The organism is Enterococcus sp. UD-01 (genome assembly GCF_044909655.1).
GTDB lineage: Bacteria > Bacillota > Bacilli > Lactobacillales > Enterococcaceae > Enterococcus_L.
Genome location: NZ_JBIYEU010000005.1, coordinates 115017 through 206551, shown reverse-complemented (window position 1 = coordinate 206551; position 91535 = coordinate 115017). Strand labels below are relative to the sequence as shown.

Below are 91535 nucleotides of genomic sequence, written 5' to 3'. Positions count from 1 at the left end.
CATAAATCCTTTAAATACAACAAGTGATTAAATAAAAAAAACCACCACGACCGTCGTCTGTGGTGGAAATGAAGGTTGTTATTTACTCTTGGTAGGAGTAAGTATGAAAAACCAATTCGGGATAATTGGCATGTTAATATAGTAACAAGACACTCTAAAATGCACATGAATAGTCATTTTGGATTTTCTAAAAAAACTATGAGGAAAAACTCATATAGCAACATAGCCTCCTAGCCACTATCGCCATTTTCCAGCAAACCTTATCAGTTCCAACATTCTTATCCCTGTGCTACACTTTTAGTAATAGGAAGAAACATTTCAACACAACGCTTTCAAAAAATTCTACTGAGTTTTTTTGGAAGTAAGCGCTCATTCAGCTTTTAATTTTTAGGAGGAATGTATTATGGTAGATCAAGAAAAAGACAACTTAGCTGTTCTATTCTCTGACGATGTACAAGGTCCTTTTGTCACATTTATCTTAAATACGCATGTCGCTCATCAAGATGTTGAAAAAGACTCATTGGCGCTCAAAAATTTTGCCAAAGCAGCTAAAATTCGCTTTGAAAAAAAATATCCGAAGCATTCTTGGACAGCCATCCAAGAAAAAATTGATGCGTTACTTGCAGATGCTTCATTTTGGCGTAATGGCACAAAAAGTGTTTCAATCATTATTAGTGAAACAGATATTTTTATTCATCGGTTGGAGGTTCCCGTAGATGACCAATATTATGTCGATGATCAACCTTATTTGCTAGGGATAATTAAAAATAATCAATTCAATTATCATTATTATTTGCTCGCTTTAAATCGTGACTCCATGCAGCTTTACCTAGTAGAAAACAATCAAGTGAAACCTGTTTCTCTACCCAAGGATGCCCCAACGGATGTAGTCACTGCCTTAGGTGACGAATTGACTGGCGGTAATCTTAATTATTCTACTCAAGGCGGCTCCGGCTTTAACGGTGGTTCGAAGGAAGGCGTCGCTTATCATGGCGTGAATACCAAAGATGAAGAAGTCAAAATCGACTGGATTAATTACTATCAGGCTATTGATAATTATTTAAAAGATACCTTCGTGAACAGCGATAAACTACCGATTCGCTTATATGCATTAACAGAAAATCAAACAGTATTCAAAAAAATTGCTAAAAATCCTTATCTTGACCCAACTGTTTGTGTAACGGCTTCCCCTGCTCAGGCTTCTCTTCAAGATATAAAAAAAGGCGCCTTAAAAATTAATCAGGAATTAGAAGAACAGGAAGTCGCTGCATATAATCAGTTATTAGATAGAAAATTTGTTGATCAGCTCGTGGATATTGCTCCTGCTTCAGAAGAAGGAAAAATCTCACATTTATTCATTTCAACAGCTAATTTAGTCAATGAGACAACCGAGATGTCCAACGAAGAATTCGATCGGCGTAAAGTCTTAAATCAAGTGACGAATAATGTGCTGCGGACAGGCGGTAAAGTTTTTATTCTTGATCAGCAAGCTGCTCCTGATGAAAAAACGCTGGTAGCAATTTTGCGTTATTAAACGAAATGGACAAGAGCCGTTCAACTTCGCGTTGAACGGCTCTTTAATTAAGTAAATTAAATATTTTTTTAGTTATAAACCATGTGAAATTTCCTATTAGTAAAAACAACCTTATTCTCATCTAAACAATTTGAACCCATCCTACTTTCAAATCTATGCAGTTCCAAGACTGCGCCTTCGGAATAGATTTCAACAACATAATGTTGCCATTACTTTCATATCTAATGCTTAATACCTCTATACTATAACAGAAATAAAATTTTTATGACAATTAATCTTCCTTTCTTAACAAATTTTTATATTTCGTAGAGATAAGACTAGTCAAATAGCAGAAAATGTGCTATTATAAGAATGTAGTTTTTGTTCGGTAATATATGTGTAGCTGTTTCAAATAAACATCTTCCACATTTTCACCTTTCAAGTAATTGCAAAATACGTGTATATACACAAGGAGGATTTTTATTATGGAAACAGGTACAGTAAAATGGTTTAACTCAGACAAAGGTTTTGGATTTATCACTGCAGAAAACGGTAACGATGTATTCGTACATTTCTCAGCTATCCAAGGCGACGGATTCAAAACTTTAGAAGAAGGTCAAGCAGTGACTTTCGACGTTGAAGAAGGCCAACGCGGACCTCAAGCTACTAACGTTAACAAAGCATAATTAACCTTAGTAAATTCAAAACCTGACGATTACTCGTCAGGTTTTTTTGTTGTTTTTACTTTTTTAAGTAGTTTCAATCAAGCGAACTAATTCTTCTCCAAAGCCTGAGCAGCTTAACAAGGTTGCCTGCATCATCTGATCGGCGAAATCCTTGGTTACTGTTTTATTTACCAAGGCTGTTTCAATACTTTTCACAATTAATTGACTCACTTCCGTCCAGCCAAGATAATCAAACAACAGCGCACCAGACAGCAATAAGGAAGAAGGGTTCAGCTGATTCAGTCCAGCAAATTCAGGTGCCGTTCCATGAGTCGCTTCAAAAATACCATGTCCTGTTTCTAAATTCAGATTCGCTCCCGGCGCAATGCCAATACCACCCACCTGCGCTGCCAATGCATCAGAAATATAATCACCGTTCAAATTCAACGTTGCAATAACATCATACTGCTCCGGATGCAATAAAATGTCCTGCAGGAAAATATCCGCAATTCGATCTTTGATGATCAGTTTACCGGCCTTTTCTGCTTCTGTTAGCTGCTGATCAGCAGCTGCTTTACCTGCTTCTGCTTTAATTTTTAAATACTGTTCCCAAGTGAAAATAACATCGCCGAATTCTCTTTCAGCCAATGCATAGCCCCATTTTTTGAAGCCGCCCTCGGTAAATTTCATAATGTTGCCTTTATGAACAAGCGTTACTGATTTCCGCTGATTCTTTAGGGCATGCTCAATCGCTCCCCGCACTAAACGCTCTGTACCTTCTTTAGAAACTGGTTTGATACCAATCGCAGACGTTTTTGGAAACCGGATCTTATTCACCCCAAAGGCTGATTTTAAATAAGCGATGATTTTTTCTGCTTCCGGACTTTCTGCTGAAAATTCTATTCCGGCATAAATATCTTCTGTGTTTTCCCGAAAAATTGCCATATCTGTTTTTTCAGGATGCTTTAACGGCGAAGGTACTCCGTCAAAATAACGAACTGGACGGTAACAGATATACAAATCCAGCTCTTGTCTCAAAGCCACATTTAATGAACGAAAGCCTTCACCGATTGGCGTTGTTAAAGGCCCTTTAATCGCGACTAAGTGAGATTTAATCGCTGTCAAGGTTTCCGGCGGCAACCAATCGCCCGTAACATTGAAGGCTTTCTCACCAGCCAAAACCTCTTGCCAGACAATCGCCCGTTTGCCCTGATATGCTTTTTGAACCGCTGCATCAAATACCTGTTTCGCTGCCTGCCAAATTTCCGGACCAATACCATCTCCTTCAATAAAAGGAATTATCGGAAAGTCCGGCACTACCAGCTGACCATTTTCTAATACAATTTTTTCCCCTTTTTTCATCCTTCCATTCCTCCTGAACGTAATTCTTCATTCTTTGTACGATATGCCAAATGCTTCGGACCGATGTAGTGAGAACGCGGCCGAATCAGACAATCTTCTTTTTTCTGTTCATAAATATGTCCCAGCCAACCAGAAACCCGGCTCATCGCAAAAATTAACGTAAACAAATCACTGTCAATCGCTAAGCAATGGTAAACCGTTGCCGAATAAAAATCAACATTCGGGATCAACCCCTTCTTTTCCTTCAAATACTGTTCTACCTGACAAGATAGAAAATACCATTGTTCCTTTTGAGTATAGGAAGTTAATTCCTTCGCTAATTTTTTTAAATGCTTCTTGCGCGGATCTTCAGTTTTGTATACCCGATGCCCGAAGCCCATGACTTTTTCCTTGCGATCCAGCTTTTGATTTAAATATTCTTCTACATCAAGATCGCCGGAATCAATTTCTCTTAGCATATCAAATACTCGTTCATTCGCCCCGCCGTGCAATGGCCCTTTTAAAGAACCAATCGCCCCTGTGATACACGAATAAATATCCGATAAAGTCGAAGCGCATACTCTTGCGGTAAAGGTGCTGGCATTTAAATCATGATCGGCATGGAGCACTAACGCTTGATTCATTGCAGCTACAAAAAGCGGATCAGCTTCTGCTCCTGTCAGCATATAAAGAAAATTCGCAGCCATTGATAAATCAGCTCTTGGAGCAATCGGGTCTAAGCCCTTTCTCAATCGTGCATAAGCTGCGATAATTGTCGGCATTTTCGCCTGCAAAGCAATACTTTGCTGATAAGCAGATTGCTCATCCGTTGCTTCAGCCTGCGGATCAAAAACCCCTAACAGAGAAATCGTTGAACGAAGAACACTCATCGGATGCAAATTTTGCCGCGTTTGAATTTTCAAGCAGGTAATAATAGTATCAGAAATCGGCATAGCAGCGGCTAGATCACGTTTAAACACTTCGAGCTCATGCGCGGCTGGAATTTTTAAGTACCATAAAAGATAAATAACTTCTTCGAATTGGACATTTTCAGCAACTAAATCATCGATGTTATAACCGGCAAACAACAATTGATTTTCTACGATGGAACTAATCTTCGTCTCAGAAACAACGACCCCATCTAAACCCTTATGAACCTCCATGCAATACCTCCTTAAATAAAAGCGGAGCAAATCGTTTAATCTTGTAGAAAATTAGGAAATTGACATTGAAACGTTTTTTTGTTTCACTGGCAATTTGTCTATTTTCCTAAAGATTGATTTGCACAGCTGGATAACAGTAAAAGCGGAATGAGCTTGCCCGATTCCGACTGGAAAATAGGAAAAGATGATTGTGACGCTTTTTGTCACAAACAACTTTTATCTTTTTCCCGAGGAGTCAGCTCATGCAGCTGGATAACTAATGACAAGGTTCAACACTTTCTATGAAAGTCTTGTACTGTTCATCATCAGTTCAATTTCTTTCACTGTGATTCTCAGCAAAAGCGGAACAGGCTTGCCCAGCTCTGACAGAAAAATAGGAAATTGAGACTAAGGCGCTTTTTGCCTTATTCACAATTTATCTTTTTTCCGAAGAGCTAGCCTGTGCAGCTGGATAACTAATGACAAGGTTCAACACTTTCTACGAAAGTCTTGTACTGTTCATCATCAACTCATTTCTTTCGTTGTGATTCCCAGCAAGTCTTGTACTGTTCATCATCAGTTCAATTTCTTTCACTGTGATTCTCAGCAAGTCTTATTCCGTCATCATCAGCTCAATTTCATTTCGCTATGTTTCACAGCAGTTTCTTCCGAATAACCATCGGCAAAATGCCGCCGTGTTGGTAATACGTAATATCAACAGCCGAATCAAAACGGACAATGGTTTCAAATTGGATCGTTTCTCCAGTCACTTTTTTTGCAGTTACAGTCACATGATCCAATATGCCTTTTGTTTCATCGATGTCAATGTCAAAGCGTTCAGTTCCTGTTAAGCCTAAACTCTCCGCATCTTCTCCCGGTAGAAACTGTAAAGGTAAGACACCCATCATGACTAAATTTGAGCGGTGAATCCGTTCATAGCTTTTGGCGATTACAGCTTCTACTCCCAGCAGCTGGACCCCTTTTGCCGCCCAGTCTCTGGAAGAGCCCATGCCATAATCATCTCCCGCCAAAATAACCAACTTCGTTCTTGCTTCCTGATACTTCATGGCCGCATCATAGATCGGCATTTTTTCTTGTGTTGGGGCAAAGACTGTTACTCCGCCTTCAACTCCCGGCACCAACTGATTACGAATCCGAATATTAGCCAGCGTTCCTCTCATCATGACTTCATGATGACCACGTCGAGCACCATAGGAATTAAACTCACGAATCGGCACTCCTTTTTCTACTAAATATTGACCCGCAGGACTATTTTTTTGAATACTGCCGGCTGGAGAAATATGATCTGTCGTGACCGAATCCCCAAATTTTGCCAAAACAGCCAAATCTTTTAAAGGCTCTCTGGTCGTTCGTTCTTTTGTCATCCCATCAAAATACGGAGGATTCGCAATGTACGTTGAAGCTTCATCCCAAGCATACAAAGGCTCCGCCGATGTTTCGATCTGATTCCAAGCTTCATTATCACTAAATACTCTAGCATATTCTGCTTGATACAGCTCAGGGGTAACACATTCATCAACCAATGCTTGAATTTCATCTCTTGTCGGCCATAAATCTGCAAAATAAATTGGTCTACCCTTATTGCCAATACCGATTGGTTCATTCAACACATCCAGATCCACCGTACCGGCTAAAGCGTACAAAACAACTAATGGCGGGGAAGCAAGATAATTGGCTTTGACTAATGGATGAATCCGACCTTCAAAATTGCGGTTGCCGCTCAATACGCCAGCTGTTAGCAAATCATTTTCCTTAATGGCCGCTTCTACTTCCGGCTTAAGATTGCCTGAATTCCCAATACAAGTCGTACAGCCGTAGCCAACTAAGTGAAAGCCCAGCTGTTCTAAATAAGGCAGTAAACCGGCTTTTTTAAGATAAGCCGTTACGACTTTTGAACCGGGTGCTAACGATGTCTTTACATAGTTAGGCACTTTTAAACCTAGTTGCGTTGCTTTTTTCGCAACCAATCCGGCACTTAACATAACAAAGGGATTGGATGTATTGGTACATGATGTAATTGCCGCAATCGCTAACGCTCCGGGTTTTAATTCATGGATTTCATCTTCTAGCGTCAAAGGAACTTTTTGCTCTAATTGCTCCTTGGATAAACCAAAGCCCTGCAGCCCGCTTGGCGCTTGAACAGCCTCTGCAAAACTTGTTTTCATTTGGGATAAAGGAATCAAATCCTGTGGTCTTTTCGGACCAGCTAAATTAGCTTCAATTTCACTTAAATCGATTTCAATCACCTTGCTATAGTTTGGCTCTGCATCCTCTAGTGGATCATAAAATAATTGATTTTCTTTTAAATAGCGTTCGGCAACGGCTACTGCTTGTTCATTACGACCGGTTAAGCGCAGATAGCGCAGCGTTTCATCATCCACTGGGAAAAAGCCACAGGTCGCACCATATTCAGGTGCCATATTAGCTACTGTTGCTCGATCTGCCAAGCTTAAGCTCGCTAAGCCCGGACCAAAAAATTCTACAAATTTGCCTACTACCTTTTGTTTCCGCAGCACTTGTGTGACTTTTAACGCTAAATCAGTCGCTGTTGCGCCTTGGGATAAGGCATGAACAAAACGAACCCCAACTACTTCCGGAATTGGGAAATAGGATGGTTCCCCCAGCATGCTGGCTTCTGCTTCGATCCCGCCGACGCCCCAGCCTAAAACGCCTAAGGCATTCGCCATCGTAGTATGAGAATCTGTGCCTACCAGCGTATCCGGGTAAAGCAAAATTGAGTCATCCGTCAATTTTTTTTGCGTGACAACGGAAGCTAAATATTCAATATTCACCTGATGAACAATTCCTGTTGCCGGAGGCACTACCCGATAATTATCAAAAACCTTTTGCGCCCAACTTAAAAAGCGATACCGTTCCTGATTTCTCTGAAATTCCATTTTCATATTTAACTGCAGGGCTTGTTTGACTCCAGCAACATCTACTTGAACGGAATGATCAATCACTAAATCAACCGGTACTTCCGGATTAATAGTGGTCGGATCACCGCCAAAATCAGCAATCGTTTTGCGTAAGGCAGCTAAATCAACTACTGCCGGCACACCAGTAAAATCCTGTAAAATGACCCGCGCCGGCTTGAAAGGAACCTCACCTTTATTTTCCTGATTTGGAGACCATTGCGCCAACTGCTGGATATGCTCCTGCGTAATCCCTTGACCATTTTCCTGACGCAGTAAAGATTCCAACAGCACACGAATGCTAAACGGCAGCTTATCAACAAATAAATGCTGCGCTGATTCTAAAGAAGCTAGCGAATAATAATAGTAGGTTTGCCCGTGCAGCTTAAAAAAGTTCTTTGGTAATTTTTTTTCAGTGATCACATTATCCCTCCTAATGATGAAAGCTAAACAGAGCTAGCTAAGAACGAAATAATTGATGGTATATTTTCTAACAACAACTTTTTATATTCTTCTTAGCCATGAAGCTCCTAAGCCGATTAAATGTTTTAGACGCTATGTAACATCTGATTTCAGCTATTATAACGGCAGTTTTAACAAATGTAAACCTTTTACTTAATGAGAAAAGTTAATTTAATTTACTTTGTTATGTAATAAGTATGTTATAAGTTAATTTTATTTATATAACGCTGTTTCTATTGATTTAAAGTTCAAATTCGTCTTAAAATTAGCTAAAAACCATTATTCACTCATTTTATTTTAATTAAAATCACATATTTAAAATATGATATCGCCGAAAAAAGCAGTTGACATCTATTTGGGTGCTATTGGGGTAAATTATTACTAAATTACCGTTTTCATGTCATTCAATATTTTTTTGTTTTTGCTGAAAAAAAGAAAAGAAAACACAGAACAAATCGTAATAGACTTTATCCGTGTCTTCCTTTTGGATGTTTCATTTTCAGGTATTTTTTGATAAAAGAGTGTTATTATTTACAATAGTTAAAACAAGTGTTGAATAGACTTCTCTTATTCCTATATATCCAATCTCACGTTTACTTCCTGTACAGGCACATCATAAAAGCGGTCTTCTCTTCTTCCTAGAAAATCTTTTCCTTGCTGTGGGAAGAGGGCGTACATCAACACGTCTTCGATTGATTTGGCATATTCTTTGATTTCCGCTTCATATGTTGGCAGCTCCGGCGCCAATAAGTCAGCAGGTCTGACGGTAATCACTTCTTCGTCGCCAATAATCAGCTGTGTCATTTCTTTTGAAATAGCGACTGGCGGTTTACCGTATAAGCCTTTGACATAGTCTTTGATTTCTTTTGGCACCATTTTATAGCGTTCTTGGCTGATAACGTTCATTACTGCTTGAGTGCCCACCATTTGAGATAGCGGTGTTACTAACGGCGGATAGCCTAAATCAGCACGAACCTTGGGCACCTCTTTTAAGACCTCTTCGTATTTATCCGCCAGTCCCTGTTCAGTTAGCTGGCTTAATAAATTGGAAAGCATTCCGCCCGGCACTTTGTACAATAATGTTTTAGGCTCGGTATCTTTCACTTTCGGATTTAACAGACCGGCTGCCCGGTACTTGTCACGAAGCGGATTGAAATAATCGGCAGCTTCTGCTACTTTTTCCATCTTCAAATGCGTGTCATAGCCTAAATTTTCCAGCGCCAAAGCCATTGATTCGGTGGCAGGCTGACTGGTTCCGCCGGAAAAGGAGGAAATTGCTGTATCAATGATATCAGCTCCAGCTTCCACAGCTTTTAAATAGGTCATCTCAGCAATCCCGCTCGTGGCATGAGTATGAACTTCTAAAGGTACTTGAATCTTGTTTTTAATTTCAGTTACTAAACGATAGGCATCATCCGGTGTCAGAATCCCAGCCATATCTTTAATACAAATCGAGTCGGCTCCCATTTTTTCCAGCTCTGTTGTTAGGCCAACAAAATAATCAATGGTATGAAAGTCGCTGGTTGTATACGAAATAGCCGGCTGACAATGTCCGCCGTATTTTTTCGTTGCTTCAATAGAGGTTTGCAGATTTCTTGTATCGTTTAAGGCATCAAATACACGAATAATATCAATACCATTTTCAATTGATTTTTGCACAAATGCTTCGACGACATCGTCGGCATAATTTTTATAGCCAAGTAAGTTTTGTCCTCGTAAAAGCATCTGCAGCTTGGTTTGTTTTACTACTTTGCGGATGGCGCGTAACCGTTCCCAAGGGTCTTCCTCCAAAAAACGAATACAGGCGTCAAAGGTTGCTCCGCCCCACATTTCCAATGCATGATAGCCGGCCTCATCCAAGGTTTGAATGATCGGCAGCATTTCGCTGGTAGGCATGCGGGTAGCAATTTGACTCTGTTGTCCATCTCTTAAGACGGTTTCTGTGAACAGAATTTGTTTGGTCATTTCATCTTTCCTTTCTCAATGAGTTGACTGATGGCTTGCTGCATTGCTTCTATGCTATGTCGTCTTTGTCGGCCGCAGCTTTTCGCGCTTTCACTACAAATAAAGCAGCTTCTCGGCGGATAATGTAGTGCGGTTCGGCTAAGCGTTCCCCGCTTTTGTTGATTCAGGTACACGACATCCAAATCCAGCAAACGGCCATACTCATGCTGTTCTTCTATAGTAATCATTTGTCGTTTCAACTCAATCGGTGTTTGTCGAACAACTAGATAATATTCTGGTCCTGTTGTTAAATCGCGCTCAATCTGAGTAACTTGTTGTTCAGGAGGAAGCTGTTGCCTAATAGCAGCAATGACAGTTAAAAAGACAGCTTTTAGTTGCTCATTTGTTTTTACAGGACCAGGAATATTCATCGTCGCACTTAACAAAGTACAGTTAGGATAGTTGGCTAGAAGCTCTTCCTGCATCATGACACGCTTTTCGCGAGCAGCAAGCATGGTTAATAAATCAACTGGCGTACCTTTAAAAAGTGTGCTAGACATTTTTCACAACATCAATCAGCGTGCCGTCGCGGTATTCAATCAATGCGACGACCTTTTCACCATATTCGATAGCATCCGGTCGGCCTACAATGCTGTAAGCTTTCTCCTGCAGCTCTTGAATCGTCCACCGCGGCACATCCAACCCTTTAAAATGCTCCAGTAAATCCTGCCGTTCAGGATTAATAGCGATCCCTACTTCGGTTACAACAATATCAATGCTACTGCCTGGTGTTACCACCGTATTTACTGCTTCCACGATTGTTGGAATTCTGCCACGAATTAAAGGAGCAATAACCAAGCTCATTTTACAAGCCGCGCTTGTATCGGAATGACCGCCAGAGGCTCCGCGAATCACCCCGTCAGAACCTGTAATGACGTTTACATTAAAATTCGTATCGATTTCCAGCGCTGAAAGAATAGCGGTATCTAATTGATTAATCACAGAGCCCTTACTGAACGGTGACGCATACATGTTGGCATCAATCTCATAATGGTCGGCATTTTCGCCCAAAGAAACAGCAGAGGGATGATCGAAATCTTGGACATCAATGATTTTTTCTACTAAGCCTTCTTCCAGCAAGTCAACCATCGCATTGGTAATCCCTCCCAAAGCAAAGCTTGCTGTAATTCCGTCTTTAAGCATCGCTTCTTTTAAAAAGCGTGAAACGGCAAGTGCTGCACCGCCTGTCCCAGTTTGAAAAGAAAAGCCGTTTTTATAATACGGTGAATGTGTAATAACCTTGGCTGCATATTCTGCAATCAATAGCTCTTTAGGATTTTTCGTAAAGCGAGTTGCTCCTTTGGCAATTCCGGCTGGATCGCCGATAGCTTCCACTTCAACAACAAAATCAACATCAGTCTGTGGAATGCTGATGGGTGTATTTGGATAAGGAACCAAACTATCTGTAATAATCACTACTTGATCGGCATATTTAGCATCAATCATGGCATAGCCTAAAGAGCCGCAGGTAGCTTTTCCTTTCGTTCCATTAACATTTCCGTAAGCATCTGAACTTGGCGCACCCAAAAACGCGACATCAATATGAATATCTCCTGCTGCAATAGCTCGGGCTCTGCCGCCATGAGAGCGAATCACGACGGGATTTTCCATAATCCCGGCTGAAATCGCTGCACCAACCTTGTCGCGCAGCCCACTTGAGGTAATGTTTGTCACTACACCGTTTTTAATATGCTCAATCAACGGTTCATGAACATTGGCAATAGAGCTCGGCGCAATCGTTAAATTTTTAATACCCATCGCCGCAATTTCAGCTAAAACCATGTTCATGACAAAATCCCCTTCCCGAAAATGATGATGAAAGGAAATTGTCATACCGTCTTTTAAGCCTGTTTTTTCAATGGCTTCTCTTAAGCTTCCTACCAGCTTACTGTCTCTAGGTCTAACCGGTTGAATTTTGCGGCTGGCTTCTTGGTATTCATGGATATTCGTGAATTCGCCTGAAAATAAACCATAGTGTTCAGCATAATTTTTCGGAATTTCTTTGCCTACATTATTTTTCATTTTAGACTTCCTCCTCAGAAATTAATTTTGCTGCAATGGCTAAGGCAATTACACGCTGTGCTCGTTCGACGATAGGTTTATCTACCATTTTGCCGTTGACAGAAATAACGCCTGATCCTTTGGCTTCCGCCTCCCGAATCCCCCAGATCACTTCTTTTGCCTGCTGAATTTCTTTGGCAGTCGGTTCATAAACACTATTTACCAGAGGAATCTGGCGCGGATTAATCACTGATTTTCCATCAAAACCTAACTGTTTAATTAGCTCAACTTCGGCTAAAAAGCCTTCGGAATTATCAACATCTGAATATACGGTATCAATAGCAGCAATTCCTGCGGCTCTGGCAGAATGTAAAATAAAGCTGCGAGCAAAAAACAATTCCTGTCCATCAGGATAACGATGAGTTTTCATGTTGGTCACATAATCCTCTGCACCTAAAGCGATCCCGATTAAACGGTCGCTGGCTTGGGCAATTTCCCGTGCATTTAAAACGCCTTCTGCCGATTCAATAGCAGCCATCATTTTGGTTGTGCCTACTTCAATCCCATATTTTTGCTCCATTGCGGTAATAACTTCGGCAACAGCCACAATGTCCTGTGCTGTTTCTGTTTTTGGCAAACGAATCACATCAACACCAGCTAAAACCATCGCTTCAATATCTTGATGTCCGACAGTATCCAATCCGTTGATACGAACCACCGTTTCTACCTTAGAATAGTCAAAGGTGCGCAAGGCATTATACACCAGCAAACGAGCGCTGTCCTTTTCTTTTAAAGAAACCGCATCCTCCAAGTCAAACATCAGCGAATCTGCTCCATACAATGTTGCATCACGTAGCATGGAAGCATTCGCACCTGGTACAAACATCATCGTTCTTCTTAAACGTTCCATGATTGAATCACCTGCCAGTCAATTGTTTCTTTTTTTGCAGCGCGATAAACAGCAGCTACAGTTCTAGCTTCAATCGTGCAATCCAAAGCTCCCTTGTCTATCGCCTTCACTTTGGCATCCGTCACTGCTAATTTTTCTAAAGTCGTTTGAATAAGGGTTCGAATTTGCTGTCCAAATTGCTTTGCTACACTGCTGTCAAGGTCAATCTGCAGTCCATTTCCTTCGTTCGGGTCAATCATAATCAAAATATCACTGGATTCCGTGGTCCCTGCGGATGCGTTTTGCTTAATTTCCAAAATATCCACCTCTTATTTTTTTATTTGTTTCAAAATTTCATTCAGCGTTGTTTCCGGAACAAGAGCATGAATTGCTTCATAGTCTCGTTCCTTCATTAACGCTCTAACTCTCGATGCACTGATTACTTCATGCTGTTGTTGCTTTCTAGGAACAATCACTAGTTTAAGGGCAGCTGAAAAAACGCTGTTCATTGCCTGATTATAAAGATTGGTAACAGGTGAAAGCGGCTCTTCTCCAACGTAGCGCGTTGTAATACCTAGTGCGGGTGCAATTCTTTCCTTGAAAAGTTTAGCATCCAACACTGCTTGCACTTTAGCAACGGCTTCTTTGGCTTGATCCTTCAAGAAATAAGACGGAAATGTCGCGCTGGAAACGATGTATTCTCTGGTCGGTAAAACCACTACATTATTTAAATGGCGAACACCTTCTTTCACCAACCGAACCCGTGTAGCTGTATCAAACAACGAACGATTCTCAGAAACTACAAAAACATAAACCGTTTCATTTTGCTTCGCTGCCTCGGTGATAAGATACAAATGCCCATTGGTAAACGGATTGGCATTCATCACAATACCAGCATTTTTTGTAGTTGCTCGCTTCATTGCGGCAAGCTCATGTAGATACGCTGTAAAATCAGGGCCCCCCTGTTCCATAAACGCCAGCTCTTCCGTCATAATAATTTCTGAAAAGCCTAAAGCCTGAAAAAGCTGACGTACGCTAGGTTTGGTATACAAAAAGTAATGCGTAAAACCAGCTTCAACCAATCGTTCACGTAGCTGCTGGACAATTTTGGTCAACAGATTTTCATTCTGATAGCTTGTATCAATAGCAATACATTTTAAAATATTCTGATAAACAGACCCCGTCGCAATTAAGCGTTCTTGCTGATAAATGCCGACAGTATAATCTACCTGATCATCTGCAGTTAAGTCAGCCGCTTCCAATAAGCGGCGCCATTGCTCATAAGCCGCAGGATCACGTTTCAGCCATAATCGTTTGATTTCCACTAAGGTCACTTCCTATTTATTTTGCCGGGAATAGTTTTAACAATAATTTTGAAATTAAAAAGAGTAAAAATAAAACCAGAAATACGCCGCCCATCCCGAAAATCATTAATTCAGCAGCTGTTTTTAATGCTTCTATGTCCATATTACGAAGCTCCTTTCTTTATGCTTTTTGTCTATGAGAAGAAGGCCAGCAGTAACCCGCCTGCTATAACAGAGGCAATTTGTCCTGAGACATTCGCGCCGACCGCATACATTAAAACAAAGTTTTGCGGATCTTCATCTGTCGCCATTTTTTGAATCACTCGACTAGACATTGGAAAGGCCGAAATTCCTGCGGCGCCAATCATTGGGTTGATTTTTTCTTTTCTAAACAAGTTCAATAATTTGGCAAATAGAACGCCGCCGACAGAATCCATAATAAAGGCAACGAGTCCGAAAGCAATAATCATCAACGTTTGTACATTTAAAAATAACTCAGCCTGCATTTTAATCGAGATCGTCAATCCTAGTAAAATCGATACGATATTAACCAGCTCATTTTGAGCAGTATTAGATAAACGATCCAGCACTCCACATTCTCTTAATAAGTTACCAAACATTAAAAAGCCGACTAACGGTAAAGAAATCGGTGCAATAAACCCGGCTACAATTGTAATAGCGATCGGGAAAATGATTTTCGTCATTTTTGAAACGCCATCTGCTTTATAATGCATACGGATTCTGCGTTCTTTTTTCGTCGTTACAGCTTTAATTGCAACTGGCTGAATAATCGGCACCAGTGCCATGTAAGAGTAAGCCGCAACCGTGATTGGTCCTAACAAGTTGGGCGCTAGCTGATTTGAGACAAAAATCGAGGTTGGTCCATCCGCCGCTCCGATAATTCCGATTGACGCCGCTTCTTCAATATTAAAGCCGAATAAAACAGCCACAATTACTGTAAAAAAGATCCCAAACTGAGCAGCTGCTCCGAATAATAGCATGAATGGATTTTGCAATAATGGGCCAAAATCAATCATCGCGCCAATGCCAATAAAGATTAATAAAGGAAAGAGCTCTGTTGCAATACCAGCTTTAAATAGCACATCCAGTACGCCTTCTGCCTCTGAGCCATTGACCATTTGCGTCAGTACCCCTGTACCTGGAAAATTCACCAAAATAGTTCCTAATCCCATCGGTACCAACAATGTCGGCTCATACTCCTTTTTGATTCCTAAATACATCAACAAGCAACCGATCGCCATCATGAAAATTTGACCGAATGTAATAGATGTAATTCCTTGAATTAATGTTTCCACGATTTCACTTCCTCCAACTAGTTTTTAGATTTTTAGCCAATAGTAATTAATGGATCTCCTGCATTCACGACTTGTCCAAGCGTTACATGAAGACCGGTCACTTTGCCGTTCGCTGAAGCCACTACTTCATTTTCCATTTTCATTGCTTCTAAAATCAGCAAGGGCTGATTCTCTTTCACTTCATCACCAACATTCACTAAAATTTTTAAAATCGTTCCCGGCATCGGTGAAGTCATCGCATCACTTCCTGCTGCTGTACTTGGTGAGGGTGCAGGTGCGGGCTCCGAAGTGGGCTCTGCTTGAGCTGTTGGTGCTGATGTTGGCGCCGGAGCTTGGGGAACTGTATTTTGAGGGGTTCCTCCGATCTCTTCCATTTCTACTAGATACTCTTTTCCATCGATAGTAATCTTAAATTTACGCAACATGTTTTTTCCTCCTAAGATTTGAATTTCACAGTTTAAATAGGAATTCTTAAAAAGTTCTTTTTTCTTTCAATTATTCTCGTCTTTCCTTAATTGAACGGATGACCAATTGCTTTTCTGTCTGATCCCAGCTTGCAATAGCAGCTGCAATCGCTGCAACTCGTTCCGCTTCCGGATTTCTTTTTAGAATACGTTTAACGACAAATTGACTTTGTGGTTGGTCGCCCGCTGCAACAGCGCTTGCAATGACCGAAACCAGCTGATATTCTTCCGGCGGTGCGGGCAAATAGCCGGGCAGCTCCTGCCATTCATCTAGCTCTGTTTCCGCAGGTAAAGATTTTGTTGTCTCTATTGTTTTTTCTTTATTAAATAATCGTCCAAACAGCCCCATACACTCACATCCTTTCTGCGTCTGCCTTTATTATAGGTAAAATCAATCGCAAGAAAATAAAATCAAGTCCCGCAAATTGTTCTTTTTCTGTTTATTTCTGCCACTTTTGTTTACAAAACTTAAGAAATGTTGATATATCAACGTTTCTAAGCATTTAATATTTTATTAACATCTTATTAACATCTCTTTAAGAAAACGCTACCATCTCTGTTTTTTTAGTGTTCTTTTTCCTGTTTTCAGCTATTTATCTTTTCAGACTTGCTTTACACTATGCTTGGTTAATTAAACAAGAAAGGGCTTTCTGTTTTACTGTTATTTTATTTTTTACTACATTTTAGACCTCTTCTACTTTGTTAGCCAATAAAACCAAAGGAGCGAAAAAAATGTTATTAACTGTTTTGTCGTATGTCATGATTATTGTCTTTATGTTCGTTATTATGAAAAAGAAAATGTCACCGTTTACTGCATTAGTTTTGATCCCGCTGATTTTTGCGTTGATCGCGATCTTTGCCGGCGTATCCAATAAAGGTTCAATCGGTGATTTTGTATTGGAAGGAATCAAAACCACTTCGAATACAGGAATTATGTTGCTATTTGCCATTCTTTATTTTTCTATTATGCTGGACGCCGGGTTGTTTGATCCAATTACGAAAAAGATGATTCACATTGCAAAAGGCGATCCAATGAAAGTATTGATCGCTACAGCCGTAGTTGCTGCCGCAGTTTCTCTAAACGGGGATGGTACAACGACTACATTGATTTGCTGTTCTGCTTTTATTCCTATTTATAAGAAGCTTGATATGAAATTAATGAATCTGGGTGTTTTGGTTATTCTTCAAAATACGATTATGAATTTGCTGCCATGGGGCGGACCGACAGCACGGGCAATGAGTGTGTTAAATGTAGGTGCTGAAATTTTAGCCTATTTGATTCCGGGAATGATCATTGCTTTATTATACGTTATCTTTATTGTTGCACCTTCAATGGGTCGCAAGGAACGGGCACGTTTGGGAATCAAGCAGTTGACCGATGCTGAAATTGACGAAATGACCACTGTGACAGATGAAGATACTTTAGCTATTCGTCGTCCTAAAAGATGGTTATTCAATGCATTCTTAACTATTTTGTTGATCACTTTATTGGTTACCGATTCTTTCATTAGTCTTGGTTTACCACCATTATTCTTGTTCTTGACTGGAACAGTAATCGCATTGATGGTGAATTATCCTGTCTTAAAAGATCAATCTGCACGAATTGGTGCAAACGGCGGCGATGCAGTACAAGTAGTCATCTTAGTCTTTGCTGCTGGTGTATTCATGGGCTTATTCCAAGGAACTGGTATGGCAGATGCTTTAGCACAAAGCTTTACAAAGATTATTCCTAATCAATTAGCTGGCTTTTGGGGCTTAGTTATTGCAGTTATTTCTGCACCGGGAACCTTCTTTATTTCCAATGACGGATTCTACTTTGGCGTTTTACCGGTCTTGGCCGAAGCTGGTCGAGCATATGGTTTTACTAATATGCAAATGGCGTTAGCATCCTTGATGGGACAAGCCTTTCACTTATTAAGTCCGTTAGTAGCGTTCATTTATTTATTACTTCGTTTAACTGGCTTGGATATGGGCCAATGGCAAAAAGAAGCAGCCAAATGGGCGTTAGGTATTTTTATTATTTTCGTTGTAACAATTGTTTTAACTGGCCATATGCCGCTTTATATTCCGCAATAAAAGAAAAAATTTAGGTTAGTTTTTTAGAGAATCACTTCGGTCTTTGTGATTCAGTCTAGTATGAGAAGTGTGAGACAAAAGTAAATAACACTTTTGCTTCATACTCTAAACACGAATAAACGGCGGGAACAAGTCGCTTGGACGACTTGTGCTGTTCATCATCGAATCACTTCGTTCTTCGTGATTCACAGCAAAGGGGGTTTTTTAGATGAGTTCGATATCAGAAGCGGTCGGTAGGAATTTGGATTTGAGTCTTAATGAGCCTTTGAAGGAATTGGTTTATCAGGCCTTTCGTAAGACGATTATTCTAGGTGAAATTCCTGCTGGGCAGCGGATTAATGAAAAAGAATTTTCTGAAGTGATGAATATTAGCCGGACACCAATTCGTTATGCTTTACAAAAATTGGTGGATGAAGATTTAGTCGATCATGTTCCCGGTGTTGGTATGATTGTTAAAGGAATTTCAATTAATGATGCGTATGAAATTTACGCGATACGTAAATCGTTAGATGTTTTGGCTACGTTGACAGCGATGAAGGAAATGTCTTCAGAAGATTTTTCCGAGTTAAAACGGTTATTAGAAGAAACAGAGGAATTGAATGAAGCGAATGAAGTAGATCTTGTCTTACAGAGATTTTCTGACTTTAATGAGTTTATTTATGAAAAAAGCAAAATGCGCCGCTTGAAATCCATCGTCATGAAGCTTAGGGAATACTTGATTTATTTTCGAGACATCTCTATTCGTTCCAAAGAGCGGCGCGACAAAGCCTTAAAGGAGCATTGGCTGATCTATCAATGCATGTTAAAACAAGAAAAAGAACAGTTAGAGCTTCTGATTACGGAGCATTTGGATTATTCGCAAACCTTTATCATTAAAGAAATGGAAAAACACTTGCATGAATCGACTAATTAATTCAACTGTTGTTGAAACCATTCGTACTTTTGCGTTACAAAGTTTGCTTTTTGAAGCGAAGCTTGCGCCAAAGCCTGGCTTGGTCGATCCTTTTAGTAACGGCGCCCATCAGGATATGACATATACTACTTTTCTTAACAGCAGCTACGCTCTAGCACCTTATTTCAGCGACTATTTTCTTTTAGGTCTGAACCATCAGGGAACGCCGACAGAGTTATTTCAAAAGGTACGTCTACGTGGTCAAGTCGCCGAACAAGCGATGCTTGCTAAAACAAAGGGCATTAATACCCATAAAGGCGCTAATTTTTCACTAGCTTTAATTTTGAGTAGTTTAGGCAAACAGATGCAAGAGCAAACGGTTAAGCTTCCTTTTTCTCAAAACGAAATAGCCATGATTTTGGCCTACGTCCAACAAATGACAGCTGACATCCTGTCCCTTGATTTTACTGCTCTTCAGCAAAAAGGAACTTTGACAAATGGCGAAAAGCTTTACTTACAGCATGGCATCACGGGAATCCGCGGCGAAGCACAAGCGGGCTATCCTGTATTACAAACCACTGCACTGCCGTTTATAAGAACACAGGCTGGCAAATCACCTTGTGAAACCTTCCAGCTGTTGCTGTTACTTTTAATGGCAACAGTGGAAGACTCGAATTTGATTCATCGAGGAGGTGTAGCTGCTTGGAAAAAAGTGCAGGAGCAGGCAGCCCAGCTTTTCCAAACCTATTCAAAAGATACGACTGGGTTAACTGCAGCCTTAAAGACCTTTGATCGACAATTAATTAAAGAAAATCTTAGTCCGGGCGGTTCGGCGGATCTGTTAGCTTTAAGCTACTTTTTTGCTCAACTGGAAGGCTTCGTGTAGAAATTAAAAAAAGAAACCGGCGCTTACAGAGATGAAAAAATTAATTTTCGTGACTGTCGGTTTCTTTTTCTACTATTTTAGGCTTCTGTTTCAGCACCTTCTGGATTGAATAAATAGCCGATGCCCCAAACCGTTTGTAAATACTTCGGTTTTTTGGGATCATCTTCAATCTTATTGCGCAAATAATTAATGTAAACCGTAATAAGATTTTTATCCATATCACCGTCGCTCCAAACATTTGCATAAATTTGCTCTTTGCTAAATACTTGGTGAGGGTTTTCCATAAAGAATAAAATCATCATAATTTCTTTAGAAGTCATAGAAACAATTTCGCCATTTTTACTAAACTGATACTGATTTTTATCGAAAGAAAAGATCCCCTCCACTACGATTGCTTCTTCTTTGTGCTTACTACTAAGGAGCAATTGCTCCGTCCGATCCAAGGTACTAATGACCTGAGCTCGCAGCACATTTGGTGCAAACGGTTTGGCAAGATACACATCGCCGCCGGATTCCAGACCGCTGATAATATCCTGTTCACTTTTTTTCCCGCTCACAAAAATAATCGGCGTCAACGGTTGGTACTCTCGAATCAGCTGAGCCAAATGATAGCCATCATTTTCATGTTCCAGACTGACGTCTAAAAGAAATAATTGAAAATCGACCCGCTTCATAATCTCTAATGTTTTTTCAAGTGTATCGCTTTGATAGATCAGCAGACCAGTTGATTGGAGTGATTTCCAAATCAAGCGGCGGATAGCAGGATCATCATCAACGACTAAAATTTTCTCATTCCGCAACATGCAGAGCACCTCACTATCTTTTCCCTTTTCTGCATATCTATACAATAGCGGAATTGCCTTTAAATTTCAACTTGAACTTGTTATGATATGAGCATACGTGCAAAAGGAGTTAATCACATGAAACGAACCAACAAAGTTGTAAATGTTATGATTGCAGCGCTGGCTCTTTTTATCATCGTTTCCGTTTTCTTTGCTGTTCGCGGCTTTTCCATTATTCGCAAAACAACCACTGCCAGCGGGCAGGATTTTCTCCTTCAATCAACTGAATATGTGGGAAAAGTCATTCAGCTTTCTATGAAAAACCGCCATCAATCACTAAATTATCTAGCGATTGACGGCAATTTAAAAAACGGTGATAATCCTGAAACTTATTTGAACAATAGCTATTCAGCCTTGGCTACTTTTTTCGATTCACTAAACGGTGAAGCAGATTCACTTTTTTATATCGACCCTAACGGTACACCTATTTATGCCTTTCAGTGGAATGACAAAACCAAGCAAGTGACTATCGCAGATGTAAAAACCGTGCAGCCCTTCATTCGTCATGATTTATCGCTACAGCAGCTCTTGGCTAAACCTACTGCACAAAACAGCGCTTCTTACTTTATTGACAAAAAGGCCTACGTTAATTTCTATCAGGAAATTAAAACAGAAACCGGCACAACGAACGGCTACTTAGTTTTGCCGCTGAACTTACAAAAATTTTATAAAAACTTTTTACAGGATTTTGAATTGGACTATAAAGGCTACCCAATGATCAAAGATCAGTCGATGACTGTCGTGATGCATCCTGTTGAAAAACAAGTCGGCTTGAACATTATCACGGATCGAGAAAAACTGTATCCCGATTTTGATTACTCAGATTTAAAAGAGCTTGAAAAATACCAACTAAGCCACAAGTCAGGTAAGCTAACCTATAAATCCTATTGGTGGGATGAAGATCAGCCAAAGGAAGTCTTAAAAATCAGCGCGTTTGAATGGATTGACGTCGGACTGGCGCATTGGGTCGTGGCTGTTAACGCTGATTATAATGAACGTAATGATGATTTGATTAACTTCGTCATTGTTCTTTCGCTATTATTGGTTTTATTACTGCTGCTCATTAGCATTTTTTCCTTATTTATTCATAATTTTAGAAAAAAAGAACGCATTGAAGAAGAAAACAAGGTATTGATTGAAACGCAAAAACAACAAAAAATGCAGCACAAGCTGGAACTAGAGCTTTATCAGCGCAATAAAATGGAAACCGTTGGCCTACTAACGACATCCATTGTTCATGATATGAATAATTTTCTAACGCCGATTATCGGCAACATTCAATTATTATTAGAGGAGTATCAGGACAATCCAGTATTAATAGCTGATTTAGAGGAAATTTTGCATTCTGCACAAAAAGGAAAACAGCTTTCAGCCAACGTTTTGCGTTTTTCCAAAAATCAAAATAGTATAAAAGAATGGATCGATGTTGCAGCAGCCGTGAGCGTCGCTACTCATTTGATTAAAGAAATTATCCCAAAAAAAGTTCAGTTAGAGCTGTCGCTTCAAGAAAACCTTGGTACTGCCAAGCTGGATGAAGTCGACCTGCAGAATTTAATTTATAATCTAATTACCAATGCTTATCAGGCAACTAAAAGCAATTCGGGTGCACAGCTTATTCACGTGAGTCTAGAACAAGCAGCTAAAGAGCTTAGTGAAAAGCTGAAAAAAACACGCACGCATTTACATCCCGAAACCCGTTTCGTTACATTAAAAATTTCTGATAATGGACCAGGCATTCCACAGGAAATACTGGCTAAAATTTTTGAACCCTTTTTCACGACAAAAGCTGCTGATGAAGGAACCGGCTTAGGTCTATTCGCAGTTGCGTCTATTGTTTCTAAATATGAATGGCACCTTGCCATTGATACAAGTCCGGATGGTACAACTTTTTTGATCACCTTACCGGTCTCTCCGTAATTCTCTATCTAAAGGCTGAAATTCTCTATCAAGAGAGGATTTCAGCCTTTTTCAATCCAATCTGTAGTCTTTTAGTATTTTTTTTGATTTATTTTCGTTATACTGGTACTGATATTAGTAATCGAAGGAGTTTAACCTATGGGGAATTATTTTACAATTTTTTTAGGAGTTATTTATTTATTTGGTGTCGTGTTTATTCCAAAATGGCGCCGTAAAAAGCTTAGTCCGGGTTGGCGTTTTTATGAATTATTGTGGTTTTCAATTTGTTTTATTATTTACGTTATCTTTTTAGAGCTAACACTTCAAACCTTTTACTTTTTGATGCCATTGGGCTTTTTACTGCTGTTTCTATTTTGCTATTTCAAGGAACGACGCAGGCTGATAAACGGCTTATTGTTCAATTTATTTTTAGTTGTCGGCATGACGTATCTAGGCTCACTGCTGATTCGCACAATGAATCCTTTGCTGATTGGTTTGGCCGGACTTACGTTAATCGTACTGGTCTTATCATTATTACTTGGACTTTATGCTTTACTGGTTTTCTTATATTGGAATGCACTGGTCGTCTTACGTAAAGAAGGACACTCCTTGGCTAATTTATTGACGTTGCTTTTGGCCATTTTCTTGACGGTGTTTTTAATTTTTAATCATTTTTCAGAAAGAATTTTACCTTCCTGGGCTTCACTGTTGTTCAGTATTTTACCTATGCTCATGGTATATTTTTCAATCGTTTTTTATAATTTCCTAACAATCTCAGTGATTTATCAGTTTAATCAGCCGAAATATAATCAGGATTTTGTGATTGTTCTGGGCTCAGGATTGATTGACGGCAAAACTGTTCCGCCGCTTTTGGCTAAACGGATTGAAAAAGCTCTTCAGTTTTATCAAGCCCAGTCACAGGCTACCTTAAGTCCACCCAAAATCATCATGTCCGGCGGTAAGGGAGACGACGAGCATTTGGCTGAAAGTGTTGCTATGAAAGACTATGCATTAACTAAAGGGATTCCGGAAGATGATATTCTCATTGAAGCAAATTCAAAAAATACGTTGGAAAATATGAAATTTTCTAAAGAAGTTATTGAACAAAGCTTTGGTGGTGCTGAGTATCGTGCGATATTCATCACTAACAATTTTCATTTGTTTCGAGCGGGTTTGTTTGCAAAAATGGCTCAGCTTAATGCAAACGGCATCGGTGCTAAAACAGCTTTTTACTTTTTGCCGAACGCCTTTTTACGTGAATTTATTGCTATTGTTGTTATGCACAAACGGCGCCATCTAATTATTTGCGGCTTGATTGCTTTGATGATGATTTTCCTAGCCGCAGTAGATTATTTTCTTACTTAACCAATTTTAATGCCGAAGGAGCTGCGATACGTTGATATCGCAGCTCCTTCGGCATTATTTTATTTCTACATGGCGAATTTCATCATAGCCGATTTTTTGATCTGCTACATAAATCCCCAACTCATCATGTCCTTGAATAATACCAATAACGTCCTCACTGTAATTGCCTTCATAATCCAATTCTTCTTTTTGAATAGCGACACTCAGCTTTCCTTGAAATGCCTGTGTCAGTACCTCATCAATTTCCGGCCAGCTCATCTGTCTTTTCTTTTCAGGTGGCTGCTTTTGGCTTTCTTTAGCAATCATCGCAGTGTGTTCTGATAAATAAAAACCCGCCCACTTCTTCATCTTGCGATCCTGATATTCTTCAAAATAATAATCCCGTTCTTTACTCATTCCAGCCCCTCCAATCCGCCGGCGTGACCGCCTACTAACGAGGCTCTTGAAATGGCAGTCCCTCCCGCTGTTACAGAGCTGGCATGAACCAAAGCAACATAACCGAAGCGCTGGCGAATGTCATCTATCAATTGATCCAGCTTTAATTCTTTTAATTGTTCAGCAGGTTCATGAAATAAATCCAGCTGCACATAAGTATTATAATTTAATTTGGAATAAGTAATCCCAATATGTCGTATTTCCTCACCGCGCCAGTGCTCTCTGAAAATAGTTAAGCAATACTCCGTTAAAAGCCGGCTACTGTTGGTTAAAGGTACTTTCATTTGTCGGGAAAAGCCAGCTGCACTCCCGCCGGCTTTTTTCGAGAAGCCAATGGAGAGCTGGACACATTCGGTTTGACAATGGGCTTTTCTAAGTCTGGCGGCAACTTGGTCAGCCATCTCGCGAATCACAACCTCAATTTCATCCTGCCGTAAATAATCCCGCATTAAAATTTGTGAATTATTATAAGAACGCTCCTCCGGAATATATTTTTCTGCTAAACGACTACGGTCAATGCCATGCGCATGAGCATAAAGCTGCTCACCAATGATACCTAGATTCCTCTTTAAGCTACTATAATCCGCATGAGCTAAATCATACACAGAACGAATCCCTAAATAATTTAACCGCTTTGCCATTCGGCGGCCAATGCCCCACATATCCGTTAAAGCTTCAATGCGCCAAACCTTTTCAGGAACATCTTCATAATGCCATTCAGCAAGACCATTGGGCTGCTGCTTAGCTTCAATGTCCATGGCTAATTTAGCTAAAAGCGGATTATCGCCGATCCCGATGGTAATTGACAAACCTGTCTCTGCCTTAATTCTCCGCTGAATACTTTGAGCAAGCGCTGCAGGCGATCGCTCAAACAGTCGCCAACTGGCAGTCACGTCCAAAAACGATTCATCAATAGAATAAATGTGCAAGTCTTCTTCTGCCACATATTCAGCGTATATCTTATTAATCTTCATGTTTTCTTTAATGTATTCATTCATCCGCGGCGGAACCACCACCAGCTCCGGATGATTCGGCACCTCATATTTACGCGTCACATTGGTTATACCCAAAATTTCCTTTGCCTTAGGCGACGAGGCTAAAACAAGTCCGCCTGTATTTTCCGCATGACTCATCACTACTAGCATCGTGTTTAGCGGATCATAGCCTTTCGCTACACATTCTACAGAAGCATAAAATGACCTTACATCAATACAAAAAACGACCCTCCTAGGTTCCTTCTGATAATCAAACTTCATAGCCACCCTCTCCTTGTGTTATTTCATGCTTAATTATACGAACGTATGTTCTTTTTGTAAAGGGGAACACCTTTTTAAATTGCTCAGAATTAATTTTTTATGAATAATAATGGAAACACTACCCTAAAAGTAAAAAAAGTATTATAGTAGCCTTAGAGTTTTAATGATTACTTTTGTGGAATTAGGGAGGAACATGGGTGTTATATGAAAAGTTTATTCAAAATGAACGATTACGACGGTTTTCTGTTTTAGCAGTGGTCATTTTTATTTTATTTTTGGCCAGAAGTATGATTACAATGATTTTGCTTACCTTTATCTTTACTTTTTTAGCACTTCATTTCGTCAAATTTGTCCAGCGTTTTATTAAAGTTCCTTCACTGGTATTAGTTTTGGCGACTTATTCATTGATTGTCTTTTTGGTTTATTTAGCCATTACTAAATACGTACCGATTCTGATTGATCAATCCGTACAAACGTACGATTCAGTGGTTAAGTTTTACCAAAATCCGGCGGACAATCAAAACCAGCTGCTGCAGATCATTGACGATTATTTAGAGCAGTCAAATCTAATGACACAGATTCAAAACGGTGCCAGCATACTGTTGCACTATGTTCAAAATATCGGCTCGCTTGGTTTATCGTTTGTCCTTTCATTTATTTTAAGCTTCTTTTTCATGATTGAAAAAAGGCAAATGGCTGATTTTTCCAAGCTGTTTTTGAAAAGTGATTTTGACTGGTTCTTTCAAGATATTTACTTTTTCGCAGATAAATTTGTGAATACCTTCGGCGTTGTCATGGAAGCTCAATTCTTTATAGCGGCGGTCAATACCGGCATTACGACGATCTGTCTGGCTTTAATCGGCTTTCATCAGCTACCTAGTCTAGCGATTATGATTTTTATTTTAAGCTTAGTACCGGTCGCAGGTGTCATTATTTCATGTCTGCCGCTGGGTTTTATCGCTTATTCTCAGGGGGGTATTAATGATGTCATCTATATTTTGGCGATTATTGTTATCGTCCATTTATTTGAATCGTATGTTTTAAATCCTAAATTTATGTCCAGTAAAACAGATCTGCCGATTTTTTATACCTTTGTTATTTTGCTGATCAGTGAGCGTTTATTTGGCGTTTGGGGGCTAATTGTGGGGATTCCGATTTTTACCTTCTTCTTGGATATATTAAAAGTCAAACCGATTAAGCCCTTGAAAAAGCTTCCCTCACTCAAACGTAAAGACGAATCCCAATAAGCATAAAAATAAGTTGAGTAGAAGAGTCCGTTAGACTTTCACTCAACTTATTTGTTTGTGGCTTAGCTGCTTTATTAACCAAGCAGCATTGATGCGATTTCGGACCAAATAACTACATCAGAAGCTACCCGTTCCATTAATACACAGCCATCTATAAGGAAAAGCTAGATTTAGCTATACCACCTGATTTACTGCAATACAAATTCTTTAGTTAATTTTACGTCGCTTTTAAACAACTGGGATGCTTCTACTGTAACTGGCGCCGCCGGATCCAACAATACATAAGGAACCTTTAGAGTTAAAGTAGTGCCTGGCTGAATTTCCGTCATCGAATCAACATAGCCAGATTCTGTCATAATAGCTAATTTCAAGGAAATACCGTTTTGGAAAGCTTTGGTGGTAATGGAAGTTAGGAACATAGCATTTTTATCACTATTATTGGTAAATTCATATTCCACCACGCCAACATCTGCCCCGCTATAATCCTGAGCTAATGAGAAGCCTTTAATCGCTACATGATACTTGCCCAAATCTCCCACATCTGAAGCCTGCGGTGCTTCTGCTTTTTCTTCCACCATTGTACTTTTTGTTGTTTGCTTAGAGACCTCTGTTACAGTTTCTTTAGTGGTTTGTTTTGATTTCTCCTCTGATCCTATGTTTGCTAAAACACCACCAATGAATAAAACGCCGATTCCGATTAAAACAATTTTTTTCATCTTTATTTTCCCCTTCGTTATTTAGTCCGTTAGTACTTCTTTATAGTACTTGAGAAAATAAAAATAATCTTATGCACGCTGCATAATTTTTCCTGATGTCAAAAATAGCTTTTCTCTTTTACGAATTCAATCCACCTGTCATTTTATCCACAATTGAATAACAGTAAAGCCAGCCTAAAACTAGAAGCCCGAAGCCAATCAGCCGTACAAACCTGTACTTTGACTTAAGTAAAGGAACTTTTGCATGGAAATTCCCAACATTAGTAAATAACAGAACCGGCAGAATCAATAAAACAAAGACATTAAGCGCCAATGCAAGCTGCTCACTCCACGTTTTTCCCGAACTAACTTCTATTGGTAGGCCAAGAGCTAAAAACAGGTAATATATACAAGCGATCACTTTTTTCCATGATTGATTGGTGCGAAAGCCGGGAATATGACGCAGAACAATTGACTGAAAGACTGGGCTTATCCCAACTGATTGTCCTTTTGGCTGTTTATTTTTTACACCAGCTGCAGCTGATGGGATTTCCTGCCAAAATTTGGGCTTAGTAGTTTTTTCGTACTCTAATTTCTGCTCTAAGCGTCGTAAGTTCTCTTTTATAGCTTGTGCCATCTTTACGGCAGACTGGTAACGATCATTTGGATCTAATTTTGTCGCTCGTGCAATGATACCGCTTAAATAAGGATCCGTCGTCAGCTGATCTTTAGGGTATTCTCTGTTGGAGCAAATATTCATCACAACACCCAATGAATACAAATCACTTCGTTCGTCCGATTGAGCAAAGCCAAATTGCTCTGGCGAAGCAAAACCAATCGTGCCTAGCTGAATGGTATCGGTTTCCTTTTCACCATCAAATACACGGACAGCATCAAAGTCAATCAGCTTTAACACACCATCGCTGGACAGCATAATGTTGCCAGGCTTAATGTCCCGGTGAACTAGCCCTTTTTCATGCAACATCATTAATGCATCAAGTAAATCCAAAGCCATCATTAAAATGTCTCTGGTAGTCAGCCCGGATGTCTGAAGTAATTCACTAAGCGTTTTGCCGTGAATAAATTCTTCATACAGCCAGATTTCATCACCTTGCAACTGCAGCTCTTGAATTTTTGGTAAATGTTTATTTTTAATTTTTTGAAGAATGATCAGATGTTCGTTCAAAGCGGCAGAATAAACTTTTTTAACAAAGAACTCCTTGCTTTCTTTTTTACGAACTAAAACCGGTCCATTCACATTATCTGTCAAAGGCTCAATTTCTTTATAGCTGCACTTTTCTTCACTAGCCGTCATTTTCATACAAACACTCCGTATTTTGGTTTACTTTTCTAATTATAGCAAATAAATCAAAAAAATAGGTCGTTCTTTCAAAAATTCAAGGTATAATAAAAGCAGATAATTTACTTATAGGAGCTAAGAAAATGAACGAAAAAAGTACTGATAAATTATTGCATTCATTAAAAAAAGCCGAAAATTTTCAAACTGCAATCTCAACTACTCGTGAATATGCCATTAACCGCCCTTTGAAAGATTATCTCAATCAATGGCTGCTCTTGAAGAAGCTAACAAAAAGTACCGTTTTAAGAAGAGCAGGTATCACAGAAGCCACCGGCTATCAATATTTTGACGGTAAACGCAATCCTTCTCGTGAAAAAGTAATTGCCTTAGCTATCGGCTTAGAATTAAGCTTCGAAGAAACCAATGAGCTAATGAAAAAATCCGGCTACGCGCAGCTTTATCCTAAACATCCATGGGATGCAGTTGTTATCTACGGCCTAATTCACGGCTTGACCATAACAGAAATCGATCAGCATTTGTATGAGGAAGGCTTGTCTACCTTTGGAGAATAAGGCAAAGCTAATGCCTGACCGGTTTCTTTCAGAATCAGGTCAATTTTTAACAAAATCGACACTATTATTTTTCATTGAATTGACAAGTTTCCTTTTAAAGCATTGAAAAGCACATCCACTCATTGAGTGAATGTGCTTTTCATTTTTTGTGGTAAATTTGTGGCAAATACAAATTTACCACACTCACAACAGCTGTATCTATTTCTATACAGAGAGTTGTGCAACAAATATGCTATTAAATATGAATTGGCAAACCTAGAGCCAACTCAGAAGCATCCATAGTAATTTCCCCTAAAGATGGGTGAGGATGGATCGTTAAAGCAATATCTTCCGCATTCATACCGGATTCTACTGCTAATGCTAGTTCAGAAATCATATCACTTGCACCAACTCCACCAATTTGTGCGCCAATAATGACATTGTCTTCGTTGGTTGTAACTAGACGAATGAATCCTTCTGTTTTACCTAAAGAAATCGCACGTCCATTACCTGCAAATGGGAATTTGTAAGCAGTTGCTTCTAACCCAGCTTCTTTTGCTTCCGCAATCGTCATACCTACACTTGCCAATTCAGGATCTGTAAAGGCGACAGCAGGCATTGCTTTGTAGTCTACTGCTACTTTTTTACCTGAAATAGCTTCAGCAGCGATTTTTGCTTCATAGCTTGCTTTATGGGCAAGTGCCGCACCAGGTACGATGTCACCAATGGCAAAAATGTTTTTCACATTGGTTCTACCTTGTTCATCTACTTGAATTAAACCACGTTCGCCAACTTCAACGCCGGCTTGTTCTAATCCAAGATCGTCTGTATTTGGACGACGTCCTACAGTTACCATAACATAATCTGCAGTAACAGATTCTTCTTTACCGTCGACTTCATATTTTACTGTTACGCTGTCGCCGTTGTCGATTGCTTCTTTAGCCATCGCTTTCGTTACAACTGTCACGTTTTTCTTCTTGAAGTCATCTGTAACAAGCTTCACCATATCTTTTTCATAGGTTGGTAAAATTGAAGCAGTACCTTCTAAAATAGTTACTTCAGAACCAAGGTTAGCATAAGCTCCGCCTAGTTCAGCACCGATAACGCCGCCACCGATGATCACGAATTTTTTAGGTACTTCTTTCAAGTTTAACCCGCCTGTAGAATCCAAGACACGTCCACCGAATTTAAATCCTGGGATTTCAATAGGACGAGAGCCTGTTGCTACGATTGCGTTATTGAAAGAATAAGTTTGTGCAGAATCGGGATGAATAACACGTAAAGTATTTTCATCAACGAAAAATGCTTCTCCTTCAATAATTTCAACTTTGTGTTTTTTTAGCAGCATACCTACGCCGCCAGTTAAGGTTTTGACAACTTTATTGTCTTTCCATTCTTGTGTTTTTGTAAAATCTAATTCTACATCCTTAGCTGTTACACCAAATAAAGTAGAATCTAATGATTCTTGGTAATGGTGTCCTGCTGCAATCAAGGCTTTAGAAGGAATACAACCAACGTTTAAACAAACACCGCCGATAAATTCACGTTCAATAATCGCAACTTTTTGACCCATTTCAGCCGCACGAATCGCAGCAACATATCCTCCAGGGCCGGCACCAATAACAACTGTATCTAATTCAATGGCGAAATCTCCTACTACCATTTGATAATCATCCTTCCATTAATAGTAATTCTGGATCAGCTAATAAACGCTTGATGTTGTTCATTGCTTTTTGAGCAGTCGCTCCGTCAACAATCCGGTGGTCAAAGCTTAATGATAATTTCATTACACGACCAACCACGATTTCACCATCGGCATTTACTACTGGTTGCTGTGCAATTGTACCAACACCTAAAATAGCTACTTCAGGGTAGTTGATTACTGGTGTGAACCAGCCGCCGCCAACTGAACCAATATTACTGATTGTGATCGAGCCATCACGCATATCTTGTGCTGTTAGTTTTCCTTCAACGGCAAGACCTGCTTTTTCATTGATTTCGTCTGCAATGGCAAACATGCTCTTCGTATTTGCATTTTTAACATTTGGTACATATAGACCATGATCTGTATCTGTGGCAATACCAATGTTGTAATAATTTTTATAAACAATTTCTTGAGCTGCATCGTCAATTGAAGCATTCAAGATTGGGAATTTTTGAACAGTAGCAGTTAAAGCTTTCACAACGTATGGTAAGAAGGTTAACTTCGTGCCATTTGCAGCGGCCACATCTTTAAATTTCTTACGGTGATCCCATAATTTAGAAACTTCCACTTCATCGTGTAAAGTAACGTGTGGTGCAGTGTGTTTGCTGTTCACCATTGCTTTAGCAATTGCTTTACGCGTTGGCGTCATTTTTTCACGTGTTTCCATTTCACCTAAATCAGAAGTAAATGGTTTAGCCGGTGCTTTTGGTGCTGCGGCTTCTGTTGCTTGTGGAGCAGCTTTTGCTTCTGTTTGTTCAGCTTGTGCTGGTGCTGCTTGGCCTCCGCCGGAAATAAATGCTTCAACGTCTGCTTTAGTAATGCGTCCGCCTTTCCCTGTTGGTGTTACTTGGGTAATGTCCACATCTTTTTCACGCGCAAATTGACGAACAGATGGCATTGCCAAGACCCGTTTATTTGGATCTGCTGCTGCCACCACGCCTGTTGAAGCTGCTGGTGCTTGGGCTGCTTCTGTTTGAGCAGGTGTACTTGCTGCTGGTGCTGGTGCTTGGGCTGCTGAATCATTGTGTCCAGGTGCATCGATTTCTACCAATACATCGCCTACGTTGGCAACTGTACCTTCTGGAACCACAATGTTTTTCACTGTTCCTGTAACAGGAGATGGTATTTCTTCTACGGATTTATCATTTTGAACTTCTAGTAGAGAATCATCTTCATTAATGGTATCGCCGGCTTTTACAAACCATTTTACGATTTCACCTTCTGCAATCCCTTCACCGATATCTGGTAATTTAAATTGGAAGAAACCGCCTGTTGCTTCTGCTGCAGTAGGTTCTGCCGCTGGTTGTGCAGAGGTTTGTTCCTTCGCTGCCACACCGGCATCGCCTGATTCCTCGTTTCCTTCATGTCCGGGCGCATCAATCTCAACTAAAACATCCCCAACATTTGCCACTGTCCCTTCTGGAACCACAATACTTTTCACTGTTCCTGTAACAGGTGACGGAATTTCTTCTACAGATTTATCATTTTGTACTTCTAATAATGTATCATCTTCATTGATTGTATCGCCGGCTTTTACAAACCATTTTACGATTTCGCCTTCTGCAATACCTTCACCAATATCTGGTAATTTAAATTGATAAGCCATTTTCTAGCCTTCCCTTCCTTTGATCGTTTCTATAGCACGGATAAGCCGGCCAAGCAGCAAGTCTGAATTTTCAACAGTCAAATTAACCTGTGAACGTTCAGTCAAGCTGATGGCAACAGCTTTTTCAGCGTTTAATTAAAATTCTGCGATTTCTCTTGCTTTCGCTTCGATATCTTTGGCATTTGGCAACCAAATGTTTTCTGCTTGCCCAAATGGGAAGACTGTATCTGGTGCAGATACGCGGCCAATTGGCGCTTCCAATGACAAGACTGCACGTTCAGAAATTTCAGAAACAACCATCGCACCAACGCCTGCTTGTTTTTGCGCTTCTTGAACAACCACTACACGTCCTGTTTTTTCTACTGATTTGATGATTGTTTCCACATCTAAAGGAGCGACTGTCCGCAAGTCAATAATTTCAGCAGAAATATTGTCTTTTGCTAAACTGTCAGCAGCTTTAATGGCTTCACGAACCATCGCACCATAGGTAATGATTGATACATCTGTTCCTTCACGAGTGACTGCTGCTTTATCCAAAGGTACTTCGTAAGCTTCATCTGGCACCTCTTCACGGAATGAACGGTAAAGTTTCATATGTTCTAAATAAACAACCGGGTCATTACTTCTAATAGAAGAAATTAGTAAACCTTTAGCATCATATGGATTTGATGGAATCACCACACGAACGCCTGGTGATTGGGCAATTAAGCCTTCTAAGTTATCTGAGTGCAGCTCTGGTGTATGCACGCCGCCGCCAAAAGGTGCGCGAACAGTAATCGGCATATTACGAGTGCCGCCCATACGATAACGTGTACGAGCCATTTGTCCAACGATTTCGTCAAATGCTTCAAAGACAAAACCAAAGAATTGAATTTCCGGAACAGGACGGAAGCCTTCTAATGCTAAACCAAATGCTAAACCGCCGATTCCAGATTCTGCTAAAGGAGTATCGAAAACACGGTCTTCGCCAAATTTTTCTTGTAAGCCTTCAGTTGCACGGAAAACTCCGCCGTTTTTACCAACATCTTCACCGAAGATCAATACATTTTCGTCTTTCTCTAATTCAAGAGCTAAGGCATCTGTAATTGCTTGGATCATTGTTTTTTGTGCCATGATTATTTCGACTCCTTCGCTTCATAAAATGCAATTTGTTCTTTGATATTTTGTGGTTGAACTTCAAACATGTTCTTCAAGAAATCAGAAACTTTTTGTTTTGGAACTTTATCAGCTTCTGTGATTGCAACTTTGATTTCTTCTTTTGTTTTTTCAATTACTTCGTTTTCTTTTTCTTCAGACCATAAGCCTTTAGCTTCAAGATATTTACGGAAACGAATTAATGGATCTTTTTGTACCCATTCGTCATCCATGTCTTTTGAACGGTAACGGGTTGGATCGTCACCGGATAGTGTATGTGGACCATAACGATACGTTAATGTTTCGATTAATACCGGACCATTACCTGCTGCAGACCATTCGCGTGCTTCTTTAGCAATCGCATAAACAGCCAATGGATCCATACCGTCTACTTGAATACCAGGAATTCCAGCTGCCACTGCTTTTTGAGCAAGTGTTTTTGCTGCGGTTTGTTTTTCACGCGGTGTTGAAATCGCAAACCCATTGTTTTGGATAATGAACACGCCATTTGCATGATAAGCACCTGCAAAGTTAATCGCTTCATAGAAGTCCCCTTGTGAAGAACCGCCATCACCAGTATAAGTGAAAACAACGTTTTGTTTGCCGCGTTTTTTCAAGCCTAAAGCCACGCCGGCAGCTTGAATGTATTGTGCACCAATGATAATTTGCGGTGGCAACGCATTTAATTCAGGAGCATAGTGGTTACCAGCAACATGTCCGCGAGACCATAAGAAAGCTTCTGTTAGTGGTAAGCCATGTTGAACAAGTTGTGGTACGTCACGATAGCCCGGTAATAAATAATCTTCTTTTTCCATTGCAAATTGACTTGCTAATTGACTCGCTTCTTGTCCAGCAGTTGGTGCGAAAAAGCCTAAGCGACCTTGACGGTTCAATGCAGTGGAGCGTTGATCCAAGACACGTGACCAAACCATCCGAGTCATTAATTCTACTAATTCGTCATCTGATAAATCCGGTACAGCAGCTTCATTTACGATTTTCCCGTCTTTATCTAACACTTGAAATGTCGGGAAATCAGCGTTGACTTCTTCCATAAGGGCGTTAAAGTCAATAGGTTTTTGTTTCTTTGCCTTTGCCATTTGTCACACAATCCTCTCTGTTACGTTTCTTTTTTTCGAAAAAAATAAAACAGCATTGAAAACTGTATTACTTTTTATCGACTACATTTACAAATTATCACTAATCGTTTAAAAGAGCAAGTAAAATGACCTCATTTATAAAAGTTTTGTCCAAAACCCTAAAAACCTTTTATATCAAAGGATAGTGATTAAAATCACAAAGAATAAAACGTTTTACAAATTCTCATCTTTCTATCGATATTCTCCAAAACTCTGTTATAGTCTTTGTCGAACGTGTTATGTTACAGAAGAAATCAAGGTACAGCTTTTTTTACCTTTAAACAAATAGAGTTTGCATAAAAACAGAAAAAAGAGCAGAGAGAAAATCCAAGAATTTTCCACTCCGCTCTAAAAAAACGAATAATGTTTTTTTCATCGATAAATTTTACGTACTAAACCGAATAAAAGGCAAAAGATGTTTTTTATAATTCGGCATTTACACAAAATATTATTTTCACTATTTTTTTCAATTATTTTATTTACCTTTGAATTTAAGGCTACTATTTTATGGTTTAATGCTTAAATCCACTCTTTGGTTAGACGAATATACAAGCGTTTTGCGAATTCGACTGTTATCAAATATAGTACAATGATTAAAATAAACCAGCCCCAATAATTAGCAGGAAGTTTCACAAAGTCGAAAACTTCGCGGATTGGCGTCAAGACAATTAATAGACCCACGCCCACTGCTCCTAAGCTGGCTAAAATTACACCGGGTGAAGCAATACTATGAATAAACGGTAATTTTCTGGTACGTACCATTTGCACAACTAACGTTTGACTTACTAAGCCCACGACAAACCAACCCGTTTGGAATAGCTGCTGATTGCCGACAGTATTAGCACTAAAGACAAACCACATCACCACATAGGTCATAATATCAAAGATACTGCTGACAGGACCTATGCACAGCGTGAATTTCATTAAGCCGTTTGTTTCCCAACGAACAGGTTTCAACAAATCTTCTTCATCTACATTATCCCAAGGAATAGCTAATTGAGCGACATCATAGACTAAATTTTGAATCAACAATTGGATGGAAACCATTGGTAAAAATGGTAAAAACGCACTGGCTACGAGAATTGAGAACACATTTCCGAAATTGGAGCTCATTGTAATTTTGATATACTTCATCATGTTGCTAAAAACTTTTCTACCTTCTATAACGCCGTCTTCCAATACATTCAGGCTTTTTTCCAGCAAGATGATGGAACTGGCATCTTTTGTAATATCTGCCGCTGTATCGACTGAAATACCGACATCAGCTTTGCGCAGCGCTGGTGCATCGTTAATACCGTCACCCATAAAACCAACAGTATGACCATTGGCCTGCAGCGTTTCAATAATACGTGATTTTTGCATAGGATTCAGTTTTGCAAATAAATTCGTTTTTTCGACTTCTTCTTTCATTTGTTCATCTGAAAAATTATCAATGTCAGAGCCCAGCACCACGTGAGCTACTTCAATTCCAACATCACGACAAACTTTTTTCGCAACAATGTCATTATCTCCGGTTAAAACTTTTACATTGACGCCATGCTCATGCAAAGATTTGATTGCGGTAATAGCAGATTTTTTAGCTGGATCTAAAAAGCCCATAAAGCCCAGCAAAGTCATACCTTGCTCGTCTTCCACGCTATAAACAGCTTCACTATGCACGTCTTTTTTCACCGCAACAGCGATGGCCCGCATGCCTTGTTCATTCATACGAACATTGACTTCACGCATTTTTTGCCGCAGCTCGGGAGTTAACGCCACAATTTCACCATCAATTTCCGCATGCGTACATACCGCTTCCATTTCTTCCACAGCACCTTTGGTAATCATGAAATGATGATCATCTGCCTTCACCACGACAGTTAAACGACGACGGGAAAAGTCAAACGGAATTTCATCCAGCTTGGTGATCGTGTGGTAGGGACTTTGTACATGATTTTCTTCATAAAAATTAATCACAGCAATATCCATCAAATTTTTCCAGCCTGTTTGATAATGAGAATTCAAAAAAGCCATATCCAGCACTTGATTGTTTATTTTTCCCAGCGGATCTAAATGCTGCACCAAGACAACTCTATCTTCCGTGATAGTTCCTGTTTTATCCGTACAAAGAATATCCATACTGCCTAAATTTTGAATCGAAGGTAATTCCTTCACAATCACCTTATGCTTAGACAGACTTAACGCGCCTTTAGCTAAATTACTGGTTACAATCATCGGCAACATTTCAGGCGTCAAGCCGACCGCCACTGCAATGGCAAAGAAAAATGCTTCGCCCCATTCTCCTTTGGTTAAGCCGTTGATTAAAAAAACGACAGGAAACAAGACCATGACCATTCGCAGTAAAAATTTACTCACTTTAGTCAAACCAATATCAAAAGAAGTTTTACCGCGTTGCGTTGTGGCATTTTTAGCAATATCTCCGAAAAAGGTATTTTGACCTGTTTTCAAAATAATGGCTTTTCCTTGGCCACTGAGGACATCCGTGCCCATAAAAACTAAATCCTGCATATCCAGCGCTGAAATAGTTGTTTGATTTTTATCAACGCCCGCTTCCACAAATTTTTCCACCGGCATGGATTCTCCTGTTAAAGAAGATTGATTAATAAATAAATCTTTAGTCCAAATTAAAACCGCATCTGCCGGCACCATATCGCCTGTGGCCAGCGTGACAATATCGCCGGGAACGACTTCGTCCATTGGAATTTCTTTCGTTTCCCCTTCCCGTGTTACCGCCGCCGTATTTTCAATGAGTTCTTTTAAATTCAAGCTCGCTTTTTGTGACCGATATTCTTGAATAAAGGCAATGACCACACTAGCTAAAATCATTAATCCCATCACAATTGCCGCTTCAAAATCTTTGGTCGCGATTGAAACCACCATTAATAAGGCCAAAACATAAACAAAAGGATCCTTAAATGCTTCTAAAAACATAATAATTGCAGGTGTAGGTTTTTGAGCTGAAACCTCGTTAGGACCGTATTCCTCCAAGCGATGCTTCGCATCTTCTTCCGACAAGCCCTTTTCAGAGGTTCTAAGCTCCATCATTAACTCTCTTTCAGAGAGCATAGCTAATTTTCTTAGCTCTTGGTCTTTCGTTGTTTTTTTCATTTCAGCTATTTTTTTGTTCATCATATTTATTTCCTCCTAGATGTGCGCTATCGCTAGCGTGCTTCATCTTGGATAGAAGGAATTACTTGCTCAATGCCATCGTTTCCAAGATGAAAGCTACATTTATTTTAGTTCTACTCTGACTGGGATCTTCCATGTAAATCTTCCTCTCTTTGGTTTTTTCGATGGATTGTTGTCAATTGGATAATTGTTTGGCAAGGATCTTTTGTTGCTTTGATTTCAACTTTTTTGCGGAACTTCGCTTCCTTTGGTCGCCAAGTATTTTTCATCATTTACTCTGTCTGCTTTGCAGCCAATCGTAGTGATTTGACCAATTAGTTTCTTAACTTACTTTTCCGGCGTAGTTTTTGGATTAACTTGCTGGTTTCTTTTTACGGAACTTCGCTCCCTTTGGTCGCCAAGTATTTTTCATCATCTATTCTGTCTGCTTCGCAGCCAATCGTAGTGATTTGACCAGTTAGTTTCTTAACTTACTTTTCCAGCGTAGTTTTTGGATTAACTTGCTGGTTTCTTTTTGCGGAACTTCGCTCCCTTTGGTCGCCAAGTATTTTTCATCATCTACTCTATCTGCTTCGCAGTCAATCGTAGTGATTTGACCAGTTAGTTTCTTAACTTACTTTTCCGGCGTAGTTTTTGGATTAACTTGCTGGTTTCTTTTTGCGGAACTTCGCTCCCTTTGGTCGCCAAGTATTTTTCATCATCTACTCTGTCTGCTTCGCAGTCAATCGTAGTGATTTGACCAGTTAGTTTCTTAACTTACTTTTCCAGCGTAGTTTTTGGATTAACTTGCTGGTTTCTTTTTGCGGAACTTCGCTCCCTTTGGTCGCCAAGTATTTTTCATCATCTACTCTGTCTGCTTCGCAGTCAATCGTAGTGATTCAAAACAAAACGCACACTCAACAATAGAGTGTGCGTTAAAATAACAACTTAATTAAGTTTCTCTATCGTTGAGCTTTAGCACTATAGGGCGTAGATAATTTCTTATCAGCTACATTATGAATGACCTTCACGATCATTCCTGTTCGACCAACTAAGAGTCTCTCGATTCTTTCGCGGCAGTAGCATGTGTCCATATAGGAGCCTCACCTAACAATTATTCAATTTTTTATCCGTAACTATAATAGTTGATATTTCTTGTTTTGTCAAAAGGTATTTATTATTTACAATGAATTTCTCATTTTTCCGTTGTGTTCGTCAAACGCTGAAGATCTGCTCTTCCCTGTGCAACCTCAGCTTTAGTGAAGGAGCCTTGTGTTAGTTCTTCTTCAGACAGTTTGTCTAAACAATCATAAAACCATGTACCTAATTCATTAAATAACTGATTCGTCATTTCTTCTGATTTAGAATATAAAAGATTTTCTGCTTCGTTAATTCTCAATTTTAAAATAAGCTCTAATAGATAGTTCTGAATTGGCACAGAATATTCTTCACCAGTTGCTTCATCCGTAATAAAAACCATCGGCATAATTTGGACTTCCTGCGGCTTTTTAAACGGATTAAAAACAGCCGCTTTAACTTGCCGCATAAACCAATCTTTCTCATATTCCATCATAAAGAACAACCCCTTTTTTAAACTTATTTTAGTTAAATTAATCATACCACTAAAAAAGCAGAAACAAAATGCTTTTAGCCCTTTGCTTCTGCTTTTTACTTAAACTTTGAAAGAGTTACTTCACTTCTTCTACTTCAGCCATGTCTTCAATATACTTGTAGACTTGTTGTCCGGCAATTCCGCCTTCACCTACAGCCGTAGTGATTTGACGTAAGGTCTTTTCACGAACATCACCAATAGCAAACACACCCGGCATAGTGGTCCGCATATCCTGATCCGTTTCAATCCAGCCGCCTGCATTTGTTAAGCCGGCTTTTTTGAAAGGTTCTGTCAATGGATCAAGTCCTACATAAATGAAAATCCCATCTGCTGCAACTTCTTTTACTTCGTTTGTGATTACGTTTCTCAATTGACCGCCAGTAACAACCATCTCATTACCTGTAATTTCTTCCAACACCGTGTTCCATTCAAAGGAAATTTTTTCATTGGCAAATGCACGATCTTGAATGATCTTTTGCGCACGTAATTCATCACGGCGATGAACGATGACGACTTCTGAAGCGAACTGTGTCAAATAAATAGCTTCTTCTACGGCAGAATCGCCGCCGCCAATAACTAATAGTTTTTTATTGCGGAAAAAGGCGCCGTCACAAACCGCACAATAAGAAACACCGCGACCAGCGAACTCTTCTTCCCCTTTGACCCCTAATTTACGATGCTCACAGCCAGTGGCAATAATGACAGTCTTAGCCTGATAGGTTTGATCTTCACAAATGACTTCTTTATAGCTGCCTTGATCTTGAATGTCCATAACAATTCCATAGGCATTTTTTGTGCCGAACTTTTCGACATTTTCATACATTTTATAAGCTAGTTCAGGTCCCATAATAGAATCAAAACCAGGATAGTTTTCGACTTCCGCCGTATTATTCATTTGTCCGCCAGGAGCCCCGCGTTCAATCATCAATACTGATAAGTTAGAACGGGATGCATAAAGCGCTGCTGTCATCCCTGCAGGACCTGCGCCAATCACGATTACATCATATATCATTTCGTTTACCTCCGAATTTTTCAAGTACAATTACTTTACAACTTAACAGTTGGCTTGTCTATCATTCTGCCTAAAAGTCTAAAGTAAACTGTATTTACTTTTTTTATTATAGCATTCTTTCTCCAGGAAAACATCCACTTTTTACTTACTTTTAATAAGTAAAAATACCTCAGTTACCTGTTCACCAAAAAAGACATAAACTGCCTTAAAACAGTTTACGTCTCTTTTCTGATTTAATTAGGTACCCCAATTGTTAGTACAATCGTCACTGACTGATCGGTTGCAAATTCCAAATTATCTATGGCTGTTGGATCATTTCGAACAGCGACAATTACAATATTTCCATCCAAAGCAGTGCCGGAAGAATCGCTATAATTATAATGGATATTCAGTTTCTGAGTATTAGCGTAATTCAGCAACGTGTTAATATTATCTTTTCTGCTATCTGTGATACTACCAAAAGTTGTTCCCTTATCTCCAATAAATTCTACCGCACCTCCGTTGATTAAGGTAGTAAACGTTGTTTCGTTTAATTCAGTTACCGGATTGAGTGTAGCAAAATTAAACGAATTAATCGTCGCTCCTTGAGGTAATCGTTGCTTAATATAATCGTTGACATCAAACATTGGTGAACCTGCAAAAGGTTCTTGGATTTTTAAATTAAAGGAAAGCTTTCCTTGCGCTTGATACTGATAGATAATCACTTGAGGTTCATTTGAAAACGTCTGACTAGCTCCATTGATTGTGGCGTTATATCGATATCCCGAAATCTCTAGTTTATTCTCCGGAATAGCTTCACCAATTTTACCTTCTGCAGTTACATCCGGATGGATCGTTGCACCATCTGTATCTTGATATTTATAAGTAACGGCACCGTTTTCTACAACTACCGGAGATGTTCTTTTTTTATAATTAAAGGTAATCTTCTGCTCAGATTCTGTGAAAAGACCTTTGCTGGTTCCCGTAACACTTACAAAGTCATATCCAGCAAATACTTTTTGTTCTGCATCATATTCCGTTCCAATTATACCTGTTAACATCACTGCTTCGGTTAATGGTTTGCCGGCTTCATCTAAATAGTCGACCGTCACCTTACCATTGCTTGTTGGATTGACCACCTCATTATTTTTCTCAGAAAGTAAATAACCAACGTATTGATAACCACTAATTTCAGGCACTTGATAAGTAATTGCGCTACCCTTTGCCACTGTTTGTACGACAGTAGGTATTAAAGCAGTAGGTGCTGCATAGCCAATGGAACTAGTGCCAGTAACGCCAGCGGCAATAACAAAAATAAGTAGACTTACGCTCTTGCGCTTCTTACGAAATAGTAAAAATGCAAATACAATCAGCCCTATCCCTAATAACAACGCCCAACGATTGTCCGTAGCATTTGTTTTAGGCAACTGCGTAGAAGAACTATTACTTGAAGCGACTTTTACTGGCTGATAAACGAAGGTAAAACTCTCTTTGTCGGCCTTAGCTATACCTTGTGGCTGACCTTTCGTTAATTGATTCTGCTGATCAGTTGAAAGTTCTCCAATAGAAATGTGTTCAAACGTCAGCTGGGATACTTGTTCTTTCGCCTCGACTTGAGTATTACCAAAAAACATGCAAAATAGAAAGAAAACAAGCAACGTCAACCTAAATTTCTTTATCATTTTTTAATTCTCCTTAATCTTCTTTTTATATAAATGAAACTATATTAATTTTATCACATTTATATTTAATAAAATAGAAATTTATAAAAAAAAAAAGAGATCAATTATGACTAAAAGCAAAATAATTATATGATAAAACCAAACATTCTTATGTTTTTTATCGTTTATTCTAAAAAAATGCTTCATTTTAAACAAAAAAAAACAGCATAAGCTGTTTTTCTCTCAAGATAAAGCATTTATTTTTTATCATCCATTTATTCGCTGCTTTGCAGCTTATACATGTCTGCGTACAAGCCCTTTTGCGCTAGCAAATGCTCGTGCGTGCCACGCTCCACAATCCGACCTCTATCCAGCACTAAAATGAGGTCTGCATCACGTATGGTTGACAGTCGGTGAGCAATCGCAATCGTCGTTCGACCCTGTCGCATATTTGCCAAGCCTTCTTGAATTAAGCCTTCTGTTTCCGTATCAATATTCGCCGTCGCTTCATCTAAAACCAGAATTTTCGGATTTGTTACCATGGTTCTAGCAAATGAAATCAACTGACGCTGACCGCTTGAATAACTGGCGCCTCTTTCAATCACCTTGGCATGATACGTATTCGGCAAGGTTTCAATGAATTTGTCCGCTTGTACAAAGGCTGCCGCCTCCCGAATTTGCTCATCCGTAATCTCTGGATTCAACATGCGAATATTGCCAGCAATGTCGCCATAAAACATAAAGGCGTCCTGCAGCACCAAGCCTAATTTCTTTCTCAGCTCAGTCAGTGGATACTCGCGAATATCACGATCGTCAATCAGAATTTCGCCTTCATAAAACTCATAAAAACGCATCAGCACATTAATAATGGAGCTTTTGCCGCTGCCCGTATGACCAACTAAAGCGACCGTTTCACCCGGATTAGCGACAAAACTAATATCCTTCAAAACCATATTTTGACCGTCATAAGAAAAACTTACGTTGCGAAATTCGATTTTTCCGCGAAGAATTTCTGCGTTGGCCCCCGGATTTTGCTGCGGTGTCAGCTCCTCATGATCGAAGATTTTCAAAATCCGACTACCCGCGACCATTCCATCAGTAAAGACACTTAAAAAATCCATCATTTGCGTCATCGGATTAAAAAATTCCTGCACATACGTCACAAAAGCATAAATCAAACCAACTTCAATCGGTGAATGCAGGGCATCATAGCCAAATAAAGTCAAAGTTAATCCGACCGCTAACGTATAAAGTAAATTAATAATCGGACTAAGCAACAATGAATTTGTGCGAATCATTGAAAAGCGCGTTAATAAATAATCCTGATTTGTAGCTTCAAACTCCTTTTCAAGACGATGCTCTTGGCGAAACTGCTGAATAATCTGCATTCCCGAAATGTATTCATTTAGCTTCGTATTCAGCTGGCTTAACTTTTCCCGCATACTACGATAAATTTTGGAACTAAACTTTTGATAATACCAGATAACAATCAATAAAATTGGCAAGAAAATTAAATTATAAAAAGCAATACTGCGCTGAATTTGAAACATGCCGATAAACGAAGAAATCACTGCAAAAATGCCCGTTAATACCATTAAAAAGACATACCAAAATTCAAACAACGTTTCCGTATCGTTAGTCACTCGGGAAACAATCGAACCTGCGGGCGTCTGGTCAAAATAACGCATCCCTAACGTCTGCAGCTTTTCAAAAAGCTTCACGCGAATATGCTGGTACGTTTTTAATGATGCCATTGAATACAAGAACCATTGGAAAAACCATACGACACTTTTCACCAGTACACCAAAGAAATACAAGCCGGCAAAAAATAAAATCACTTGCATTGTCGCCGTTTTTGGCGTCAAATAATTATCCATAAAATGCTGAATAATTCGCGGCAACAGTACATTAATTACCGATAAAATAACAGCAAAAAAAATAGCTCCGAAAAACGTCCAGCGAAATGGCTTGGCAAATTTTAATAAGCGTTTGACTATGGATACCTGTTCTTTTATAGGAACCGATTTTGTCCACTCTGACTGATAATTCTCCTGCATTAGACTTCACTCCCTTCGATCTTAGCTTCCAACTGCTGCTTCTCCCACATTCGATTATACCAGCCGCCTAATTGCAGCAGCTCATCGTGTGTACCACGTTCAATGATTTTGCCTTCATCCAACACAATAATCTCTTTTGCATGCATCACACTGCTTAATCGATGGGCGGCAATAATCGTTGTCTTTTCTTTACGCGCTTCTTTTAAATTCGCTAAAATCGCTGCTTCTGTTTTCGCATCCACCGCTGATAAAGCATCATCTAAAATCAATAATTCCGGCTGAACGATCAAGGCTCTGGCGATCGAAATACGCTGCTTTTGTCCGCCCGATAAAGAAACCCCACGTTCGCCAACTAGTGTGTCATAGCCGTTAGGAAAAGCGGCAATTTCATTGTGAATAAACGCCATTTCTGCCGCTGCCTCGACCTTCTCCTGTGAAAAAGTGGGATCTGCAAACCGAATATTATCCCGAATGGTCATTGAAAATAAAAAGTGATCCTGCGGTACATACCCAATAGAAGCCAACAAAGCATCCAGCGTATACTGCTTAATATCATGACCTCCGAAAGTAATTTGTCCCTGATAATGATCATATTCACGCAGCAACAGCTTTAAAAGCGTTGTTTTCCCACTGCCGGTTTTACCGACAAGCCCCAGCGTTTCACCTTCTTTAACTGCTAAGTGAATCTGACTTAAAGCTGCATGATCCTCCTTTGGATACGTGAACGAAGAAATCGCAACTGATAGCTCCCCTTTAGCCGGTGACGCAATAGCCTCTTTTCTTTCAATAATATGAGATTTTTCATGCAGCAGCAGATTAACCCGGTCATAACTGGCGTTGCCGCGTTCCAATACATTAAACAAACGACCAATCGCAAACATCGGCCAGATCAGCATGCCAATATAACTAATAAACGAAATCAGTTGTCCGATGCTAATCGTTCCAGACATAATAAAGTTTCCACCCACAATAATAGTTAGCACATAGGAAATACCAATGATTAATGTAATAAACGGATCAAACAACGCGTCTAAAAAATTCACACGCTTATTCTTAATAATCGCATCATTAATCTTTTCAGTGAAATCCTGAATATCCTCTTTTTCTTGTCCAAAGGTTTTAATGACCTTCATACCGGTGATACTTTCCTGCGTTTTATCATTAATCGTTGAAAATGCCGCTTGTGAATCTCGAAAAGCATCGTGCAATTTTGAGCCTAAAAACCCTGACATAACAGCTAAAAGCGGTAGCGGTATTAAAGCAATCAGCGTTAAACGCCAATCAATAAATAAGATCATTGCAACAATGGTCGCACCGCCGGTAATAAAGGAATCTGCAAAGGTCAAAATCCCTGATCCCGCCACATTTTGAATCGCATTTAAATCATTCGTCGCATGCGCCATCAAATCGCCCGTTCGATGCGCTTGATAAAAGGGATTATCCATTTTAGTGAAATGATGAAACAATTGCCGTCTCAAGGTCTTCTCAAGCTTTGCCGCACTTCCCCAAATATGTGCCCGCCAAACATACCGCAAACAATACTGGGCAATTGCCGCAGCCACTAAAATTCCTACCCAAAACAAAATAGACTGAACAGCAAAATCCTTGGCGGCAATTTTATCTACTACAATCCCAATTACTTTCGGTGGAATCAACTGAACAAGTGCTACCATAACCAAGGCAAAAACCCCAATAAAATAGCTTTTTTTCTCTTGCCTGAAAAACCAGCCTAATTTTTTAAATATCGACATAAATCTACTCCTTTTCTTCCTTGACTACTGTAACCTCACATCTTTTTTCGATTGATCCATGTAAACCAACTCCCTTCCTTTTGTAAAAATTAGTACAAAAAAAACGGGCTAAAAATCAGCCCGTTGTCCTCTTTGAATTCTGAATAGCATAAAAGAACTTACTTGTCGCTTTGGTTCTTCATTTGCTGCATCATTTGACGTATCTTCTTTTCAGAAGGCTTTTGTCCCATAGACATCATCATCATTCGTAACATATCCTCATTAACGGGAGGATTCTTTTTAAAATAGTCCTGCATATATTTGCGTGCAAGGAAAAAGCCTCCGACTGCACCCAATAATAAAGCGATAATCGCGATTAATACTACTAATCCTGTTGACATGTGTAGCGCTCCTTTCTATCTGGAAAAGTTAAAGAAGAGGTTTTATCTTTCAATCAGTCAGATAAAAGCTCTTGTAAAACTTACTCATTTTTATTTAAGTGATACAACTCATTATTATTGCTCTCAAGAAACCATTTTACTAGAAAGAAGCCAAAAAGAAAAGCTCTTTTGTCAGATTTCTCACAAGAAATTTATCCTTTGTGCTTTCACGTTACTGCTTATTTTTGTGCTTCAATTTTTTCTAATAAATCTGGATCGAATACTTGTGCCTTCAGCATGGCAATTTCGTAGCCATAAGGTGCCTTGCTAGTCTTTTTATCTGCACCTACATAAGGCGTTTCTAAAATTTTCGGCAGCTCTGCCAACTTCTCATGATGAACCACTTTATTTAAGGCGTCAAAGCCAATCGTCCCAAAACCAATATTGGCATGCCGATCTTTATGAGATCCTTGCGGGTTTTTAGAATCATTCACATGAACCACTTTCAAGCGCTCAAGACCGATAATCTTGTCAAATTCTTCCAAAACGCCGTCAAAATCTTCTTTTACATTATAGCCAGCATCGTTAGTATGACAAGTATCCAAGGTAACGGATAATTTTTCATTTAGCGTTACACCTTCAATAATCGTAGCCAATTCTTCAAACGTTCGGCCCAGCTCAGTGCCTTTTCCCGCCATTGTTTCCAACGCGATTTGGGGAACCTGCTCTTTCCAAAGTACCTCGTTCAGACCTTTAATAATTTGTTTCAAGCCGGCCTCTGCGCCAGCTCCTACATGGGCGCCTGGATGCAGCGTGATCTGCGTCGCTCCTAAAGCCTGTGCCCGCTCAATTTCCTGACGTAAAAAAGCGGTGGCAAACCCAAAGTTTTCTACTTTGACGGTATTCCCTAAATTAATGATATACGGTGCGTGAACAACAATATTAGACAAATGATGTTCCTTCATAAACTGCTGCCCAGCTTCAATATTCATCTCTTCAATTGGTTTGCGCCGAGTATTTTGCGGTGCTCCCGTATAGATCATAAAGGTTGTTGATCCGTAGCTTGCCGCTTCTTCCGCAGAACCTAATAACATTTTCTTGCCGCTCATACTTACGTGTGACCCTAATAACATGTGGTTCCTCCTAATATTTTACTTTCATGTTTTGAATTTATAACGATGAAAACTCGCAATTTTTACTTCTTGCCCTGTTGATACAACGCTTTCGTTTTATACCCTTGCTTCAAAATTGTCAGCATTTCTGCTTTGCGTTTTTCTTGCGTAGCTGCTTGCTTTGCGCTAAAAATATAACGAGCCCACTCTTTCTTATACCCCGGTGTGAGCTGATGATAAAAGGCCTGTACCTCAGGATCTGCAGACACAATGGCTTCTACTTCGGGAAGAAAGGAAATATAGTCCTTTACCGAAGCACTTGCGGTTGTTTTCTTCTGTTGCTTCGGCATATTTTTGATGCCTACTACAGTGAATATTTCATCTAAGCTGACCATGCGATTGAATTTCAACGTAGTGCCTTCAACATAACCATCCTCTTCCCTGACCTTCAATGTTGGGAAAATTTCATCTCGATGCACAAATGTTTCATATTTTTGATTGCCTTTTTTCGGGTAGGCAATATACAACATCCCTTGCTCTTTTAAAGCAGCTGTTGCTGAAACCTTTGCAACAATTTCTTGAAATTCTTTCATTGTCTGGACAAAAACAAACAGTAAATCAACAGCCTGCTTCGGAAAAACAGTTTCCGCTGACGGTAAATCCGCCAAATAGTGTGCTTCTGGTTTATTTAAAACGACACGTTTTTCGAATTTACTTAACTTTAATTTTTCCACAATTGATTTCATTTGTTCACCTTTTCTTAATCAAAATGACTCACTTTTTTATTTTAGCATAACAAAGATGGGCTGTAATTGAATATGCCTTTCTCCAACACGCAAAAAATCTTTTTAACTAATGGCTAAAGCTTGAGACAATGGTTGTAATGTCCCAAGCTTTAGCTGTTTGTTTAGTATTTTAATAAGAAATATTTTTTCTTACCGCGGCGCACTACCGTAAATTGCCCTTCAATCTTATGCTCTTCGGATAATTCCAGCGCAGTGTCCTGCACACGTTCACCATTAATGTAAATAGCGCCATTTTGTAAATCCTCACGTGCCTGACGTTTCGATGCTTCAATTTTTGAGGTAACCAATAATTCAACAATATTTAAATTATCCTCAGATTTCACATCATAGGTAGGGACATCTTTGAATCCTTCAGCAATTTCCTGTGCATTTAACTGCTTAATTTCTCCGCTGAATAGCGCTTGAGAAATCCGTACCGCTTGTTCATAGGCTTCTTTTCCATGTACAAGTGTGGTGATTTCCTGTGCTAACGCTTTTTGAGCTGCGCGTTTTTCTGGCGCTGCCTGAAACTCTGCTTCAATCGCAGCAATTTCATCTAAGGATAAAAACGTAAAGTATTTTAAGAATTTCACGGCATCCCGATCATCTGTATTAATCCAGAACTGATAAAATTCATAAGGAGAAGTCTTTTCAGCATCCAGCCAAACCGCGTTGCCTTCTGTTTTACCGAACTTAGTTCCATCTGCCTTCGTAATTAAAGGCATCGTTAAGCCAAAGCCTTGAACTTCCCGCTCACGGCGCAATAATTCTATTCCAGAAGTGATATTGCCCCACTGGTCACTGCCGCCTAATTGTAAAAGACAGCCTTGTGTATCATATAGTTTTAGAAAATCATAAGCTTGCAACAGCTGGTACGCGAATTCTGTATAAGAAATGCCCGATTCAATCCGACGTTTCACGCTTTCTTTACTCATCATATAATTAATAGTAAAGTTTTTCCCAACATCACGTAAAAAGTCGATCAGTGAAATTTCTCCCAGCCAATCGTAATTATTTGCTAAAATAGCTGGATTGTTTTGATCATCAAAATCAATAAAACGAGACAATTGACCTTTAATACTTGCAGACCATTCTTTCACAGTATCCAACGTATTTAAACTGCGCTCCGCATCTTTAAAAGACGGATCGCCAATCATCCCTGTTCCGCCGCCAACGAGGGCAATCGGCACATGCCCATTTTGCTGAAACCGGCGCAGCGTCAAAATTGGCAGCAAATGACCAATATGTAAGCTGTCTGCTGTAGGATCAAACCCAATATATAATTTAACGGACTCTTCATTTAGTTGTTTGGTTAAGGCCGCTTCATCCGTTGTCTGATGCACTAGACCGCGGGCTTTTAATTCTTCAAAAAATTCCGATTTCATTGATCTTCCTCCGATGTCGTTATCATTTATGCTTATCATTATTCATCTTAACTGATTCTTACTATAAATAAAAGAGTCAAACCAAAAATTCTAAGAATCAAGCTTAAGTTTTTTTGAATAAATAGTAGAAAAAATGGAACAACTGTTCATCAGTCCATTTTTTTGCTATAATATCACGTAATGTGACATTTTATCGAGGTGAAGCTTTTGGACAATCAGGATAATTCCCAATCAACAACACAACAATCACATAAAGCACCAGAGAAAAAGAAGATTTTTTTGATCATAAATGTCGTTATTCGTGTCATGCAGTCTTTGTTTATTTTTCTTGCAGTGATGCTGCTTTTAGGCGGTGCTTTGGGTGTGGGTGTTGGTGTCGGCTACTTTGCTTATTTAGTGCATGACACACAACCACCGACAAAAGAAGAGCTGCAAAAACAAATAACTGATATTGCTGAAGTTTCTCAGATGACTTATGCAGATGGGACGAATATCGCTAAAATTAAATCCGATCTCATCAGAACACGGGTGGACAGCAACCAAATTTCTCCTTTACTCAAAAAAGCGATTATTTCCACAGAGGATGAATATTTTGAAGAACACAAAGGCGTGGTACCTAAAGCAGTCGTTCGGGCCTTAATTTCTGAAGCGACCGGTATCGGCTCTTCCGGGGGGTCGACGTTGACGCAGCAATTAGTGAAACAGCAGATTTTAACGGACGAAACGACCTTTAAACGCAAAGCCAATGAAATTCTTTTAGCTTATCGGATTGAAAAGTTCTTCTCAAAAGATGAGATTGTGACTACCTATCTGAACGTTTCTCCTTTTGGACGGAACAATAAAGGCGAAAATATTGCCGGAGTTGAAGAAGCAGCAAAAGGGCTATTTGGAAAAAGCGCGAACGATCTGACCTTGCCTCAAGCAGCTTTTATCGCCGGTCTGCCGCAAAGTCCAATTGTTTATACACCTTATACAAATACTGGTGAATTAAAAAGCGATGAAAACCTAGCATACGGAATGAAACGGAAAGACTTTGTTTTATTCAGTATGTATCGCGAAAAAGCAATTACGAAAAAGGAATACGAAGAAGCCAAAAAATACGATTTAAAACAAGATTTTCAGCCTCAGCAAGCATCAAATCAAAACACAGAAGGCTATTTATATTATGCGGTATTAGATGAAGCTGTTAAGACAGTGATGGATATAAATATCGAAAAAGCAGGCGTAAAAAAAGCGGACTTGGATGATTTAGGACTGGAACAATATGAAGAACAAGCCCGTAAAGAAATTCAAAGTCGCGGCTATACCATTCATTCAACCATTGACAAAACCGTGTATGACACCATGCAAAATGCTGTAGCAACCTATGGCTATATGCTGGATGACGGCTATGGCACTGGCATGGTTGAAACCGGCAATGTCCTGATGGATAACAAGACAGGGCGCATTATCGGTTTTATCGGCGGACGTGACTACAATGTCAGTCAAAGTAATCATGCGCTGAATACAGTACGCCAAGTCGGTTCTACGATTAAGCCAATCTCTGTATATGGTCCTGCTATTGATCAAGGGATGATCGGTTCAGAAAGTCGCTTAGCCAATTATCCAACTTCTTACGAAGGCGGCGGTGAGCTAACAAACGCGACGAATTCAGGAACGAATACCTTTGATACTGTACGCTATGCATTGGAATGGTCCTATAATATTCCGGTTTACCATTTAAATGAAGCAATGAAAAAACAAATGGGCGATGATAATTTTTCTTACAACAATTATCTAAGTAAAATGAATTATCCGGCGGATCCTGGCTGGGCGTATCAATCAGCGCCGTTAGGTTCAGTTGAGACTACTGTTTTAACTCAAACCAATGGCTTCCAAACATTGGCCAACGGCGGAAAATATCAAAAAGGTTACATGATTGATAAGATTACCGACTCTAAAGGTGACGTAATTTACCAGCATCAAGATGCTCCAGTACAAGTTTATTCAGAGGCAACAGCTTCCATTATGAATGATCTGATGCGTTCTGTCCTAGATTCAAAGATTACCACACAATACAAAAGTCTGGTCAGCGGCTTAAATCCTGATTTGGCAAATGTTGACTGGGTCGGTAAAACAGGAACAACGAGCTTCTACAAAGATGCCTGGCTAGTGGTTTCTACACCAACTGTTACGTTAAGCTCTTGGGCTGGCTACGACATTCCGGTTGCCATGAGTCCAAATAGTGGTGATCACAATAGTACCTATCTCGCGAACCTAACCAATGCCATTTACTCTGTTCGCCCTGATTTATTCGGCGTTGGACAGAAATTCACTTTATCAAAAGATGTCATTAAATCTAAGGTTTCCAGCTTTACAGGGGAACGCCCCGGAACCTTTACCTATAACGGCGGAACCTATACCGTCTCTGATTCAGGAACTGAATCTCTTTATGCGAAAAACGGCGCTCCGAAAAGCCAATACAAATTTGGTTACGGCGGAACAGATGCTAATTACAATGCATACTGGGGACGTTATATAACTACTAATCCTACAACACCGTCATCATCAAACACGACGACGCCTTCTTCTTCAGAGAAAAAAGACGAGAAAAAGGAAAATACAACACCTTCTTCCAGTAAACCAAACAATTAAAAAGGAACCGAGTGCCCGTAGTCAACGGTAGCACTTGGTTCCTTTTTTAGTGGCAAACTTTTAAGACGCAGTTTGTCAGAGAATTTCCTTATTTGGTAGAGCCTTTTTGATCTAAGCCATAAGGTAAAACGACTGTTTTATCTTCGATTTCTTCTTTGTTCATCAATTTTGTTAATAAACGCATCGCTACTGCACCGATATCATATAAAGGCTGTGTTACGCTTGAAAGACGCGGACGTGAAACCTCTGTCAGTAACGAGTTATTGCTGGTAATGATTTCAAATTCCTCTGGTACTTTGACACCAGCATCGATCATGCCGTCCAATAAACCAATAGCTAATTCATCATCAGTAACATAAGCAGCTGTTGCTCCACTGTTGCGAACACGTTCAGCTAAGTTGATTCCGTCTTTAAATTTATATTCAGATTCAAAGATCAGACCTTCGTTATAGGTTAAGCCATTTTCTTTTAGCGCTGTTTTATAACCTTTCATACGGTTTTGACCGTTAATCGGATCAATTAATGCACCGCTGACAAAAGCAATCTTTTTATTGCCATTTTTCGCTAAGATCGTCGTAGCATCTTTTGTTGCTTCTGTATAATCAATATTTACGCTGCCAACCTGTTCATCCGGATCAATAGAACCCGCTAAAACCACAGGTGTTTTTGAGCGTGAAAATTCACCGCGGATTTCGTCTGTAATATGGTGACCCATAAAGATGATTCCGTCCACTTGTTTTGCTAATAGATTATTTAATACATTGACCTCTTTTTGATCATTACCGTCAGAATTGGCCAAAATTATATTATATTTGTACATCGTTGCTACATCATCAATACCACGGGCTAATGAAGCGAAAAAGATATTGCTGACATCGGGAATAATAACCCCTACTGTCGTTGTCTTTTTACTTGCCAAACCACGAGCAACAGCGTTAGGACGATAATCGAGACGATCAATAACTTCTAAAACCTTTTTACGTGTTGCTGGTTTCACATTCGGATTCCCATTAACTACACGAGAGACCGTTGCCATCGACACATTTGCTTCACGCGCAACATCATAAATCGTAATTGTTTGTTTTTCCATGCTTATTCTCCTATTATAATCATATTTGTCTTCATTTTCTGAAAACGCTGTTTACATTTCTTTATTAGGATAGCAGAATTTATCTGTTTTTGCAACCGTTTTATCCAGTTTTCATGAAAATTTACTATTGATTTCAAAAAGCACTTTAAGTCATTTCATGGTATGATAGGAACATATTTACCATTACCTTTGCAGAAAGAAGGATATTTATGAACCAAGAAAAGATGAATGATCTAAAAAACTGGATGAATACTGAAGGGATTGAGTTAACCTACATCAGCGACCCAGGACATATTGCCTATTTCTCTGGCTACGAAAGTGATCCTCACGAACGTGTTTTAGCCTTGTTTATTCCTTTGAATCATGAGCCCTTTTTATTTACGCCCGCTTTGGAAATAGAAGATGCGGAAAACAGCTCATGGTCTTATCCCGTCTACGGGTATCTTGACAGCGAAAATCCTTGGCAGAAGATTGCTGACTTGATTCAACAACAGGGCATCCCGAAAAAAATTGCAACTGAAAAAGAAGCCTTAACAGTTGCTCGTTACGACATTCTCACTCAATATTTTACTAACAGTGACTTTAGCGCCAATGTAACTCCTGTAATCGAAAAGCTCCAATTACAAAAAACACCAGATGAAATCAGCAAATTAATGGCTGCTGGCGATTGGGCGGATGTCGCTTTAGAAATCGGCTTTAAAGCTATTGCAGCTGGTGTAAAGGAACAAGAAATTTTAGCTGAAATTGAATATCAATTAAAACGCAAGGGCGTTCGTTCAATGAGCTTTGATACCTTGGTTCTCACAGGAAAAAATGCGGCCAGTCCTCATGGCGCTCCTGGAAATACTGCTGTTGCTGACGGCGACTTGGTTTTATTTGACCTTGGCGTGGTCTGGAACGGCTATTGTAGTGACGTGACAAGAACGGTTGCTTACAAAGAACCAACTGATTTTCAAAAAGAGATCTATAACATTGTTTTAGAAGCCCAATTAAAAGCAATGGATGCTGTTAAACCGGGGATTACCGCCGGTGAATTGGATGAAGTAGCACGCGATGTCATCAGTGGCTATGGTTATGGAGAATACTTCAACCATCGCTTAGGCCATGGTATCGGTACAACTGTTCACGAATATCCGTCCTTAATAACCGGCAATGATCTTGTCATTGAAGAAGGCATGTGCTTTTCTATTGAACCAGGAATCTATATTCCAGGTAAAGTCGGCGTTCGTATTGAAGATTGTCTGCACGTAACTAAAAATGGCTGCGAAGCCTTCACGAAGACATCAAAAGATCTTTTAGTTCTTCACTAAAGAGGTTGAGCCAAAAGTCGTTTAGGTTCGAGCAATTGGAGTAAAAGACGACCAATATGCTTTTTATATTGATCGACTTTTATGAAATTGCCGAAGAACCTGACTTTGAGCCACCGTTTATTCATAAGTAGTGGGCGGGACAAAACTAAAAAATAGTTTTGTCCCGCCCACTTTAGCATTATTTTCCTTTTAAATCAGCTGCAGTTTCTTTAGCAGCATGCTTCATATCTGCTTTTGCCTCCGCAGCCTTTTGCGGTACATCTTTTGTTGTTTCTTTGGCTTCTGCAACGCCTTCTGAAACAGTTTCCTTGGCTTTTCTAGCAGAGTCTTTAACATCGATGAAGATATCGTCTGATGCATCTTCTGCAACTGCGCCTAAGTCATCCATTTGATGGTTGACATCTTTTGCTGCTTTTTTGAAGTGATTGTTTAAATCACTTGTTTGTTGTTTGAAGGATTCTAAAACATTATCTGAAGAATCTTGTGCTTTATTCAGAGATTCTTTCGTTTTGCCTTTGACATTACTTGCTAAATCACCTGCTTGATCTCCTAGCATACTTGCTTTTTCTTTGGCGATAGATGATAATTCAGATCCTTTTTGCATTGCATAATCGGTATAATCAGATGCCTTATCTTTTAGATCATCTGCTTGGTTGGATAAATCTTCACGTAATTCTTTCCCTGATTTTGGTGCTAATAGAAGTGCTGCAACAGCTGCTGCTGTTCCTCCGATGATTGCTCCTAAGAAAAATCCGCCTTTTTTAGCCATGTCCATTCCTCCATTATCATTTTTTATTTAGGTGTTACACTTGCTTGAGATGCTTTCTTTGAGCGAAATGCCCGAAAGGCTGCTCCGCCGACTTTACTGACAACGCCTGCTTTGGCAGTCGTTTTACCAACAGAACCAACTTTGCCAATTAAATTACGGCTGGAAACATTTAATTCAGAAACACTTTCACTTAAATCAGCAACTGCTGTAAACAAAGGATCAATTGTAGCGATCTTTTGGTTCACATCATCCAGCAATTCATTACTCTTTACTAATAGACCTTCTACTTGTTTCGATAAAATATCGACATCTTTGGTAACAACCTCGATTGTTTTGTTTGCTTCATCCACTGTAGTCGTTACTCTGTCTACCGTTTTACTAATCTTCATTAATACCAATATAATAAAGACAACCAATACAGCAAACGCTACTGCAGCGATAATTGCTGCTACTTCTCCACCAGTCATACTCTTGCCCCTTCCATCAATTATTCCATGTCTTTAGAATAACATCAACTGATTAAATTCACAAATGATTCAGTTGCTGTTCTTTGTCTCATTATAACAAATTAGGAAACGTTTTACTTCTTCAATTAAAAAAAAGCGTGCAGCAAATGCCACACACTTTTTTTCACATTTAACATTTTATTCTTCAGTTTGGGCTTCTTCTTTGGTAAGTTCTGCTCCTAATTGAATAATATACTCACGCAGGTTATCTTTGACTTCTGGATGCGTTAAGCCATATTCAATACTTGTTTTCATAAAGCCGAATTTATCGCCTACATCATAACGTTTACCAGTAAATTCTCTAGCAAAAACACGTTGTGTTTTATTTAATGTGTCAATCGCATCTGTCAGCTGAATTTCGCCACCGGCACCTGGTGCCTGATTTTCTAGTACATTGAAAATTTCGGGTGTTAATAAGTAGCGGCCAATAATGGCTAAATCACTTGGCGCTTCTTCCGGTTTTGGTTTTTCAACAAAGCTGTTCACATTGTATAAGCCCTTTGAAACTTCCATTTCCGGATTAATAATACCGTATTTAGATGTATCCTCGTGTGGTACCTTCATTACAGCAATCGTAGAAGCGTGTGTATCGTCATAATCATTCATTAATTGTTTAGATAAAGGAATATCGTCATCCATAATATCATCACCCAGCATAACAATAAACGGCTCATTGCCGACAAAGGCCTTTGCCTGCAGCACTGCATGTCCCAAGCCTTTTGGATGAGATTGACGGATAAAATGTAAATTAACATCCGTGGTTTCTTCTACTAATTTTAGTAGATCCGTTTTATTTTTTTCACGCAGATTGCTTTCCAATTCAAAGTTTGCATCAAAATGATCTTCAATCGGACGCTTAGCTTTACCGGTCACAATCAAGATATCTTCAATTCCTGAAGCTAATGCTTCTTCTACAATAAATTGAATCGTTGGCTTATCCACAATCGGCAACATTTCCTTTGCCATCGCTTTCGTTGCTGGTAAAAATCTTGTACCCAGTCCAGCGGCTGGAATCACTGCTTTTTTTACTTTCATATCCAAGACCTCCTAGTTTATGATATAGAAAATTCGTTTTCCGTTTTTCCTTCACGCAGCATAATTTCTTTCGCTGCTTGGTTAACTTCTAAGTTTTCATACAATACACGATAAATCGCTTCTGTAATCGGCATTTCTACGTTTAACTGCTGAGAAAGCTCATAGGCAGCTTTCGTCGTTGATACGCCCTCAACGATCATCCCCATATTTTCAAGAACATCCTCTAAGCTGTGCCCTTTTCCTAAAAGATTTCCTGCACGCCAATTCCGTGAATGAACACTAGTACAGGTAACGATTAGATCACCAACGCCGCTCAAGCCAATAAAAGTTAAAGGATTCGCTCCCATAGCTACACCTAAACGACTGATTTCTGCCAAACCACGTGTCATAATCGCCGCCTTGGCATTATCACCGAAACCTAAGCCATGAATCGCACCTGCGCCCAAAGCAATGATATTTTTTAACGCGGCACCTGTTTCAACACCAATCACGTCATCATTCGTGTAAATTCTAAAATAGTCGTTCATAAATAAGTTTTGAACATATTTTGCTTCTTCTAAATGCTCACTTGCAGCTGTGATTGTTGTAATATCATGAACTGCTACTTCCTCTGCATGACTAGGGCCTGATAATACAGCTAAGCCGCGTCTTTTTTCCAGCGGAATTTCCTCCATTAATACTTCTGAAATACGTTTATGACTTCCTTGCTCCAAGCCCTTGCTGGCATGAATAATCAGCGGCCGATTTTGACATTTGGCGGTAAACTCCTGCGCAACTGCCCGAATAGCTTTTGTTGGTACCACGAATAAGACAGCATCTGCATCCGCAATACATTCTTCCAACGAAGATTTTCCTTGAATAGATACAGGCATAACCAAATCAGGTAGATAATGCTTGTTGGTATGGTGTTCATTAATTTCATCAATTTGTGCTTGATTATTCCCCCAGATACGAACCTCATGACCGTTCTCAGCTAAAACCTGAGCCAAGGCCGTACCCCACGAACCGGGACCTAAAACAGCAACTTTTTGTTTCATTGGTGAAAACTCCTTTCAAAATAAGAAGAGCAAGTGTAACTCGTTCGGCTCTGACCGAAAAATAGGAAATTGAGAGAAAGGTGCTCTCTGCCTTGCTCACAATTTATCTTTTTTCCGAAGAGCCAGTTGTACTTGCTCGACAATAGCAAAGCAAATATAACTTGTTTTGCTTTCAAAGAACGCTTTACAATTAATCGCAACGCTTTCGTTCATCCTTTATAAAATTAACTGTCACTCACCATTTTAACATAGGCTGAAACGAATAGGCACTTTTAAACCGCTTTTTTTGTTGTTCCGTGATTACGATCATAAAATTTAAGTGTTGCTTTTTTTCTGCGAACAATAATTGTGATAATTGCGCCAAAAAACAATACCAGTGATACCACTTGCGAAACTCGAATTTGGCCAAACGCATATAGACTGTCCGTCCGCATTCCTTCAATAAAGAAGCGGCCGAAAGAATACCAAATCAGGTAGCTCAAAAAGACTTCTCCCTCTTTTAAGAAATGCTGCTTTTTTCTCAAAAAGATCAATACAATAAAGCCTAAAACATTCCATAATGATTCATATAAAAAAGTCGGCTGATGATAAGTTCCATCAATATTCATATTATCAATAATAAATTTGGGTAAGTGCAATCCTTCTAAAAATCCACGCGACGTTGCAGGTCCATAAGCTTCATGGTTCATAAAATTGCCCCAACGACCAATGCCCTGCGCTAAAATCACACTAGGCGCAGCAATATCTAAAAAAGTCCAAGTCGAAATGAACCGATGCCGTGTAAAGAAAAACAAGGCCAGCCCTCCACCAATCAGACCTCCATAAATCGCTAATCCGCCATTACGCGTCAAAATAATTTCAATTGGATTATCGACATACTCTTTCCATTGAAAAATCACATAATACAATCGGGCTCCTATAATCGCACTAGGCAACCCCCAAAGCATAAAATCAATCACATCATCTTCTTTTAAACCGACCCGTATAGCTTCTCTGCTACTTAACCATACAGCCAGTACAATTCCTGAAACAATAATAACTGCATACCAGTATACTGCTATCCCAAAAAGATTAAAAGCAACCGGATTAACCTGACCTAACATAAAGAACCTCCTAATTTAAAAGCGGAACAAATCGCTTAATCCTGTAGAAAATTAGGAAATTGACATTGAGACGCTTCTTGTCTCGCTGGCAATTTATCTATTTTCCTAAGGATTGATTTGTGCAGCTGGATAACATTAATGATCAACACTTTCTTGCGAAAGTCTTGTACTGTTCATCATCAGTTCAATTCTTTCACTGTGATTCTCAGCAAAAGCGGAACAAATCGCTTAATCCTGTAGAAAATTAGGAAATTGACATTGAGACGCTTTTTGTCTCATTGGCAATTTGTCTATTTTCCTAAGGATTGATTTGTACAGCTGGATAACTAATGATAAGGTTCAACACTTTCTACGAAAGTCTTGTACTGTTCATCATCAGTTCAATTCTTTCACTGTGATTCTCAGCAAAAGCGGAACAAATCGCTTAATCCTGTAGAAAATTAGGAAATTGACATTGAGACGCTTTTTGTCTCATTGGCAATTTGTCTATTTTCCTAAGGATTGATTTGTACAGCTGGATAACTTAAAAGCGGAACAGGCTCATCCAGCTCTGACAGAAAAATAGGAAATTGAGGATGAGGCGCTCTTCGCCTCGTTCACAATTTATCTTTTTTCCGAAGAGCTAGCCTGTGCAGCTGGATAACATTAATGATCAACACTTTCTACGAAAGTCTTGTACTGTTCATCATCAGTTCAATTCTTTCACTGTGATTCTCAGCAAAAGCGGAACAAATCGTTTAATCTTGTAGAAAATTAGGAAATTGACATTAAAACGTTCTTTGTTTTACTGGCAATTTATCTATTTTCCTAAAGATTGATTTGTGTAGCTGGATAACTAATGACAAGGTTCAACACTTTCTACGAAAGTCTTGTACTGTTCATCATCAGTTCAATTTCTTTCACTGTGATTCTCAGTAAGTCTCACCATTTAAAGTGTCCCGGAATTTTCCTCGATCAATCGAGTCAACCGTTCCTCAAAGGATTTAGTCGCATCATAACCCATCGTTTTCGCACGGAAATTCATTGCAGCTACTTCAATGATAATCGCTACATTTCGCCCGGTTTTAACGGGAATACGAATTTGCGGAACATCCACACTGGCAATTTCCACCATCGCGTCATCTGAACCTAAGCGATCGTATTTTTTATCCTTTTCCCAAGCTTCTAAATAAACCACCAGTTGAACCTGCATAAACCCGCGCACAGCACTCGCACCGAATAAATTCATTACATCAATAATGCCAATTCCGCGAATCTCAATTAAATGCTGTAAAATTTTTGGCGGCTCACCAATTACCGTTAACTCATCTTGTTGATACACATCCACACGATCATCTGCAATCAAGCGATGTCCACGTTTTATCAGCTCTAAAGCTGTTTCACTTTTACCGATACCGCTGTCTCCTTGAATCAGCACCCCTAAGCCATATACATCCACTAAAACACCGTGTACACTGGTTCTTGTGGCTAAACGTCCATCCAAATAGCTTGATAATTCACCTAGCAGGCGAGAAGTTGAAATCGGCGATCGTAAAACGGCCACTCCTTTTTCCTTGGCTGCCTGAACCATCTCAGCAGGCGCTTCAAGTCCTCTGGAAATAATAAATGCCGGAGTGTCCTTCTCACATAAACGACGCATTACCAAAAGACGTTCTTCCGGCATCATACGGTGAGCAAAGGTAATCTCCTTGCTGCCGAATAATTGGAGGCGGTCATGAGAATAATAATTAAAATAACCGGTCAATTCTAATCCGGGCCGCGAAATATCTCCTGTCGTAATTTCTCTATTTAAACTCTCTTCATCGCCGTAAACGACTTCCAAAGAAAGCTTTTCAACTAGTTGATGAATTTTTACAACTTCTCCCATACTTGTCGATCATTCCTTTCTGCTACTCGTTTCATTTTATCATTTCAAGAAGGAACTTTCTAGCTATTCGAAGGATTGTGAGATATTTACTAATAAGTATTAAAAAACAGCGTAATTCATTGACTATCTCATCGCGCTTTGTATACTTAATGAGTATTCTCCAGTAAAAAATGATTAATGGATGTGGTGCAATTGAAGCCAACACTAAAAGAAAAAGCCAAGACACTTCCACAAACTCCTGGCGTTTATTTAATGAAAAACGAACACGGCGATATCGTCTATGTCGGCAAAGCGAAGAAGCTTAAAAATCGAGTGAGCAGCTACTTCATTAAAAACAAACAGCATTCACGAAAAACCGTACGTATGATGCAATTACTGGCGGATTTTGATACCATTGACGTCCCCAGCGAGCTTGATGCTCTTTTATTAGAATGTGAGCTGATTCATGAACTACGGCCTCTTTATAATCGCCAAATGAACACCTTTGAAAAATATAAGTATATAGAAATCAACACTGACGGTTCAGAAATTGCTATCAATATTTTATCAATTCCCACTGCCAAGCATTGCTTCGGTCCTTTTTCTACCAGCCGCAAGCTGGGATTTGTAAAAAGAATTTTAGAGACTCTTTATGGCTTGAATCGGCAAAATTATTGGCATCAATCTTTTCCTGTTCAAGCGCCTCCCAAAGTGAAGCGCGCGGTTATTGAGCAAGAGCTTTTCAATGCCTTTACTAAGATTGATCAGCGTCCACAACAGCGTCTAAAAACAGCGATGCTGGCCGCTTCTGAAAACTTTGAATTCGAAAAAGCCATCCAGCTTCGAGAAGAATGGCACTTTCTTACTCGCTTTTTTGAGCAAAATCAAAAACTTATTTTAGCCAGTCAAAGTCAATGGCAACTCTTATCCTTGCCTTTAGGAACAAAAATTGAATATTACCTGATCTATCAAGGTCTTGTAATAAGTAGTCGAGTAGTGACCAAACGCACCTTTAATAAGTACACGCCTGATCAGCTGGCTCAAAAAATCCGGCCTAAACTAGAACCGCAAACCTTGCAGTATTTTTCTAAAGATCAGGTGGACTTTATCAATATTTTATACAGCTACATTAATCGTCATTCAGAATGTCAATTACAGACTTTAGCTAATCCATTTATATAAAAATTGAATCTATTTTTTACTTTTTCCACTCAAAAAGAGCGAAACGAGTCGATGCTCCATGCATCAAACTGTTTCGCTCGCTCTTTTCTTATTCATTATATTTATCCATATTCCGTTCACTCACAATCGCATTGACGATTGACATAATGACCGCCATTAAAACGGCAGCGCCAAAGCTGGAAAATCCAAAATTAAATTCTCCGACAAAAGACGACGTCATTTTCAAAATCGCCGCGTTGACGATAAAGCTAAACAAACCAAAGGTCAACAGTGTAAAAGGCAACGATAAAAGCGTTAAGACAGGCTTTACCAGCATGTTCAATATGGATAGAACAAATGCGGCTACGATAGCCATCCAAATACTTCTTACGTGAATCATTGAAGGAAAAATAACCGAAAGTGAAATAAAGGTTAATGTGTTAACGACTATTCGCTGAAAATAAGTCATTAAAAGTCACTCCAGTCATCGTCATCCACTTTTTCAGCTTGTTTTCTTTGCTTTTGTCCATCATTATAAGGTTGACCATAGTGGTGATTGTTGTATGGATTTTGATGGCCGTAGCCAGAATATTTTCTTCCGGATGGAATCAATACTGCTAGAACAATATATAAAAGAATCGGACTGCCGATAAATAAGAAACTAGCGACTACGTAAAGAACTCGAACGATCGTAGGATCAATTCCCAACCATTCAGCAATACCCGCTAAAGTCCCTGTTAGCACGACATTATTAGGAGATTTTGTCAATTTTTTTCTCATTTTATTTCACCTCTCATCGCTTAAATTTTACACCAGAACGGGCAATTTTTCATCTGTTTTATTATTAATTGTTAAGAGAGCTAAGAGCTCTCTTAACGTTAAGGACACATACTTGTTCTACTCATTTATTTATCTGTATCTTTTAAATAAATGTTTCCTGTTGTTGTAGAAGCATTGATTTGTGCCATTTGTTCATCATTCATTCTTCTGAATTGTAATAACTGATTCGTCCGTTCTTTCTTTTCACGAATCACTTCATATTCAGTCATACGGCTATTAATACTACCTAAGCTTGTTTTTACAGTTCCTTCAATGCCTAACTCATTCGGCACAGCAATTTTCACATTCCCATTGACTGAGCTGGCTTCGATTTTGCGTAAAGTGTTTTCTTTCGCGGTAATACGGACATCTCCATTGATTAAGGAAACACCAATATTTTGCGGAGTTGCAGTAATCGTGATCGTGCCGTTTACAGTTTCAACAATGTTGTCTAAAATTGAGCCATCCAATATTTTGATATCGCCATTCACGCCTTCGATTTCCAACATCGTTGCTTCAATGTAGTTAAAAGTAATTGTACCGTTGGTTGATTTGGCATAAACATCTTTGGCTTTTAACGATTCCACTGAAATGTTGCCATTTAATAACTTAATAGAAACATGATCGAATACACGCTCTGGTAAATAAAAGACTAAATCAGCTCGCACACGTTTGTTTGGAATTTGGAATGAAATAACTTCATCGTCCACATCAATTTGACTGCGTTCCAAGAAAGCTTCCAATGGTGTTTCTGCATCCATTTTTCCATAAAGCTTAATTTTTCCTTCGACTTTGACGTCCGGCTGATCCCAAGTTTTAAAGACGATATTGCCGTTGGCTACTTTGACATCGATTAAGCTTGCTTGCGGTGTTGGATAGTTAAATTCATGGTCAAATTTAGTCGTTGCTACACCGGGAACTTTAAAGCTGACGTCTTTCCACTCAACATTGTCATTCATTGTTTCAGAGAATGAGCTAAAGGTTTTCTTCAAGAATGAACCTAATTGTGAACCAGCTTCACTCATTTTTTCGCCAACCTGATTAATCGTGTCCGTTGCTTGATCTTTCCAATCGTCCGGTATATCAAATTTTGAAGCGACACGCTCTTTTGTTTCTGTCCATTGTTCTTTGCGAATATTTTTTAACTCTGCTTCAAGTGCAGCTTTTTCTTGATTTCTTTCTTCTAAAGAAGCTTCCAAGGCTTTCACTTCTGCTTCCAGCTCAGCTCTTTGAGTTAAATCCTCTTCAGTTAACTGATCCAGCTCTTCTTTCGTGTTCAATTCCATTAATTTTTCTTGGGCTTCCTTGATTTCTTCCTTAACGCCGGCAATTTCAGCGTTGACTTCATCAAGCTCTGCAGAAGTGCGGTTGACTTCTGTCGCTAAATCATCCAGAATCTTTTCTAAGCGTTCATGATCCTGTGCTTCTTTGGCTTTGACATCTTCGTCAGTGATTTCTGGATCTGCTGCTTCTTTTTGATTTTCTAACTTATCTACTAAATCTACGACTTTATCTTTTTCTTTAGGATCAACAGTTGGATTGGTTACATTTACTTGATCGGCAGCTTTTTTGATTTGTTTTTCATCTTTTTCAGTTGCCATATTTTCTAATAAGACTAAAGCTTCCTCTGATGATAGAATGCCTTTTTTAACTAAGTCCAATACTCTTTCTCTTTCTTTCATGGAAATTGCCTCCTTAGCAAATTTTTCACCCGAGGGTGTTTTCCTTATGAACCTATTATGCCTTCTTTTTTCTCTTTTGTCATAGGACTTAAGAATGAATTTTCGATAGTCCTCAAGGATCACCTGTAAAAAAGAAAAGAACGAGACAAAAGGATAGATCCCTTTGCTTCGTTCTTCCATAATCAAAAATTGAAATTGCTTATGACTGTTAGCTTAGAATAGCCTATTCATCATGATTACTATTAAGCTCAGTGATTTTCCCCGTTGCTAAATAGACAATCCATTCACAAATATTCGTTACATAGTCACCAATTCGTTCTAAGTAAGTAGCTACATGTAAATAGTCGGTTCCACTGATAACCGTTACCGGATTTGCCTGCATTTCTTTAATAGAATGTCTATAAATGCTGTCAAAATATTCATTTACGCGAGCATCCATCTTCGCTATCATCCGTGCATCTTTTTCGTCTGTTTTAACGTAAGCAATCAATACGTTGTCGACCATTTTTTTGACATAATCAGACATATCGGAAATTTCTTTTTCGATTTCTGGAATTCGTGTTTCACCTTTTAAACGAATAGCAGATTTCGCAATGGAAACGGCATGATCGGCCATTCTTTCTAAATCAGAGCTGGCTTTCATTACCGTGATAATCATACGTAAATCGGTTGTAACCGGCTGTTGTAAAGCAATCATTTCAAAGCTTTTCTTTTCTAATTTAATTTCCATATCATTGATTTGAACGTCATAATCAATGACTTCGTGCGCAATTTTTTTATCATGATTGATGTAAGCACGCACAGATTTATGGACAACGTTGCTGACCATCATCCCCATCTCATAAAACTGATTATGCAAATTCAACAATTCTTCTTCAAATTGACTCCGTAGCATTGGGTTTCCTCCTTTTATTTAGCCGAATTTTCCAGAAATGTAATCCTCTGTTTGCTTTTCTTTTGGATTCAGGAATATTTTTTTCGTGTCATTAAATTCTATCAATTCTCCTTGCAAAAAGAAAGCTGTTTTGTCAGAAATTCGTGAGGCCTGCGACATATTATGCGTCACCATAATCATAGTGTACTTTTCTTTCAAGGTTAATAGCATGTTTTCGATTTTACCACTGGAAACAGGGTCCAGCGCACTTGTCGGCTCATCCAGCAAAATAATTTCCGGATCAACTGCCAAGACCCGGGCAATACAAACCCGTTGCTGCTGACCGCCTGATAAGGACAAGGCGCTTTTATGTAATTTGTCCTTCACATCATCCCAAACAGAAGCCGCTTTTAGACTAGCTTCAACTGCTTCATCCAATACTTGCTTATTTTTTTCTCCCTTTAAACGTAAACCGTAAATGACATTTTCGTAAACAGAAAATGGAAACGGATTCGGCTGTTGGAAAACCATGCCGATTTCTTTACGCAATTCAACTGTATCTGTTTTCGGTCCGTAAATATCTTTTCCTTTATATACTACACTGCCAGTGATTGTGACTCCCGGAATCAAATCATTCATGCGGTTTAATGAACGCAGATAAGTTGACTTGCCGCAGCCGGAAGGGCCAATCATCGCTGTGATTTCACCTTGATTTATACTTAAGTCAATGCCTTTCAGCGCTTCTTTTTTTCCGTAATATAAATGCAGATCCTTGGACGAGATAATTTCTTTTGTCATCTTTTTTCCTCCTAACCAAAATGTCCAGAAACATAGTCTTCTGTCGCTTGAATTTTTGGTCGTGTAAAGATTTTTCTTGTTTGATCGTATTCAATTACTTTTCCTAAGTAGAAAAAGGCTGTATAGTCACTGATACGCGCAGCCTGCTGCATGTTGTGCGTAACGATAATGATCGTATAGTGATCTTTCAAATTCACTAAGGTTTCTTCTACTTTACCAGTAGAAATGGGATCCAATGCACTGGCCGGCTCATCTAATAATAAAATATCCGGCTTCATAGCAATCGCTCTAGCGATACACAAGCGCTGCTGCTGACCGCCTGATAAAGCTAAGGCACTTTTATGCAGATTGTCTTTCACTTGATCCCAAAGTGCGGCTTGTTTCAAACTAGTTTCAACAATTTCATCCAGCTTTTTCTTGTCCTTTTCACCATGCTGCTTTAAGGCGAACGTAATATTTTCGTAAATAGATTTACTAAATGGGTTCGGCCGTTGGAAAACCATGCCGATTCTTTTACGCATTTCGTAAACATCTACTTCTTTAGTGTTAACATCCACGTTTTTATACATGATTTTTCCGGTAACTTTCGTATTGGCAATGCCATCATTCATTCGATTCAACGAACGTAAATAAGTGGATTTTCCGCAGCCCGAAGGACCGATTAATGCGGTAATCTTGTTTTTTTCAAATTCCAAATCAACGCCTTTAATGGCTTCATTGTCGCCGTACCAGACATGTAGGTCATCGGTATGCAGCGCAATGGGCTCCGGCAATTTGATAATATTGGTATCATTCAAATTATATTCTTTCATTCTGATTCCCCTAACATTAGGCTGATGTCATTTTTTTATGCAGTTTATTACCAATAAAGCGGGCGCCAAAGTTAAACAGCAGCACAACTAAGATCAACACTGCTGAAGCCCCTGCTGAAACAGCAGCACTATCCGGCATTGTGCCTTCGGTATTAATTTTCCAAATATGAACAGCCAATGTCTCGGCTTGTCTAAAAATACTGATTGGGCTGGAAACACTAAGCGGATTCCAATTACTGAAATCTAGTGCCGGCGCGCTTTGTCCTGCAGTATAAATCAATGCTGCGGCTTCTCCGAAAATTCTACCGGAGCTTAAGATGACGCCGGTTAAAATTCCCGGCAGTGCTTCCGGTACGACCACCTTTGTGACCGTTTCCCAGCGAGAAAGCCCTAGAGCTAAGCCAGCTTCACGCTGTGTATAATGAACGGCCTTTAATGATTCCTCGACATTTCTTGTTAATAAGGGTAGGTTGAAAAACGTTAGCGCCAACGCACCGGAAATAATCGAAAAGCCATAGCCGATTTGTACAACGAAAATCAAGAAACCGAATAAACCAACCACGACTGACGGTAATGAGCTTAAAATTTCAATAGAGGTCCGGATCACATCCGTCACCCAGTTCTTTTTGGCATATTCCGATAAATAGATGCCGGCACCGAGTGAAATCGGAAAGCTAATTAACATCGTAATCAATAATAGATAAAGTGAGTTGAACAGCTGAATGCCAATACCTCCGCCAGCTTGATAAGCTTTGGACGGCTTTGTTAGGAAATCCCAAGAAATATGGGGAATTCCCCGAACAAGAATATACAGCAGCAAGGCCGCCAAAATCAAAACGATGACACCAGAAATAGCATATAAAACTCCTGTGGCTATTTTATCCGCTTTTTTTGCATTCATTATTTCAGCGCTCCTTTTCTACCAATGATCCGAATCACAATATTGAAGAATAATGACATTAACAGTAAGATCAACGCTAACGACCAAAGAACGTTATTTTCTACCGTTCCCATAATTGTATTCCCAATACCCATTGTTAAAATACTTGTTAAGGTTGATGCAGGTGTTGTCAGACTTGACGGCATAATCGCCGCATTTCCAATAACCATTTGAATCGCTAGGGCCTCGCCAAAAGCACGCGCCATTCCGAAAACAACGGCCGTTAGAATCCCCGGCACTGCTGCTCGTAAAACAACTTTGTAAATTGTTTGCCAGCGCGTTCCACCCAAGGCTAATGATGCCTCCCGATAATGACGCGGCACCGATTTTAACGCATCTACTGTCATGGTCGTCACCGTTGGTAAAATCATAACGAATAAAACAAAGGTTCCGGCTAAAATCCCAAAACCAGTACCGCCAAAAATCGAACGAATAAACGGTACGATCACAGAAAGACCGATAAACCCGTAAACCACTGAAGGAATCCCAACCAGCAGCTCAATAACCGGCTGTAATATCTTAGAGCCTTTTTTCGGTGAAATTTCTGTCATAAACACAGCAGCGCCAATCGCAAAAGGGGTCGCGATAATGGCTGATAAGAACGTCACGATAAAGGAACCAGTAATCATCGGCAACGCACCGACCATTGGTTTCCCGTCTGTACCGGTTTCTCCCGGATTCCAATTTTTTCCGAATAGAAAATCAACGACATTTATTTTATCGGTAAAAAAGGTCGCAAACCCTTTACTTGCTACAAAATAAAAGATAGATAAAACCACTAAGACAATCAAAGCAATACAAAGGAAACTAATAAACTTTCCCCGCTGTTCCATTTTTGCACGCTTCGATTTCGTCAGTAACACTTTTTGCATGTCTTCCAAGAAAATTCCTCCTTTTATCTCTTTCCAAAAGGCTTATATCATCACGAATTAGAACTGAAGCTTTTATTATAAAAAATAGTGTATCCACATTCGTGCGCCATAATAAAACAAGTGTAACTTTACAACATAAATTTGCGTTTAATAACATGTAAATCTTGTGTTAAGTTTGTAAATTTTGTGTAAAGACGCCTTATTTCACTAAATTACCCTGCCAATCACGTTCAACTTCCATTTTAGAAACAGGAATGTAGCCGAGCTGTCCAATGATTTTTTCTTGCACATCATCAGATAACATATACGCTAAAAATTCATCCGTTAGCTGTTTGGGCTTGCCTAGGGTATACATGTGCTCATAAGACCAGATGATCCATTTATTCGTGGTGACATTTTCATCCGTCGGCTTCACACCATCAATGCTCAAGGTGCCGACTTCGTCGCTTACATAGGAAAAAGCCGTGTAGCTAATTGCTCCCGGTGTATCTGCCACGATGGAACGAACCATCCCGCTTGAATCCTGTTCTTGCGCTTGAACAGCTGTTTTCCCATCCAGAACCCACTTTTCAAAGGTTGCACGTGTCCCACTGCCGGCCGCCCGATTCAAGATGACTACTGGAAGATCTTTACCACCGATTTCCTGCCAGTTTTTGATTTCGCCTAAAAAAATCTTTCTTAGGTTCTCTAAAGAAATATCCTTTAGCCCAATATTTTTATTTACAATCGGTGTAATGCCTACAACCGCGACTTTATGATCAACCAGCTTTTCAGCGTCAATCCCTTTCTTCTCTTCTGCGAAAAGATCGGAATTACCGATTTCTACAGCGCCCGATTGCACCTGACTTAGTCCTGTACCACTTCCGCCACCCTGTACGTTAATAAAACGGCCTGGATGCTGATTTTGATATTCTTCAGCAGCGGTTTCCACCAAAGGTTGTAGTGCTGAAGAGCCAACAGCTGTAATTGATTCGCCTCGATCAATCCATTTTGCACAGCCTGATAAAGTTACCAAAGAAATTAAACTAAAAAATAATAACATTTTCTTTTTCATTGATCTGATATTCCTCCAAACTCAATTCAATCAATTTATTTTAACATTAACTTTTTCAGATGAAAATTGTTTGTTCTTTGATTTGGTAAGCGTGGGGAATTAAATAACAAGCTTACAAAAGAAAAATACAAAATATGTCTTTAGAATCAATGACATATTTTGTATTTTTTTATAGTAATGGTGAAATTAAACGCGCTAAGCCTTCTTTTAATTTAATGATCACGCCGCGCTTTTTATAAATTTCTTCAGTGAGTAGCTTCGATTCGCGCGCGTCTTCATAAAAGGCTCGTCTGACTTCTTCTGAAAATTCTTGATCATAGATAATCGTATTCACTTCAAAGTCCAAGCGGAAGGAACGTACATCAATGTTGGCAGAACCAACCGAAACAATGCCTCCGTCAATAATCATTGTTTTTGCATGAATAAAGCCTCGTTCGTAAGTTTCAATAATTGCTCCGTACTCTAATAATTCTGCGGCAAAGGAATAGGTCGCCCAATAAACCAGCATATGATCAGGCTTGTTGGGAATCTGCATACGGACCTTTACTCCGGAAAGCAACGCCAATTTCAAGGCTTCATGGATAGACTCGTCAGGGATATAATACGGTGTCTGAATCAAAATTTCTTTTTTAGCAATGGAAATCATTTTCAGGTACGTCATTTTGATTTGCTCATATTCTGAATCTGGACCGCTGGTTACCACTTGGACTGCTTTTTTTCCGTCAGAATAGATCGGTGGGAAAAAGGCCATATCGTAGCTTAGTTCTTCTCTATGTTGCGAGTTCCAGTCCATTAAAAAACGGTTTTGTAAGCTATAAACGGCCTCACCGTGTATTCTTAAATGGTTATCACGCCAATAACCGAACTTTTTAACGCTGCCTAAATATTCATCTCCTACGTTGAAACCGCCGGTATAACCAATTCTTCCATCAATAACAACAATTTTTCGATGGTTACGATAATTGATGCGCGGATTCAAATAAGGAACAAATAATGGGAAGAAAAAGGCAATTTCTCCTTGATATTTTTTTAGTTCTTCGAAAAATTTCATATTTACTTGCGTTGAACCCCAAGCATCTAAGAGCAAACGGACTTTTACACCTCGCTTGGCAGCAGCGACTAGCTCTTTTCGAATTTCTTTTCCAAGATTATCGCCTCGGTAAATATAATATTCCATATGAATATGGTCTTTCGCCTGACGAATATCCTCGATGAGACCATCAAATTTTTCTCTGCCGTCTGTGTACAGCTTGATTTTATTATTTGTCGTATAAAGGGAGCTCTCAAAAACGGTCAGCATATAAATCAGCTGTTTTGAACTAACTTCCCCAGTTGGCGGATGAGGAAAAAGCCCTCTTCGCAATGCCTGCTTCTCATTTTCAATTTCCGCATTCATCCCAATTTTTGCTTGCATTTTCATGTCAAAAATCTTATCTTTGGAAATGCCTCGCCCTAAAAAGATATAAAGAAAGAACCCTAAAATAGGAATAAACATTAAAACTAATAGCCACGACCATGTCTGGGCGGTTTGCTTTCTTTCTCTGAAAACGATAATCAGTGATAATAATATATTCGCAATAAAGATAATAACAATAAAACTATCATATGAAAACTTCATTCACTCACCCCAATCAATAGTTACACTCTCTCCTTGTAAAGCATATCGAACTTGTGAAAATAAGTAAAGAAAAAATGAATGAAAAATCATATAAGAGTTTTCTTATCAAAAAAAAATAAAAAAATAGAAAACTGTTACCGAAAAAAACAGGTAAGCAGATTTTCTATTTTTAAAATTGTTAAATTTTCAAGAAACGACGCATTGAAATAATAGAGCCCAATGACCCAATGACCATTCCGATGAGTGCCATCATTAAATCCAATTGCCAAACAAAAGATTCAGGCTTAAGCAATGAATAATTAGAACTCAACAGTTGCGGATTAAAGAAGGAATAAAAACGTTGATAGCCAAATGTTAAGATAACAATTGGAATAATCGAACCGATCAATCCGATCCAAGCTCCTTCAATAAAGAATGGCCAACGAATATATCCATTTTTCGCGCCTACTAAACGCATAATCTGAATTTCTCTTTGACGCGACAATATCGTAATACGAATTGTATTTGAGATTAAGAATACGGCTACAAAGATAAGTAATATTGCAGCTCCTAAGCCCCAAGTTCTGACCTTTCCAGCAATATTGAAAATCTTATCGGAAGACACGCCGCCGTAATCTGCTTTAAATACATTTGGCAGTTTTGCAGCTTTTTCCGAGATTTTTTTCGTATCTGTTGGCTCTTTAGCACTAATATAATACACATCATAGAGTGGATTACTATCACCTTCAAATAAATTCCATGCTTCACCCATTTGTTTTTGGATTTTCTTTAATTGTTTGTCTTTATTTGAATAAGAAATTGTTTCGACATTATCAATTTTATTTAATTGCTTTTCTAACTTTTGCATTTCAGCAGGCGTCGTACCAATGTCCACAAACACAGATACTGTAACATTGTCTTCGATATCTTTTGCTAATTTCGTAGCATTAAAGATAACGGACATAAAGATCCCTACAAGGACTAATGTAATAGTTACCGCACTGGCAGATGCTATTGTCATCCAGCCATTACGCTTTAAGCTTTTAATACTCTCAATAACATGAGAAAAGAACGTTCTAATCATCGTAGCCATATTCTCCTTCCGCTTGGTCTCGAATAATACGACCATTTTCGATGGCGATTACGCGATGACGGATCGTGTTTACAATAGTACTGTTGTGAGTTGCCATTACAACTGTGGTACCTTGTGCATTGATTCGATCTAAGAGCTTCATGATTTCCCATGAGTTTTCCGGGTCAAGATTTCCTGTTGGTTCATCTGCGATTAATACTTTTGGTGTATTTACAATTGCACGAGCAATTGAAACACGCTGTTGTTCCCCACCAGATAATTCACTTGGGAAGACACGCACTTTGTGTTTCAAACCAACTAAATCAAGAACTTCCATCACTCTTTTTTTAATGTCTCTAGGCTTACGACCGATAACCTGCATGGCATAAGCGACATTTTCGTAAACTGTTTTTTTCGTTAATAATTTATAATCCTGAAAGACAATACCGATTTCTCTTCTCAAATAAGGTACTTCAGAATTTTTAATTTTCATTAGGTCATGACTGGCAACTTTTAAGCGGCCTTTGGTGGCTTTTTCTTCTCGGTACATCAATTTAATAAACGTTGATTTTCCGGCTCCTGAAGGTCCAACAACGTACACGAATTCACCTTGCTTTATTTCCACTGAAATATTACGAATAGCTGTAGTGCCATTCGAATATTTTTTCATAACATCTTTCATTTCAATCATGGCGTATTCTCTCCATCTCTGTTTTATAGACTAACAATCATTATAGCATGACTTTGTTTCAGTGCCCTTTCAACAGTTTACAGTTTTGTTTCATTTCTATGAATTGATTTGTTGTTTTAAATACGCATCAATAAAACCATCTAAATCTCCATCCATAACAGCTTGAACATTCCCTGTTTCATAATTCGTCCGGTGATCTTTTACCATTGAATAGGGATGAAAAACATAGGAACGAATTTGTGAACCCCAGCCAATTTCTAATTGTTCACCGCGAAGAGCAGCAGCTTCTTGCGCTTTTTTGTCCATTTCTAGTTGATAGAGCTTAGCTTTCAGCATGCCCATGGCTTGTTCCCGGTTTTTTAACTGCGAACGCTGCGCCTGACTGGCAACAACTGTACCTGTTGGCATATGGGTAATTCTGACCGCAGATTCGGTTTTATTAATGTGCTGTCCGCCGGCTCCACTCGCGCGGTACGTATCCACCTTCAAATCATCCGGATTAATATCTATTTCGACATTCTCATCCAGCTCAGGCATGATATCCACTGAACAAAAAGAAGTATGGCGCCGTTTCGCTGAATCAAAAGGTGAAATCCGCACTAATCGGTGAACGCCTTTTTCCGACTTCAAATAACCATAAGCATTGTAGCCTTTAATTAATAGCGTGACACTTTTTATTCCCGCTTCATCTCCTGCTTGATAATCCAAGGTTTCAACCTGAAAATGATGACTATCCGCCCAGCGTGTATACATCCGTAAAAGCATACTACCCCAATCTTGAGACTCTGTTCCACCAGCACCGGGATGAAGCTCCATGATGACATTATTTTTATCGTAAGGTTCATTTAATAATAAAGAGAGCTCATACGTAGTTAATTTTTCTTTTAGTGCAAGCAAGCGTTCTTCTAATTCTTTTTGAATTTCTTCATCATATTCTTCCTGCTGCATTTCGCTCATAATATCTAGTTCTTCTAATTCATCCGCCAGTTGATGGAACTGCTGGTATTTTTCTTTAAGAACGTTTGTTTCATTAATTAATTGCTGCGCTTTTTCAGAGTTATCCCAAAAACCCGGTTCTGCCATTCGATTTTCTGCTTCAGCTATGTCTTCTTCCAATTGATCTAAGTCAAAGAGACCTCCTAAAACTTGTAATCGATTGGTTCATTTCATCTAAAATAGTTCGTATTTCTGCATTTTCCATAAATATATTTCCTTTCTTTTTATTACTTATTCGTGGTTAGAGCGTGAGACAAAAGTGTTTCTCACTTTTTGTCTCACGCTCGCTCTCCTGCTATGTTATTACATGCCTTTGCCGTGACAATTTTTATATTTTTTACCGCTGCCGCATGGACAAGGATCATTTCTACCGACCTTTTTGTCTACTTGAACCGGTTTTCTTTTAGCGCTAGTATTGCTTTGCACTTCCTCTGCTTCATCTGGGTGGTTTGCTTCTCCTTGAACAACTTGCTCGCGCTGTACATTCTGACGAATCTCTGACTTCATGAATAGACGAGTCACTTCGTATTCGATAGCGCCAATCATTTCTTCAAACATAGTATAGCCTTCTGTTTGATACTCTACTAACGGATTATTTTGTCCATAAGCACGCAACCCTACAGATTGACGGAGTTGATCCATCGCATCAATATGATCTGTCCATTTTGTATCAACAACACGTAAAATAACCACTTTTTGGAATTCAAGAATTTGTTCAGGACCGTTTAATTGTTCAACCTTTGTATCATAAACTTCCTGCGCACGTTGAACTAAATAAGCTTTGATTTCTTCTGGTGATTTACCTTCTATGTCTGCTTTTGAAATAGAATCTTCATGCACTAGGGTTGAAGCTGCAAAATCGACAATTCCTTCGATGTTCCAATTGTCTTTTTCTAGTTGCGTATGGCTTTCCACAACCCGTGAAATCGTACGTTTTACCATATTTAACAATACTTCAGTTAAATCATTTTCTTCCATGATGACTTCTTGACGCTGAGCATAGATAACCTCACGCTGTTCACGCATCACATCATCATACTGCAAGACGTTTTTACGTGTATCGTAGTTATTTCCTTCCACCCGTTTTTGAGCGGACTCAACCTGTCTGCTGAACATTTTACTTTCAATAACAGCATCTGATTCTTCAATATTCATGCGATCCAAGAAGGCCTTAATTCTTTCTGAACCGAAACGTTTCATTAAATCATCTTCAAGGGACAAGTAAAATTGAGATACACCTGGGTCACCCTGACGACCAGAACGGCCACGCAGCTGATTATCAATCCGGCGAGATTCGTGACGTTCTGTACCGATAACCGCTAAACCACCAAGCTCTACAACACCAAGTCCAAGCTTGATATCAGTTCCCCGTCCAGCCATGTTGGTTGCAATCGTAACTGCACCCTTTTGACCAGCATTCATAATAATTTCCGCTTCTTTAAAGTGATTTTTCGCATTCAACACTTCATGCGGTACTTTTTCTTTATTCAGTAAATCTGATAACAATTCAGAGGTTTCAACGGCAACAGTCCCTACTAAAACAGGCTGCCCATTACGGTAGCGTTCTTTAATATCTTGAACGACTGCTCTAAATTTACTTTGTAACGTTGGGTAAAGTAAATCCGGACGATCATCACGAATAATTGGACGGTTGGTTGGGATTTGGAAAACCTGAATATTATAGATTTCACGGAATTCTTCTTCTTCTGTTTTAGCAGTCCCTGTCATCCCTGCAAGTTTTTTGTACATACGGAAGTAGTTCTGGAACGTAATCGTAGCCATCGTCTTCGTTTCGTCTTCAATTTCAACATTTTCTTTGGCTTCAATCGCTTGATGCAGTCCATCTGAATAACGACGACCATCCATAATACGACCAGTAAATTGGTCAACGATCAGCACTTTGCCATCTTGAACCACGTAATCAATATCGCGAATCATGATATAGTTGGCACGCAACGCTTGATCCATATGGTGCGTCAAGGCTGTATTTTCGATGTCATAAAGATTTTCTAAGCCGAAAGTTTCTTCCGCTTTTTCAATTCCGGTTTCTGTTAAACCGATTGTTTTAGATTGAATATCAATCTTATAATCTTCCTCTTCTTTTAGACGCTTCACAAAATTATCTGTCCGCGTATAAAGCGCCGTTGATTTTTCTGCTTGTCCAGAAATAATCAATGGTGTCCGCGCTTCATCGATTAAGATGGAATCCACTTCATCCACGATTGCATAGTTCAATGGACGCTGAACCATTTGGTGACGGTAAACGACCATGTTGTCGCGCAAATAATCGAAACCAAGCTCATTATTTGTACTGTATGTAATATCACAATTATACGCATCACGTTTTTCTTCTGAAGTTTTCGAGTTGATGTTCAAACCAACAGACAGCCCCAAGAAGTTATACAATTCGCCCATTTCGCTAGAGTCACGTGTTGCTAGATATTCATTCACTGTAACCACGTGCACGCCTTCGCCTGTTAATGCATTTAAATAAACCGGCATGGTCGCAGTCAAGGTCTTTCCTTCACCTGTTCTCATTTCTGGGATATTGCCGTCATGTAAGACGATACCACCCATTAACTGAACACGATATGGGTATAAACCAAGCACGCGTTTTGCTGCTTCACGCACGACTGCAAAAGCCTCTGGCAATAACTGATCCAGAGTTTCTCCTTTTTGGTAGCGAGCCTTAAATTCTTCTGTTTTATTGCGTAATTGTTCATCGCTTAATGCGGCCATAGAATCAGCATAAGCGTCAATTTTATCTACAATTCCTTCTAAACGCCTTAGTTCTTTTTTATCATTTTCGATCATTTTTTTTAAGAAATTTGCCATTTTTTAAGTGTTCCTTTCAATTCGCTCTATTTATTTTTTGCACTGAATGCACAATCATCCTTTTCATTTTATCATTAGTTGATGAGAAAGGAAATAACTTCTCTTAATATTAACACTATATTAAGCCTTTTTTATGTACAAAAGGTTAAGAATAGGGAAAGAGACTGCTCCAAAACGAGGATCGTCTTGTTTCAGTCTCTCAAAATTTTAATGATTGAAAAAAACAACTCACTGACACTTGTGACAACACGACTGATTAAAATCTTATTTCATCAGTAAGAATTGTTTTTAGTCGATCAACTATTTTTAGTCTGTTTCGATCAAACCATATTTACCATCTTTCCGACGATAAACAATGCTTGTTCCGTTTGTTTCTGAATCTTCAAAGATAAAGAAGTTATGTCCTAACATGTTCATTTGCAATACAGCCTCTTCACTGTCCATTGGTTTCAATGAAAGGCGTTTTGTACGAACAATGTCTAATTCTGGTGCTTCTTCTTGTGTATCTTCGTTGTTTAAGAAGATCGCTGCTTTGGCAGCATCTACACCAGTTTCACGAGATTTGCGGTTGATTTTTGTTTTGAACTTACGAATTTGGCGTTCTAATTTGTCCACAACCAAATCAACACTTGCGTATAAATCAGGTGATGTTTCTTCAGCACGCAGTACCAAGTAAGGTAGAGGGATAGTAACCTCAACTTTAGCTGTTTTTTCAGTATAGACTTTTAAGTTTACATGAACTGTTGCTTCTGGTGAATCACTGAAATAACGTTCCAGCTTGCCAACTTTTTTTTCTACATAGTCTCGGATCGCTTCTGTTACTTCAATGTTTTCGCCACGCACGTTGTATCTAAACATAACGATTACCCCTTTCATCTGCCACTAAAGAAGAAATAACGGACCACTCTGTTACTCTTCTTCTTAATTCTATTATAACGAAACTTCGAACTTTTGCCAACAAAATTGCGGTCTATTTTTGATTTTCTTTCACCCTTAGCGCGCAATAGAAAACGTATTCAACTTTGCGGGGTTGGAGTCTAAAATAACCTGTGCAGCATGAAAAATTGTTCGTCCAGTTGTATAAATATCATCCACCAAAAGTATGTCTTTATCCGCGAGATTCTGTTTTGCTTTTTCCGTTAGTTTAAACGGCTGTTTTAATGCCAACCGTGCTTTTCTATCCTTAGTTACTTGAGATTCACTATTATCAAACCGGACGAGATAAGGCTGATAAGAAATATTTGCAGCTTCCAAAAGACCCTCTACTTGATTAAAGCCTCTGATTTTCATTCGTTCTGCTGAAATTGGAATTGGGATGATCAATTGCTTTGCTTTTGTTTTAAAATGCGCACTGACAAAAGAGGAAAAGCTAAAACGCAGACTATAATTCCCTTTAAACTTGTATTGTTCAAACCAGTCCTGCATAGCCTCATCATAGGTAAATAACGCTTCATGATGAAAATCATAGGAGGGAAATTGTTGCTGCCATTTTATACAGTCCGGACAATAATCGGTATAGCCAGTTTTTTGACAGCCATAACAACAGTCAGTCATAGGCAATAGTTGGAATTTTTGTACACACGTTGGACACAATGGTTCCGATAACAGTTTTTGCGGAAGGAAGATTTCTTTTAAGGTTAGATTTCGACTAGTTGTTTGTGAACAATAATTACACTTCATCCAGCAACCCTCTTTCTTTTGCCAAAAGATTCATTTTTTTAATTTGCTTTATTGCACTTTTGATGGCGGTCGTTAAGCCGTTATGTAAAAACCAAACTTCTCCGGCAGTATAAGTCTTTCTGCGATCCACACGTCCGGCAATCTGCACTAAAGCGGCTGTAGCAAATACATCATGATTCGCTCCAAACACAATTACCGATATACCATCAAAGGTGACTCCGCGTTCTAAAATTGTTGAAGTCAATAAAATGCGATATGCCTTTTTTCTCATCGCCATTACTTTTTCTAAACGAGCAGGATCCTGTGAATGAACGGCGGCCAATGTTGTCTCAGGAAATTTTTTTCTGAGAATTTCTTCCAGTCGTTCCATTAAGTGGATACTCGGGCAAAAGATTAAGACATCATTGTTTTTTATTAATTCCTTTGTTAATCGCATCAATTGCCGTGGACAATGTCCTTCCTGAACTTTCTGTCGCCAGTTAGGGCACCATTTTGTCTTGGGTACAGGTAATTGCCGGCGATGATAGCGTGCTGGCAAAATACTGGTCTGCAGCTGGTTTTGTTTGGTCAGACTGAGCAGTCCTTTAGTCGGCGTCGCAGTCAGATAAATGAGTGAACTTTGCGGTTTAACGGCTTGCTTTGCGCCATAGTCAAGCATAGCATTGTTCACAAAAGGAAAAGCATCGACTTCATCAATAATCAGCACATCAAACGCTTCATAAAAACGTAATAGCTGATGTGTTGTACAAACAACTAGCTTAGTATATCGATAAGGTTCCTCCATCTTGCCATGCAGCAAAATGCTGCTTTCTTCCGGAAAAACAGCTTGAATTCGCGGAAAAAGCTCCAAACAAACATCGACTCTCGGAGATGCTACAGCAATGCGGTAGCCAGCTTCTAGGCTATAATGAATTGATTGAAAAAGCATCTCTGTTTTACCGGCGCCGGTTACCGCCCAAATCATCCGCGATTCAAAGTGTTGAACAGATGCCAATAGTTCATCTGAAACCGTCTGCTGTCCCGTAGTTAAGGTGCCCTCCCAGCCAAAGAATACAGCGCGTTTGGTTGGAAACGGCTCCGGCAGATGATAAAAGCATTGGTCACTGGAAACCCTCGATAATTGAAGACAATCCGGGCAGAAATAATGCTGGTTTGGTAAACGTACTGCTCTCTTAAGATGAAACTGTCCACAGCGCAAGCAACGAACGTGTTGTTTTTCTTCCTGCATCGTTGGTAACTGACGGATTGCTTGTTGTTCAACGACAGCAGAATGAATTTCGTCCAGTAGTACTTTTCGTCCCCATAATTCTTCCATAATTCCTCCTTACTTATAAGCTACGCATTTTTTCTCCTATTCTTTTTATTTTTCTACAAAAAAAGATACAGAGGCGCGTATAGGAATGTCGCTATGCATTTCCTACATCATCACTTCTGTATCTTTATGAACTTTATTAGATAGAACGTCAATTCTTTTTAGTGCACGCCTATGTTTATTTTGCCTGCATTAACTCTAATGCCTGCTGCAGCACCTTTTCTCCATTCATCATCCCGTAATCTGCCATATTGATAATATCCAGTGGGATGCCTTTTGGCTCTAGTCGTTTTTCAAAATCATTTTTCATGAAGCGGACTTGCGGACCTAAAAGTAAGACGTCAACAGGTTTATTTGCTAAATTATTATCTGCATCTGATGCTGAAACGGCGAAGATATCTGCGTCAATTCCTTGCGCATCTGCTGCTTTTTGCATTTTCGTTACCAGTAAGCTTGTACTCATGCCGGCAGAACAAACAAGCATAATTGTTTTTTTAGCCATTACGACCACTCCTTTTTTGTTAAAGATACTCTATTTTATATTTATTATAATTGAACCGCTTATTTTGTCAACGCTTTCTACTTTTGGTCTAACGTAGCCAGCTGGACTTTAATAATTTGTTAAAGACAATATATTCCTTTTCAAGATTCACCTGGACAACTTGATAACCGGCATTCAGCCAGCCATAAGCTCCCTTTTCAGGATGTTTGTAATCATTGGCCCACCAGTCAGTTTCTGTACGCGCTGTTTTGGGCAGCCCTGAATGCGGAAAAAGCAGTTCATCAAATTGTGTAAAGGTCAAAGTTACTTGTGAACCGCCATTTGCTGTTAAATAATGCGTAACATTGTCATATTTCTTTTGACGTTCTTTGCTCACCTGCCACACCTCATTCTTTCGTTTAAAATCAACGTGCTCTTTTAATTATTATCTCATAAATCAGCGGAGAATCAAATGATGGTCTTATCCTTTTCTTGATTTCTAAAGGATAGTTGCTTCTTACGCTTATTTTTTTTATACTTAACTCATTATTCAGTAAAGGAATGAGAAGATGCTCGAAAGTTATTTTACTATCCAAGCCGATGGTCAAAGTGAAATTGAGATCAAGAAATCCCGTTTTATTTGTGCCATGAAGCGCATCTCAACCGAAGAAGAAGCCAAAGCCTTCATCGCGCAAAAGAAAAAAGAACATTGGAAGGCCAATCATAATTGTAGTGCTTTTGTTCTTGGAGAAAGACAAGAAATTCAGCGTAGTAGTGATGACGGTGAGCCTAGCGGAACTGCCGGAGTACCTATGCTGGAAGTGCTCAAAAAGCAAGAGCTGATAAATGTTGCAGCGGTGGTCACTCGTTATTTTGGCGGAACCAAGTTAGGCGCCGGCGGTCTGATTCGGGCATATAGTCAAGCTGTTTCCCATGCGATTACTGAAATTGGACTCGTTGAAGGAAAGCTGCAGCAGGAAATTCGTTTAACCATCAGCTATGCCAACCTCGGAAAGGTACAAAACTTTATGGAACATCAGCCTTATACGTTGCAGGATACAATTTTTGGCGAAAATGTTGACGTTGTTTGCCTTGTGGATGAAGCGTTAACGGCTCAATTTAGCGCAGAAATTATTGAACAATTAAATGGACAAGTCACACTGGAAGAAGGGGCTTGCTCGTACCATGAAATCCCTATTGAAAAAAGAGCATAGAAAATTTTAAACAAAAAACGTTTAGTCAAAGGAAAGACAGACTAATGCTGTACTTATTCGTTGACTAAACGTTTTTTATTGTTTATTTTTCTAGATAAAACTCAAAGCGATTACCGACATACTGCGTTCTTACATACTCAAATGGTATGCCATTTTCAAAATAGGAGATCTGACGTAAGCGTAAAATCGCATCGCCTCTTTTAATTTTTAAATATTCGGCAATTTGTTCAGACGCCAGCATCGCAGAAATCGTTTGATTGGCGTGACCGATTTTGTGGCCACCTTTGCCTTCAAGCGTTTTGTAAAAGGACTGAGTGATTTCAGCTTTGCTATATTGACTAACTAAAGAATAGGGAACACTGGCAACTTCAAAGCAGATGGGCAAGTCATCCGCAAAACGAATCCGTTCCATGCGGACAATTTGTTCAGCTTCTTTTAAATGTAGCTTTTCCATTTCACTTGAGCTGGGCTTGGCTACATAATACGAAACGGTTTTACTTGAAGGAACCCGATTTTGTGAAAGCATAATGTCCGTAAAACTGGTGGTACCCGTCATTTTTTCTTGGACTTTTTTACGAGCAACATAGGTACCCGAACCAATCTTACGTTCCAGAATTCCTTCATCAGCAAGCGTTTGAATCGCTTGTCTTAAAGTCATACGGCTAACATTAAACTGAATCGCCAGCTCACGCTCTGAAGGAAGCCGATCGCCGATCTTCCAAACACCGTGCTCAATATCCTCTTTTATCTTGTCATGTATTTGAATATAAACTGGTAAACTTGAAACCATCTTCCTTCCCCCTTTTCTTCATTATAACTGGTATATACCTAATAAACAACCAAAAAATCTAAATTTAAGAGAAAGAAAGCGTTTATAAGAATACTTTGGTATGGATAAAAAGAGGTTGATCAAAAGTCGCTTAGGCTCGAGCAATTGGAGGAAAAGAGGCGAATGCGCTTTTCGCATTAGCAGCTTTTTTGAAATTGCCGAAGAGCCTGACTTTTTAGCACCGTTTAATCAAGGTTGATCAAAAGTCGTTTAGGCTCGAGCAATTGGAGAAAATGAGGCGAATGCGCTTTTCGCATTAGCAGCTTTTTTGAAATTGCCGAAGAGCCTGACTTTTGAGTACTATTTATTTCGTAAGTAACAACTAAAACAAAACTATTTTTTTCTAGTTATGATTTTACCGTTTCATTAAGCATTTTATTGGCTGTAGCCATCATTAAACGAATGCGATTTAATTGATTCACCAATGAAACACCCGGGTCATAATCAATCGGTGCAATATTTGCTTTTGGATATTGGCGGCGCAACTCTTTCACTACTCCTTTGCCGACAACGTGGTTCGGTAAGCATCCAAACGGCTGCATACAGACGATATTGTTGACATCAGCTTTCAGCAATTCGATCATTTCCCCAGTTAAAAACCAACCTTCGCCAGTATGGTTGCCGATTGAAAGAATCTTGCCGGCTTCCTCTGCCAATTCATGTATTGAGCTTAAGCCATCGAAACGTTGTGATTTTCTAAGGGCTTTGTCCATTGGCTTTTCAACATATTCAATAATTTTAATTGCAAATTCTGCTAAGGTTTTGCTTTGTTTGGACATCCCCATGTTTTCATATTTCCAGATTTGATTGTAGAAGGAATAATTCATAAAGCCAATAATATCCGGAACGACCGCTTCTGCTCCTTCTTCTTCCAGCAAACGCACAATGTCATTGTTGGCTGTTGGCGAGTATTTAACTAGAATTTCTCCTACTACACCGACTTTTGGTTTTTTCACTTCTTTTAAAGGAACCTCATCGAAATCCTTGATGATTTTTTTCATATTGCGGTTGAATAAAGATAACGAACCGTTTTTCACATTCTTCTCAACCTGTTTTAGCCATTTTGCATGCATCTGATCAATCATGCCTTTTTCAATTTCGTACGGACGCGTACGATAAACTACTCGTTCAAATAAATCGCCGTATAAAAAGGCTACCGCCACCCGTTTTAGCATCGGTAAAGTAAATTTAAAGCCAGGATTTGATTCCACACCTTTATTGCCCATAGATACTGATACTACCGGAACCTGCGGGAAACCAGCGTCATTTAGAGCTTTTCTAAGCAACGGCACATAGTTGGTCGCACGACAGCCGCCGCCGGTTTGCGTCATCATTACACTCACATTATTTAAATCGTATTCACCGCTTTCCAGCGCTTCGACTAACTGACCGATCGAAATAATCGCTGGATAACACGCATCATTATTTACGTATTTCAGTCCAACATTAACCGCTTCACGATCATCCGCTGGCAGACAAACAACATTATAGCCGGAAGCTTTTAATGCTGTATCGACTAAGCCGGTTTGATGAATCGGACTCAGCATAGGTAAAAGCAAGGTATGTGTTTTTTTCATTTCTTTTGTGAAAATGATTTTTTCCGGTTCTTCGTAGCGCAGCTTTGGTTCAAAGTTCATTTTGTCACGTTCGCCTACTGCTGCTTTCAAGGAGCGCAAGCGAATGCGAATAGCGCCTAAATTAGAGCCTTCATCGATTTTCAATACCGTATAGATTTTGCCGTATTGATCCATAATTTCTTCTACCTGATCTGTTGTCACCGCATCCAAGCCGCAGCCAAATGAATTTAATTGGACCAGCTCAAGATTTTTTGATTTTGCTACAACCCGGGCAGCTGCATAAAGACGAGAGTGGTACACCCACTGATTGACAACACGCAGGTTGCCTACATCGCTCAAATGAGAAATACTATCTTCCGTCAAAACATGGAAGCCTTCTTGCGTGATCACTTCAGCAATGCCATGATTAATTTCCGGATCCAAATGATAAGGACGACCGGATAAGACAATCCCACGTTGGCCTTTTTCATTTAACATCATTAAAGTTTCTTCGCCTTTTTTGCGTATTGATTCTTTAAAGGCATCCAGCTCTTCATAGCCATGTCGCAACGCAGCCGTTACTTGCGCTGATGTAATTCCCAAATCTGCAAAGGTTTCGCTTAATACCTTAGCTACAGAAGCTTCATCCGCTAAATTAATATAAGGATTGCAGTAGTCTACTTTGCCGTCACGAATATCATCAACATTATTTTTGATCACATCCGGATAGCTTTGGACGATTGGACAGTTAAAATGATTGTCTGCTTCACTTGATTCCTGACGTTCAAAAACAACACCCGGATAAAAAATTCTTGGAATCTCTGCATCAATTAAGGCTTGAATATGACCATGTGTGATTTTGGCCGGATAACAGGCGGTATCACTAGGGATCGTTTCCATACCTTGTTCATACAGTTCTTTGTTCGAACGTGGAGAAAGCTCTACACGAAAACCTAAATCAGTAAAAAAAGTATGCCATAATGGATAATTTTCGTACATGTTCAGGACTCTAGGAATACCAATCCGACCATGAATCGCTTCTTTTTCTTTTAATGGACGGTATTTAAATAATTTACGGTATTTATAATCCACCAGATTCACTCGGCGGTCTTCCCGTTTTACTTTAATTCTCGCACCGCGTTCACAACGGTTTCCTGTAACAAATTGACGTCCGTCAGAAAAAATCGTCACGGTCATCATACAGTTATTTTCGCAAAGACCACAATGGGTAAATTCTTTTTCAGCAGTAAAGGCATCCAGCTCTTCCAAGCCTAAAATGGTGGATTCTTCCCCTAATTCATAATCCTCCAACGCAAGTAAAGAGGAACCATAGGCACCCATCAAGCCTGCGATAGAAGGCCGGACTACTTCACGTTCACTGATCATTTCAAAAGCACGAAGCACCGCTTCATTATAAAAGGTTCCGCCCTGACAAACGATCTTTTTGCCCAGCTCCTCTGGACGACGTACCTTAATTACTTTATAAATAGCATTTTTAATTACAGAATAAGAAAGTCCTGCAGAAATATCGCCCACAGAAGCACCTTCTTTTTGTACTTGTTTCACTTTAGAATTCATGAACACTGTACAACGTGAACCCAGATCCACCGGTGTTTTAGATGTTAAAGCTTCAAGCGCGAAGTCTTTGACATCGTAGTTTAGGGATTTAGCAAACGTTTCAATAAAGGAACCACAGCCTGAGGAACAAGCTTCGTTTAGCTGAATAGAAGAAAGTACGCCGTCTTTAATCGTCATCGCCTTCATATCTTGTCCGCCGATGTCCAAAATAAAATCTACGCCCGGTTGAAAATGATTCGCTGCTTTATAATGCGCCATCGTTTCAACTTCGCCAATATCAACCTTCAACGCATTTTTAATCAAGTGTTCACCGTAGCCTGTCACTGCAGATTTCCCGATGAAAACATCTTCTGGCAGCAGTTGATACAGTTCTTTTAACACACTCATTGTAGTTTCCAGCGGTTGCCCTTGATTATTGCCATAATGCGAGAATAACAAATTGCCTTCTTCGTCAATCAAGGTAACCTTAGTCGTTGTGGAGCCTGCATCAATTCCTAAAAAGGCGGCGCCGTGATGATCCGCCAGCGCTTTTTCCTGCGGTTTCGCTTTACTGTGACGATCTCTAAAAGCCGCCAGCTCTTCCTCAGATTTGAATAATGAATCAAGCGTATCGGTAGGTTTTAAGGTATTTTGATCGCCTTGTGTTAAGCGTTGAATTAAAGCCGACAAGGTAGTGACTTTACCGCCTTCAGAATAAAAAGCGGCGCCCATTGCCACGAAAAGCTGCGGATTATCAGGGAAAATCACGTCTTCTGGTTTAATATTTAAGGTTTCAATAAACCTTTTCCGAAGCTCCGACATAAAGAACAGCGGTCCGCCTAAAAAGGCAATCTTGCCTTTGATTTTTCGACCAGCAGCCAATCCAGCGATCGTTTGGTTCACGACAGCCTGAAAAATACTCGCTGCAATATCTTCTTTTGCCGCTCCTTCATTAATCAGCGGCTGAACGTCTGTTTTGGCAAATACACCGCATCTTGAGGCAATCGGGTAAATGGTTTGATAATTTTTGGCCAGTTCATTCACACCATTCGCATCTGTTTTTAGTAAAACTGCCATTTGATCGATAAATGCACCCGTACCGCCAGCACAGCTACCGTTCATACGTTGCTCAAGCGCACCTTCGAAAAAGGTAATTTTCGCGTCTTCTCCGCCTAGTTCAATTGCGACATCTGTTTCGGGAATCACTTCTTCAACCGTTTTCGTACACGCAATAACTTCTTGAACAAAAGAGATCGCTAAAACATCCGCCAGTCCCATACCGCCAGATCCTGTGATTGTCATAGTGACAGGTGTGTCTTCTCCGAGTGCTTGCACCGCTTCTTTTAAAATTTTTTCGGTTGCTGCTTTTACGTCTGAATAGTGACGTTCATATTTTGCAAATTTCGTTTGATTGTTTTCGTCAATAATTACTAATTTCACAGTCGTTGACCCAACATCAATTCCGGCTCTAATCGTCATTCGTTCGTTCTCCTTCATTGCCAACCTCTTTTATTTCCCAACAGTTTGTTGATTATCTTACAAGGTGTTTGATATAATACTTATGTATATTTTAGAAATATTCTAATCGAATTACAACTGGCAATTTATCCAAATTTGTGAGATAAGCAACAAAGTTAAGAAATGTGTTGTTTATTTTGAAAGGAATTGATTAGACTGAAGAAAACTGACTTAAGAGTAAAACGAACACATAAGATGATTATTGATGCTTTTTTTCATTTGGTGGAGGAAAAAGGCTATGATGCAGTAACGATTCAGGATATTGCCGATGAGGCGATGATTAATCGAGCAACATTTTATGCCCATTTTAAAGACAAACAGGATCTTTATGAACAGATTTTTGAGTTTGCAGTCAAAGCGTTCACTTCTGTTATTGATGCAGAGCAGATCGTTATTAAAAATCGCATTAAGGTGAAGCAAATCGAATTTCTCCTCACCCATATCTATGTAAATGTTCAAGAAAATAAAAAGTTTTTTTTAACCATTATGGACGGCAGCTCAAATGAACTCCTTCGGAAAAAGCTCGCTGAAATTATTTACGAAAAGTATGCTGATATTTTTTCCACTTTAAAGATTACAGAAAATGATATCGAAGTGCCGATTGATTTTATCATTGAGTATATGACTTCGATTTTTACCGGTACACTCCACTGGTGGATCACAAGCGACACTGATATGTCACCGAATCATTTGGCCAGACTTGTTATTAAATTAATCGGCAACGGCCACTTAACTGTATTAGGACTAGAAGTAGACAAATAAAAAATACTGAAGCGACTCATCTCTTTGTCTCTTCAGTATTTTTTATTAATGATTTTTCGCACGCCACTTTTTGGTATGCGCTGTATCTCTTGCCGAAACAACTTGAATAGCAGAGGTTTTTGCACCTTGCTTTTTCTTTCCTAAGAGATTGACTTTTACATCATACTTTCCTTCACGTGCCAAATCGTACATTTTTTCAGCAGTTTCAGTTATTTTTTCCTTAATACCCATGTTGCTTCACTCCTTATACCTTTTTATCCACTTTATCATATCTATTTCTAAAAGAGAACTAAAGTCTTTTGGCTTTTTGCACAAAAAAAACAACTCCTGTGAGTTGTTTAAAAGAAACTGGGGTAGCTGGATTCGAACCAACGCATGACAGAGTCAAAGTCTGTTGCCTTACCGCTTGGCGATACCCCAAAAATAGAAATGGAGGAAAGTGGATTCGAACCACTGAACCCTAAGGAACGGATTTACAGTCCGTCGCGTTTAGCCACTTCGCTATTCCTCCAAAAGGTTTTAGTAAAAAACCTGACTTAGTTATAATACAAAATTTCTGAACAAAAAGCAAGCATATTTTCAAAAAAATTGTTATTTATTTTAGTCGTTTAAATTCCATTGGCGAATAATGTATTCTATCGCTTCATCCATGGTTTTAACAGTCACTTCATTGCGTCCATCGATAAGTACTGCAAATTTTTTTGAATCTTGCGGAATAATTTGACCGATTTCTTTTTTACCAATCAACAATGTATTTACGGTCATTGTTTGTCCATTGATTTTTTTCGTTGCTTCTTCAATTTTTACTTCGATATCTTTATTTTTCTTTGACATGTTTATCCCTCCAAGAAACCATCTTATCACGTTATAGTAAAAAAAGCACCTACCACTTTAGGTAGGTGCGAAAATTTTTATTTAAGCGGCAAACAGCTGCTTTCTTTTTAGTTCACTGAAAACAGCAAAGAAAATTCCAACCGCGATTGATAGGCATCCTAAGCTAACAAACAACCACAAAAAACTGTTTAAGTAGGTTTGAATAAAGCCATACATCGCTTTTGACTGAATGCCCAACCGCTGAAAATAATGCTGATACAGCATAACAGCAGGCACTGCCGTCATCATTAACCCACTGGCACTGCAGATATACGACCAAAAACGAGCCAAGCGATGAAAATAGCCTTTCAATGATTGATAAAGCGCAAAGCTTAAGGCAGCCCAGGCAATGCCGCAAATCAGCATAAAGATGACTAAGGTTGTCTGATAATTCATGACCTTGCGACCATAAGCAATTAAAAAGGGCAGCTCTACATAGCCTTCGTAAATACTTACAGCTTTATTTCCCAAGTCCTTCACTGCTTTTTCTGACTCTTCAGTCTGTGGAATGTTCTTTTCTTCCATGTATTCAGTGATAGCTTTAGCGACAGCATCTTGAATTCCATTTTCACTTGAAATAGTATATTTTTTACCCGTTTTGTACATCGCTTTAAAATATTCATCAACATCTGTTTTCACAAGACTTTCAGAAATACTATGAGCCAAAACACCCTCTGGCACATTACTTCCTAAAGCACTGTTTTCAACCTGACGATTGATTTCTTTCGTTAACTCCGCATAATAATCAGCCTTGACTGCTTGCTTCATCAAATAATTTTCACTAAAAAGTGTTAACCGAAGTGCCAGTAAAATCATAAAAGCAAACAAAAATACAGAAGCTAAAAATGCGATGAAAAAGCGCGGTGCTACTTTTAATACCCGACCAGATCGTTTCATTTTTTCTGATTTCTCCTTCCTATGATTGCTCATCAATGATGGGGCCGGACACATACTCTGCAAATACAAATACGCGCTCCGGTGTTAAACCAACTGCATCCAATGGGTAACAAGTATAGAGAATCAGGGAACGTTTCGATCGATCACCTAATGTTGTATTTATTGATGAATCTTGATAATTGGCAATTTTTTTGTCGCTGACTTGATATGTGTAGTCGCCATAATGCGTACGAATTTCGATCCTATCTCCAGCTTCCAAATAATAAATTTTACCGAATGAAGGCATATTATGTCCACCAATCAGTGTTGTGCCCAGTTCACCGGGAATCATACTGCCAATATATTGTCCAGCGCCTAAACGTAAGATTTCTTCACTATCTCCGTAATACAGAGGCTCATTAATTTTTACTTTATCAATAATTACTTCACCAAACTGATCATTGCCAACTGGATAAACCAGTTTTGAAGAAGATAATTTTTCTGTTGTAGCCTCTTTCTCTCCGTTTTCATTCTCAACGATAGGCTCTGCAGAAGTGTGTGTCTCAGTTTCTTTCTGTTTAGCGGATTCTGAAGTTTTAGACTCGTCTGTTTTTTTTCTTTGTGCATAAAGATTTGTGCCTTTTTCTTCAAAAACAGGAGCATCATTCAGAGAGATCAACTCAACAGCTGAAGCTGCAAAATTAATGACAGGTGCGCCAATTATGTAAATAATGAGATAGCCAAAACACAGAAAGAGAAGAGGCACGTAAATAAATGCCCCTACTCTTTTTAGTTGTTTCATCTTAAGCTAATTTGTTTTTTCTGCTCATAAACACTGCACCTGCTGCAGCAACAATCAATGAGCTAAAAGTAATACCGCTTAACACGTAGTTAGAACCAGTATTTTTTACTGGAGTTCCTGTTGAATACACTGGCGCACCAGATGTATCAGTGATCGTTACAGCAGAATAGGTTCCGTTCGCTCCGAAAGTAATTTTCACGCCAACGGCATTTCCGGCAGCAACCACATAATTTTGAACTTGACTGATAACAGAAGCTGGTAATAACTTCACTGCTGAACCAAGAGAGTTCGCTCCAGAAGCGTCGACTGATACACCACTTACTAGTGTACGCGCTGCTTGGATGTTCTCTACTGCTTCATTTGCTTGTGCTTGTGTCAAATCAACTCGTTTTAAATGATTCTCAGCTGCATTTATTTCTGCAGCAGCAAAGCTGAAATTTTTACCGCCAATCGTTACTCCTGCATTCAATTCATTCAGGATCGATTGTTCTGTATCAGAGATTGCACCTCCAGACGCAGAAGCAGGCGTAGCAAAGCCTAATACTGCAACGAAAGCAACAATAAATCCAATAACTTTTTTCATTTTTTCCCCTCCAATCATTAAATATTTATAATCAATTACAGAAAATCTGTAAAAGTTATACCAACAACACCTTGAAAAA

General features: G+C 39.3%; 79 protein-coding genes, 2 tRNA genes and 1 riboswitch. Of the genes, 14 read left to right on the top strand and 67 right to left on the bottom strand.

Annotation, left to right across the window (positions count from 1 at the left end; genetic code table 11):
* Nucleotides 1-403: 403 nt before the first annotated feature.
* A complete protein-coding gene (locus ABH902_RS06860) occupies nucleotides 404-1534 on the top strand; it encodes a hypothetical protein (protein ID WP_404589831.1) in 1131 nt (376 codons plus the stop codon).
* Nucleotides 1535-1998: 464 nt separating this feature from the next.
* A complete protein-coding gene (locus ABH902_RS06855) occupies nucleotides 1999-2199 on the top strand; it encodes a cold-shock protein (RefSeq protein ID WP_010760878.1) in 201 nt (66 codons plus the stop codon).
* A 63-nt stretch (nucleotides 2200-2262) separates the two neighbouring features.
* Here the strand turns inward: ABH902_RS06855 and icd are convergent, their stop codons facing one another.
* From icd to ABH902_RS06790, 13 genes are all read right to left on the bottom strand, one after another.
* Nucleotides 2263-3540 carry an NADP-dependent isocitrate dehydrogenase gene (gene icd / locus ABH902_RS06850; protein ID WP_404589830.1) on the bottom strand — a complete coding sequence of 426 codons (1278 nt, stop codon included), beginning with the start codon at nucleotides 3538-3540 and terminating at the stop codon, nucleotides 2263-2265.
* Nucleotides 3537-4682 (bottom strand): citrate synthase, encoded by a 1146-nt coding sequence (locus ABH902_RS06845; protein WP_404589828.1) that lies wholly within the window; start codon nucleotides 4680-4682, stop codon nucleotides 3537-3539. Before ABH902_RS06845 ends, icd begins: the two co-directional genes overlap by 4 nt.
* Before the next feature lie 632 nt (nucleotides 4683-5314).
* On the bottom strand, nucleotides 5315-8017 hold the full coding sequence (acnA, locus tag ABH902_RS06840) for an aconitate hydratase AcnA (protein WP_404589844.1): 2703 nt from the start codon (nucleotides 8015-8017) through the stop codon (nucleotides 5315-5317).
* A gap of 615 nt (nucleotides 8018-8632) precedes the next feature.
* Nucleotides 8633-10024, bottom strand: a complete 1392-nt coding sequence (locus ABH902_RS06835) for an oxaloacetate decarboxylase subunit alpha (protein WP_404589827.1) — start codon at nucleotides 10022-10024, stop codon at nucleotides 8633-8635.
* Nucleotides 10021-10563, bottom strand: a complete 543-nt coding sequence (gene citX, locus ABH902_RS06830) for a citrate lyase holo-[acyl-carrier protein] synthase (protein ID WP_404589826.1) — start codon at nucleotides 10561-10563, stop codon at nucleotides 10021-10023. Before citX ends, ABH902_RS06835 begins: the two co-directional genes overlap by 4 nt.
* Nucleotides 10556-12085 carry a citrate lyase subunit alpha gene (citF, locus tag ABH902_RS06825; protein ID WP_404589825.1) on the bottom strand — a complete coding sequence of 510 codons (1530 nt, stop codon included), beginning with the start codon at nucleotides 12083-12085 and terminating at the stop codon, nucleotides 10556-10558. Before citF ends, citX begins: the two co-directional genes overlap by 8 nt.
* Nucleotide 12086: 1 nt before the next feature.
* Entirely contained in the window at nucleotides 12087-12974 is an 888-nt protein-coding gene (gene citE / locus ABH902_RS06820; RefSeq protein WP_404589823.1) for a citrate (pro-3S)-lyase subunit beta, read from the bottom strand.
* Nucleotides 12962-13270: a citrate lyase acyl carrier protein gene (citD, locus tag ABH902_RS06815; protein ID WP_404589821.1), complete on the bottom strand. Its 309-nt coding sequence runs from the start codon at nucleotides 13268-13270 to the stop codon at nucleotides 12962-12964. Before citD ends, citE begins: the two co-directional genes overlap by 13 nt.
* Before the next feature lie 12 nt (nucleotides 13271-13282).
* A complete protein-coding gene (gene citC, locus ABH902_RS06810; protein WP_404589820.1) occupies nucleotides 13283-14278 on the bottom strand; it encodes a [citrate (pro-3S)-lyase] ligase in 996 nt (331 codons plus the stop codon).
* A 16-nt stretch (nucleotides 14279-14294) separates the two neighbouring features.
* Nucleotides 14295-14420 carry an OadG-related small transporter subunit gene (locus ABH902_RS06805; RefSeq protein WP_404589819.1) on the bottom strand — a complete coding sequence of 42 codons (126 nt, stop codon included), beginning with the start codon at nucleotides 14418-14420 and terminating at the stop codon, nucleotides 14295-14297.
* A gap of 31 nt (nucleotides 14421-14451) precedes the next feature.
* Nucleotides 14452-15573, bottom strand: coding sequence for a sodium ion-translocating decarboxylase subunit beta (locus ABH902_RS06800; protein ID WP_404589818.1), 1122 nt, complete (start codon nucleotides 15571-15573; stop codon nucleotides 14452-14454).
* Nucleotides 15574-15605: 32 nt separating this feature from the next.
* Nucleotides 15606-15998 carry an acetyl-CoA carboxylase biotin carboxyl carrier protein subunit gene (locus ABH902_RS06795; RefSeq protein WP_404589817.1) on the bottom strand — a complete coding sequence of 131 codons (393 nt, stop codon included), beginning with the start codon at nucleotides 15996-15998 and terminating at the stop codon, nucleotides 15606-15608.
* Between the two features lie 70 nt (nucleotides 15999-16068).
* On the bottom strand, nucleotides 16069-16386 hold the full coding sequence (locus ABH902_RS06790; protein WP_404589815.1) for a hypothetical protein: 318 nt from the start codon (nucleotides 16384-16386) through the stop codon (nucleotides 16069-16071).
* 383 nt (nucleotides 16387-16769) lie between these two features.
* Here ABH902_RS06790 and ABH902_RS06785 point away from each other — a divergent pair, with 383 nt between their 5' ends.
* The 3 genes from ABH902_RS06785 to citG all read left to right on the top strand — a co-directional run bounded on the left by ABH902_RS06785 (nucleotide 16770) and on the right by citG (nucleotide 19891).
* Nucleotides 16770-18113, top strand: coding sequence for a CitMHS family transporter (locus ABH902_RS06785; RefSeq protein WP_404589814.1), 1344 nt, complete (start codon nucleotides 16770-16772; stop codon nucleotides 18111-18113).
* A 208-nt stretch (nucleotides 18114-18321) separates the two neighbouring features.
* Nucleotides 18322-19026: a GntR family transcriptional regulator gene (locus ABH902_RS06780; protein WP_404589812.1), complete on the top strand. Its 705-nt coding sequence runs from the start codon at nucleotides 18322-18324 to the stop codon at nucleotides 19024-19026.
* Nucleotides 19010-19891 (top strand): triphosphoribosyl-dephospho-CoA synthase CitG, encoded by an 882-nt coding sequence (gene citG, locus ABH902_RS06775; RefSeq protein WP_404589811.1) that lies wholly within the window; start codon nucleotides 19010-19012, stop codon nucleotides 19889-19891. Before ABH902_RS06780 ends, citG begins: the two co-directional genes overlap by 17 nt.
* Before the next feature lie 77 nt (nucleotides 19892-19968).
* Here the strand turns inward: citG and ABH902_RS06770 are convergent, their stop codons facing one another.
* Complete coding sequence (locus ABH902_RS06770) at nucleotides 19969-20691, bottom strand: response regulator transcription factor (RefSeq protein WP_404589843.1); 723 nt, start codon at nucleotides 20689-20691, stop codon at nucleotides 19969-19971.
* A 120-nt stretch (nucleotides 20692-20811) separates the two neighbouring features.
* Between ABH902_RS06770 and ABH902_RS06765 the strand changes: the two genes are divergently transcribed.
* On the top strand, nucleotides 20812-22650 hold the full coding sequence (locus ABH902_RS06765) for an ATP-binding protein (protein WP_404589809.1): 1839 nt from the start codon (nucleotides 20812-20814) through the stop codon (nucleotides 22648-22650).
* A 138-nt stretch (nucleotides 22651-22788) separates the two neighbouring features.
* Nucleotides 22789-23994 carry a YdcF family protein gene (locus ABH902_RS06760; protein ID WP_404589807.1) on the top strand — a complete coding sequence of 402 codons (1206 nt, stop codon included), beginning with the start codon at nucleotides 22789-22791 and terminating at the stop codon, nucleotides 23992-23994.
* Nucleotides 23995-24048: 54 nt separating this feature from the next.
* On the opposite strand, the gene ABH902_RS06755 is transcribed toward ABH902_RS06760, so the two are convergent.
* Nucleotides 24049-24390: a hypothetical protein gene (locus ABH902_RS06755; RefSeq protein WP_404589805.1), complete on the bottom strand. Its 342-nt coding sequence runs from the start codon at nucleotides 24388-24390 to the stop codon at nucleotides 24049-24051.
* On the bottom strand, nucleotides 24387-25685 hold the full coding sequence (locus ABH902_RS06750) for a Y-family DNA polymerase (RefSeq protein WP_404589803.1): 1299 nt from the start codon (nucleotides 25683-25685) through the stop codon (nucleotides 24387-24389). Before ABH902_RS06750 ends, ABH902_RS06755 begins: the two co-directional genes overlap by 4 nt.
* A 197-nt stretch (nucleotides 25686-25882) precedes the next feature.
* Here ABH902_RS06750 and ABH902_RS06745 point away from each other — a divergent pair, with 197 nt between their 5' ends.
* The gene (locus tag ABH902_RS06745) at nucleotides 25883-26932 is read left to right on the top strand and encodes an AI-2E family transporter (protein WP_404589802.1); all 1050 of its coding nucleotides are present in this window, start codon (nucleotides 25883-25885) and stop codon (nucleotides 26930-26932) included.
* Between the two features lie 188 nt (nucleotides 26933-27120).
* On the opposite strand, the gene ABH902_RS06740 is transcribed toward ABH902_RS06745, so the two are convergent.
* Nucleotides 27121-27648, bottom strand: a complete 528-nt coding sequence (locus ABH902_RS06740) for a DUF5067 domain-containing protein (RefSeq protein ID WP_404589800.1) — start codon at nucleotides 27646-27648, stop codon at nucleotides 27121-27123.
* A 118-nt stretch (nucleotides 27649-27766) separates the two neighbouring features.
* Nucleotides 27767-28948 (bottom strand): protein kinase, encoded by a 1182-nt coding sequence (locus ABH902_RS06735; RefSeq protein WP_404589799.1) that lies wholly within the window; start codon nucleotides 28946-28948, stop codon nucleotides 27767-27769.
* Between the two features lie 122 nt (nucleotides 28949-29070).
* Between ABH902_RS06735 and ABH902_RS06730 the strand changes: the two genes are divergently transcribed.
* A complete protein-coding gene (locus ABH902_RS06730) occupies nucleotides 29071-29499 on the top strand; it encodes a helix-turn-helix domain-containing protein (protein WP_404589797.1) in 429 nt (142 codons plus the stop codon).
* 235 nt (nucleotides 29500-29734) lie between these two features.
* Here ABH902_RS06730 and lpdA read toward each other — a convergent pair whose 3' ends face one another.
* The 14 genes from lpdA to tyrS all read right to left on the bottom strand — a co-directional run bounded on the left by lpdA (nucleotide 29735) and on the right by tyrS (nucleotide 49880).
* Nucleotides 29735-31141 carry a dihydrolipoyl dehydrogenase gene (gene lpdA, locus ABH902_RS06725; RefSeq protein ID WP_404589795.1) on the bottom strand — a complete coding sequence of 469 codons (1407 nt, stop codon included), beginning with the start codon at nucleotides 31139-31141 and terminating at the stop codon, nucleotides 29735-29737.
* A gap of 7 nt (nucleotides 31142-31148) precedes the next feature.
* Nucleotides 31149-32789 carry a dihydrolipoyllysine-residue acetyltransferase gene (locus ABH902_RS06720; RefSeq protein ID WP_404589794.1) on the bottom strand — a complete coding sequence of 547 codons (1641 nt, stop codon included), beginning with the start codon at nucleotides 32787-32789 and terminating at the stop codon, nucleotides 31149-31151.
* 135 nt (nucleotides 32790-32924) lie between these two features.
* Nucleotides 32925-33902: an alpha-ketoacid dehydrogenase subunit beta gene (locus tag ABH902_RS06715; RefSeq protein ID WP_404589792.1), complete on the bottom strand. Its 978-nt coding sequence runs from the start codon at nucleotides 33900-33902 to the stop codon at nucleotides 32925-32927.
* Nucleotides 33903-33904: 2 nt separating this feature from the next.
* Entirely contained in the window at nucleotides 33905-35020 is a 1116-nt protein-coding gene (gene pdhA / locus ABH902_RS06710; protein ID WP_404589791.1) for a pyruvate dehydrogenase (acetyl-transferring) E1 component subunit alpha, read from the bottom strand.
* A gap of 558 nt (nucleotides 35021-35578) precedes the next feature.
* On the bottom strand, nucleotides 35579-38191 hold the full coding sequence (gene mgtA, locus ABH902_RS06705) for a magnesium-translocating P-type ATPase (protein ID WP_404589790.1): 2613 nt from the start codon (nucleotides 38189-38191) through the stop codon (nucleotides 35579-35581).
* Nucleotides 38192-39120: 929 nt separating this feature from the next.
* Nucleotides 39121-39289: riboswitch (M-box (ykoK) riboswitch) on the bottom strand.
* Nucleotides 39290-39362: 73 nt separating this feature from the next.
* On the bottom strand, nucleotides 39363-39740 hold the full coding sequence (locus tag ABH902_RS06700; RefSeq protein WP_404589788.1) for a DUF6483 family protein: 378 nt from the start codon (nucleotides 39738-39740) through the stop codon (nucleotides 39363-39365).
* A 115-nt stretch (nucleotides 39741-39855) separates the two neighbouring features.
* On the bottom strand, nucleotides 39856-40788 hold the full coding sequence (gene trxB / locus ABH902_RS06695; protein ID WP_404589841.1) for a thioredoxin-disulfide reductase: 933 nt from the start codon (nucleotides 40786-40788) through the stop codon (nucleotides 39856-39858).
* A 236-nt stretch (nucleotides 40789-41024) separates the two neighbouring features.
* Nucleotides 41025-42452, bottom strand: coding sequence for a MucBP domain-containing protein (locus ABH902_RS06690; protein WP_404589787.1), 1428 nt, complete (start codon nucleotides 42450-42452; stop codon nucleotides 41025-41027).
* A gap of 254 nt (nucleotides 42453-42706) precedes the next feature.
* Entirely contained in the window at nucleotides 42707-44488 is a 1782-nt protein-coding gene (locus tag ABH902_RS06685) for an ABC transporter ATP-binding protein (RefSeq protein ID WP_404589785.1), read from the bottom strand.
* Complete coding sequence (locus ABH902_RS06680) at nucleotides 44488-46239, bottom strand: ABC transporter ATP-binding protein (RefSeq protein WP_404589784.1); 1752 nt, start codon at nucleotides 46237-46239, stop codon at nucleotides 44488-44490. The genes ABH902_RS06685 and ABH902_RS06680 overlap by 1 nt, the downstream gene beginning before the upstream one ends.
* A gap of 158 nt (nucleotides 46240-46397) precedes the next feature.
* Nucleotides 46398-46619 (bottom strand): YneF family protein, encoded by a 222-nt coding sequence (locus tag ABH902_RS06675; protein ID WP_404589783.1) that lies wholly within the window; start codon nucleotides 46617-46619, stop codon nucleotides 46398-46400.
* A 218-nt stretch (nucleotides 46620-46837) separates the two neighbouring features.
* The gene (locus ABH902_RS06670; protein ID WP_404589781.1) at nucleotides 46838-47731 is read right to left on the bottom strand and encodes a deoxyribonuclease IV; all 894 of its coding nucleotides are present in this window, start codon (nucleotides 47729-47731) and stop codon (nucleotides 46838-46840) included.
* Nucleotides 47732-47793: 62 nt separating this feature from the next.
* The gene (locus ABH902_RS06665) at nucleotides 47794-48456 is read right to left on the bottom strand and encodes a YdeI/OmpD-associated family protein (RefSeq protein WP_404589780.1); all 663 of its coding nucleotides are present in this window, start codon (nucleotides 48454-48456) and stop codon (nucleotides 47794-47796) included.
* A 161-nt stretch (nucleotides 48457-48617) separates the two neighbouring features.
* Nucleotides 48618-49880 (bottom strand): tyrosine--tRNA ligase, encoded by a 1263-nt coding sequence (gene tyrS / locus ABH902_RS06660; protein WP_404589779.1) that lies wholly within the window; start codon nucleotides 49878-49880, stop codon nucleotides 48618-48620.
* 207 nt (nucleotides 49881-50087) lie between these two features.
* Here tyrS and ABH902_RS06655 point away from each other — a divergent pair, with 207 nt between their 5' ends.
* Nucleotides 50088-52514, top strand: a complete 2427-nt coding sequence (locus ABH902_RS06655; RefSeq protein WP_404589777.1) for a transglycosylase domain-containing protein — start codon at nucleotides 50088-50090, stop codon at nucleotides 52512-52514.
* Nucleotides 52515-52602: 88 nt separating this feature from the next.
* Here the strand turns inward: ABH902_RS06655 and ccpA are convergent, their stop codons facing one another.
* Entirely contained in the window at nucleotides 52603-53604 is a 1002-nt protein-coding gene (gene ccpA / locus ABH902_RS06650; protein ID WP_404589775.1) for a catabolite control protein A, read from the bottom strand.
* Between the two features lie 209 nt (nucleotides 53605-53813).
* Here ccpA and ABH902_RS06645 point away from each other — a divergent pair, with 209 nt between their 5' ends.
* On the top strand, nucleotides 53814-54914 hold the full coding sequence (locus ABH902_RS06645) for an aminopeptidase P family protein (protein WP_404589774.1): 1101 nt from the start codon (nucleotides 53814-53816) through the stop codon (nucleotides 54912-54914).
* 178 nt (nucleotides 54915-55092) lie between these two features.
* On the opposite strand, the gene ABH902_RS06640 is transcribed toward ABH902_RS06645, so the two are convergent.
* The 6 genes from ABH902_RS06640 to hprK form a co-directional block, all read right to left on the bottom strand.
* Nucleotides 55093-55683 (bottom strand): YtxH domain-containing protein, encoded by a 591-nt coding sequence (locus ABH902_RS06640; RefSeq protein WP_404589772.1) that lies wholly within the window; start codon nucleotides 55681-55683, stop codon nucleotides 55093-55095.
* Between the two features lie 23 nt (nucleotides 55684-55706).
* Nucleotides 55707-56150, bottom strand: a complete 444-nt coding sequence (locus ABH902_RS06635) for a DUF948 domain-containing protein (protein WP_404589771.1) — start codon at nucleotides 56148-56150, stop codon at nucleotides 55707-55709.
* 177 nt (nucleotides 56151-56327) lie between these two features.
* On the bottom strand, nucleotides 56328-57224 hold the full coding sequence (gene galU / locus ABH902_RS06630; RefSeq protein ID WP_404589770.1) for a UTP--glucose-1-phosphate uridylyltransferase GalU: 897 nt from the start codon (nucleotides 57222-57224) through the stop codon (nucleotides 56328-56330).
* Nucleotides 57225-57241: 17 nt separating this feature from the next.
* Nucleotides 57242-58261: an NAD(P)H-dependent glycerol-3-phosphate dehydrogenase gene (locus ABH902_RS06625; protein ID WP_404589768.1), complete on the bottom strand. Its 1020-nt coding sequence runs from the start codon at nucleotides 58259-58261 to the stop codon at nucleotides 57242-57244.
* A 272-nt stretch (nucleotides 58262-58533) separates the two neighbouring features.
* On the bottom strand, nucleotides 58534-59364 hold the full coding sequence (gene lgt, locus ABH902_RS06620; protein ID WP_404589766.1) for a prolipoprotein diacylglyceryl transferase: 831 nt from the start codon (nucleotides 59362-59364) through the stop codon (nucleotides 58534-58536).
* Nucleotides 59365-60292: 928 nt separating this feature from the next.
* Entirely contained in the window at nucleotides 60293-61231 is a 939-nt protein-coding gene (gene hprK, locus ABH902_RS06615; RefSeq protein ID WP_154778827.1) for an HPr(Ser) kinase/phosphatase, read from the bottom strand.
* A 192-nt stretch (nucleotides 61232-61423) separates the two neighbouring features.
* On the opposite strand from hprK, the gene ABH902_RS06610 reads away from it, so the two are divergent.
* Complete coding sequence (locus tag ABH902_RS06610) at nucleotides 61424-62392, top strand: GIY-YIG nuclease family protein (RefSeq protein WP_404589765.1); 969 nt, start codon at nucleotides 61424-61426, stop codon at nucleotides 62390-62392.
* An 88-nt stretch (nucleotides 62393-62480) separates the two neighbouring features.
* On the opposite strand, the gene ABH902_RS06605 is transcribed toward ABH902_RS06610, so the two are convergent.
* From ABH902_RS06605 to ABH902_RS06515, 19 genes are all read right to left on the bottom strand, one after another.
* Nucleotides 62481-62840 carry a phage holin family protein gene (locus ABH902_RS06605; RefSeq protein WP_404589764.1) on the bottom strand — a complete coding sequence of 120 codons (360 nt, stop codon included), beginning with the start codon at nucleotides 62838-62840 and terminating at the stop codon, nucleotides 62481-62483.
* The gene (locus ABH902_RS06600; RefSeq protein WP_404589763.1) at nucleotides 62840-63151 is read right to left on the bottom strand and encodes a PspC domain-containing protein; all 312 of its coding nucleotides are present in this window, start codon (nucleotides 63149-63151) and stop codon (nucleotides 62840-62842) included. The genes ABH902_RS06605 and ABH902_RS06600 overlap by 1 nt, the downstream gene beginning before the upstream one ends.
* Before the next feature lie 125 nt (nucleotides 63152-63276).
* The gene (liaX, locus tag ABH902_RS06595) at nucleotides 63277-64872 is read right to left on the bottom strand and encodes a daptomycin-sensing surface protein LiaX (protein WP_404589762.1); all 1596 of its coding nucleotides are present in this window, start codon (nucleotides 64870-64872) and stop codon (nucleotides 63277-63279) included.
* 223 nt (nucleotides 64873-65095) lie between these two features.
* Nucleotides 65096-65767: a phosphate signaling complex protein PhoU gene (gene phoU, locus ABH902_RS06590; protein ID WP_404589761.1), complete on the bottom strand. Its 672-nt coding sequence runs from the start codon at nucleotides 65765-65767 to the stop codon at nucleotides 65096-65098.
* An 18-nt stretch (nucleotides 65768-65785) separates the two neighbouring features.
* Nucleotides 65786-66544: a phosphate ABC transporter ATP-binding protein PstB gene (pstB, locus tag ABH902_RS06585; RefSeq protein WP_404589760.1), complete on the bottom strand. Its 759-nt coding sequence runs from the start codon at nucleotides 66542-66544 to the stop codon at nucleotides 65786-65788.
* A gap of 11 nt (nucleotides 66545-66555) precedes the next feature.
* Complete coding sequence (gene pstB, locus ABH902_RS06580) at nucleotides 66556-67356, bottom strand: phosphate ABC transporter ATP-binding protein PstB (protein WP_404589759.1); 801 nt, start codon at nucleotides 67354-67356, stop codon at nucleotides 66556-66558.
* 16 nt (nucleotides 67357-67372) lie between these two features.
* Nucleotides 67373-68257: a phosphate ABC transporter permease PstA gene (pstA, locus tag ABH902_RS06575; RefSeq protein ID WP_404589757.1), complete on the bottom strand. Its 885-nt coding sequence runs from the start codon at nucleotides 68255-68257 to the stop codon at nucleotides 67373-67375.
* A complete protein-coding gene (gene pstC / locus ABH902_RS06570; protein WP_404589756.1) occupies nucleotides 68257-69177 on the bottom strand; it encodes a phosphate ABC transporter permease subunit PstC in 921 nt (306 codons plus the stop codon). The genes pstA and pstC overlap by 1 nt, the downstream gene beginning before the upstream one ends.
* Before the next feature lie 190 nt (nucleotides 69178-69367).
* Complete coding sequence (locus tag ABH902_RS06565) at nucleotides 69368-70222, bottom strand: phosphate ABC transporter substrate-binding protein PstS (RefSeq protein ID WP_404589755.1); 855 nt, start codon at nucleotides 70220-70222, stop codon at nucleotides 69368-69370.
* A gap of 169 nt (nucleotides 70223-70391) precedes the next feature.
* Nucleotides 70392-71840 carry a cardiolipin synthase gene (cls, locus tag ABH902_RS06560; protein WP_404589754.1) on the bottom strand — a complete coding sequence of 483 codons (1449 nt, stop codon included), beginning with the start codon at nucleotides 71838-71840 and terminating at the stop codon, nucleotides 70392-70394.
* A 178-nt stretch (nucleotides 71841-72018) separates the two neighbouring features.
* A complete protein-coding gene (ftsX, locus tag ABH902_RS06555; protein ID WP_404589840.1) occupies nucleotides 72019-72903 on the bottom strand; it encodes a permease-like cell division protein FtsX in 885 nt (294 codons plus the stop codon).
* The gene (gene ftsE, locus ABH902_RS06550; protein ID WP_154778842.1) at nucleotides 72896-73582 is read right to left on the bottom strand and encodes a cell division ATP-binding protein FtsE; all 687 of its coding nucleotides are present in this window, start codon (nucleotides 73580-73582) and stop codon (nucleotides 72896-72898) included. Before ftsE ends, ftsX begins: the two co-directional genes overlap by 8 nt.
* 96 nt (nucleotides 73583-73678) lie before the next feature.
* Nucleotides 73679-74783 (bottom strand): peptide chain release factor 2 gene (gene prfB, locus ABH902_RS06545; RefSeq protein WP_404589753.1). Its coding sequence is split into 2 segments (ribosomal slippage): nucleotides 73679-74710 and nucleotides 74712-74783, totalling 1104 coding nucleotides; the frame shifts between segments, so codons are not numbered across the junction.
* 98 nt (nucleotides 74784-74881) lie between these two features.
* Nucleotides 74882-77413 (bottom strand): preprotein translocase subunit SecA, encoded by a 2532-nt coding sequence (gene secA, locus ABH902_RS06540; protein WP_404589752.1) that lies wholly within the window; start codon nucleotides 77411-77413, stop codon nucleotides 74882-74884.
* Nucleotides 77414-77719: 306 nt separating this feature from the next.
* On the bottom strand, nucleotides 77720-78271 hold the full coding sequence (gene hpf / locus ABH902_RS06535; RefSeq protein WP_404589750.1) for a ribosome hibernation-promoting factor, HPF/YfiA family: 552 nt from the start codon (nucleotides 78269-78271) through the stop codon (nucleotides 77720-77722).
* A 135-nt stretch (nucleotides 78272-78406) separates the two neighbouring features.
* Nucleotides 78407-79093 (bottom strand): ComF family protein, encoded by a 687-nt coding sequence (locus ABH902_RS06530; protein WP_404589749.1) that lies wholly within the window; start codon nucleotides 79091-79093, stop codon nucleotides 78407-78409.
* Nucleotides 79083-80408 (bottom strand): DEAD/DEAH box helicase, encoded by a 1326-nt coding sequence (locus ABH902_RS06525; RefSeq protein WP_404589748.1) that lies wholly within the window; start codon nucleotides 80406-80408, stop codon nucleotides 79083-79085. Before ABH902_RS06525 ends, ABH902_RS06530 begins: the two co-directional genes overlap by 11 nt.
* Before the next feature lie 175 nt (nucleotides 80409-80583).
* On the bottom strand, nucleotides 80584-80907 hold the full coding sequence (locus ABH902_RS06520) for a PTS sugar transporter subunit IIB (protein ID WP_404589746.1): 324 nt from the start codon (nucleotides 80905-80907) through the stop codon (nucleotides 80584-80586).
* Nucleotides 80908-80995: 88 nt separating this feature from the next.
* A complete protein-coding gene (locus ABH902_RS06515) occupies nucleotides 80996-81283 on the bottom strand; it encodes a hypothetical protein (protein ID WP_404589745.1) in 288 nt (95 codons plus the stop codon).
* Nucleotides 81284-81455: 172 nt separating this feature from the next.
* On the opposite strand from ABH902_RS06515, the gene ABH902_RS06510 reads away from it, so the two are divergent.
* Nucleotides 81456-82100, top strand: a complete 645-nt coding sequence (locus tag ABH902_RS06510) for a YigZ family protein (RefSeq protein ID WP_404589744.1) — start codon at nucleotides 81456-81458, stop codon at nucleotides 82098-82100.
* Between the two features lie 82 nt (nucleotides 82101-82182).
* On the opposite strand, the gene ABH902_RS06505 is transcribed toward ABH902_RS06510, so the two are convergent.
* Together ABH902_RS06505 and ABH902_RS06500 are read right to left on the bottom strand one after the other, a co-directional pair.
* Nucleotides 82183-82890 carry a GntR family transcriptional regulator gene (locus ABH902_RS06505; RefSeq protein WP_404589743.1) on the bottom strand — a complete coding sequence of 236 codons (708 nt, stop codon included), beginning with the start codon at nucleotides 82888-82890 and terminating at the stop codon, nucleotides 82183-82185.
* A gap of 386 nt (nucleotides 82891-83276) precedes the next feature.
* Nucleotides 83277-87521: an acyl-CoA dehydratase activase-related protein gene (locus ABH902_RS06500; protein ID WP_404589839.1), complete on the bottom strand. Its 4245-nt coding sequence runs from the start codon at nucleotides 87519-87521 to the stop codon at nucleotides 83277-83279.
* Nucleotides 87522-87710: 189 nt separating this feature from the next.
* Here ABH902_RS06500 and ABH902_RS06495 point away from each other — a divergent pair, with 189 nt between their 5' ends.
* The gene (locus ABH902_RS06495) at nucleotides 87711-88322 is read left to right on the top strand and encodes a TetR/AcrR family transcriptional regulator (RefSeq protein ID WP_404589837.1); all 612 of its coding nucleotides are present in this window, start codon (nucleotides 87711-87713) and stop codon (nucleotides 88320-88322) included.
* 45 nt (nucleotides 88323-88367) lie between these two features.
* Here the strand turns inward: ABH902_RS06495 and ABH902_RS06490 are convergent, their stop codons facing one another.
* The 7 genes from ABH902_RS06490 to ABH902_RS06460 all read right to left on the bottom strand — a co-directional run bounded on the left by ABH902_RS06490 (nucleotide 88368) and on the right by ABH902_RS06460 (nucleotide 91456).
* The gene (locus tag ABH902_RS06490; protein WP_404589742.1) at nucleotides 88368-88553 is read right to left on the bottom strand and encodes a hypothetical protein; all 186 of its coding nucleotides are present in this window, start codon (nucleotides 88551-88553) and stop codon (nucleotides 88368-88370) included.
* 117 nt (nucleotides 88554-88670) lie between these two features.
* Nucleotides 88671-88742 (bottom strand) — tRNA-Gln (locus ABH902_RS06485).
* A 10-nt stretch (nucleotides 88743-88752) separates the two neighbouring features.
* Nucleotides 88753-88833 (bottom strand) — tRNA-Tyr (locus ABH902_RS06480).
* Between the two features lie 89 nt (nucleotides 88834-88922).
* Nucleotides 88923-89156, bottom strand: a complete 234-nt coding sequence (locus ABH902_RS06475; RefSeq protein ID WP_404589741.1) for a DUF2969 domain-containing protein — start codon at nucleotides 89154-89156, stop codon at nucleotides 88923-88925.
* An 81-nt stretch (nucleotides 89157-89237) separates the two neighbouring features.
* Nucleotides 89238-90092: a hypothetical protein gene (locus ABH902_RS06470; protein WP_404589740.1), complete on the bottom strand. Its 855-nt coding sequence runs from the start codon at nucleotides 90090-90092 to the stop codon at nucleotides 89238-89240.
* A gap of 19 nt (nucleotides 90093-90111) precedes the next feature.
* Nucleotides 90112-90873, bottom strand: a complete 762-nt coding sequence (locus ABH902_RS06465) for a class D sortase (RefSeq protein ID WP_404589739.1) — start codon at nucleotides 90871-90873, stop codon at nucleotides 90112-90114.
* 1 nt (nucleotide 90874) lies between these two features.
* Nucleotides 90875-91456, bottom strand: a complete 582-nt coding sequence (locus ABH902_RS06460) for a hypothetical protein (RefSeq protein WP_404589738.1) — start codon at nucleotides 91454-91456, stop codon at nucleotides 90875-90877.
* Nucleotides 91457-91535 lie beyond the last annotated feature (79 nt).

Coding starts and splice junctions, on each gene's coding strand:
- secA (WP_404589752.1), bottom strand. CDS start 77,413: ATGGCAAATTTCTTAAAAAAAATGATCGAAAATGATAAAAAAGAACTA.
- citG (WP_404589811.1), top strand. CDS start 19,010: ATGAATCGACTAATTAATTCAACTGTTGTTGAAACCATTCGTACTTTT.
- citX (WP_404589826.1), bottom strand. CDS start 10,563: ATGTCTAGCACACTTTTTAAAGGTACGCCAGTTGATTTATTAACCATG.
- ABH902_RS06640 (WP_404589772.1), bottom strand. CDS start 55,683: ATGGCTAAAAAAGGCGGATTTTTCTTAGGAGCAATCATCGGAGGAACA.
- ABH902_RS06530 (WP_404589749.1), bottom strand. CDS start 79,093: ATGAAGTGTAATTATTGTTCACAAACAACTAGTCGAAATCTAACCTTA.
- ABH902_RS06460 (WP_404589738.1), bottom strand. CDS start 91,456: ATGAAAAAAGTTATTGGATTTATTGTTGCTTTCGTTGCAGTATTAGGC.
- ABH902_RS06645 (WP_404589774.1), top strand. CDS start 53,814: ATGAACCAAGAAAAGATGAATGATCTAAAAAACTGGATGAATACTGAA.
- pstA (WP_404589757.1), bottom strand. CDS start 68,257: ATGAATGCAAAAAAAGCGGATAAAATAGCCACAGGAGTTTTATATGCT.
- ABH902_RS06855 (WP_010760878.1), top strand. CDS start 1,999: ATGGAAACAGGTACAGTAAAATGGTTTAACTCAGACAAAGGTTTTGGA.
- ABH902_RS06470 (WP_404589740.1), bottom strand. CDS start 90,092: ATGAAACGATCTGGTCGGGTATTAAAAGTAGCACCGCGCTTTTTCATC.
- ABH902_RS06675 (WP_404589783.1), bottom strand. CDS start 46,619: ATGTCAACAGGATTAGTAGTATTAATCGCGATTATCGCTTTATTATTG.
- ABH902_RS06835 (WP_404589827.1), bottom strand. CDS start 10,024: ATGACCAAACAAATTCTGTTCACAGAAACCGTCTTAAGAGATGGACAA.
- hpf (WP_404589750.1), bottom strand. CDS start 78,271: ATGTTTAGATACAACGTGCGTGGCGAAAACATTGAAGTAACAGAAGCG.
- ABH902_RS06795 (WP_404589817.1), bottom strand. CDS start 15,998: ATGTTGCGTAAATTTAAGATTACTATCGATGGAAAAGAGTATCTAGTA.
- ABH902_RS06790 (WP_404589815.1), bottom strand. CDS start 16,386: ATGGGGCTGTTTGGACGATTATTTAATAAAGAAAAAACAATAGAGACA.
- citF (WP_404589825.1), bottom strand. CDS start 12,085: ATGAAAAATAATGTAGGCAAAGAAATTCCGAAAAATTATGCTGAACAC.
- ABH902_RS06845 (WP_404589828.1), bottom strand. CDS start 4,682: ATGGAGGTTCATAAGGGTTTAGATGGGGTCGTTGTTTCTGAGACGAAG.
- ABH902_RS06670 (WP_404589781.1), bottom strand. CDS start 47,731: ATGTTATTAGGGTCACACGTAAGTATGAGCGGCAAGAAAATGTTATTA.
- ABH902_RS06525 (WP_404589748.1), bottom strand. CDS start 80,408: ATGGAAGAATTATGGGGACGAAAAGTACTACTGGACGAAATTCATTCT.
- ABH902_RS06720 (WP_404589794.1), bottom strand. CDS start 32,789: ATGGCTTATCAATTTAAATTACCAGATATTGGTGAAGGTATTGCAGAA.
- ABH902_RS06685 (WP_404589785.1), bottom strand. CDS start 44,488: ATGCAGGAGAATTATCAGTCAGAGTGGACAAAATCGGTTCCTATAAAA.
- ABH902_RS06510 (WP_404589744.1), top strand. CDS start 81,456: ATGCTCGAAAGTTATTTTACTATCCAAGCCGATGGTCAAAGTGAAATT.
- ABH902_RS06500 (WP_404589839.1), bottom strand. CDS start 87,521: ATGACGATTAGAGCCGGAATTGATGTTGGGTCAACGACTGTGAAATTA.
- citE (WP_404589823.1), bottom strand. CDS start 12,974: ATGGAACGTTTAAGAAGAACGATGATGTTTGTACCAGGTGCGAATGCT.
- hprK (WP_154778827.1), bottom strand. CDS start 61,231: ATGGGAGAAGTTGTAAAAATTCATCAACTAGTTGAAAAGCTTTCTTTG.
- tyrS (WP_404589779.1), bottom strand. CDS start 49,880: ATGAAATCGGAATTTTTTGAAGAATTAAAAGCCCGCGGTCTAGTGCAT.
- ABH902_RS06465 (WP_404589739.1), bottom strand. CDS start 90,873: ATGAAACAACTAAAAAGAGTAGGGGCATTTATTTACGTGCCTCTTCTC.
- galU (WP_404589770.1), bottom strand. CDS start 57,224: ATGAAAGTAAAAAAAGCAGTGATTCCAGCCGCTGGACTGGGTACAAGA.
- ABH902_RS06490 (WP_404589742.1), bottom strand. CDS start 88,553: ATGGGTATTAAGGAAAAAATAACTGAAACTGCTGAAAAAATGTACGAT.
- ABH902_RS06505 (WP_404589743.1), bottom strand. CDS start 82,890: ATGGTTTCAAGTTTACCAGTTTATATTCAAATACATGACAAGATAAAA.
- ABH902_RS06520 (WP_404589746.1), bottom strand. CDS start 80,907: ATGGCTAAAAAAACAATTATGCTTGTTTGTTCTGCCGGCATGAGTACA.
- ftsX (WP_404589840.1), bottom strand. CDS start 72,903: ATGATTAGAACGTTCTTTTCTCATGTTATTGAGAGTATTAAAAGCTTA.
- ABH902_RS06635 (WP_404589771.1), bottom strand. CDS start 56,150: ATGACTGGTGGAGAAGTAGCAGCAATTATCGCTGCAGTAGCGTTTGCT.
- liaX (WP_404589762.1), bottom strand. CDS start 64,872: ATGAAAGAAAGAGAAAGAGTATTGGACTTAGTTAAAAAAGGCATTCTA.
- ABH902_RS06715 (WP_404589792.1), bottom strand. CDS start 33,902: ATGGCACAAAAAACAATGATCCAAGCAATTACAGATGCCTTAGCTCTT.
- ABH902_RS06735 (WP_404589799.1), bottom strand. CDS start 28,948: ATGAAAATGACGGCTAGTGAAGAAAAGTGCAGCTATAAAGAAATTGAG.
- icd (WP_404589830.1), bottom strand. CDS start 3,540: ATGAAAAAAGGGGAAAAAATTGTATTAGAAAATGGTCAGCTGGTAGTG.
- phoU (WP_404589761.1), bottom strand. CDS start 65,767: ATGCTACGGAGTCAATTTGAAGAAGAATTGTTGAATTTGCATAATCAG.
- ABH902_RS06755 (WP_404589805.1), bottom strand. CDS start 24,390: ATGAGTAAAGAACGGGATTATTATTTTGAAGAATATCAGGATCGCAAG.
- ABH902_RS06665 (WP_404589780.1), bottom strand. CDS start 48,456: ATGAAATCAATTGTGGAAAAATTAAAGTTAAGTAAATTCGAAAAACGT.
- ABH902_RS06760 (WP_404589807.1), top strand. CDS start 22,789: ATGGGGAATTATTTTACAATTTTTTTAGGAGTTATTTATTTATTTGGT.
- lgt (WP_404589766.1), bottom strand. CDS start 59,364: ATGTTAGGTCAGGTTAATCCGGTTGCTTTTAATCTTTTTGGGATAGCA.
- ABH902_RS06780 (WP_404589812.1), top strand. CDS start 18,322: ATGAGTTCGATATCAGAAGCGGTCGGTAGGAATTTGGATTTGAGTCTT.
- ABH902_RS06805 (WP_404589819.1), bottom strand. CDS start 14,420: ATGGACATAGAAGCATTAAAAACAGCTGCTGAATTAATGATTTTCGGG.
- pstB (WP_404589759.1), bottom strand. CDS start 67,356: ATGAAAGAATATAATTTGAATGATACCAATATTATCAAATTGCCGGAG.
- pdhA (WP_404589791.1), bottom strand. CDS start 35,020: ATGGCAAAGGCAAAGAAACAAAAACCTATTGACTTTAACGCCCTTATG.
- ABH902_RS06680 (WP_404589784.1), bottom strand. CDS start 46,239: ATGTCGATATTTAAAAAATTAGGCTGGTTTTTCAGGCAAGAGAAAAAA.
- lpdA (WP_404589795.1), bottom strand. CDS start 31,141: ATGGTAGTAGGAGATTTCGCCATTGAATTAGATACAGTTGTTATTGGT.
- ccpA (WP_404589775.1), bottom strand. CDS start 53,604: ATGGAAAAACAAACAATTACGATTTATGATGTTGCGCGTGAAGCAAAT.
- ABH902_RS06565 (WP_404589755.1), bottom strand. CDS start 70,222: ATGAAAAAGAAAATGTTATTATTTTTTAGTTTAATTTCTTTGGTAACT.
- ABH902_RS06750 (WP_404589803.1), bottom strand. CDS start 25,685: ATGAAGTTTGATTATCAGAAGGAACCTAGGAGGGTCGTTTTTTGTATT.
- pstB (WP_404589760.1), bottom strand. CDS start 66,544: ATGACAAAAGAAATTATCTCGTCCAAGGATCTGCATTTATATTACGGA.
- cls (WP_404589754.1), bottom strand. CDS start 71,840: ATGAAGTTTTCATATGATAGTTTTATTGTTATTATCTTTATTGCGAAT.
- ABH902_RS06690 (WP_404589787.1), bottom strand. CDS start 42,452: ATGATAAAGAAATTTAGGTTGACGTTGCTTGTTTTCTTTCTATTTTGC.
- ftsE (WP_154778842.1), bottom strand. CDS start 73,582: ATGATTGAAATGAAAGATGTTATGAAAAAATATTCGAATGGCACTACA.
- ABH902_RS06605 (WP_404589764.1), bottom strand. CDS start 62,840: ATGACTTATTTTCAGCGAATAGTCGTTAACACATTAACCTTTATTTCA.
- ABH902_RS06740 (WP_404589800.1), bottom strand. CDS start 27,648: ATGAAAAAAATTGTTTTAATCGGAATCGGCGTTTTATTCATTGGTGGT.
- ABH902_RS06600 (WP_404589763.1), bottom strand. CDS start 63,151: ATGAGAAAAAAATTGACAAAATCTCCTAATAATGTCGTGCTAACAGGG.
- ABH902_RS06475 (WP_404589741.1), bottom strand. CDS start 89,156: ATGTCAAAGAAAAATAAAGATATCGAAGTAAAAATTGAAGAAGCAACG.
- ABH902_RS06625 (WP_404589768.1), bottom strand. CDS start 58,261: ATGAAACAAAAAGTTGCTGTTTTAGGTCCCGGTTCGTGGGGTACGGCC.
- ABH902_RS06860 (WP_404589831.1), top strand. CDS start 404: ATGGTAGATCAAGAAAAAGACAACTTAGCTGTTCTATTCTCTGACGAT.
- ABH902_RS06730 (WP_404589797.1), top strand. CDS start 29,071: ATGAACGAAAAAAGTACTGATAAATTATTGCATTCATTAAAAAAAGCC.
- mgtA (WP_404589790.1), bottom strand. CDS start 38,191: ATGATGAACAAAAAAATAGCTGAAATGAAAAAAACAACGAAAGACCAA.
- ABH902_RS06700 (WP_404589788.1), bottom strand. CDS start 39,740: ATGATGGAATATGAGAAAGATTGGTTTATGCGGCAAGTTAAAGCGGCT.
- ABH902_RS06785 (WP_404589814.1), top strand. CDS start 16,770: ATGTTATTAACTGTTTTGTCGTATGTCATGATTATTGTCTTTATGTTC.
- ABH902_RS06765 (WP_404589809.1), top strand. CDS start 20,812: ATGAAACGAACCAACAAAGTTGTAAATGTTATGATTGCAGCGCTGGCT.